The organism is Rhodococcus globerulus NBRC 14531, from assembly GCF_001894805.1.
GTDB classification, from domain to species: Bacteria; Actinomycetota; Actinomycetes; order Mycobacteriales; family Mycobacteriaceae; genus Rhodococcus_F; species Rhodococcus_F globerula.
Map to the genome: position 1 here is coordinate 1774685 of NZ_BCWX01000001.1, position 115343 is coordinate 1890027.

The 115343-nt window shown below is 61.7% G+C and carries 101 protein-coding genes, 1 tRNA gene and 5 pseudogenes (2 of these 107 running past the window's edge); 67 read left to right on the forward strand and 40 right to left on the reverse strand.

The features are described from left to right. From RG2_RS07920 to RG2_RS07930, 3 genes are all read left to right on the forward strand, one after another. Window positions 1–3005, forward strand: partial view of a non-ribosomal peptide synthase/polyketide synthase gene (locus RG2_RS07920; protein WP_443096516.1) — the final stretch only. It extends 23872 nt beyond the left edge of the window; the window shows 3005 of its 26877 coding nt (coding positions 23873–26877); its start codon lies off the left edge, out of view; the stop codon is at window positions 3003–3005. Window positions 3006–3118: 113 nt separating this feature from the next. After that, a complete protein-coding gene (locus tag RG2_RS07925; protein ID WP_033230888.1) occupies window positions 3119–4162 on the forward strand; it encodes an alpha/beta hydrolase in 1044 nt (347 codons plus the stop codon). Between the two features lie 93 nt (window positions 4163–4255). Beyond that, window positions 4256–5086, forward strand: coding sequence for a helix-turn-helix domain-containing GNAT family N-acetyltransferase (locus RG2_RS07930; RefSeq protein ID WP_033230887.1), 831 nt, complete (start codon window positions 4256–4258; stop codon window positions 5084–5086). Here the strand turns inward: RG2_RS07930 and RG2_RS07935 are convergent. Continuing rightward, window positions 5080–5559, reverse strand: coding sequence for a carboxymuconolactone decarboxylase family protein (locus RG2_RS07935; RefSeq protein WP_033231413.1), 480 nt, complete (start codon window positions 5557–5559; stop codon window positions 5080–5082). The genes RG2_RS07930 and RG2_RS07935 overlap by 7 nt on opposite strands. A 486-nt stretch (window positions 5560–6045) precedes the next feature. On the opposite strand from RG2_RS07935, the pseudogene RG2_RS07945 reads away from it, so the two are divergent. After that, window positions 6046–6327, forward strand: a pseudogene (locus RG2_RS07945) (hypothetical protein); the annotation flags it as partial. Window positions 6328–6503: 176 nt separating this feature from the next. Continuing rightward, window positions 6504–7442, forward strand: a complete 939-nt coding sequence (locus RG2_RS07950) for a thiamine pyrophosphate-dependent enzyme (RefSeq protein WP_051730185.1) — start codon at window positions 6504–6506, stop codon at window positions 7440–7442. 122 nt (window positions 7443–7564) lie between these two features. On the opposite strand, the gene RG2_RS07955 is transcribed toward RG2_RS07950, so the two are convergent. The 4 genes and pseudogenes from RG2_RS07955 to RG2_RS07970 all read right to left on the reverse strand — a co-directional run bounded on the left by RG2_RS07955 (window position 7565) and on the right by RG2_RS07970 (window position 10404). Further along, window positions 7565–7951 carry a hypothetical protein gene (locus tag RG2_RS07955; RefSeq protein WP_033230886.1) on the reverse strand — a complete coding sequence of 129 codons (387 nt, stop codon included), beginning with the start codon at window positions 7949–7951 and terminating at the stop codon, window positions 7565–7567. After that, window positions 7951–8592: a nucleotidyltransferase domain-containing protein gene (locus tag RG2_RS07960; protein ID WP_033230885.1), complete on the reverse strand. Its 642-nt coding sequence runs from the start codon at window positions 8590–8592 to the stop codon at window positions 7951–7953. Before RG2_RS07960 ends, RG2_RS07955 begins: the two co-directional genes overlap by 1 nt. Before the next feature lie 282 nt (window positions 8593–8874). Continuing rightward, a pseudogene (locus RG2_RS07965) lies at window positions 8875–8988 on the reverse strand (IS110 family transposase); the annotation flags it as partial. A gap of 471 nt (window positions 8989–9459) precedes the next feature. Continuing rightward, on the reverse strand, window positions 9460–10404 hold the full coding sequence (locus RG2_RS07970; RefSeq protein WP_033230884.1) for an alpha/beta hydrolase family protein: 945 nt from the start codon (window positions 10402–10404) through the stop codon (window positions 9460–9462). A gap of 119 nt (window positions 10405–10523) precedes the next feature. Here RG2_RS07970 and RG2_RS07975 point away from each other — a divergent pair, with 119 nt between their 5' ends. Together RG2_RS07975 and RG2_RS31760 are read left to right on the forward strand one after the other, a co-directional pair. Next, window positions 10524–11123 carry a TetR/AcrR family transcriptional regulator gene (locus RG2_RS07975; RefSeq protein WP_033230883.1) on the forward strand — a complete coding sequence of 200 codons (600 nt, stop codon included), beginning with the start codon at window positions 10524–10526 and terminating at the stop codon, window positions 11121–11123. A gap of 294 nt (window positions 11124–11417) precedes the next feature. Then, window positions 11418–11708, forward strand: a complete 291-nt coding sequence (locus RG2_RS31760; protein ID WP_155276668.1) for a hypothetical protein — start codon at window positions 11418–11420, stop codon at window positions 11706–11708. Between the two features lie 12 nt (window positions 11709–11720). Here the strand turns inward: RG2_RS31760 and RG2_RS07985 are convergent, their stop codons facing one another. The 6 genes from RG2_RS07985 to RG2_RS08010 form a co-directional block, all read right to left on the reverse strand. Continuing rightward, window positions 11721–12851, reverse strand: a complete 1131-nt coding sequence (locus RG2_RS07985; RefSeq protein ID WP_033231410.1) for a lipase family protein — start codon at window positions 12849–12851, stop codon at window positions 11721–11723. 239 nt (window positions 12852–13090) lie between these two features. Then, entirely contained in the window at window positions 13091–14575 is a 1485-nt protein-coding gene (locus tag RG2_RS07990; RefSeq protein ID WP_080711550.1) for an FAD-dependent oxidoreductase, read from the reverse strand. A gap of 6 nt (window positions 14576–14581) precedes the next feature. Beyond that, window positions 14582–15013: a carboxymuconolactone decarboxylase family protein gene (locus RG2_RS07995; protein WP_033230881.1), complete on the reverse strand. Its 432-nt coding sequence runs from the start codon at window positions 15011–15013 to the stop codon at window positions 14582–14584. Continuing rightward, the gene (locus RG2_RS08000) at window positions 15010–15927 is read right to left on the reverse strand and encodes an NAD(P)-dependent oxidoreductase (RefSeq protein WP_033230880.1); all 918 of its coding nucleotides are present in this window, start codon (window positions 15925–15927) and stop codon (window positions 15010–15012) included. Before RG2_RS08000 ends, RG2_RS07995 begins: the two co-directional genes overlap by 4 nt. Then, window positions 15924–16700: an SDR family oxidoreductase gene (locus RG2_RS08005; protein ID WP_033230879.1), complete on the reverse strand. Its 777-nt coding sequence runs from the start codon at window positions 16698–16700 to the stop codon at window positions 15924–15926. Before RG2_RS08005 ends, RG2_RS08000 begins: the two co-directional genes overlap by 4 nt. A gap of 40 nt (window positions 16701–16740) precedes the next feature. Beyond that, complete coding sequence (locus RG2_RS08010) at window positions 16741–18207, reverse strand: aldehyde dehydrogenase (protein WP_033230878.1); 1467 nt, start codon at window positions 18205–18207, stop codon at window positions 16741–16743. Between the two features lie 224 nt (window positions 18208–18431). Here RG2_RS08010 and RG2_RS08015 point away from each other — a divergent pair, with 224 nt between their 5' ends. From RG2_RS08015 to RG2_RS08110, 20 genes and pseudogenes are all read left to right on the forward strand, one after another. After that, a complete protein-coding gene (locus tag RG2_RS08015; protein ID WP_033230877.1) occupies window positions 18432–19289 on the forward strand; it encodes a mycofactocin-coupled SDR family oxidoreductase in 858 nt (285 codons plus the stop codon). A gap of 101 nt (window positions 19290–19390) precedes the next feature. Further along, complete coding sequence (locus tag RG2_RS08020; protein WP_033230876.1) at window positions 19391–19966, forward strand: TetR/AcrR family transcriptional regulator; 576 nt, start codon at window positions 19391–19393, stop codon at window positions 19964–19966. Continuing rightward, window positions 19963–21168, forward strand: a complete 1206-nt coding sequence (locus RG2_RS08025) for a cytochrome P450 (RefSeq protein WP_033230875.1) — start codon at window positions 19963–19965, stop codon at window positions 21166–21168. The genes RG2_RS08020 and RG2_RS08025 overlap by 4 nt, the downstream gene beginning before the upstream one ends. Continuing rightward, window positions 21168–21974, forward strand: a complete 807-nt coding sequence (locus tag RG2_RS08030) for an SDR family oxidoreductase (RefSeq protein ID WP_033230874.1) — start codon at window positions 21168–21170, stop codon at window positions 21972–21974. Before RG2_RS08025 ends, RG2_RS08030 begins: the two co-directional genes overlap by 1 nt. Next, complete coding sequence (gene cyp51, locus RG2_RS08035; protein ID WP_033230873.1) at window positions 21971–23383, forward strand: lanosterol 14-alpha demethylase; 1413 nt, start codon at window positions 21971–21973, stop codon at window positions 23381–23383. The genes RG2_RS08030 and cyp51 overlap by 4 nt, the downstream gene beginning before the upstream one ends. Window positions 23384–23386: 3 nt before the next feature. After that, complete coding sequence (locus tag RG2_RS08040) at window positions 23387–23581, forward strand: ferredoxin (protein ID WP_033230872.1); 195 nt, start codon at window positions 23387–23389, stop codon at window positions 23579–23581. A gap of 16 nt (window positions 23582–23597) precedes the next feature. Continuing rightward, on the forward strand, window positions 23598–24149 hold the full coding sequence (locus RG2_RS08045) for a Cif family virulence factor (RefSeq protein WP_033230871.1): 552 nt from the start codon (window positions 23598–23600) through the stop codon (window positions 24147–24149). A 5-nt stretch (window positions 24150–24154) separates the two neighbouring features. Then, window positions 24155–25402 (forward strand): hypothetical protein, encoded by a 1248-nt coding sequence (locus RG2_RS08050; RefSeq protein WP_371851297.1) that lies wholly within the window; start codon window positions 24155–24157, stop codon window positions 25400–25402. A gap of 26 nt (window positions 25403–25428) precedes the next feature. Beyond that, window positions 25429–27066 (forward strand): acyl-CoA synthetase, encoded by a 1638-nt coding sequence (locus tag RG2_RS08055; protein WP_033230869.1) that lies wholly within the window; start codon window positions 25429–25431, stop codon window positions 27064–27066. 47 nt (window positions 27067–27113) lie between these two features. Next, window positions 27114–28367 (forward strand): cytochrome P450, encoded by a 1254-nt coding sequence (locus tag RG2_RS08060; RefSeq protein WP_033230868.1) that lies wholly within the window; start codon window positions 27114–27116, stop codon window positions 28365–28367. Window positions 28368–28403: 36 nt separating this feature from the next. Next, window positions 28404–29144, forward strand: coding sequence for an MlaE family ABC transporter permease (locus RG2_RS08065; protein ID WP_033231408.1), 741 nt, complete (start codon window positions 28404–28406; stop codon window positions 29142–29144). Between the two features lie 5 nt (window positions 29145–29149). Further along, window positions 29150–30001, forward strand: coding sequence for an MlaE family ABC transporter permease (locus RG2_RS08070; RefSeq protein ID WP_033231407.1), 852 nt, complete (start codon window positions 29150–29152; stop codon window positions 29999–30001). Between the two features lie 9 nt (window positions 30002–30010). Continuing rightward, the gene (locus tag RG2_RS08075) at window positions 30011–31180 is read left to right on the forward strand and encodes an MCE family protein (RefSeq protein ID WP_033230867.1); all 1170 of its coding nucleotides are present in this window, start codon (window positions 30011–30013) and stop codon (window positions 31178–31180) included. Next, window positions 31177–32198: pseudogene (locus RG2_RS08080) on the forward strand (MCE family protein). Before RG2_RS08075 ends, RG2_RS08080 begins: the two are co-directional and overlap by 4 nt. Before the next feature lie 5 nt (window positions 32199–32203). Further along, window positions 32204–33217 carry an MCE family protein gene (locus tag RG2_RS08085; RefSeq protein ID WP_080711549.1) on the forward strand — a complete coding sequence of 338 codons (1014 nt, stop codon included), beginning with the start codon at window positions 32204–32206 and terminating at the stop codon, window positions 33215–33217. After that, window positions 33217–34437 (forward strand): MCE family protein, encoded by a 1221-nt coding sequence (locus RG2_RS08090; RefSeq protein WP_045070083.1) that lies wholly within the window; start codon window positions 33217–33219, stop codon window positions 34435–34437. Before RG2_RS08085 ends, RG2_RS08090 begins: the two co-directional genes overlap by 1 nt. Continuing rightward, complete coding sequence (locus tag RG2_RS08095; protein WP_033230864.1) at window positions 34434–35522, forward strand: MCE family protein; 1089 nt, start codon at window positions 34434–34436, stop codon at window positions 35520–35522. The genes RG2_RS08090 and RG2_RS08095 overlap by 4 nt, the downstream gene beginning before the upstream one ends. Next, window positions 35519–36817, forward strand: a complete 1299-nt coding sequence (locus RG2_RS08100) for an MCE family protein (protein ID WP_033230863.1) — start codon at window positions 35519–35521, stop codon at window positions 36815–36817. Before RG2_RS08095 ends, RG2_RS08100 begins: the two co-directional genes overlap by 4 nt. Next, on the forward strand, window positions 36784–37314 hold the full coding sequence (locus tag RG2_RS08105) for an Rv1363c family protein (protein WP_230589943.1): 531 nt from the start codon (window positions 36784–36786) through the stop codon (window positions 37312–37314). Before RG2_RS08100 ends, RG2_RS08105 begins: the two co-directional genes overlap by 34 nt. Continuing rightward, window positions 37311–37778 carry a hypothetical protein gene (locus RG2_RS08110; protein WP_033230862.1) on the forward strand — a complete coding sequence of 156 codons (468 nt, stop codon included), beginning with the start codon at window positions 37311–37313 and terminating at the stop codon, window positions 37776–37778. Before RG2_RS08105 ends, RG2_RS08110 begins: the two co-directional genes overlap by 4 nt. 7 nt (window positions 37779–37785) lie before the next feature. Here RG2_RS08110 and RG2_RS08115 read toward each other — a convergent pair whose 3' ends face one another. Together RG2_RS08115 and RG2_RS08120 are read right to left on the reverse strand one after the other, a co-directional pair. Further along, on the reverse strand, window positions 37786–38373 hold the full coding sequence (locus tag RG2_RS08115; protein ID WP_033230861.1) for a TetR/AcrR family transcriptional regulator: 588 nt from the start codon (window positions 38371–38373) through the stop codon (window positions 37786–37788). 52 nt (window positions 38374–38425) lie between these two features. Next, window positions 38426–38935: a MarR family winged helix-turn-helix transcriptional regulator gene (locus tag RG2_RS08120; protein ID WP_033230860.1), complete on the reverse strand. Its 510-nt coding sequence runs from the start codon at window positions 38933–38935 to the stop codon at window positions 38426–38428. Between the two features lie 161 nt (window positions 38936–39096). On the opposite strand from RG2_RS08120, the gene RG2_RS08125 reads away from it, so the two are divergent. Continuing rightward, on the forward strand, window positions 39097–39879 hold the full coding sequence (locus RG2_RS08125; protein ID WP_033230859.1) for a dioxygenase family protein: 783 nt from the start codon (window positions 39097–39099) through the stop codon (window positions 39877–39879). 4 nt (window positions 39880–39883) lie between these two features. On the opposite strand, the gene RG2_RS08130 is transcribed toward RG2_RS08125, so the two are convergent. After that, on the reverse strand, window positions 39884–40342 hold the full coding sequence (locus RG2_RS08130) for a peroxiredoxin (protein ID WP_033231404.1): 459 nt from the start codon (window positions 40340–40342) through the stop codon (window positions 39884–39886). Window positions 40343–40399: 57 nt separating this feature from the next. Here RG2_RS08130 and RG2_RS08135 point away from each other — a divergent pair, with 57 nt between their 5' ends. The 11 genes from RG2_RS08135 (at window position 40400) to RG2_RS08185 (ending at window position 56278) form a co-directional block, all read left to right on the forward strand. Then, window positions 40400–41983, forward strand: a complete 1584-nt coding sequence (locus RG2_RS08135; RefSeq protein WP_033230858.1) for an anthranilate synthase component I — start codon at window positions 40400–40402, stop codon at window positions 41981–41983. Between the two features lie 66 nt (window positions 41984–42049). Next, a complete protein-coding gene (locus RG2_RS08140; RefSeq protein ID WP_080711581.1) occupies window positions 42050–42700 on the forward strand; it encodes a TIGR02234 family membrane protein in 651 nt (216 codons plus the stop codon). 131 nt (window positions 42701–42831) lie between these two features. Next, window positions 42832–43641: an indole-3-glycerol phosphate synthase TrpC gene (trpC, locus tag RG2_RS08145; RefSeq protein ID WP_033230856.1), complete on the forward strand. Its 810-nt coding sequence runs from the start codon at window positions 42832–42834 to the stop codon at window positions 43639–43641. A gap of 99 nt (window positions 43642–43740) precedes the next feature. Further along, window positions 43741–45057, forward strand: a complete 1317-nt coding sequence (gene trpB / locus RG2_RS08150; protein ID WP_033230855.1) for a tryptophan synthase subunit beta — start codon at window positions 43741–43743, stop codon at window positions 45055–45057. Next, window positions 45054–45857 (forward strand): tryptophan synthase subunit alpha, encoded by an 804-nt coding sequence (gene trpA / locus RG2_RS08155; RefSeq protein WP_033230854.1) that lies wholly within the window; start codon window positions 45054–45056, stop codon window positions 45855–45857. Before trpB ends, trpA begins: the two co-directional genes overlap by 4 nt. Next, window positions 45854–46888 (forward strand): prolipoprotein diacylglyceryl transferase, encoded by a 1035-nt coding sequence (gene lgt / locus RG2_RS08160; RefSeq protein ID WP_033230853.1) that lies wholly within the window; start codon window positions 45854–45856, stop codon window positions 46886–46888. The genes trpA and lgt overlap by 4 nt, the downstream gene beginning before the upstream one ends. Before the next feature lie 86 nt (window positions 46889–46974). Continuing rightward, window positions 46975–47772, forward strand: coding sequence for a TM2 domain-containing protein (locus RG2_RS08165; protein WP_371851298.1), 798 nt, complete (start codon window positions 46975–46977; stop codon window positions 47770–47772). Window positions 47773–47910: 138 nt separating this feature from the next. Then, window positions 47911–52404: a glutamate synthase large subunit gene (gene gltB / locus RG2_RS08170; RefSeq protein WP_033230851.1), complete on the forward strand. Its 4494-nt coding sequence runs from the start codon at window positions 47911–47913 to the stop codon at window positions 52402–52404. Further along, a complete protein-coding gene (locus tag RG2_RS08175; RefSeq protein WP_033230850.1) occupies window positions 52397–53902 on the forward strand; it encodes a glutamate synthase subunit beta in 1506 nt (501 codons plus the stop codon). The genes gltB and RG2_RS08175 overlap by 8 nt, the downstream gene beginning before the upstream one ends. 74 nt (window positions 53903–53976) lie before the next feature. Further along, entirely contained in the window at window positions 53977–55395 is a 1419-nt protein-coding gene (gene pyk / locus RG2_RS08180; protein ID WP_033230849.1) for a pyruvate kinase, read from the forward strand. 1 nt (window position 55396) lies between these two features. Next, window positions 55397–56278, forward strand: a complete 882-nt coding sequence (locus RG2_RS08185) for an acyl-CoA thioesterase (RefSeq protein WP_033230848.1) — start codon at window positions 55397–55399, stop codon at window positions 56276–56278. A gap of 26 nt (window positions 56279–56304) precedes the next feature. Here the strand turns inward: RG2_RS08185 and RG2_RS08190 are convergent, their stop codons facing one another. Continuing rightward, the gene (locus RG2_RS08190) at window positions 56305–56808 is read right to left on the reverse strand and encodes an SRPBCC domain-containing protein (RefSeq protein WP_033231403.1); all 504 of its coding nucleotides are present in this window, start codon (window positions 56806–56808) and stop codon (window positions 56305–56307) included. 301 nt (window positions 56809–57109) lie between these two features. Here RG2_RS08190 and RG2_RS08195 point away from each other — a divergent pair, with 301 nt between their 5' ends. Continuing rightward, window positions 57110–58252 carry a GNAT family N-acetyltransferase gene (locus tag RG2_RS08195; RefSeq protein WP_080711548.1) on the forward strand — a complete coding sequence of 381 codons (1143 nt, stop codon included), beginning with the start codon at window positions 57110–57112 and terminating at the stop codon, window positions 58250–58252. Between the two features lie 29 nt (window positions 58253–58281). On the opposite strand, the gene RG2_RS08200 is transcribed toward RG2_RS08195, so the two are convergent. From RG2_RS08200 to RG2_RS08225, 6 genes are all read right to left on the reverse strand, one after another. After that, window positions 58282–59532, reverse strand: coding sequence for an amidohydrolase (locus tag RG2_RS08200; RefSeq protein WP_033230846.1), 1251 nt, complete (start codon window positions 59530–59532; stop codon window positions 58282–58284). A gap of 134 nt (window positions 59533–59666) precedes the next feature. After that, window positions 59667–60119, reverse strand: coding sequence for an AMIN-like domain-containing (lipo)protein (locus tag RG2_RS08205; RefSeq protein WP_033230845.1), 453 nt, complete (start codon window positions 60117–60119; stop codon window positions 59667–59669). A 262-nt stretch (window positions 60120–60381) separates the two neighbouring features. Continuing rightward, window positions 60382–60984, reverse strand: coding sequence for a methyltransferase family protein (locus RG2_RS08210; protein ID WP_033230844.1), 603 nt, complete (start codon window positions 60982–60984; stop codon window positions 60382–60384). A 30-nt stretch (window positions 60985–61014) separates the two neighbouring features. After that, entirely contained in the window at window positions 61015–61707 is a 693-nt protein-coding gene (locus tag RG2_RS08215; protein WP_033230843.1) for a cation efflux transmembrane domain-containing protein, read from the reverse strand. Then, window positions 61707–62036, reverse strand: a complete 330-nt coding sequence (locus RG2_RS08220; RefSeq protein WP_033230842.1) for an ArsR/SmtB family transcription factor — start codon at window positions 62034–62036, stop codon at window positions 61707–61709. Before RG2_RS08220 ends, RG2_RS08215 begins: the two co-directional genes overlap by 1 nt. Before the next feature lie 458 nt (window positions 62037–62494). Continuing rightward, window positions 62495–62568 (reverse strand) — tRNA-Leu (locus tag RG2_RS08225). A 107-nt stretch (window positions 62569–62675) separates the two neighbouring features. Here RG2_RS08225 and RG2_RS08230 point away from each other — a divergent pair. Both RG2_RS08230 and RG2_RS08235 read left to right on the forward strand, forming a co-directional pair. After that, entirely contained in the window at window positions 62676–63293 is a 618-nt protein-coding gene (locus RG2_RS08230) for an ANTAR domain-containing response regulator (RefSeq protein ID WP_033230841.1), read from the forward strand. 193 nt (window positions 63294–63486) lie between these two features. After that, entirely contained in the window at window positions 63487–64815 is a 1329-nt protein-coding gene (locus tag RG2_RS08235) for an ABC transporter substrate-binding protein (RefSeq protein WP_033230840.1), read from the forward strand. Between the two features lie 62 nt (window positions 64816–64877). Here the strand turns inward: RG2_RS08235 and RG2_RS08240 are convergent, their stop codons facing one another. Genes RG2_RS08240 through RG2_RS08255 form a run of 4 tightly spaced genes read right to left on the reverse strand, consistent with a single transcriptional unit; the run spans window position 64878 to window position 69008 of the window. Beyond that, window positions 64878–65684: an ABC transporter ATP-binding protein gene (locus RG2_RS08240; RefSeq protein ID WP_033230839.1), complete on the reverse strand. Its 807-nt coding sequence runs from the start codon at window positions 65682–65684 to the stop codon at window positions 64878–64880. After that, window positions 65681–66709: an ABC transporter ATP-binding protein gene (locus tag RG2_RS08245; RefSeq protein WP_033230838.1), complete on the reverse strand. Its 1029-nt coding sequence runs from the start codon at window positions 66707–66709 to the stop codon at window positions 65681–65683. The genes RG2_RS08240 and RG2_RS08245 overlap by 4 nt, the downstream gene beginning before the upstream one ends. Continuing rightward, complete coding sequence (locus tag RG2_RS08250; RefSeq protein ID WP_033230837.1) at window positions 66702–67691, reverse strand: branched-chain amino acid ABC transporter permease; 990 nt, start codon at window positions 67689–67691, stop codon at window positions 66702–66704. The genes RG2_RS08245 and RG2_RS08250 overlap by 8 nt, the downstream gene beginning before the upstream one ends. 6 nt (window positions 67692–67697) lie before the next feature. Beyond that, on the reverse strand, window positions 67698–69008 hold the full coding sequence (locus RG2_RS08255) for a branched-chain amino acid ABC transporter permease (RefSeq protein ID WP_267951265.1): 1311 nt from the start codon (window positions 69006–69008) through the stop codon (window positions 67698–67700). Between the two features lie 280 nt (window positions 69009–69288). Between RG2_RS08255 and polA the strand changes: the two genes are divergently transcribed. Then, window positions 69289–72036: a DNA polymerase I gene (gene polA / locus RG2_RS08260; RefSeq protein ID WP_033230836.1), complete on the forward strand. Its 2748-nt coding sequence runs from the start codon at window positions 69289–69291 to the stop codon at window positions 72034–72036. A gap of 63 nt (window positions 72037–72099) precedes the next feature. Here polA and trxA read toward each other — a convergent pair whose 3' ends face one another. Beyond that, window positions 72100–72471, reverse strand: coding sequence for a thioredoxin (trxA, locus tag RG2_RS08265; RefSeq protein ID WP_033230835.1), 372 nt, complete (start codon window positions 72469–72471; stop codon window positions 72100–72102). Window positions 72472–72893: 422 nt separating this feature from the next. Here trxA and RG2_RS08270 point away from each other — a divergent pair, with 422 nt between their 5' ends. After that, window positions 72894–73412, forward strand: a complete 519-nt coding sequence (locus tag RG2_RS08270; RefSeq protein ID WP_051730183.1) for a C40 family peptidase — start codon at window positions 72894–72896, stop codon at window positions 73410–73412. A gap of 379 nt (window positions 73413–73791) precedes the next feature. On the opposite strand, the gene RG2_RS08280 is transcribed toward RG2_RS08270, so the two are convergent. Together RG2_RS08280 and RG2_RS08285 are read right to left on the reverse strand one after the other, a co-directional pair. Continuing rightward, window positions 73792–77106 carry a protein kinase domain-containing protein gene (locus tag RG2_RS08280; RefSeq protein WP_033230833.1) on the reverse strand — a complete coding sequence of 1105 codons (3315 nt, stop codon included), beginning with the start codon at window positions 77104–77106 and terminating at the stop codon, window positions 73792–73794. Between the two features lie 155 nt (window positions 77107–77261). After that, window positions 77262–78263, reverse strand: a complete 1002-nt coding sequence (locus RG2_RS08285; protein ID WP_033230832.1) for a helix-turn-helix domain-containing protein — start codon at window positions 78261–78263, stop codon at window positions 77262–77264. Between the two features lie 213 nt (window positions 78264–78476). On the opposite strand from RG2_RS08285, the gene RG2_RS08295 reads away from it, so the two are divergent. Then, on the forward strand, window positions 78477–79406 hold the full coding sequence (locus tag RG2_RS08295; protein ID WP_033230830.1) for a DMT family transporter: 930 nt from the start codon (window positions 78477–78479) through the stop codon (window positions 79404–79406). Here the strand turns inward: RG2_RS08295 and RG2_RS08300 are convergent. Continuing rightward, on the reverse strand, window positions 79351–79872 hold the full coding sequence (locus RG2_RS08300; protein ID WP_033230829.1) for a 2'-5' RNA ligase family protein: 522 nt from the start codon (window positions 79870–79872) through the stop codon (window positions 79351–79353). The two genes, RG2_RS08295 and RG2_RS08300, sit on opposite strands and share 56 nt — an antisense overlap. A 19-nt stretch (window positions 79873–79891) precedes the next feature. Between RG2_RS08300 and RG2_RS08305 the strand changes: the two genes are divergently transcribed. The 4 genes and pseudogenes from RG2_RS08305 (at window position 79892) to RG2_RS08320 (ending at window position 83753) form a co-directional block, all read left to right on the forward strand. Then, window positions 79892–80989 (forward strand): isocitrate/isopropylmalate dehydrogenase family protein, encoded by a 1098-nt coding sequence (locus RG2_RS08305; RefSeq protein ID WP_033231400.1) that lies wholly within the window; start codon window positions 79892–79894, stop codon window positions 80987–80989. Window positions 80990–81074: 85 nt separating this feature from the next. Beyond that, complete coding sequence (locus RG2_RS08310; protein ID WP_371851299.1) at window positions 81075–82049, forward strand: ABC transporter substrate-binding protein; 975 nt, start codon at window positions 81075–81077, stop codon at window positions 82047–82049. Further along, window positions 82049–82981, forward strand: a pseudogene (locus RG2_RS08315) (amino acid ABC transporter permease); the annotation flags it as partial. The gene RG2_RS08310 and the pseudogene RG2_RS08315, both read left to right, overlap by 1 nt. Before the next feature lie 10 nt (window positions 82982–82991). Continuing rightward, entirely contained in the window at window positions 82992–83753 is a 762-nt protein-coding gene (locus RG2_RS08320; protein ID WP_033230826.1) for an amino acid ABC transporter ATP-binding protein, read from the forward strand. A gap of 3 nt (window positions 83754–83756) precedes the next feature. Here the strand turns inward: RG2_RS08320 and RG2_RS08325 are convergent, their stop codons facing one another. After that, a complete protein-coding gene (locus tag RG2_RS08325; protein WP_033230825.1) occupies window positions 83757–84602 on the reverse strand; it encodes a class I SAM-dependent methyltransferase in 846 nt (281 codons plus the stop codon). Between the two features lie 306 nt (window positions 84603–84908). Here RG2_RS08325 and rpsA point away from each other — a divergent pair, with 306 nt between their 5' ends. Then, a complete protein-coding gene (gene rpsA, locus RG2_RS08330) occupies window positions 84909–86396 on the forward strand; it encodes a 30S ribosomal protein S1 (protein WP_033230824.1) in 1488 nt (495 codons plus the stop codon). Window positions 86397–86582: 186 nt separating this feature from the next. Here rpsA and RG2_RS08335 read toward each other — a convergent pair whose 3' ends face one another. Next, window positions 86583–86804 carry a hypothetical protein gene (locus RG2_RS08335; protein ID WP_033230823.1) on the reverse strand — a complete coding sequence of 74 codons (222 nt, stop codon included), beginning with the start codon at window positions 86802–86804 and terminating at the stop codon, window positions 86583–86585. A gap of 152 nt (window positions 86805–86956) precedes the next feature. Here RG2_RS08335 and coaE point away from each other — a divergent pair, with 152 nt between their 5' ends. Next, window positions 86957–88171, forward strand: coding sequence for a dephospho-CoA kinase (gene coaE / locus RG2_RS08340; RefSeq protein WP_033230822.1), 1215 nt, complete (start codon window positions 86957–86959; stop codon window positions 88169–88171). A 3-nt stretch (window positions 88172–88174) separates the two neighbouring features. On the opposite strand, the gene RG2_RS08345 is transcribed toward coaE, so the two are convergent. Next, window positions 88175–88693: a ribonuclease FAU-1 family protein gene (locus tag RG2_RS08345; RefSeq protein WP_033231399.1), complete on the reverse strand. Its 519-nt coding sequence runs from the start codon at window positions 88691–88693 to the stop codon at window positions 88175–88177. A 72-nt stretch (window positions 88694–88765) separates the two neighbouring features. Between RG2_RS08345 and uvrB the strand changes: the two genes are divergently transcribed. The 3 genes from uvrB to RG2_RS08360 all read left to right on the forward strand — a co-directional run bounded on the left by uvrB (window position 88766) and on the right by RG2_RS08360 (window position 92463). Beyond that, window positions 88766–90928, forward strand: coding sequence for an excinuclease ABC subunit UvrB (gene uvrB, locus RG2_RS08350; protein ID WP_033230821.1), 2163 nt, complete (start codon window positions 88766–88768; stop codon window positions 90926–90928). Window positions 90929–90974: 46 nt separating this feature from the next. Then, on the forward strand, window positions 90975–91850 hold the full coding sequence (locus tag RG2_RS08355) for an SCO6745 family protein (protein WP_033230820.1): 876 nt from the start codon (window positions 90975–90977) through the stop codon (window positions 91848–91850). Between the two features lie 160 nt (window positions 91851–92010). After that, window positions 92011–92463: a universal stress protein gene (locus tag RG2_RS08360; RefSeq protein ID WP_033230819.1), complete on the forward strand. Its 453-nt coding sequence runs from the start codon at window positions 92011–92013 to the stop codon at window positions 92461–92463. A 6-nt stretch (window positions 92464–92469) separates the two neighbouring features. Here the strand turns inward: RG2_RS08360 and RG2_RS08365 are convergent, their stop codons facing one another. The 3 genes from RG2_RS08365 to RG2_RS08375 all read right to left on the reverse strand — a co-directional run bounded on the left by RG2_RS08365 (window position 92470) and on the right by RG2_RS08375 (window position 96289). Further along, window positions 92470–92952, reverse strand: a complete 483-nt coding sequence (locus RG2_RS08365; RefSeq protein ID WP_051730181.1) for a hypothetical protein — start codon at window positions 92950–92952, stop codon at window positions 92470–92472. Window positions 92953–93002: 50 nt separating this feature from the next. Beyond that, on the reverse strand, window positions 93003–95285 hold the full coding sequence (locus tag RG2_RS08370; protein WP_033230818.1) for a HelD family protein: 2283 nt from the start codon (window positions 95283–95285) through the stop codon (window positions 93003–93005). A gap of 134 nt (window positions 95286–95419) precedes the next feature. Continuing rightward, on the reverse strand, window positions 95420–96289 hold the full coding sequence (locus RG2_RS08375; protein ID WP_033230817.1) for a DoxX family protein: 870 nt from the start codon (window positions 96287–96289) through the stop codon (window positions 95420–95422). Between the two features lie 174 nt (window positions 96290–96463). Here RG2_RS08375 and RG2_RS08380 point away from each other — a divergent pair, with 174 nt between their 5' ends. Further along, window positions 96464–97942 (forward strand): FAD-dependent monooxygenase, encoded by a 1479-nt coding sequence (locus RG2_RS08380; protein WP_033230816.1) that lies wholly within the window; start codon window positions 96464–96466, stop codon window positions 97940–97942. Here RG2_RS08380 and RG2_RS08385 read toward each other — a convergent pair whose 3' ends face one another. Next, window positions 97943–98881, reverse strand: coding sequence for a DUF5996 family protein (locus tag RG2_RS08385; protein WP_033230815.1), 939 nt, complete (start codon window positions 98879–98881; stop codon window positions 97943–97945). A 353-nt stretch (window positions 98882–99234) separates the two neighbouring features. Here RG2_RS08385 and RG2_RS08390 point away from each other — a divergent pair, with 353 nt between their 5' ends. From RG2_RS08390 to RG2_RS08435, 10 genes are read left to right on the forward strand one after another with little or no spacing between them, the layout of a single operon-like run. After that, window positions 99235–100497 carry an ABC transporter substrate-binding protein gene (locus RG2_RS08390; RefSeq protein WP_033230814.1) on the forward strand — a complete coding sequence of 421 codons (1263 nt, stop codon included), beginning with the start codon at window positions 99235–99237 and terminating at the stop codon, window positions 100495–100497. 22 nt (window positions 100498–100519) lie between these two features. Continuing rightward, window positions 100520–101293, forward strand: a complete 774-nt coding sequence (locus RG2_RS08395; protein WP_033230813.1) for an ABC transporter ATP-binding protein — start codon at window positions 100520–100522, stop codon at window positions 101291–101293. Then, window positions 101286–102095 carry an ABC transporter ATP-binding protein gene (locus RG2_RS08400; RefSeq protein WP_033230812.1) on the forward strand — a complete coding sequence of 270 codons (810 nt, stop codon included), beginning with the start codon at window positions 101286–101288 and terminating at the stop codon, window positions 102093–102095. The genes RG2_RS08395 and RG2_RS08400 overlap by 8 nt, the downstream gene beginning before the upstream one ends. After that, complete coding sequence (locus RG2_RS08405; RefSeq protein WP_033230811.1) at window positions 102088–102978, forward strand: branched-chain amino acid ABC transporter permease; 891 nt, start codon at window positions 102088–102090, stop codon at window positions 102976–102978. The genes RG2_RS08400 and RG2_RS08405 overlap by 8 nt, the downstream gene beginning before the upstream one ends. Beyond that, the gene (locus tag RG2_RS08410; RefSeq protein ID WP_033230810.1) at window positions 102971–104101 is read left to right on the forward strand and encodes a branched-chain amino acid ABC transporter permease; all 1131 of its coding nucleotides are present in this window, start codon (window positions 102971–102973) and stop codon (window positions 104099–104101) included. Before RG2_RS08405 ends, RG2_RS08410 begins: the two co-directional genes overlap by 8 nt. Further along, window positions 104101–105627 (forward strand): class I adenylate-forming enzyme family protein, encoded by a 1527-nt coding sequence (locus tag RG2_RS08415; protein ID WP_033230809.1) that lies wholly within the window; start codon window positions 104101–104103, stop codon window positions 105625–105627. Before RG2_RS08410 ends, RG2_RS08415 begins: the two co-directional genes overlap by 1 nt. A 39-nt stretch (window positions 105628–105666) precedes the next feature. Then, window positions 105667–107217: an AMP-binding protein gene (locus tag RG2_RS08420; protein WP_033230808.1), complete on the forward strand. Its 1551-nt coding sequence runs from the start codon at window positions 105667–105669 to the stop codon at window positions 107215–107217. A 27-nt stretch (window positions 107218–107244) separates the two neighbouring features. Continuing rightward, on the forward strand, window positions 107245–107970 hold the full coding sequence (locus RG2_RS08425) for a GntR family transcriptional regulator (RefSeq protein WP_033230807.1): 726 nt from the start codon (window positions 107245–107247) through the stop codon (window positions 107968–107970). A 33-nt stretch (window positions 107971–108003) separates the two neighbouring features. Then, the gene (locus RG2_RS08430) at window positions 108004–109170 is read left to right on the forward strand and encodes an enolase C-terminal domain-like protein (protein WP_033230806.1); all 1167 of its coding nucleotides are present in this window, start codon (window positions 108004–108006) and stop codon (window positions 109168–109170) included. 8 nt (window positions 109171–109178) lie between these two features. Further along, entirely contained in the window at window positions 109179–110102 is a 924-nt protein-coding gene (locus tag RG2_RS08435; protein WP_033231397.1) for a ketopantoate reductase family protein, read from the forward strand. A 49-nt stretch (window positions 110103–110151) separates the two neighbouring features. On the opposite strand, the gene leuC is transcribed toward RG2_RS08435, so the two are convergent. Together leuC and RG2_RS08445 are read right to left on the reverse strand one after the other, a co-directional pair. Then, window positions 110152–111570 (reverse strand): 3-isopropylmalate dehydratase large subunit, encoded by a 1419-nt coding sequence (gene leuC, locus RG2_RS08440; protein ID WP_080711547.1) that lies wholly within the window; start codon window positions 111568–111570, stop codon window positions 110152–110154. A gap of 16 nt (window positions 111571–111586) precedes the next feature. Beyond that, window positions 111587–112153 carry a VOC family protein gene (locus tag RG2_RS08445; protein WP_371851300.1) on the reverse strand — a complete coding sequence of 189 codons (567 nt, stop codon included), beginning with the start codon at window positions 112151–112153 and terminating at the stop codon, window positions 111587–111589. Between the two features lie 148 nt (window positions 112154–112301). Between RG2_RS08445 and RG2_RS08450 the strand changes: the two genes are divergently transcribed. Then, window positions 112302–112919: a TetR/AcrR family transcriptional regulator gene (locus tag RG2_RS08450; RefSeq protein WP_033230803.1), complete on the forward strand. Its 618-nt coding sequence runs from the start codon at window positions 112302–112304 to the stop codon at window positions 112917–112919. A 69-nt stretch (window positions 112920–112988) separates the two neighbouring features. Then, on the forward strand, window positions 112989–114110 hold the full coding sequence (locus tag RG2_RS08455) for an alpha/beta hydrolase (RefSeq protein ID WP_045070009.1): 1122 nt from the start codon (window positions 112989–112991) through the stop codon (window positions 114108–114110). 82 nt (window positions 114111–114192) lie between these two features. Here RG2_RS08455 and RG2_RS32235 read toward each other — a convergent pair. Together RG2_RS32235 and RG2_RS08465 are read right to left on the reverse strand one after the other, a co-directional pair. After that, window positions 114193–114420 (reverse strand): annotated as a pseudogene (locus tag RG2_RS32235) (MBL fold metallo-hydrolase); the annotation flags it as partial. A gap of 551 nt (window positions 114421–114971) precedes the next feature. Further along, window positions 114972–115343 carry the 3' portion of a phospholipase D-like domain-containing protein gene (locus tag RG2_RS08465; protein ID WP_033230801.1) on the reverse strand. The gene runs 1071 nt beyond the window's last position, so 372 of the gene's 1443 nt are visible here — the last part of the coding sequence; its start codon lies off the right edge, out of view — the gene reads right to left on this strand; its stop codon occupies window positions 114972–114974.

The following is a 115343-nucleotide window of genomic DNA, read 5'->3' on the forward strand; positions in this document are numbered from 1 at the left end:
ATCTCGGTGCCTTTGCCCATGCAGATGTCCCCTTCGAGCGAGTGGTCGACACGATCGGTCCGAGCAGGTCGACGGCGTATGCACCGATTGCCTCGGTGTCGCTCGAATTCCAGAACAACGATCGGCCGGTGCTGACACTGCCGGAGTTGGAAGTCGGAGGACTCGACCCCGAGCTCGACGTAGTCAAGGTTGACCTCGAATTCCTGCTGGCGGAGGAATTCGACGACGATGGTGCGCCGACGGGGATGAGCGGTGCTGTCGACTTCGCCACAGACCTTTTCGACACGGAGACCGTTGCCGGGTTTGCCGACATGTTCGTGCGCATTCTGGAATCCGTCACCGAGAACCCGGACCTGCCGATCGGCGATATCCCGCTGCTGGGCGAGATGGATCGTCGCATGATGGTGCCGGCGCTCGGAGAGCCGGCAGTGCAACCTGAGTTGTGGCCCGAGTTGCTCACGACCGCCGCGGCGTTCGACCCGGATTCGGTGGCGTTGACCTACGAAGGTCGCCACGTCAGTTATCGCGAACTCGACGAATGGTCCAACAGAGTGGCCAGGGTCTTGCGAGCGCGTGGAGTTGGTCCGGAAACCTTTGTGGCATTGGGGATGCCGCGGTCGATCGAATCCGTCGTGTCGATCTGGTCGGTGACAAAGGCAGGAGCGGCGTTTGTGCCTGTCGATCCCGCATACCCGCGCGAGCGTATCGACTACATGCTCGCCGATTGCCGTGCTTCGGTCGGGCTCACAGTAGCGGGCAGTCGAGGTCGACTACCCGATACGGTTCCCTGGCTGGTACTCGACGACGCGGATTTTGCGGAGCGTGTGGCCGCGGAGTCGGCGGACGAGGTCACCGACCGGGATCGGACGTGCCCACTGCATCTCGAACATCCGGCCTATCTCATCTACACCTCGGGTTCGACCGGAAAGCCGAAGGGTGTCAACGTCACTCATCGCGGGTTGGCGAACCTTACCGCTGAAACGCGGGAACGATTCGACGTCACTCATGATTCGCGGGTATCGCAATTGGCTTCTCCGAGCTTCGACGCGTCGGTGTTCGAGTTGATGATGGCCTTCAGTGCGTCGGCGCGTGTGGTGATCGTTCCGCCCGCAGTGTTCGGCGGCAGTGAATTGGCCGACCTGCTTCGCGACGAGGAGGTCACCCATGCCACCATCACGCCCACCGCGCTGGCGGCATTGGGTGACAACGGCTTCGAGTCGCTGCACGTCCTCGATTTGGTGGGGGAGGCCTGCCCGCCAGATGTAGTTGCGCAATGGGCGCCCGGTCGTAGCCTGCACAACGGGTACGGACCGACGGAAACTACAGTTCAGGCCAGCGTCAGCGCACCGATGCGGCCAGGAGAAGGGGTGAACATCGGGGCGCCTGCGCTAGGTTTCGGCTTCCTTGTCCTCGACGAGCGACTGCAGCCCGTCCCGTTGGGTGTTCACGGCGAGTTGTACATCATCGGACCCGGCATGGCGCGCGGTTACCACAATCGAACCGTCCTCACCTCGGAACGGTTTGTCGCGTGCCCGTACGGTGAGCCGGGGCGCCGGATGTACCGAACCGGAGACGTGGTCCGGTGGCGCGAGTCGGCGAACACCGGGGCGGGAAATGGAGTTGGCCACACGCTCGAGTACATCGGACGTAGCGACTTCCAGGTCAAGGTTCGAGGGTTCCGTATCGAACTCGGCGAAATCGATGCCGTTCTCGTGCGTCATCCGTCGGTGGACTTTGCCGCCACCATCGGTCATACCGCTCCATCGGGTGACACCGTTCTCGCGTCGTACGTGCGAGCAGTGGACGGACACCAGGTGGAGCCCGCAGACCTACGGGCCTTCACCGGGGAGCGGTTGCCGTCGCACATGGTGCCGTCTGCGGTGGTGGTACTCGATCGCATCCCGATGACGCCGGTGGGTAAGCTCGATCGAAAAGCTTTGCCTGCACCGGAATTCGGGTCGATCGGTGCGGAGTATCACGCGCCGACCACCAAAACCGAACATTCCGTCGTGGACGCTTTCGTCGAAGTTCTCGGAGTAGATCGGGTGGGTACCGCCGACAGTTTCTTCGACTTGGGTGGCAATTCGCTCATCGCGACCAGAATAGTTACCGCCCTGCATGCCCGATTGGATCGCAGGATTCCGCTTCAATGGATGTTCCTCGACCCCACGCCGGCGGGGATCGCCAGGCGCCTCGATATCCCGACAGCGAGCAGCGACCTGGAAGAGGCACTTGCCGTGGTGATTCCGCTACGCGCCGAGGGGAGCGGTAGGCCGTTGTTCTGCGTGCATCCCGGAATCGGATTGTCTTGGGGTTACGCGGGTTTGGTGCAGTACCTACCGCCAGATCGGCCCGTGTACGGGTTGCAGTTGCCGACGATCAGCGACGACGGCGACTACCGGTCGATCGAACAACTCGCGAACCGCTATGTAGAGGAGATCGAGGCCATCGCGCCCAACGGTCCGTACGATTTGCTCGGCTGGTCGCTCGGCGGGGTCATCGCACACGCCATGGCTGTCGAACTTCAATTGTCGGGTCGTGAGGTCGCCACATTGGCTGTCATGGACAGTTATCCCGACAACGGTGAGGTGGCACCGCAGGGCGGACTCGATGTTCGAGATCTGTTGCGCGGACTCGGATTGGAGATCGAATCGGGAGGTGAGATGACTTTCGAACACGCCGCTGCACTGTTGGACGAGTCGCTCGGGACCGAGACCGGGATACGCGGAAAAGACCTCGAACGGATTGCCGCGGGATACGAGAACTCGCAGCGGATCGGTCATCAATTCGTCCCGCAAGTGTACGACGGGAACCTGCTCATCTTCCCGGCCACAGGTGATGGGGACAGCGATACTCGGGAGCGGTCACCGCAGGAATGGAAGCCGCTCGTGACCGGGAGGATCGACGAGGTACCTGTCGACTGTTCCCATAACGAGATGATCGAACCGCAGGCCATGACCATCATCGGGCCGGCACTGGCACGCGCGCTTTCCGCTGATTCCTGAACCCGTGTGCATACGGTACTGATCGGGTGATGTTTTCGGATTGGACTGTGGGGGAATGACACAAGAGCGACCATCCCGTTTTCGGGCACCGCAATCGAGCACGAGGAGCGGCAATGAGAAGGATCAGACACAGTCGGGCACTACTGGTTGGCGCACTCATTGCGTCGACGGGATTGTTCGGTGAAGTAGCGCTGGCGTCTGCCGATCAGTCTCGATCTCTTCCCCCCGGCACACCGACATCGGCAGACGGGTCCGCGCTCGATCGCATCGAAGTGGTCAACGACCGCCAACTGACGATGTACGTCCGCTCGGCGGCGATGGACAAAGTGATACCGCTCGAGGTGATCCTCCCAGCAGATGCGAGCGCGCCACGGCCGACGCTCTATCTGCTCAATGGAGCCGGCGGCGGCGAAGATTCGGCGACGTGGCAGACCAGGACAGACGTCGTCAATTTCTTCGGTGACAAGAACGTCAACGTCGTCAATCCCATCGGCGGTGCATACAGCTACTACACGGACTGGCAGCAACCCGATCCCGTTCTCGGACTCAATAAATGGACGACCTTCCTGACCGAGGAGCTTCCCCCGATCGTCGACGCAACGCTCGGAACGACTGGGGAGAATGCCGTCGCTGGTCTATCCATGGCCGGCACATCGGTTCTGAGTCTGGCCGAAGCGGCGCCGTCGGTGTATCGCGCCGTGGGAGCGTTCAGCGGTTGCGCTGAGACGAGCACCCAACCGGGTCAGGACTATGTGACCTTCGTGGTCAGCTTCCGCGGCGGCGACGTCAACAACATGTGGGGTCCGCCCGGCAGCCCGGCCTGGGTGGCCAACGATCCGGTTGTCAACGCGGAGAAGTTGCGTGGCATCGACCTGTACATCAGCAACGGAACAGGTTTACCTGGCCCACATGAGACCTTGGCGGGGCCGATGGTGAATGGAGATCCGGGCGTCCTCGCTAATCAGGTGATCGTGGGCGGCGTCATCGAGGCGGGGACAAATCAGTGCACGCAGCGTCTCGCGGATCGCCTCAATATTTTGGGAATCCCGGCAACGTACGACTTCCGGCCGACCGGCACTCACTCGTGGGGTTACTGGCAGGATGACCTGCACAACTCCTGGCCCATGATCGCCGACGCGATCGGTACCCAGCGATAGGTACCGATCAGCCGGTGAGTTATTGCTCACTTCTCTCGCATCGTTCGAGATCTGACTAACCTAGATGCTGGTCAGCGCGGTTATCATCACCGGGTGAGTTCCGAAACGCGCAGCGTCGCCGCAGCCGAAGACACTGACGTTCTTGCCCGTCGATTTGCGTGTCTGGGAGATCCCGCGAGGCTTCGAGTATTGCAACTCGCTGCAGTCGGACCAGTCGAGATTGCCGCACTTGCAGGTGAAACCGGCATCGAACCGTCGACACTCGGAACCCATCTCGAGGCGCTCGCGAACGTGGGTTTCATCGATGTCGACGTCCAAGGCGGGACTTCCGTGATCCGTGTTGCGGGTTCGGCGTATTCCGACCTCATGGACGCGGCAAAGATCGTCTCGCCGCGGGCGCAGGTGCGCGACACACTGGGGGCCTTGCCGACAGACGTCACGCTCCGCAGAATGGACGAGCGTGACTGGGACGGCGTGCGATCGATCTACCGCGAGGGAATCGACACCGGTACAGCAACATTCACCACGTCGGTGCCTTCCGCGCAGAAGCTGGACGAGCAATGGTTGCCCGATCATCGGTGGGTAGCCCAGATCGACGGCCGCGTCGTGGGTTGGGCGACCCTCAGTCCCACCTCATCGCGCGACTGCTACCGGGGTGTTGCCGAGAACTCCATCTACGTCGGCGGCGCAGCGCGTGGCCGCGGCGTCGGAAAACTGCTCCTTCGTCATCAAGTTCAGGCCGCCGACACCAGCGAGATCTGGACAATCCAGTCGTCCATCTTCCCTGAGAATCGAGCGAGCATTGCTCTGCATCAGGCCGTCGGATTCCGCATTGTCGGCACCCGCTCACGGATCGCCCAGCTGGGTGGACAGTGGCGTGACACCTTGTTTCTGGAACGACGCCGTGAGTCCCAGCTTCACTGACCGGGCAGTGCGCAGACCGTGTCGAGTCCGAGAACGTGATTGAGCCGACCGGACGTGATCCACGATCCGATGCTGATCGAGAGTTCGACGATCTCCGCTTGGCTGTACTGCGCGCTCATCCGTTCCCAGAATGCGTCGTCGAGGCCGTGGTGATCCAATGCGTACCGCTGCGCGTATTCGGCGGCCAGGCGCGTGCGGTCATCGAAAGCGTCAGTGGTTTCCCAGTTTTCAACGGATTCGCCAAAAGTATCTTCAACTTTTACTCCGTCGCGTTCGGTGCGCCAGTCCATACACACGATGCAGCCGTTGATTTGCGCGATCCGCAACCGTGCGGCCTCGAACTCGCGTAGGCCGAGAGTCGACTTCGTGGTGACCGCGCGTGAGAGTCTCGACGCCGCGCGCCCGATCTCGGGAACCAGGTCACCCCACACGTATTCGATGGGATCTTTACCCTCGGGCACAGTGATGTTCATCGTCGACTCCATCTCGTGTGGTTTCTTTCTCCGACGATAGCGGCGCGAACCTGCCAAGCCGCTGTGCGAATCCCACTGGTCGGCATGAGAACCACGTTGTGAAAATGTGCCCGCTATCCCTTGGCTGCCCTGATCCCGGCGCGGCGACCGATCGGAATCACGCCAAGTTGGGGACTCTGTTCAAACCTCTCTGGAGCGGTTCAATTCGCCGGAATCCAGCGGGACATGGAGTGAAGATGCCGTTCTCAACCGAATAGGCCGAGAAATCTCGGTTCAGTCTTCTGCGCAGGAAGAACGTGGTTTTGGCAGAGTCGAACAGCGGGTCACTCAACAGTTTGTCGGCCAGTTCGAGCCATGGTCGATGCCACACGAGCTTGTGTTGATGGCGGGTTTCTCGATGTGATCTTCCCTGTGATTGGGAGCTGTATTTGTACGACTACGGCGCATCCGAGTCCTGATCTCGCTGCCTACAATCTTGCTGCCCGCATGAAGCGGGCGGAACTGGTGACCGCACTGCGCGAGATGCTCGGCGCTCGCCTTGTCGCGGATCTCGGGAAGGTCAAGGAAACACGGGCGGTCCGTCTGTGGGTGGAGGGCACGCGAACCATCGGCAACGACACCGATGTCGAACGCCTTCGTATCGCGTGCCGTGCCGCGAAACTGGTCACTGCCTGTGACACGGCTGCGGTCGCGCAGGCATGGTTCAAGGGTTTGAACCCGATCTTGGATGGCACTGTCCCGTTGATTCAAAGGAATAGTGGCGCAATAGGTTTGGAGAACACGGCGATGCACCCAGTTGGGATTGTTTACGATTCAGGATGCAATCCCGCTCTCGGTGACTTCCTGCCAGACCGCGCGGTCACGTCCTGCGGGCAGCGCGGTGGAGGCAGTTGCTGCGAGCCTACGAGCGAATGATGCGCGGCCGGTGTTTCTCATTGGCGGGGATGCGCTCGAAACTCGTTGCCGCACAATACTTGATCGGATCTGTCGACGAACTGGTGGCCGCGCATTCACCGGAACGACGGCAGCGCGACTTGATCGAGGTTGGAGACCGCCCTGAGTTCGGCCGGTTGCCGTACTTCCCCGAAGATGTGGTTGCGGCGTTATCGACCGCTGCCCCGCTGGTGTTGGTCGGTACCAAGTCGCCGGTCGCGTTTTTCGGGTACCGGGAACATCCGAGTGCTCTTGCTGAAGGCGTTGCAACACTGACGTTGTCGACCGGCGAGGAGGACTCGTACGCCGCACTTGTTGCGCTGGACGAAGAATTGTCCGGCCTCCCGGTGGGCGCTTCGACGGCCACCGTCAGTGTGGGTGGCCAAACTGCCGCGCTCTCGGATGAGCAGGGCCTGGACGGATGGACCATCGGTTCTGTGGCGGCTGAGACGATGCCGGAGGACGCCATTGTTTCAATCGAAGGTGGCACTGTCGGGCACAGCTTTTTCGCAGCATCGCAGAACGGGCCGCGTCACAGTGTTCTTACCAACACCGGTGGTGCAATCGGACAGGGACTACCTGTAGCTTTTGGTGCGTCGTTGGCGGCACCACGACGTCGCGTCGTCGCGATTCAGTCCGATGGCAGTGCCCAGTACACGGTTCAGGCACTGTGGTCGATGGCCCGCGAAGGTACTGATATCACCGTCGTCTTGGTGTCGAACCAAAAGTACGGAATCCTTAACACCGAACTGCAGCGCCTCGGTCACACCAGTGGCGACTTGGCGAACTCTCTGACTTCGCTTACCAATCCGAGTCTGGACTGGTGTGCGACCGCTCGTGGCTACGGAGTGCCGTCCTCTCAGGTGCACTCGGTGGGAGAGTTGCGGGCGGCGTTGCGCCGGGCACATGCGGTCCCTGGACCCACGCTCGTGGAAGCGGTAGTCGGGTAATGCAGGGATCGGGATGCATGATCGGGTAATACAGCTGTGATGGCTCAAAGCGCATTTTTTTGTGAACAAACGACGGCGCACCACGCAACGGTAGGCGCGCTGGATCCCGGGGAGTCGGCGGACTACCCCCGGGCGGCCATTGCCTGCTTGGCTGCCTCGACCAGGTGCTCCGCCGCGCGGTTCATCTTCTTCAACTCCGCAGAGGTCAGGTCCTGGTGCGTGTAGGCCGCTTTGTTCTTCAAGTTCAGCAGTGTGTTCAGATGCCGTTCGGATCCACTGTCGGCACGTTTGAGTAGGGCAATGGCCTCGCTGTGGTTGCCGGTGTTCGAGTGCACACCGAGGCGCACGCAGCAGAGTACGTCCGAGGCGGCGATAGCCGCGTCGACGTACAAGTCCCCGGCGGCGTTGGGCATCTCCTCTCCGAGATAGTCAGCCGCGTCGAAGAACTCGTTCGCTTTGGACATGCGCCCCGCGGTGACAACGGAGTCGCAGTCGCGTTGTCCCGCCATCAGGATCTCCTCGCAGCGGGGAGCAGTTGCGCGTTGAACCAGCTCCGTGTTCCCGCTACGGTCAGGCCCTGCTTCGCCACGTCACGGAGCAGGGGTTCGCCGGCGGCGGCCGCGGCACGGAGTTCGTCTTCGGCGTACTCGACGACGCGGCCGTCGTTGCCGGTCCACGCCGTGACCAGTCGGGCGAGTTCGGTTACCTGTTCCTCCCATGCATCGTCCCCGTCGTTGCCGGCGTCAGCGGCGCGTACCAGGAACAGATCGATGTCGCTGTCGAGCTTCATGCGCCCGGTCGCTGCCGATCCGAACACTGCGGCGTATCGCAGCGTCTTGTGCCACCCGTCCAGGTGCTTTTCGAGGCGCTTGAGGAAGGTGGAGTTCAGCTGTGCAAGCGCCATAATGGGCTCGGCCGCGAGATGCTCGGTGTTGAGGCGGTAGGTGTTGGTCCTACCTACCTGATCGCGGCGCACCACACCCTGCGCGACGAGGCGGGTGAGGACCTTGCGGATGCCTTCGCCCGACCCCGTGGCGAGGATGCGCTGGACCTGGCTGATCGTGAACGTGACCTCCGCGCTCGCCAAGACAGCTAGCACGTCGCCGTCCAGGGTCGGTGTTACCGTGGCGAACGGCCTGTTCAGCTGCATGGCAGGCACCTCCTCATTCCAACTAAAGTTTGACTATAGCAACTATAGTTGGAGTAGTGCGAGGTAGTCCGGACCGTCAGGGCTGAGAGCCACAGAATGGACCTGAGCAATTCTGTCGACGTGCTTGCCGGCTTCTGTGTTCGAGCCTTGTGAGCAGATGCTGTGTGGGCCAATATTGTTGGGAGCGTGGCTGTGACGGCGTCCATCGTAATGTGTGTTCCGTCCGTCATCTGTGGAGTCGATTTGCGGTCATTCTTTCTGCGTCGAAGCAGCCGGCGTATGGTCGTTGCGCACTTTCTGGCTCCAGAGGGCCTTTCCGGTGTCGTCGATCGCGCATGCGTGGTGCGAGGCCTTCCCGACATCGATCCCGATCCACACGGTGAGGTGATCATTCATCAACTCGCTCCTGTCGTTGCAGGTGGGGCCCGTGGACGTCTCCGTCACCAGATCCCTAAACAGCGACCGTTCGCATCAGCTCTCAATCAGCGACCGGAGCGTCCAGAACGGTGAGGCAGCCAGTCCTATCGAGCTACGACAGCAACAAAACCCGATCAGCTACACCCCACCGCGCTGGGCATCCAGAGCGTCCACTCTGGACACCACCAACCTTAGGGAACACCCGATCAATTCTCGGACTCAAGGTTCAGCAGTCAGTCAGGGAACGACTCAGTGATGATGCTTCCACCGAGCGCGCAGTCGTCTTCTGAAAAATGCAGTCATCCCGGCATCCGGCGCAACGTCTTCATCTCATTACGACCACCACCAGTCTCGCCGGCAGTAGTCGCTGTCGACGTGCCGCTCCCAAGTACCGCAGTCAGGCCTCTGCCAGCGACCATTGGTGCACGACGAGAGACCTAACTGGGCCTGTCACTTGCTGTCGACGTGCCCGATCGGGTCGGCGCTGTCGGTGAATGCGGCGCGGGCGGCGGGCCAGCTGGTCTCATCGACGCGGAGAGCGCTGCGAAGGTAGGCGGTGCTCATCCGCTGGATGACGGCGACCCGTTCCGGACTTTCGTCCGTGGTTTCGGCGACTTCGTATCCCACGATTCCGCCAAGCGAGTGCTCGGCACCGTGGAGGGTGAGAAGGTCGGTGGCGCCGGGGCTGTGTGTGTAGGCGTCGGTGAACCAGTCGGGGCCGCGGCTCGACATCTTGGACTGGTCGTGGTCGCCGGCGACGACGAGTGTGGGCGTGGTCAGTTCCTGGAACGAGGGGCGCATGAATGGGAAGTTCGCCTTCGCGAACGGATGCAGGTCGTCGCCGCCGACGCCGGTTGCTGCGAACAGGATGCCCGCGGTGACGCGGCTGTCGGACATGTCCTCGCCGACTTGGCCTGCTTCGTCGAAGATCCGAGCGCCGAGGAGCGACTGCGCTGTCTGTCCGCCCCAGGAGTGACCGGTGGCGGCAACTCGACTGCGGTCGATGCGGCCGGCAAGCCCGGGCACGGCGGCCTCGATGGTGTCGAGCTGGTCGAGGATGCGAGTGAGATCCGTGATCCGCTCGGTCCAGATGGTCGGGAACACCGGGTGGTCGAACCCGAAACCGTTCCGGCGCGAGTCGAGGTGGGTGGGCTGGATCACGACGAACCCGCGGGAGGCCCAGAACGCGGTGAGCGGCGCATACCCGTCGAGGTTCCACCCGTTGCCGTGGGAGAACACCACGATCGGCAGGTTCGCGCCGGTCGCCGGGGCCGACACCCGAACTTCCAGCGGTACCGGCCGGTCGGGGGCGGACAGTTCGGTCGCTGCAACGGAGACGACCGGAGTGCCGGCGCCGACAATGCCGTTCAGTGTGTTGATCATTGATGAGGTCATGGAAAGTTCCTTGCTGCGGGTGCGCTCTGCGATACTGGTTATCGGAGCGACGTTCCGTAACGTTACGGAACAGTGTTCCGTAATGCAAGTACACCCGATCGAATGGTGAGGACAGGCATATGGCTGACACCGAGAGCGACCAGTCGCGCGTTGCGCAGCCCCAGCAGGTGGGCCGTCCGCGTCGAAGCCAGCAGGCACTCCTTGACGCAGCGGCGGCGGTGTTCGTGACGTCCGGGGTCGACGCTCCGGTGCGGGAGATCGCAGCGAAAGCCGGCGTCGGTGTGGGGACGATCTACCGTCACTTTCCGACCCGTCCGGAGCTCGTAGTGGCGGTGTACCGACACCAGGTCGAGGCATGCGCAGAAGCCGGCCCGCGACTACTCGCGGAGAGCGCGACGCCCGAGGTGGCCTTGCGGGCATGGGTGGATTTGTTCGTCGATTTCCTTGTCACCAAACACGGGCTCGCTGGCGCACTCCACGGAGACAGCGCCGGGTCCGACGCTCTGCACACCTACTTCGTTGGCCGTCTCGTACCGGTGTGTAGTGACCTCCTCGAGGCAACACTCGAGTCCGTTGACACTGCTCCGCCGGTCGATGCGTACAACGTGCTCAAAGGCATCGGCAACCTCTGCATCGGTGCCGCAAGCGACGCCCAATACGAGGCCACCATTCTCGTGCAACTACTCATTTCGGGCGTGCTTAGCCGAGGACTTCGCTGACCCAGGCCCATCGCACCCTCACGTGGAGCACGGACAGGAAGCGCCGCGAAAATCACGCCACTTACTGCTGCGATTCACAGTCGGCAAGGCCGGCGCAGGTTCGGAGTGTCTCATCGTCGGGTGTGTTAGTAACGAACGATTCTGAGGCACTGTCGTCGGCACCTCCGAGACGCGCTCGGCCCTGATCTTCCTTTTCGCATCCGTACTTCAATGACTTTGCACGATCACGTGGCTTGTCAGTTGTGGTCGGTCATCACGCAAATGGACCTTTTGGGCCGGATGAAAACGGGCCTCGTGCCGAGACACGATTGCCTCGGCATCCCCGTAATAGTGCAGATCTCGCGGACGTATTACCGCACGCCGCAAGGACTCGTCGAGGGTAGCGTCGTCGAGGCGCAGCAGAGCGGCACCCTGATCGCCGGCGAGGCTCGGGACATCGGTCCAATGCTCTGGGGTCTGCTGCACGGACTGGCCATGTCGAATTACCTGGTCGCTGTCCGAGTCTGCCAACCCGAGGCGAGTTATCGGTTCGAAGACATGCAGCGCATTCTTGCTCTGGCACTGAAGAACCTGGCCCCGCGCTGAGCATCGACTTATCTACGGCTCGAACAGGTTCCGGACGAAGGAGAGGCTCTCGGGGAGTGCAGCCCGCATCGTCTCGATATGCCCCGTCGGATAGGTGCGGAATGTGACTGGCTGGCGGTTGGCGGCGAGTTCGGCGGCGAGTTTCAACGCGAGCGGCGCCGGCACCATCTCGTCCGTCAGCCCCTGCCCGAGGAAGACGGGCCGATCGTACCCGGTCGCCGGGATTTCCAGCATGCTGCGAGCAGCGGCCAGCACTGCGGGATCGTCGAGGGGCCGGTTCACCAGATCGCCGATCGTGACGTCGCCGAGGTCCGATGCCATTTCCTGGTAGCAGTCGGTTTCGGCTCGGGCCAGGGCATCGGTGCCGCGCGGTGTCAGGTAACGATCGATGTCGAGATCGGGTCGTGCCGCCCGGAGTCCGGCCAGGATGTACGACACGAATACGGTGCTGCCGGTCAGTGGCAATCGGGGAAAGTCCGGCCCCACGAGTGGTGCAAGGTTCTCCAGATTCGACGGCGCCCCGGTCGCGACCGCGCCCCGGTAGTCCAGTTCCGGTGCGTATCGTGTTGCGATCGCTGCCGTGACCATCGCGGACTGCCCGCCCTGAGACTGTCCGAGTGCCACCCACCGCGGTGAGAGCGACGGTTCGACCGCACGCGCAGCACGCACCATGTCGATCATGCTGTGCGCCTCCGACGGTCCGTCCAGGTAGGGGTGGATTCCCGGCGTGCCGAGCCCCACGTAGTCGGTCGCGACGATCGCGTAGCCCTGCGAGAGCCAGTTCGTGAGGTATGGACTGCCGACGGTCCCGGTCACCGTGGGAGCGCACTTGTCGGCAATGCCGACGGTGCCGTGGGCCCACGAGATCACCGGCCAGCCGCCTTCGGGTGGATCACCGGCGGGGAGGAAGAGCGCGCCCGTACTCAACGCGGGCCGGTTCAGCGGTCCCGTGGACCAATAGGTGAGCTTTGATCCGTTGACGGCGCCGGGGATCCAGAAGGTTCGTGGCAGGGGATCTGTCGCGGTCACTGTGCCCGGCGCCGTGACTGGCGACGGCACCTGCGCCTGGGCGGGCGCGGTCGAGACGACCGCAGAGGCGAGCGTGATCACCATCAATGTTTGGCCGAGCCGTCGTCGGATCATTGCACCGCTCCCGGGGTTCGTCCGTGTGTACGCAGACTTCCATTCTGCGCGAACCGGAGTTGCCGGCACACCGGTTCGACAATCTTCGGGTGCCGCTACCGCGGTCGAGGGCCGGTCGAGTGGTTTCACTGTCAGTCCAGAGGCGAGGGCGAATGCTCCGCAGCGCATCATGTGGTGCGAGGCTCTTTAGGTCCGTTTTCGGTTCGTTGACGGGGACGCGGTCGGTGAGAGTACGCCCGCTAACCCTTGGCTGCGCTGATCCCGGCGCGCCGACCGTAAAAACTGCCGTCACCGAGCGACGTTCCCGACGCGTATCCGCCGGCACAGACTCCGGCAGTGCAACGGCCCGCAGCAAACAATCCGGGGATCGGTTCGCCCGAAACGTGCAGCACCTCCGACTGAATCGACGTTCGCAGGCCGCCGAGGGTGAAGCCTGCCGTGAAGCCCCGAAGGTCAAGGGCGGCAATCGGGGAGCCGATCGGCTTGACCCATTCGGGTTTCTTGCCGAAGACCGGATCCTCGCCCCGTTCGGCGTGGCGGTTGTACACCTCGACAGTGGACTGCAAGGTGCCCTCGGGCAAACCCATGTCCGATTCGAGTTCCGCGGCGGTCTCGGCCACCCACTTGGGGCGGAACCGGAAGAACGGCGTGGAACTGTCAGCGCCGGCGCCCTCGTCGTACGCGGCTTCGTCGATGATCAGGTAGGCCTCATTGTTGTTGCGGAGCAACGTTTCCTGGCCGATGCGCCCAGGATAGGTGTCCTCGTTGACGTAGCGTTGCCCGCGGCCGTTGACCAGGATTCCGCGCACCATCAGCTGAGGATCGCCGAAAAACGCGACCTCGGTGGCGTCCATGTGCGCGAGGTCGGCGCCCAGAGCTTGCGCCATCCGGATGGCAGTGCCGTCGTGCTCCTCGATGGCCGCACCTGGCCGCCCGATCAGACGCGGCGCATACGACTCGACCATCGACTCGTTGTAGGCAAAACTGCCCATTGCCAGAACAACACCGGTCCGAGCCCGCACAGCCACTTCCTTGCCGTAGCGCTTGGCGATGATGCCGACCACTCGATCACCGTCGACAACAAGGCGTTGCACCCGCATGTCGTGCTCGGCCCGCACGCCGAGTTTCTCCGCCGTCTCGACGAGCGGCTTCATCAGCATGAACCCGCCGCCCTTCTCGCCGGTGCGTTTGTCGCTCATCTGCGGTACGTGCCCGCGCGGGGCCGGGGCGGCGATGGCGTTGAAAGGCGCGGCGTTCTCGCCGCCGGAGTACATGAGACCGTCGTCGAACGGAGTTTCCCAGCCCGGCTGGCCGTAGAAACTCTCCTTGAACGGCACTCCGTTGTCGACCAGCCAGTTGTAGTGTTCGACGCTGCCGTTGCAGTAGTCGGTGATCTTTTCCTCGTCGGCACCTGGGCCGAGGGCGGCCATCATGAACGTCTTCATGTTCTCGGGGGTGTCTTCGAAACCGAGTGCCTTCTGCAGCGGTGTACCGCCGCCGAGATAGATGAACCCACCGGCCAGCGCGGCGGCCCCGCCCCACCCACTGGTGCGTTCGAGAACGAGCACGTCCGCACCCGTTCGGGCCGCTTCGATGGCGGCGCTGACTCCGGCAATTCCGTATCCGGCGACAACAACGTCGGCTTCGAGATGCCAGGCGTCTACGTCGTGTACCAGGACGGGTCGAATCGAGTGCGTCGCTCCCGTGGAGTTCGCTAGGGCCATCGCGTTTCAGTCCTTCGCGGGAGTTGGTTCGGTTGCGGCCTTTTCGGCAGCTCGGGCAGCCTTACGCCGGTCGGACTTGACCGAGATCAAGGCATTGTTGAGTCCGGTTGCCAAAGGCCACCCGGTGTAGTGACACAGGAAGATGGCAGCTTCCTCGACTTGCTGCTCGGTGAGTTCTTCGTTGAGGATCGCCGCATTGATCTGGATTTTTGCGACGTCGGTTTGCCCTTGGGCGGTAATCGCGCCAAGGAGGAGCAACCGTCGATCACGCATCGACAACCCCGGCCGAGTCCAGATATCGGCAAACAGATGATCTGCTGTGACGGCAAAAAACTCTCCCGGAACGTCGGCAGGCAATTCCCAGCCGTACACCTCGTTCATTTTCGACACACCGCGTGTCCGGGCCTCGGAGATGGAGTGTCCGTTCAGATCGGTCATGACTGCTCCTTCGTGGATGGTCCTGAGAATGCGGTATTTTCCGGAGGGGCGCCTACCCCCACACCGAGTCCTGGACCGAGCCCGGTCAGTGCCAGGTTCGCGAGGGGCAGGTCGACGCCGAGACGGTCACCCAGATCGAGCGCCAGGCTCAGATCTTTCTCACCCAGGTTGCGAACGTGACCGAGAATCGAGTACCAAGGATCGCTCTCGTCAACGGGCTCGGTGGTGGTCCGCAGCATGATGGCGCCGGCCCCACCGGTAATGGCATCGGTATGGCGTACGACCTTACCCAGGGTGCGAATATCGAGACCGGCCGCTTCGGCCAACCTCGACGCTTCGGTAGCGGCGGTGAAGGATACGAAGTGAAGAAGGTTACGCGCCAGCTTCATTCGGGTGCCGGCGCCGATGTCTCCGGCGTGGACCACCAGTTCTGCCCAACATCCGAACGGCTCGCGAACCCTCTCGAAAGCCTCTATCGGCCCGCCGATCATCACGGCGAGCTTACCCTGTGTGGCACCGGGGGCGCCGCCACTGACGGGTGCGTCGATCAAGGTCACACTGTGCTCGTCGCAGAGGCTGGCCAACTCCACCGCGGTGGTGTCGGAGATGGTCGAGTGGACGGCGATGACGGTCCCGGGCCGAGCAGTGCTGAGGATGCCATCAGGTCCGTTGACGACATCACGCACTTGAGCGTCGTCGAGCACAGTGACCGAGATGACGCTCGCCGTGGCTGCGACGTCGGCCGGCGTACGTGCTGCACGAGCCCCCGCGGCAGTGAACGGTTCGAGAGCTTCGGCTCGCGCGTCGCACACCACGAGCCCGGCCGGCCAGTCGAGGAGACGGGTCGCCATGGGCGCGCCCATGTTGCCCAGTCCGATGTAGCCGAGCGTGGGCTTGTTGGCATTCTCGGTCACGATCGGAACACCTGCCCGCCGTCGACGTTGAAGATCTGGCCGGTCACCCAACCAGCTTCGTCGGAAAGGAGGAACAGGCACATGCCCACCAGGTCTTCCGGAGTTCCCATGCGTTGCAGTGGAATTCGTTTGACCATGTCCTTGACGATGTTGCCTGGTGTGACCGTGCGGGTGGCTTCGGTGTCGATCGGTCCGGGGGCAATCGCGTTGATCCGGATCTTGGACCAACCGAGTTCCGTGGCCAATTGCTGAGTCAGGCCGTTGATTCCCACCTTGGCAAGGCCGTAGAAACCGGAGTACAGCCAGGCGGCAGTGGAGGACTGGTTCACGATCGAACCGCCGTTGACGCGCATGTGGGGCACTACTGCTCGGCACATCTGCAGTGCGCCGTCCATGTTCACGCTCATGAACGTCCGGTAGTACTCCCAGTCGACTGTGAGCAGCGAGTCGATCTTCATTCCGCCGTAGATGGCAGCATTGTTGACCAGGTGTTCGATGCTTCCGAATTGCTCGATCGTGAAGTCGGCGAGCGCCTGGGTGGATGCGCCGTCAGCAACGTCGACCGCCTTGAAGACCGCGCTGCCACCGTCGGCAGAGATCTGTTTGGCCACCGATTCGCCGAGTTCGTGATTGAGGTCGGCGACAACAACATTGGCACCCTCGGTTGCGAGTGCGCGGGCGTATGCCTCGCCGATTCCCTGAGCGGCGCCGGTGACGATTGCAGTGCGTCCCCTAAAACGTTCGGTACGTTCTGTAGGTTCTGTACGTCCCATGTCGATCCTGCTTTCGAGGTGACGGATGTGTGTGAGGTGCTTATGCGGGGGATGCGACGAGCTTTGTCTCGAGGTATTCCTCGAAACCGGCGAGGCCCATCTCTCGGCCGATTCCGGATTGCTTGTAGCCGCCGAACGGCGCGTCGGCGGAATACCACACTCCACCGTTGACGCTCAAAGTTCCGGTGCGTACACCAGCGACGACGCGGTTGACGCGATCGGGATCGGTGCCCCACACCGAACCTGACAGGCCGTACGGAGAGTCGTTGGCGATGCGGATGGCATCGTCGTCGTCGTCGAACGGAATGATCACCAGTACCGGACCGAATATCTCTTCTTGGGCGACCCGTGACGAGTTTTCCAGTCCCACAATCAAAGTGGGCTCGATGAAGTATCCGCGCGGTTGATCGTCCGGTCGGCCGCCGCCGGTGACCACGGTGCCCCCTTCATCCTGGGCCAGCTTCAGATAGCCTTCGACGCGTTCGCGTTGGCGCGCGGAACTCAATGGGCCGCAGATGGTTCCGGCAACCGACGGATCGGCAGCGCGGATGCCGGCCATGGTCCGGGTCGCGGCGGCAAGCGCTTCGTCGTATCGGCTGCGCGGCACCAATAGTCGCGTGCTCAAAGCGCAGCCCTGCCCGGCGTGGACGCACACCGAGAATGCGGCGACGGAACTGGCGGATTTGATGTCGGCATCGTCGAGGACGATGAAGGCAGATTTTCCGCCAAGTTCGAGGAACACCTTTTTCAGGGTGCTCGACGCGGTCGACATCACCGCACGCCCGGTCGCGGTGGATCCGGTGAAGGAGATCAGGTCGACACGGGGGTCGGCGCACAGTTGTGTGCCGAGCGAGTGGTCCGTGGAGGTGATGATGTTGACGACGCCGGCGGGGATGTCGGTCTCCTCAGCGATCACCTTGCCTACCAACGCGGCACACCACGGTGTGTCCGGTGCCGGTTTGAGAACAATGGTGTTGCCGGCGGCGAGCGCCGGACCCAGTTTGGCGAAGTTGATCTGGTGTGGAAAATTCCACGGAGTGATGGCACCGACCACCCCAACGGCTTCCTTGAGTAGCTGACGGTGGGTGGGGACTCCCATCGGCGAGGCATTCCCGAGATCCTGTTGCCACGAATAGGATTCGATCAGTTGTGCCCAATATCGGAGGTCGTCGATCGGTCCTTCGAGTTGGGGGCCGCTGGTCAACATTCGCGGTGCCCCGACCTCGGCGATCGTGATGTCGCGTAGCTCTTCGATATGAGACTCGAGAGCATCGCAGAGTTGGCGAAGGCAGTGTGCGCGAAATGTGTGGTTCCGAGACCAATCGGTGGTGTCGAAGGCGCGTCGGGCCGCGGCGATTGCGGCGTCCATGTCGACGGAGGTGCCTTCGGCCGCTTGACCGAGTACTTCCTCGGTGGCGGGATTGAGGATGTCGAAGGTGCCGCCGGAACCGGGAACAAGTTTGCCGTCGACAAGAAGGGCGGAACTGTCTGTGGGTCGAAGGTTCATAGCGTGAACTCTTCCTTTCTGGACATATGTCTGGACTCTAGTTCACACAATCGTCCATGGCAATGAGTTTCGGGCATAAGCGATTTGGGTACCGAGAATTCGAAAACTGTCTTGGTTAGTCGGTTCGGGCGCTACGGTTCTCCACCAGATATCCCCGATCCGGTGCCCTGCTGTGGGCCTGGGCGGTTCCCTTCGTGTGTCGATCCGAGTGCAGGAGTAGGCCGATGAACAGAGTTGCTGGAAAAGTTGTCCTGGTGACGGGCGCCGCCCGTGGCCAGGGGCGCAGTCATGCGGTGCGTCTGGCTCAGGAAGGTGCGGACGTCATAGCGTTCGACATCTGCGCCGACATCGCAACCAATGAGTACCCGCTGGCCACTCGAGACGATTTGGATGAGACCGCGAGGCTGGTCAAGGAAACCGGGCGCCGCGTTGTCGCAGCGAGGGTGGACGTTCGAGATCGGGCCGGCGTCGAAGAAGCCCTGGCAGAGGGCGTGGAAACGCTCGGCGGGTTACATGTGGTTGTTGCCAATGCCGGGATCTGTCCGCTGGGTAAGCATGTCTCCAATTCCGGCTTCGTCGACGCGTTCGACTTGAACTTTCTCGGCGTCGTGAACACCGTCCATGCGGGTTTGGAATACCTGGGGGAGGGCGGATCGATCATTGCTATCGGGTCCGTGGCCGGCCTGGTTCCGCAGACCGGATTCAACGGTCAACAGGCGCTGCAAGGGCCTGGCGGTGACGGATACGGCTTGGCCAAGAAGATGATTCAGACGTACACCATGTCGTTGGCATTGACACTGGGGCCGAGTTCGATTCGGGTCAATGCGATCCATCCGACCAATGTGAACACGAACATGCTGCAGAGCTTGCCCATGTATCGGACCTTTCGTCCGGATTTGGAAAACCCGACCGCGGAAGATGCCGCTGTGACGTTTCCTTTCATGCAGGCGATGCCGACGCCGTGGGTGGAACCGGAGGACATCTCGCACGCGGTCGTGTATTTGTCGTCGGACGAGTCGCGATTTGTCACTGGTCAGCAGCTTCGGGTTGATGCGGGCGCCGGTATGAAGATCGGCCTCTAAGGTGCGCTTTTCGGCTGTGACCGGCGTGGATGACTTGCTCGTGAATACTGAAATCTCGAATTCGTTGCCCTGGACAGGTACCTGTAGTAACGTCCAGACATGTGTCCAGTCATGGTTACGAATCGACTCGCCGACGCCTCAACGGTAAGCAGGCAGACACCGTCTCCAAGCTCACCGAAGCCGCCGTTGTCGTGCTCCGTGAGCATGAATATTCCGGTTTGACTGTGCGCGCCGTCGCTGCCGAGGCCGGGGTGGGAGCAGCAACCGCCTATACCTACTTCTCGTCGAAGGAGCATCTTGTTGCCGAGGTCTTCTGGCGTCGGTTGCGAGCGTTCCCGAGCTCTGACGGCACCGGTTCGGACCCCACCGCCCGAGTGTTGGCCGTACTGCGCAACATTGCGTTGCTGCTGGCCGACGAACCGCAGGTGTCGGCGGCCGTGACCAATGCATTGCTGGGAACCGATCCTGAGGTTGAGCATCTTCGCGACCGGATCGGATTCGAGATTCACAGCAGGCTGGTTGCGGCAATGGATCCGGTAGTAAATCCACATCGGATCGAGGCAATTGAAATGCTTTATGCCGGAGCACTTTTGCGGGCCGGAATGGGATATGGGACTTACGAGTACATTGCCGGACGCCTGGAGGCTTCCGCACGACTGATCTTGGAGCATCCATGACCGAAGCATTGATCGAACCGGTGGTGTTCAATCCGTACGACTATCACTTTCACGAAGACCCGTATCCGACCTATGCGCGATTGCGGAATGAAGCTCCGATCTACCACAACGACGACGTCGGATTCTGGGCGCTGTCACGGTATTCGGACGTTCTGAGTGCATTCAAGGACAACAAGCGACTCTCGAGTGCGAACGGGGTTTCGCTCGACCCGGCAGCATACGGGCCCCATGCGCACTACGTGATGTCCTTTCTTGCCATGGACGATCCGCGGCATATGCGTCTGCGGCAGTTGGTGTCTCGCGGTTTCACACCCCGCCGTGTTGCCGAACTGGACTCGCGGATACTCGAGCTCACCACGGCGCACCTGACTCCGGCACTTGCCGCTGGGGAATTCGACTGGATATCCGAAGTGGCCGGCAAATTGCCGATGGACGTGATCTCCGAGTTGATGGGCGTTCCGGAACCGGACCGCGCGGAACTGCGGAGAAAAGCAGATCTGGTGGTGCACCGCGAAGACGGCGTCCTCGACGTACCGCCGGCTGCGGTGGAAGCGTCGATCAGCCTCATGAACTACTACAAGGACATGATCGCCGAGCGTCGTCGTTCACCCACCGGCGATTTGACATCAGCGCTGCTCGATGCCGAAATCGACGGAGACAAACTGTCGGATGCCGAGATTCTGGGCTTCATGTTTCTGATGGTCGTTGCCGGAAACGAAACCACCACCAAACTTCTCGGAAACGCCCTGTACTGGGGCTCGCACAATCCCAACGAGATTGCGGCGGTTCTTCGTGATCCGGATCTGTCAGCGGAGTGGGTGGACGAAACGCTGCGCTACGACACGTCGAGTCAGATCGTAGCTCGCACGACCACTGTCGATCTCGAGTACTACGGCACTACGGTTCCGGCGGGGGAGAAGATGCTGCTCCTGATCGGTTCGGCCAATCGAGATCCGGACGTCTTCGACGATGCAGACGCGTTTCGCCTCGGACGTAATTCTGCCAACAAGTTGGCGAGTTTCGGTGCGGGCGTTCACTTTTGCCTCGGCGCTCACCTGGCGCGGCTCGAAGCGAAGATCGCTCTTGCCGAATTTGCCCGCCACGTGCGCGATTACGAGGTGGACGAGGCGGGTATCGAGAGAGTCCATTCGACAAATGTGCGGGGATTCGCGGCCCTGCCGGTGAAGGTGCAGGTGCGCTGATGCCTCGTTTCGAACCTAACCCGGCCCGGCGGACCGCTTTGATCAGCGGCGCATCTTCGGGTATCGGCACCGCGGCGGCCTATGCTCTGTCGGAGCTCGGTCACCCAGTCGTCCTCGGAGCGAGGCGGGAAGCCGAGTGCGAGGCGATTGCGGAAAAGATCCGCAGCAACGGCGGCGAAGCCATGGCACATTTCCTCGACGTCACTGACGGCAGTTCGGTGGATGCGTGTGTCACTGCCGCCGAAAAAGCGATGGGGCCGGTGGAAATCGTCGTATCGGGTGCCGGTGATCTCGAATTCGGTGCCGCCGATCAAATGGAACCCGAACGGTTCTTGCGTCAGGTCGAGGTCCATCTTGTCGGTGCACAACGGCTCGCTCACCGAATCCTGCCCGGTATGAGGGAGCGGCAACGGGGTGATTTTGTGCTGATCGGTTCGGATTGCGCCGACCGGCAACGTCCGCTCATGGGTGCTTACGACGCGTCGAAAGCCGGCCTCGAAGCAATGGGCCGTCAGATGCGAATGGAACTCGAAGGCACCGGCATTCGCGCCTCGATCGTGAGGCCTGGACCGACGTTGACCGGGATGGGTATGGACACGACGCCGGAGATCATCGGCCCCGTCGGCGAATCGTGGGCCAGGTGGGGCTTCGCGCGACACGGCTACATGCTGCGGCCGTCCGATATCGCAAACGCCATCGTTGCCGTCGTGACCGCTCCCCGAGGTGCGCACCTCGTTCTGGTGGAGGTTCAGCCGGAAGCTCCACTCAATCCTCGTCCTACTCACACTTCGCAGGAGACGACATGACTCACGGCGTACAGGAGAATCCGCGCACGCTGCCGCAGCCCCCGCGGGTGTCCGGCGGCGAACTCGAACACGGTCATCTCGAAGAACTGCGTACCGATCCGATCGCATTGATGCGCCGGGTGCGCGACGAGTGCGGCGACGTGGGAGCCTTCCAGCTAGCCGATCGCACGGTGATCCTGCTGTCCGGCGCCGAGGCAAACGAATTCTTCTTCCGTTCGACTGACGAGGACCTCGACCAGCAAGCTGCGTACCCGTTCATGAAGCCGATCTTCGGTGAGGGGGTGGTGTTCGACGCCAGTCCTGAGCGGCGCAAGGAAATGCTGCACAATTCGGCACTGCGCGGCGAGCAGATGAAAGGCCATGCTTCGACAATCGGCACGGAAGTCGAAGCGTTGGTGGCAGAGTGGGGCGACGAGGGCGAGATTGATCTGCTCGATTTCTTTGCCGAGTTGACCATCTACACGTCGTCGGCCTGCCTGATCGGAAAGAAATTCCGCGACGAACTCGACGACAGTTTTGCCAAGCTCTATCACGAACTGGAACAGGGCACCGACGCGCTTGCCTTTGTCGATCCGTATGCGCCGATCGAGAGTTTTCGCCGACGCGACGAAGCGAGACTGGCTTTGGTGGCGCTGGTTCAGGAGATCATGAACGGGCGGATTGCGAATCCTCCCCAGGGCAAGGACGACCGGGACATGCTCGACATCCTGGTCTCGGTCAAGGACGAGAACGGTGAGCTGCGCTTCAGTGCGGACGAGATCACGGGGATTTTCATCTCGATGATGTTTGCCGGTCACCACACGACATCCGGGACGGCGGCGTGGTCGTTAATCGAATTGCTACGCCATCCGGCCGTCATGGCCGACGTCGTCGAGGAACTCGACAGTTTGTACGCAGACGGTGCCGACATCAGTTTTCATGCCCTGCGCCAGATCCCGATTCTCGAAGCCGTGGTGAAGGAAACACTGCGACTGCATCCGCCGCTGATTATCTTGCTGCGGGTGGCGCGGGGGGACTTCGAGGTGGGTGGTTTCGAGATTCGCGAAGGTGACCTGGTGGCGGCCACCCCGGCAATTTCCAATCGCATTCCCGAGGACTTTCCGAATCCCGACGAATTCGATCCTGGCCGCTACATCGATCCACGTCAGGAAGACATCGTCAATCGATGGACGTGGATTCCGTTCGGAGCGGGCAGGCATCGGTGCGTCGGCGCGGCTTTTGCCCAAATGCAGCTCAAGGCGATCTTTTCGATTCTGCTGCGCGACTACGAATTCGAGATGACCCAACCGTCGGAAAGCTATCGCAACGATCACAGCAAGATGGTCGTGCAATTGGAGCAGCCGTGCTCGGTCAGATATCGGCGGAGAACCGGTACAGGCAGTCGATCCGATACTGGCAGGGGAGCGTGAGTCATGCGTGTCGAAGTCGACCTGGATCTGTGTCAGGGCCACGCCGCATGCGAATTGGAAGCGCCGGCCGTTTTTGTGGTTCCGAAAAGGGGCAAGGTCGAAGTGTCCGATCAGCCGCTGCCGGACGAGCAGCGACACGAGGTGGAAATGGCAGTGCGTTACTGCCCGACAGGCGCACTGAAAATTGTCGAGGACTGACCAGGGAGAGGTTCACATGACCGGATTCGACCGCGCCGAGCTCGACGACATGGTGCAACGCTGGATTGACGCGAACAAGAAGGCCGAGGCCGCCGGCGACTGGAAGCCGTTGGCGGACATGTACACCGAGGACGCGACCTACGGCTGGAACTACGGCCCCAAACAGGATTTCATGGCGATCGGTCGGGAAGAGATCCGCACCGTCGCGCTAGGTCTCGAGATGAACGGCCTCGAAGGCTGGGAGTATCCCTATCAGGACTTTGTGATCGACGAGCGCAGTGGCAACGTCATCGGACTGTGGAAACAGATCTCCGACGCCGAACGAGACGACGGCAGCAACTACTCCGTCTACGGCATCGGTGGTAGTTGGTTCCGGTACGGCGGAAATTTCCAATGGTCCTGGCAGCGTGACTTCTTCGACTTCGGAAACGTCTCGGCACTGTTCATGGAGATGATCCAGAACAACGCGCTGTCCAAAGGTATGCAGGCACGCATTCAGCGATCGATCTCCGGCGAACCACTCCCAGGCTGGTATCGCGCGGGTACCTCGCCGGTTCCACTGTGGTGAGTCCGGTGACTGTCGGTGGGTCCTTCGAGACGCTCTCGCGCGGCGACCTTGCTGTGTTGGTGCCAGAACTCCTGCTCTGTGGTCAGCTGATCGACAGATCCGGGATGGCGCACCTGATCGTGGAGTACGGGCGCGAAGGCATGGCGGAGGTTGCGATCGCGGAGTGGGAATCCGCCAGTCCTTGGTACACCCGCCGGATGCAGAAGGCGCTGCGGTACGAGGGTGACGACGTCGTGACCATTTTCAAAGGACTGCAACTCGACATCGGAGCGCCACCGCAGTTCATGGATTTCCGCTATCGCGTCGACGACCCGCAACACGGTGAATTCTGGCTCGACCATTGTGGCGCTCTGACGGACGTCGAACCGCTGGGGGACGAGTTTGTCACCACCATGTGTCATGACATCGAAGACCCGACGTTCGACGCGACGGCGATAGCAACCAATGCGCATGCGCAGATCCGTCCGATCCATCGGCCGCCGCGCAAACCTGCTGACAGGCACCCACACTGTGCGTGGACAGTCGTAATCGACCCGTCGCATGTCCCGCCGGTCATGACGGCCCACACCGAGCAGATCGGCCGGACTGCTGCGGTGTCGGTTGAGTTGAGTCCGATCGACGGCAGCGACGACGGGGCGGCCGACTACTCGGGACCGCTGCTCTCGGATCTGCGTTTCTCCGACTTCTCCCAGTCAGCGCTGGTTCGTATCGCGCAGGAAGTGTGCCTGCAACACCACCTACTTGCGCTGGGGTTTCTGCTCGCGGTGCGCGGGCGCAGTAGTGCGGACAAAGCTCGAGAAATTACGCTCAAACAACTCACCGGAATTGCAGGCGTCGCTTCGCAGCGCATCCGCGACGCATTGGGTCTGCCGCCGGATCTGGAAGGCCTGTCGGTGGTGCTGGAGCTACATCCGTTGCTCAATCCGAAGCAATATGTCGAGCGTGAAATTCGCTGGGATGGAGAGAGTCTCGAGATCTTGATTTCGCGGACCGGCCTGGTTGACGCCGACGGTGGCTGGCCCACTCTGATCGACGGTGAGCATCTGGATCCGCTTCAGGCACTGGTACGCGGCGTGAATCCACATTTCACAGCCCGGGTGCTCGACGATTCCGAGGCCGGGCTTTTGATCACGGTCGATACGACGGCGGAGGCTGCGCCGGAATGTGTCGAGGTCGCCATCACCAAAGTGAGCAGCGGCGCAGCATTTGCTTTCGAAGATCGTGGAATTCCGTTGCCTCTCTTCGTGGTTTGAGTGGCTGACCCTGAAAAGGATCGTTCATGGCCTACACGTTTGCAGACCTTTTCGAGCATTCCGTCGATGCGATGCCTGATCGACGAGCGCTGATCGTGTCGGGGGAGGAAGTGACGTACCGCGAACTCGACTCGCGGGCCAACCGTCTGGCACATCATTTCCTGTCGTTGGGTTTCGGGCACGGCACCCATATCGGAATTCAGATGCACAATTCGATCGAGACGATGGTTGCGGTCCTCGCGTCGTTCAAGGTTCGCGCCGTTCCGATCACCGTGAACTATCGGTACACCACCGACGAGTTGGTGTACCTCTACGACAACGCCGATCTCGAGGCACTCGTGTTCCATCGGGGGTACTCCGCTCGCGTCGCCGAGGCCCTGGAATCCACGCCTCGGGTGAAGCACGCTGTGGTGGTGCCGGACGAGCTTGCATCGGGTGCCGAACCGCCCGTGCCAGGCGCGGTCGCGTACGAGAACGCGCTGTCGCCGCAATCTCCGGAACGCACCGGTAGTGACGCGTTCGACGAGCGGAGCGGAGACGACCCGTACATTCTCTACACGGGCGGAACCACCGGACGACCCAAGGGCGTGGTGTGGCGTCAAGAGGACATCTGGCGAGTTCTGGCCGGTGGCTATGATTTCTACACCGGTGAGCCGATTGCCGACGAGTACCAACAATCCCGTGGCGGCGCAGCGGCTGCAGAACCTATGCGATGGTGCATGCTGCCACCGCTCATCCACACGTCGGCCTTGATGCCGACGTTCAACGCACTGTTCTCAGGCAACACCGTGATCTTCGAACCACGGTTCGATGCGGCACACGTCTGGAAAGTTGTTGCCGAATACCGGCCACAGGTCATGGTGATCACCGGTGACGCAATGGGGCGGCCTTTGGTGGAAGCGCACCGCGAACTACAACCAGATGCGTCCAGCTTGGCGGTTCTCGCGTCCGGGGCGGCGCTATTCTCCGGTTCGGTGAAGGACGCCTTCTTCGAGGTGTTCCCGAATCTGATGATCTCGGACTCGGTGGGCTCTTCCGAAACAGGCTTCGGCGGTATCGGATTCGCAGCCAAAGGGTTGAAGCAGCACGGTGGACCTAGGGTGGGTTCCAACCGGTTCACGGTGGTAGTCGACGATGACAACCGGATTCTGCCACCGGGTTCCGGCGCCGAGGGGTGGCTGGCAAAACTCGGCAACGTCCCACTCGGCTACTACAAGGATCCGGTGAAGTCGGCGGAAATCTTCCGAACGGTGGACGGCGGACGGGCAGTGGTCACCGGAGACCGCGCCCGGATCGAGGACGACGGTTCCATCACGCTGCTCGGCCGGGGCAACATGGTGGTCAACACCGGCGGCGAGAAAGTATTCGTCGAAGAGGTCGAGGCCGTCGTCAAGGCCCATCCGGATATCTACGACGCCACCGTCATCGGGCTGCCGGACGAACGCTGGGGAAGCCGAGTCTCGGCCGTGGTCAGGGTGCGCGATGGTGTTGTTCCGGATTTCGAGTCGATCGAGAAACACACTCGGAGCCAGCTTGCCGGGTACAAGATTCCGCGTGCGTTCTGGATTGCGTCCGAGGTGGTGCGAGCGCCAAGCGGAAAACCCGACTACCGCTGGGCGAAGGAGTACGCCCTCGGTCAGGAGCCGGTTCACCGCATCGATTAGTCCGCCTCGGCGCGCGCGGCGCCTTGCCTGCAAGAGGAGCAACCGAAATGCCCGAGCTGAACCTTCCCGACGGCTTCGATGTCACCGACCCTCAGATGTACGGCAAGCGCGTTCCCCTTGCCGAGTTCGCGGAACTACGCCGCTGCGCTCCGGTGTGGTGGAACGCGCAGGAACCGGGAACCGGCGGTTTCCACGACGGTGGCGCCTGGGTAGTGTCGCGGCACGCCGACGTGCGTGACGTGTCGCTGCGTTCGGAGGAGTTCTCCAACAACGTCAACGGGTGCGTCCCACGCCATGAAGACAACATCACCGCCGAAGAACTGGAAGTCAGTAAATACGTTCTGATCAACAAGGACGCGCCCGAACATACCCAGTTGCGCAAATTGGTGGCGCGATTGTTCACACCCAGGTCCGTCGAAGCGATGCGAGCCGGGCTCGAAGAGCGAGCCGAAGAGATTGCGAAAGCCGCGGCGGCGTCGGGTACCGGTGATTTTGTCCAGCAGGTTGCCAGTGAGCTACCGATGCAGGCGATCTCGGACCTCATCGGAGTTCCGCAGGAGGCTCGACGCCAGCTCTACGAATGGTCGAATCAGATGACCGGATACGACGACGAATCCATGGCCGGGGAGTCCAGAATGGCGTCGGCGCAGATACTCGGGTACGCGTATCAGCTTGCCGAGGCTCGTCGCGACGAACCGCTCGACGACATCATTTCGCGATTGGTCCAGGCGAACGTGGACGGTGAGGCTCTCACGCCGGAACAGTTCGGCTTCTTTGTCATCATGTTGGCGGTTGCGGGCAACGAGACAACACGCAATGCAACAACACTCGGGATGATGGCGTTTCTGACGTACCCGGATCAATGGGAACTGTACAAGCGTGAGCGTCCACGCACGGCGGCCGACGAGATCATTCGCTGGGCGTCGCCGCTGACGTCATTCCAACGTACGGCGTTGGTGGACACTCAGATTGCCGGAACTCCGATCAAGAAGGGGCAGCGTGTTGTGCTCCTGTATGGATCGGCGAACTTCGACGAATCTGCGTTCGAGAACCCGGACGTATTCGACATTCTTCGTGATCCCAATCCGCACTTGGCTTTTGGTGGTACCGGGCCACACTACTGCGTCGGCGCCAACCTGGCCCGGATGGAGATCGACCTGATTTTCAACAAGATCGCCGACCACATGCCGGACATCAGCAAACTTGGTGATCCCAGCCGGTTGGCATCAGGGTGGATCAACGGGATCAAGGAATTCATGGTCGATTACGGCAACAACGCCTCGTGTCCCGTGGAGCACTGAACCGTGTATACCGGGCGGGTCTCGCTGGCAGCGCCGATGCGTCAACTCGGTCAGTTCTACAAAATGGGTGCCGATGTTGCGGTGGGACTGGTACGCACACGCTTTCAGGTGCAGGAGTTTCTCGAACAGAGTTGGATGATCGCGCGAGTGTCGCTGGTACCGACGGTTCTGGTGGCAGTGCCGTTCACGGTTCTGGTGAGCTTCACTCTCAACATCCTGCTGCGCGAGATCGGTGCTGCCGACCTCAGCGGAGCCGGGGCGGCACTCGGCGCCGTCACCCAGGTCGGGCCAGTGGTCACTGTCCTCATCGTGGCGGGCGCCGGCGCCACCGCCATTGCCGCAGATCTCGGTTCGCGGACCATTCGCGAGGAGATCGACGCGATGGAAGTGCTCGGGATCGATCCGATCACTCGCTTGGTGATTCCCCGGGTTGTCGCGTCGACGGTGGTTGCGTTGCTGCTCAACGGACTTGTGTGCGTCATCGGCATCACCGGCGGCTACATCTTCTCGGTGTTCCTCCAAGGCGTGAATCCTGGTGCGTTTGTCGACGGCATCACGTTGCTCACCGGATTACCCGAAGTTGCCTTGTCGATGGTGAAGGCCGCACTGTTCGGCATGCTCGCCGGACTGGTTGCGTGTTACCGGGGACTGTCCGTCCGTGGCGGTCCGAAAGGTGTTGGCGAAGCTGTCAACGAGACAGTGGTCTACGCGTTCATGGCGCTCTTCGTGGTCAATACCATCGTGACCGCGGTGGGCATCAGGCTGACGGCGGGGTGAGCGGCGTGGCACTGGCGGAACTCGGAAAATTCGGGGCGACCCGAGCGCGGATGGCACGTGTGTCGCGGTCCGTCGACGATGTCGGACGGCAAGCGGTTTTCTTCGTCAGAGCTATTGCCTTCATTCCCTGGACGCTGCGCAAACATCCGAAAGAAGTCTTGCGTCTGGTCGCCGAGATCAGCATGGGAACAGGTGCGTTGGCATTGATCGGCGGCACCGTCGCCGTTGTCGGGTTCCTGACGCTGGCGTCAGGCGGAACCATCGCGATTCAAGGTTTCAGTTCGCTCGGAAACATCGGCGTCGAGGCACTCACCGGGTTCTTCTCCGCGTTCATCAACGTGCGCATCGCCGCGCCGGTCATCGCGGGAATCGGGCTGTCCGCAACGATCGGCGCCGGCTCGACGGCGCAGATCGGTGCGATGCGCATCAGTGAAGAAATCGACGCACTCGAAGCGATGGCGATCAGTTCTGTTCCGTACGTGGTGAGTACGCGCATCGTGGCCGGGATGCTCGCCATTCTGCCGCTGTACTCGTTGGCGCTCGTCGGATCGTTCCTCGCGGGACGTTTCACCACGGTGGTGCTGTTCGGTCAATCGTCCGGGCTCTACGACCACTACTTCACCACCTTTCTCGATCCGGTCGACGTCGCCTGGTCCTTCGTGCAGGTACTGGTGATGGCGTTGCTGGTCATGCTGATTCACACGTACTACGGCTACAGCGCTGTAGGCGGACCCTCGGGGGTGGGCACAGCTGTCGGGCGCGGCGTCCGTCTGTCACTGATTTGTGTTGTGGCGGTGACCCTTCTGGTCTCGCTGGCGCTGTACGGCGGTTCCGGCAACTTCAACTTGTCCGGATAGGGAGAGCGAGTGGAGAGATACGGATACAAGCTTGCGGCATTAGGCTTGGCGTGCGCGATTGTTGCCGTCGTGGCGCTGGCGGTCGCGTCGTTCAATCAGTCGTTCACCATCCGCGTTCCGATAACAGTTGTTGCCGAGCGGGCCGGCCTTGTGATGGATCCGGGTGCGCGAGTGAAGATGGCCGGTGTCACCGTCGGGTCCGTCGAGTCGATCGCGCCGGCCGACGATTCCACCGCGACGTTGTCCGTCCTTCTAGATCCCGATGCACTCGAGTCGATTCCCGCCAACGTCGATGTCGCGATCACCTCGAACACCGCCTTCGGCGCGAAGTTCGTCAGTATGTCGGCGCCTGCGGATCCGAGCGCCGAGCGATTGACTGCTGGCGCCACCATCGACGCGAATCACGTGACCGTCGAAATCGATACCGTGTTCGAGAAGTTGACGGCCGTCCTGCGGACAGTTGATCCCGGAAAACTCGATCAGACGCTTGGGGCGATTTCCACCGCGTTGCAAGGTCGCGGGGAGAGGTTGGGCGTCGCTCTGGGGAAGGCCGACGCGGCGCTGTCCGAATTCAACAGTGCCGGTGCCGCTTTCGACGAGGTTCTCACAGACCTTCCGGTAGTGTCCGGGACATATCGGGCGGCTGTGCTGGATCTGATGGACACCCTCGGCTCGCTCACTGTCACCGGCACCACCGTCCTCGACGAGCAAGAGGATCTGGATCTACTGCTACTCAACGTAATTGGGTTGGCGCGTACCGGAGAAGATGTCCTCGGCGCCAATGCCGACGGTGTGGATACCGTCCTGTCGCTCATGCGGCCAACCACCGAACTTCTCGAGGAGTACTCGCCGGTGATTCCATGCATGTTCCACGGACTCGAGGAGAGCAAGGCAATCGGCGACGGCGCGTACAACGGGCAGCCGGGAATCAAGATGTCGATCGGATTGATCGCAGGCACCGAACCGTATCGCTATCCTGAAGATCTGCCGAAGGTCGCGGCAACCGGCGGACCGCAGTGCATGGGCCTTCCGTTGCGCGATCCGAATGTCAACGCGCCCTACCTGGTGACGGACACGGGTGTGAATCCTTTCGAACCGGAACGTCAGTGGAATGGCGGCCAGCCGATAAACGACATGCCGAACCTGCTCAGTTACCTGTTCGGAACGGCGATTCGATGAAGCGGCGCGGCTACGGCATCAAATTCGGCATCTTCGTGGCGGTGATGTTGCTGGTCAATGCTGGGCTCGTGCTGGTCTTCGGGCAGATGCGAGGAGGCGACGAGCACAGTTACGCAGCCCAATTCGTCAATGTGTCCGGGCTGAAATCCGGCGACAAGGTACGGATCGCCGGGGTGCCTGTCGGAACGGTGAGCGCCGTCGAATTCGGTGACGACCACCTTGCTCACGTGAAATTCAGCGTTGATTCGGTGGAGACTCTGACGGAGCAGACCCGGGCGGCGGTGCGCTATCAGGACCTCGTGGGCAACCGCTATCTCGAATTGCTCGACAGTCCCGGCGCCGCGCAACCTATGGTCGCAGGTGCAACCATCCCCACCACCAGGACTGCGCCGGCGCTGGACCTCGACGCGCTGCTCGGTGCTTCAAACCGTTGTTCCAGGCGCTCGACCCGACCCAGGTCAACGCGCTGTCCCTGTCGCTGCTCGAGGTATTTCAAGGGCAGTCGGGGACAGTGGCGTCGGTGCTCGCACATACCGGATCGATCACCAACACACTTGCCGACCGTGATGTGCTCATCGGCCGGGTCATCAACAATCTTGACGGCGTATTGAGTGAATTACGTGGCCGAGGCGGACAGTTCACCGACACGCTCGACCATCTGCAACAACTGGTCAGCGGACTCGCGTCGGACAAGGAACTGATCGGGACTTCGGTGACGAGCATCGATACCGCTGCACAAACTTTCGCAGATCTCCTGGCCGGGGTCAGGCCCGACATCAGTGGCACACTGTCGCAACTCGACCAGAGCTTGGACCCTTTGGTCGAGCAACGAGGCGAGCTCGATCGAATCCTCGCGTCGATGCCGTCGAACTATCGGCAACTGATCCGAGTTGGTGCCTACGGGTCCTTCTTCAACTTCTATCTCTGCGGTATCGCGCTCAAAGTCGACGGGGCTGACGGCAAACCGATGACGGTCGACCTGATCGACCAGACGACCGGAAGGTGCGCACCACGATGAGAGAGATGGCGCAGAAGCAGGCCGTGCGAGTAGGCGTTGTGGGGATGGTGATGACCGCGTCGGTGGTGCTGGCGTCACTGCAGTATCAGGATCTGCAGTTCGTGAAAAACGGGGTGAGCTACAGCGCAGTGTTCAACGACGCGAGTGGTGTGGCTGCCGGTGACGAGGTAAACGCGGCCGGGGTGAAGATCGGCACCGTCGACAACATCGCTGTCGAAAAAGGCCGTGCTCGAGTTGATTTCACGCTCGACGGTTCCGTCACTCTCGGTGAGAGTACGTCGGCGGCGATCACCACGATGTCCCTGCTCGGTAAACGTGCGCTATCGCTCGACCTGGATGGAAGTGGACGGATACCCGTCGGCGGACAGATCCCACTCGAACGCACCCGATCGGCGTACTCGTTGCCCGACGTACTCGGCGACCTCACCACCACGGTCGAGGACATCAACCTCGACCAGTTGTCGGCGTCGTTGGAGGAGGTTGGTGCAGTGATGACGGACAGCGCGCCTTCCTTGCGGCCCGCCCTCGACGGGGTAGCCCGCCTGTCGGACAGCATCAACCGCCGCGACGAGACACTGAAGCTTCTGCTCGCAGATGCGAATAACGTGGCCGGTCTCCTCGCGGACCGGGGACCGCAGGTCAACGCGCTTCTTGTCGACGGCGATGCTCTCCTTGGTGAACTGGTCCGCAGGCAGGATGCGTTGGGCAACGTCATCACCGACATCTCGGCTGTCTCCACTCAACTCAGTGGGTTGGTACACGACAACGAAGCACAACTGGGCCCGGTCCTGAACAAGCTCGACACGGTGCTCGGGATACTCCAGAAGAACAAGGACAACCTGGCCCAGGGCATCGACGGACTCGGAACGTACGTGGGGACGCTCGGCGATACCGTCGCGAGCGGACCGTTCTACTACTCGTACATCCAGAACCTGCTTCCCGCCCAGTACACCCAACCGTTGATCAACGCGATTGTCGGGCTTCCGCCTGCGCCGCTACCGATACCGGAGGTTCGCTGATGGTCGCGAAACGTATTGTCGCCGCGGTCGGGGTACTCGCGGTGGCGGTGGCGGGATATTTTGTCGTACAGCACTTTCGGTACTACTCGGTGACGGCCTATTTTGCGTCGACGACGGGACTCTACGTCGGCGACGACGTCCGTGTTGTGGGCGTCGACGTCGGCAAGGTCACCTCGATAACTCCGCAGGGGGAGAAGATGCGGGTCGAACTCGAACTCGCCCGATCCGTCCCTGTCGCAGCGGACGCACACGCGGTGATCGTTGCTCAGTCCTTGGTCTCGGCCAGGTTCGTCCAGCTGACGCCGGCATTGACGGAGGACGGGGGAGACGCGTTGGCCGATGGAGCGGAGATCGGAATCGAGCGAACCGCGGTGCCCGTGGAATGGGACCAGATCAAGGAGCAATTGGGCCGGGCGGCAGATGCATTGGGGCCGTCCGAGGGGACCCGCGGGTCAGCGGCCGAATTCCTCGATGCCGCAGGCACGGCTTTGAGTGGGAACGGTGAGGCGTTAGGACGTTCGATCACGGAACTGTCTTCGGCCATGAGCACTCTGAACGAGGGAGGTGGCGATCTTTTCGGAACGATCCGAGGACTGCAGATTTTCACCACGGCGTTGGCGGCAAGCAACGAACAGATAGTGAGCTTTCAGGGACGTCTGGCAACAGTGACAGGTCTGTTGGCAGACAGCCGGACACAATTGGCACCAGCTCTGGTTGATCTGGATGCGGCGATCGGTGATGTCCACCGATTTGTCGAACAGAATCGCAGCGGGCTCACCGAACAGGTGAACACATTGGCCGATGTCTCCCAGGTGCTGGTGGACAAACGCGATGGGATCGAAAAGCTTCTGCATCTGGCGCCGACGGCCTTGTCCAATTACTACAACGTGTACCGCCCGGCCCAAGGCGCGATGGTCGGGGTGCCTGCCTTCCAGAACATCGGCAACCCCATCGACTTCATCTGCGGCGGTATCGCGGGACTGGCAAACGAAACCTCTGCGAAGGGTGCGGAATTGTGTGCCGAGTACCTCGGACCGTACCTGAACACCATCAGAGCGAACTATCCGGATCTGAACATCAATCCGACCCGTGCGCTTGGTGCGGCGCCGGATCAGTTGGTGTACAGCGAACCGGATCTGAAGCCGGCTCCCTCCCTGCCGAGCGTGAGTGTTCCCGCAGGGCTGGGGCAGTTGCTGATGCCGGAGGTGGGGACACGATGATCCGGAGAATCTGTTGCGTCGGTGTTGTTGTGCTCGTGTCCGGCTGCGGGTGGAACGGCCTGAATTCGGTGCCGTTGCCCGGTGCTGCGGGGCGCGGCGCCGACAGTTTTTCCGTGGTCATCGAGATGCCGGACGTCACGTCGATCAGTCCCAACTCCCCGGTAATGGTGAACGATGTGACGGTCGGCAGTATCAGTGCCATCGCCTCCGACAATTGGCACGCGAAAGTGACAGTGTCCCTGGATGGTTCGGTGGTGTTGCCGGCTAATTCCACCGCGAAAATCGGACAGACCAGCCTGCTGGGTTCCAAGCATGTTGCCCTGGCACCGCCGGTCGGTGTCGAACCGGAAGGGACGCTCGCCGAGGGCTCTGTCATTCCTCTGGCGTCGGCGGGCGTGTACCCGACTACGGAGGAAACTCTGACAGCGCTGTCCATAGTGCTCAACGGCGGCGGACTCGCGCAAATTCACACCATCACCACCGAATTGAACAATGCACTCGGCGGACGCACCATCTCAGCACGTGACCTACTCGCGCAGATGGACACATTGACCGAGACCCTGGACCGGCAACGCATCGCCATGGTGACCACGATGGAGAACCTGGATGTGTTTGCGGGGGAAATCAACGCCCAACGCGACGTACTGGGGAAGGCGCTCGACGTGCTGGCTCCAGCCTTGGCGGAACTGGAAGATCAGCGCATTACCCTGACCACCGCACTCGATTCGGTGGGCCGATTCGGAGACGTCGGCACCGACCTGGTCAACCGCACGCGAGATGATCTGAGCGCAAATCTTGCGGCACTCGAGCCGACATTGCAGCAGGTTGTCGCGGCAGGTCCGGATCTGATCAACAATCTCGGAAACCTGAGCACCTTCCCATTCCCACAGACCACCATCGATGACGGGATGCGCGGCGACTACACCAATCTGTGGGCGCTGATCGACCTGACCACCAACCGACTACAGTCCGGACTCGGTTTCGGCACCCCGTTCGGTGCTCCGCAGCAGCCGGGCGGCGGCCCGGTCGACCCGATGACCGCGCCGCTGAATGCAACGGGCAATGCAGGGGAGGGAGGACGATGATCCTCACCAAGCTTGTTCGCCGGCAGTTGGTGATCTTTGCGATCCTTGCCGTCCTCGGTATGACGGTGGCCGCGATCGCGTACCTCCGTGTTCCCACGATGCTGGGTATCGGGCGATACACAGTGACGCTGGAACTGCCCAACGCCGGTGGCCTGTACCGCAATGCGAATGTGACGTACCGCGGCGACACCATCGGTCAAGTCCGATCGGTGCAGCTCCACCCCGACGTCGTGAAAGCCGAATTGTCCTTGCAGAGTTCAGTTCCCGTACCCAGTACCGAGCTGGTGGCGGCCGTGCGCAGCGTATCGGCGATAGGCGAGCAGTACGTCGATCTGCAGCCGACCACCTCTGACGGCCCGTTTCTGGCCGACGGCGACGTGATCGACACCGAGTCTGTGGTGATATCTCAGGAAATCGGACCCGTTCTCGATCAGGCGCAGGCGTTGCTCGCCTCCGTCCCACAGGACAAACTGCGCGCGGTGATCGACGAGTCTGCAGCTGCGTTTGCCGGTGGCGGCGAAGATCTTGCGAGACTGCTGGATTCGACCACGTCCTTTGTAAATCAGTTGTCCGACGCCACTACTCCCGCGACAACTCTTGTGCAACAACTCGCCCCGCTCCTCGAGACCCAAGTTGTCACGGGGGATCAAATCCGATTGTGGGCGTCGAGCGTCGCCCGGCTGAGCGGGCAATTGGAAATCGCGGACGGCACTATTCGCAACATCATCGACACCGGGCCAGGGTTCGCCACCGAGGCGGAGCTCTTGTTCCAGGATCTGCGTCCGACCCTGCCGATTCTCCTGGCCAACCTGACCAGTGCCGGGCAAGTTGCGCTCACCTACAACGCGTCACTCGAACAGGTGCTTGTGATACTGCCGCCGCTTGTTGCTGCTCAGGAGACCGTTGTACAACGCGGCCAGGCGGACGGAGCCGCCAACGTCAATTTCCATCTGCAGGCTCAAGACCCGGCGGCCTGCTCCACCGGATACCTACCGGCGGATCAGCGCCGCGACCCCACGGTGACCAGTGTTCCGGACACTCCGCCCGATCTGTTCTGCAAGGTGCCGGCGGATTCGGTTTTTGCCGTGCGCGGTTCGCGGAACATTCCGTGTATGGAAGTTCCGGGCAAGCGGGCGCCGGACCCGGTGACGTGCCGGAGCCCGGAACCTTACGTGCCGTCGGGAACCAACGCTCCCGACGAGTTGTACACCGGGCCGGACGGGATTGCATACGGGCACACCGATATCGGTGAGGGGGATTCGTGGCAGCAGTTGTTGACGACACCGAATCCCTGACAACCGAGGATGTTTCGCGGCATGTAACCACGCGCGGACGCGTGCTTGTCGCGGTGGTGATTGCAGGTTTGGCGGCAGTGGTGGTGACCGGCGCTATGTCGATGCGGGGCGACAATGCCCGGGACGCTCATCGGCAGGAACTGGTGGATGGGGCGTCGGCGGGAGCGCTGGCATTGGTCGACATTCACGTCGATACCGTGGACGAGGATGTGGCCCAACTGCGAGCGCTCAGCACGGGCGAGTTCGCAGAGGAGTTGGTTGGCGATCAGTCGGAGTTCGTCCACGCGATACGTTCCGCATCTGTCAATTCCGACGCAAGGATCGATGCTGCTGCACTGTCGTCGGAGACAGGGTCGTCGGGAGTAGTACTGATTGCGGCGTCTGCGGAGGTCGCCAATTCTGCGGGCGAGACGACGTCGCGGACCTATCGACTGCGCATCGGTGTCGAGGACGTTGACGGGAGAATTCTGATGTCGAGTGTGGAGTTCGTGCCGTGAGGCGGGCGATCTCTGTCGTGCTGGTTGCGGTTCTCGCAATTGCCGCGTGCGCCCTGCTGTGGATTCGCCGCGACGGCGATGCACTCGAGTCGGCGAGAGCGGATGCGATTGCAACGGCACCTGCGTTGGTGGAGGACTTGCTTACGTACACCAGTGAAATGGTGGACAGCGACCTCGCGGCCGGGGCTGGCGCAGCCACCGGAACGTTCAAGGACGAGTTCGTCGAGTTTGCTGCGACAACTGTTGCGCCCCAATCGAAAGCGCAAGGAATCAGTACCAGCGCCCGGGTTGTGGATGTCGGGTTGCTCGGTGCCATGTTCGATCGCGTCGAATTGCTGATGTTCGTCGATCAGATCACCACCAGTTTTGCGCAGCCGGCTCCGGCGTCGAGTTCGAGTCGCGTGAAGGTCACCGTCGAACGCGTCGATGACCGGTGGTTGGTGAGTGAGCTGACACCGATCTGAGTTCTGCTCAGCTGTTGTCGTGGCCCGCCATGATCAGCCTTGCGGTGATCTCGAGGCGATCCGCGATCTGCGAGTAGGACTCGTATCCCATTCCAGCCCGCACCAATGCACCTGACCAGGCGATTTCAAGGGCTTCGAGGACGTCGGCATCATGTTCCGGTCCCAATGCCTCGACCAGGCGTTCGCGAATGTTCTTCCCGATCCGGGCGCGGAGATGTTCGACGTCCGGGTCGTCGGCCATCATCGCGGTGGTGACTGCGGCGGCGAGTTCCGGTTCATCGGACACCAGGAGTGCGACACTGCGCAGGACCGAACAGACCTGACTCTCGCGGTCCTGCTCTGCGTCGGCCTCGTGAGGGAGCGCGTCAAGGCGTCGCCAGAACAGTTCTGCGACAAGGTGACTCTTGGACGAGAAGTAGGTGTACGCGGTTGCCGGCGCGACCCCAGCTTCGCCCGCGACCATGCGAATGGTCAGGGCGGAAAACCCATGCGTACGCAGGATGGCAACAGCTGCCTTGGTCAAACGATCGACAGTTTCGGCCTGTTGTCCCGACAGGCGCCGGCGGGTGGACTCGAAGTTGGCCTTACCAGACATGTGTCCAGACACTACGGGAGCCGGGGAAGTTGTGCGCGGTGTGGGGGTCCCGTCAGGCTTTCCCGAGTCCGCCGGCAATTCCTCTGTCGAGTTGGTCGACCATGGCGGTGCTCAGGGCGGAGAGTTGTGCGACCTGGCTGTCGTCGAGGCCTTCGAACACCAAGGCTTGGACCAATCGAACGTGGCCGGGCGATGCCTCGATGACCTTGGCCATTCCGGCATCGGTGAGTACCGCATTGGAGCCTCGGCTACCGCGGATCACTTCACGCTTGACCCAGCCGGCCTTCTCCATCTTCGTGACGACGTGGGAGAGGCGCGACAGCGACGCATTGGCTTGCTGTGCCAGTAGAGAGAGTTGCAGCTTGTGGTCGGGTACTTCTGACAGCGCCGACAGCACGAAGTACTCGAAATGGGTTAGTGAGCAATCGCGTTGGAGTTGGGTGTCGAGAGCCGCTGGTAGGCGGGTTACCAAGGAGATGAGGGTGCGCCAGGCCTGCTGTTGCTCGGTGGTGAGCCACTTGGTCTGAACCGGCGACTCGGCCTGGCCGTTCGATCCACTCATCGGTCTGTACCCCTTCGAAGCGCTGTGTTCTACCACTACAGGGTTGCAGACGAGTGTCCAGTGGGTGCAGGCAGGGAATAGTTGCGCGTTTCAAGTGTTGAGTTCTATATTAGGTTGAACCTTCAACTTAAAACTATTCGGTGAACTCATGAGGAGCCGCTATGTCCGCCGCCACAATGCCCGCGCTGTATCTCAGCCACGGTGCCCCGCCGTTGGTGGACAGCGCTCTCTGGGTGAAGCAACTAGGCGCGTGGGCCGGTGACCTGCCACGGCCGACGGCAATCTTGATCGTGTCGGCACATTGGGAATCCGCGCCGCTGACCATCGGATCGACCACAACGGGAACCCCGCTGATCTACGACTTCGGTGGATTCCCCGAGCGGTTTTACCGGGCTCGGTACAACTCGCCGGGGGCGCCGGACCTGGCCACGCAGGTGGCAGCGTTGATGCCAGATAACGAGCAGGTCGTCCAGCAACCCAATCGTGGCCTCGATCACGGCGCCTATGTTCCGTTGACGGTGATGTACCCGGATGCGGACATCCCCGTGCTGCAGATCTCCCTGCCGACTTTGGACCCCGAACGTCTGCTAGACCTCGGCCGACGGTTGCGTCCACTGCGCGAGCAGGGCGTGTTGATCGTGGGATCCGGATTTACAACCCATGGCCTGCCATTTCTGCGTGACCCGTCGCCGGAGGCAAAGGCTCCAGGTTGGTCTGCCGAATTCGACGCGTGGGCCGGGGAGCGGTTCGCAGCCGGCGACGTCGATTCGCTCATCGATTTCCGAGCACAGGCTCCCGGTATGCCGTACGCACACCCGACCATCGAGCACTTCGCGCCGCTGTTCGTGACTCTCGGTGCGTCGTCCGATCCTGAGCAGGTGCCCACCCAGGTCATCGACGGTTTCTGGATGGGACTCGCAAAGCGCTCGATTCAGGTCGCGTAGCGGGTCAGGTGCGACTCCGGAGAAACTCGAGTGCCTGATCGCCATGTGTGCTCGCGCGGAATTCGCTCGAGATGACCTTCAATACGGTTCGATCCGTGTCGATCACGAACGTTGAACGTTTGACCGGCATCAACTTGCCGAGCAGTCCGCGTTTGACGCCGAACTGCTCGGCAACGGTGCCGTCGGTGTCGGCGAGCAGGGGATAGTCGAAGGACTGGGTAGTGGCAAACGTCGACTGCGCTTCGACGGTGTCGGTGCTGATGCCCGCGCGAGCGGCGCCTACCGCTGCAAAATCCTTGCCGAGGTCGCGGAAGTGGCACGCTTCCGCGGTGCACACCGGCGTTGAGGCTGCCGGATAGAAGAACAGCACCAGTGGCCCCTTCTCCAGCAGGCTGGTCAGCGAACGGGGTGTTCCGTCCTGATCGGGCAGGGTGAAATCGGGAGCAAGCTGACCTGGTTTCATTCGGCTGAGGTTACCCGCGAACGAGGCCCGCGCAGGTGAGCCTGGGATGATGGAGTCATGCACGGCGAGCCCACCTCCAAGTCCGCACCCTCGTCCGACACCGCGATCGTCGATGCGGCGTCCGATTCCACCACCACGCGAGAGCAGTTCCGTGCCCTCGCCGCCGAGCATCGGGTAGTTCCGGTGACACGAAAAGTGCTGGCGGACTCCGAAACTCCGCTCTCGGCTTATGAGAAGTTGGCCGGGAACCGTCCGGGAACCTTCCTTCTCGAGTCTGCGGAGAACGGCCGGTCGTGGTCACGCTGGTCCTTCATCGGCGTCGGCAGTCCTGCCGCTCTGACCGTCATCGACGGTGAAGCCGCCTGGTACGGCAACGTCCCCGCCGGTGCACCGTCCGGTGGCAACCCTGTCGACGCACTCGGTGCCACTCTCGAACTTTTGCGCTCGGAACGTCTGCCCGACCTGCCGCCTCTTACCGGCGGGATGGTCGGATTCCTCGGATACGACGCCGTCCGTCGGCTCGAAAACGTGGGCAACTCGGCCGTCGACGACCTGCAGATCCCCGAGATGGTCATGTTGCTGGCCGCAGACATTGCCGCCGTCGACCATCACGAGGGTGCGATCACGTTGATCGCCAACGCAGTCAACTGGGACGGCACCGACGCACGGGTCGAGGAGGCGTACGACGACGCCGTCGCGCGTCTCGACGCGATGACGCGGGCACTTGCGGCACCAGCCAAGTCGACGGTCTCCACGTTTGCCAAGGTCACCCCGAGTTACCGCCGTCAGCGCACGACGGAAAGTTTCGGCGTCGACGTGAAGAAGCTGATCGGCGATATCGAAGCGGGCGAGGCGTTCCAGGTCGTGCTCTCCCAACGATTCGAGATCGACTGCACCGCAGCACCTATTGACGTGTACCGAATGTTGCGGGCCTCGAACCCCAGTCCGTACATGTACCTGCTCAACGTCCCGAACGGTGACGGTGAGACCGCATTCTCCATTGTCGGCTCCAGCCCAGAAGCGCTGGTTACCGTCTCGGAAGGTGTCGCAACCACTCATCCGATCGCCGGAACCCGGTGGCGCGGTGCAACCGAGGAAGACGACATCCTCCTCGAGAAGGACCTCCTCGCTGACGAGAAGGAAAACTCCGAGCACCTGATGCTGGTCGACCTCGGACGCAACGACCTCGGTCGTGTCTGCCGACCCGGCACGGTCAAGGTGCACGATTACCGCCACATCGAGCGATACAGCCACGTGATGCACCTGGTCTCCACCGTGACCGGGCACCTCGCGGAGGGCAAGCAGGCGCTCGACGCTGTCACGGCGTGCTTCCCGGCCGGAACGCTCTCGGGCGCTCCCAAGGTCCGGGCGATGCAGTTGATCGAAGAACTCGAACCCACCCGCCGCGGGGTCTACGGCGGCATTGTCGGGTACCTCGACTTCGCCGGTGATGCCGACACCGCGATCGCGATTCGCACCGCACTCATCAAGGACGGCATCGGATACGTCCAAGCCGGTGCAGGTGTGGTCGCCGACTCCGATCCGGTCTACGAGGACACCGAGGCGCGGAACAAGGCGATGGCCGTGCTCAGCGCGATCGCATCGGCACACACGTTGCGCACCATCGGAGGTGAAGGGTAAGTGAGCGAACAAGCTTCGAGCACCGGCGCGGACTCGCCGACACCACGTTCGGGCCGCAGCACCACGATGCTGACCACGCTCCTGCTGGGGATCGCGGCCATTGCGCTGTGGGGAAGCTCGCGGATGACGTGGGTACAAGTAACCTCCAGTGACGGTAAGACTTTGGCGCGCACCACGGATCTCGACGGTGGCACGTGGGCTGCGGCGATGACGCCGCTCGCTCTCACGCTTCTTGCTGCTGTTGCGGCATCGTTTGCGGTCCGTGGGTGGGCGCTCCGAGTTGTCGGCCTGTTGGTGGGATTGGTCGGCATCGGAGTCGCAGTTCCAGCTGTCCAACTGTTGGTTTCGGGAGCAGATGACGACCGCGCCGCAGATCTTGCCGAACTGTCCTCGCACCTCGAAGAAGTGTCGGCCGAAGCATCGGTGTTGCCTCCGCTGCTCGCGCTCGCCGGGGCCCTTGCGGCTCTCGCTGCCGGTGTTCTGCTGATGCGAAAGCCCAAGGCGCGCGCCGGTCTCTCGTCGAAGTACGACAACCCTGCAGCTCGCCGGGAGGCAGCGGCCAAGCTCGGACAGGGAAGCAAAGATGCGCCCGACGAGCCTGTGACACAACGGATGCTGTGGGACGCGCTCGACGCCGGGGAAGATCCGACGCTCGATACGGAAGGCGAGAAACCTGACGTGGACGGCAATGAGCCGGGCAAGGATTCACGATCGTGACCTCGATTACGTCCGAACTCCCACGCGCGTGGGTACCCGGGCGGAGTAGCAAAAAATCGCCCAACTAGGCTGACACCACCCCGATGACGTATCTCACATCGGGCACTTGCCCAGAAAGGATTCGGGCCACGATGACCGTACTCGACTCGATTCTCGACGGGGTGCGCGCTGATGTCGCCGCCCGCGAAGCCGTACTCGACTTCGCTGCAGTCAAGGCTGCCGCGGCCACTGCACCGCCCGCCCTCGATGCTGTAGCGGCACTTCTGGAACCGAGCATCGGCGTCATCGCCGAGGTGAAGCGCGCAAGCCCGTCCAAGGGTGCGCTCGCAGACATCGCCGACCCCGCCGAATTGGCAGCCGCCTACCAAGCGGGCGGTGCTCGAATTATCAGCGTTCTCACCGAAGAACGTCGTTTCCACGGATCGCTCGCCGACCTGGATGCCGTCCGCAAGGCCGTCACTATTCCGGTGTTGCGCAAGGACTTCATCGTGGGTCCGTACCAGATTCACGAGGCACGCGCCCATGGCGCCGATGTCATTCTGCTGATCGTCGCGGCACTCGAGCAGCAGGCGCTTGCCTCGTTGATCGATCGCACCGAATCGTTGGGGATGACTGCGCTGGTCGAGGTTCACACCGAGGAAGAGGCCAACCGCGCGCTCGAAGCCGGCGCCAAGGTCATCGGTGTCAACGCCCGCAACCTCAAGACCCTCGAGGTCGACAAGAACACCTTCGGTCAGATCGCCCCTGGCCTTCCGACCGAAACCATCAAGATCGCCGAGTCGGGCGTTCGTGGCACTGCTGATCTGCTCGCGTACGCAGGCGCAGGCGCAGACGCAGTCCTGGTGGGCGAAGGCCTCGTGACCAGTGGTGATCCGCGTAAAGCGGTTGCCGATCTGGTCAACGCCGGAGCGCATCCGTCCTGCCCTAAACCGTCACGCTGAATCGCATCACCGCTCGGGAGGGGTTTGCCCGCACCCGAGCGGTTGCAATTGCCCGTACCCGGGCGGTGACAGGCGACACGCTTGGGGCAGACTGGGGGAGTGACTTCACGTACTCAGGGACCAGTCTTCAAGGGCGGCAATCTGCCGCCGGCCAGTGCCGGACTTGCCGAGCGCACCACTCATGATCCGGATGCCGGAGGGCACTTCGGTGTCTACGGCGGACGTCATGTGCCCGAGGCGCTCATGGCGGTTATCGAGGAAGTTACCGCCGAATACGAGAAGGCCCGCAGCGACGACGCTTTCCTGAACGAACTCGACCGACTGCAGCGCGACTACACCGGACGCCCGTCGCCGATTTTCGAAGCAACGCGCATGAGCGAATACGCGGGCGGCGCTCGCATCATCCTCAAGCGTGAAGATCTGAACCACACCGGTTCTCACAAGATCAACAACGTCCTCGGTCAGGTACTTCTTGCCAAGCGAATGGGCAAGACTCGTATCATCGCCGAGACCGGAGCGGGACAGCACGGCGTCGCCTCGGCCACTGCTTGCGCGTTGCTCGGCCTCGAGTGTGTCATTTACATGGGTGCGGTCGACACCGAGCGTCAGGCGTTGAACGTCGCCCGGATGCGCCTGCTGGGCGCCGAGGTCGTCTCGGTCGAAACCGGTTCGCGCACACTCAAGGATGCGATCAACGAAGCTCTCCGCGATTGGGTTTCCCACGCGGACGACACTTACTACTGCTTCGGTACCGCTGCCGGTCCGCATCCGTTCCCGACCCTCGTGCGCGATTTCCAGCGGGTCATCGGTCTCGAGGCCCGCGCTCAGGTTCAGGCCTTGACCGGTCGGCTTCCCGACGCCGTCACGGCTTGCGTCGGTGGCGGTTCCAACGCCATCGGTATTTTCCACCCGTTCATCGACGATCTGTCGGTGCGACTGGTCGGTTACGAGGCAGCGGGCGACGGCGTTGAAACCGGTAGGCATGCAGCAACATTCGCAGGCGGAACGCCTGGCGCATTCCAGGGTGCGTACTCGTACCTGCTGCAGGACGAAGACGGTCAGACCATCGAATCACATTCCATCTCCGCAGGTTTGGACTATCCGGGTGTCGGTCCGGAACATGCGTATCTCAACGACATCGGTCGGGCTACCTACGAGCCCGTCACCGACTCCGAGGCAATGGATGCGCTCCTTCTGCTCTCGCGGCGCGAAGGAATCATCCCGGCCATCGAATCCGCGCACGCGGTTGCCGGCGCGCTGCGCCTGGGCAAGGAGCTCGGCGAAGGCGCCATCATCGTCGTCAACCTGTCCGGTCGTGGCGACAAGGACATGGATACTGCCGCGAGCTGGTTCGGTCTGTTCGACAACGCAGACCAGCCCGCAGACCAGACCAACACGGAAGGCTCGGACAAGTGAGCGAACGACCATCACGCCTCGCATCCACGTTTGCGGCATGTAAGGCGGAAAACCGAGCTGCGCTCGTCGGCTACCTGCCAGCAGGCTACCCAACGGTGTCCGAATCCATCGACGTCTTCAAGACGATGGTCGACGGCGGCTGCGACATCATCGAGGTCGGGGTCGCGTACTCCGACCCCGTGATGGACGGACCGACCATTCAGCGTGCCGCTGAAACTGCCCTCAGCAACGGCGTCCGCTTGCGCGACATCTTTACCGTCGTCGAGCAGATCAGCTCGGTCGGCGGCAAGGCCGTAGTCATGACGTACTGGAACCCGGTCATGCAGTACGGGATCGACAAGTTCTCCCGCGACCTCGCTGCCGCAGGCGGACTCGGACTGATCACCCCCAACCTCATTCCTGACGAGGCCGCCGACTGGATGGAAGCGTCCGAGAAGCACCACCTCGATCGGATCTTCCTCGTGGCACCCTCGTCCACCGAAGAGCGACTGGCTATGACGCTCCAGGCAAGTAGCGGGTTCGTATACGCGGCCTCCACGATGGGTGTCACCGGAGCGCGCGACGCAGTGTCGTCGATGGCACCTGAACTCACCGCACGGATCCGCGCGCATTCCGATATCCCGGTCGGTGTCGGGCTTGGCGTTCGCTCTGGCGCCCAGGCAGCAGAAATTGCCGGCTATGCCGACGCAGTAATCGTCGGGTCTGCGCTGGTCTCGGCTGTGGAAAACGGACTCGGAGCTGTCCGTGCCCTCACCGAAGAACTCGCTGAAGGTGTCCGCTCGGCTAACGTGGCGTCGTGACGTCAACTGTTGAACTACTGGCCTACATTCCCAGTCCTCCACAAGGTGTCTGGTACATCGGGCCCGTGGCACTGCGCGCCTACGCGCTCTGCATCATCGCCGGAATCATCGTCGCCATCGTCTGGGGCGACCGGCGGTGGGTCGCGCGAGGCGGCGAGAAGGGCACCGTTCTCGATATCGCAGTCTGGGCCGTGCCGTTCGGATTGATCGGTGGCCGGCTGTACCACGTGCTCACCGACTGGCCGCAGTATTTCGGTGAAGGCGGCACACCGATCGACGCACTCAAAGTGTGGAACGGTGGCCTCGGAATCTGGGGCGCAGTCTTCCTCGGCGGTGTCGGCGCCTGGATCGGGTGCCGCAGGCGTGGGATCCCCGTCGCGGCGCTGGGGGACGCGATCGCGCCTGGTGTGCTGCTTGCGCAGGCGATAGGCCGGTTCGGCAACTACTTCAACCAGGAGTTGTACGGGCGCGAAACGACAGTGCCATGGGGATTGGAAATCTTCCAGCGTGTGAACTCGTCAGGTCAGACCGATGCGTTGTCCGGTGTATCGACCGGCGTCGTAGAGAAGGTCGTGCACCCCACCTTCCTGTACGAGGCCGTGTGGAACGTCCTCATCGTCGTCCTGCTTGTCGTGGTCGATCGCCGATTCAAGATCGGCCATGGACGACTGTTCGCCCTCTACGTGGCGGGTTACTGCGCCGGTCGGTTCTTCGTCGAACTCATGCGCGACGATCCGGCATACGAACTTGCAGGCATTCGCGTCAACTCCTTCACCTCGGTGATCGTGTTCGTGGCGGCAGTTGCGTACTTCCTGCTGGCCAAGAAGGGTCGTGAAGATCCTTCCGAACTGAAGTCCAAGGACTACGTCGAGAACACGCCTGTCGAGAACACGCCCGTCGAGAACACAGCTTCGGAGGCCACCGACAGTGATACCGACTCGGATGACGGTATCGCGACGGCAAAGGTTGCCGATTCAACCAGCGTGGACGCAAAGCAGGATGTTGATCTGAAGAAGCCGGACAAGCCATGACTGGTCCGCATCGCACCCAGTTCGAGGTATAAAGATCACTTGCCTCAACGATTTGCCGGACCGTCGTCGACCCGAAGGAATACACGTTGCCTGACTTGAACAAGTATCCGGATCCCGCAGAGTCCGGGGACGCTTCGAGCTCTCAATCCGCGGTTCCCCCGCAGTTCGGTTCGCCCTTCGATTACGAGGCAACCGCTGATGCTTCCTTGAGCGAAACCTCGGCGCCCACGGAGAAGACTCCGTCAACCGAAACAACGGGCACCGGTCCCGGCTGGGACACATATGCGGGAATGGGCAACGGCCCAGGGTGGGGGAGCCATCCGATTTACCCGCCGCCGGCGGGGTCGGAGCCCACAACAGCGTTCTCGGCTGCTTCAGATCCGACGGCTGCGTATCCGATTTCGGAGCCCGCGCCGCCGAACTACACGCCGCCGAGCTACGAGCAGCAGCCTTATCAGCAACAGAGCTATCCGCCTCCGGCGGACGGTCCGGTGTACGGCGTCCCAGCCGACCAGAGCGCAAATCCGTATGCAGCGCCACCGGTTCAGGGTTACACCGCTCCGCCGCAGAACCCCGGTTACGGGCAGCAGCAGCCTTATGCGCAGCCCTATGGTTTTGTCGATCCGTCGGCGCCGTTCGGTCGTGATCCGATCACCGGGCAGCCGTTCTCCGACAAGTCGAAGGTGACCGCCGGCCTGCTCGGCATTCTGCTCGGCGGATTCGGCGCAGGCCGGTTCTATCTCAATCAGCCCGGTACTGCGATCGCACAGATTGCGGTGACATGGTTGACGTGTGGAATCGGTGGTATCTGGCCGTTGATCGACGGCATCATGATGCTGACCGGCAGTGTGAAGGACAAGTACGGGCGACCACTCCGCAGTTGATCCCCTCGCTCGTTTCACCGTGGCACCTCGATACAGGGGTGCCACGGTTTTTTCTATCGCAACCTGCACATACCGGTTGTAAACTGACCCTTGCCGGTTGCGGGTTCGTGTGGCGGCCCCGCATGGTGGAGGGCACGCATGCTGTTTTCTCAGATGCCTGGTCCACAGGGGCTGTACAACCCCGATCAGGAAGCAGATTCGTGTGGTGTCGCCGTTGTCGCTGACATCTACGGCAGACGCTCTCATTCGATCGTGCAAGACGGCTTGTCCGCACTGCGCAAGCTGTCCCATCGCGGTGCCATCGGAGCTGATTCCACCACCGGTGACGGAGCGGGAATTCTCCTTCAGCTACCCGTCGAACTTCTGAGGGCTGTCACCAACTTCGTGTTACCGGATGTAAACGAGCGTGGTGAGAGTAGGTTTGCGGCCGGTATCTGCTTCCTTCCCCGGGCCGCGCGGCCCCGGCGACGTGCGTTCGAGCGCATCGAGCGGTGCGCGCGTTCAGTGGGATTGTCGGTACTCGGCTGGCGAGATGTTCCCGTCGATTCGGCAGTCCTGGGTATATCGGCAACGGAATGTGCGCCGTTCATCAGTCAGTGCTTTGTCGCGGACACACGTGGGGGCTCGGCCGGTATCGCTTTGGACCGCCGTGTCCTCGAGCTGCGTAAGCAGGCCGAACGGATCACCCCACATGTTGTGGACGAGGGTTCCGGCGTCTACTTTCCATCGTTGTCCGCGCGAACGATGGTGTACAAGGCGATGGTGACGCCGTGTCAGTTGCCGCTGTTCTACCCGGACCTGCAGGACGAGCGGATGCGTAGTGCACTGGCCGTCGTGCACAGCAGATACTCGACCAACACCTTTCCGTCGTGGACGTTGGCGCAACCGTTCAGATTTGTTGCACACAATGGCGAGTTCAATACCATTGTCGGAAACAGAAATTGGATGCGCGCGCGCGAGCCGCAGCTTCGGAGCGAGCTCTTCGGTGGCAACCTCGACGGCCTGATGCCGATCTGCACGTCCGGGGTGTCGGATTCTGCGTCGTTCGACGAGGTGCTCGAGCTGTTGTCCCTCGGCGGGCGCAGTGTGCCCCACGGTGTGGCGATGATGATTCCCGCTGCCTGGGAACAGGATTCGGCCATGTCGGCCGAGCTACGTGCGTTCTATCAATTTCATGCGTGCCTGATGGAGGCATGGGACGGACCTGCCTCGGTAACGTTCAGTGACGGTACCGTGGTAGGAGCCGTCCTCGACCGCAACGGGCTTCGGCCCGGGCGCTGGTGGCGCACCCGGGCGGGTCGAGTCGTATTGTCCAGCGAGAGTGGTGTGTTCGATGTACCTCCGGCCGACGTGATAGCAAAGGGGCGACTCGAACCCGGTCGAATGTTCCTGCTGGACACGTCGCAACAGCGTATTGTTCCGGACGACGAGGTCAAGTCCGATTTGGCAGGTGCGGCGCCCTATCAGCGCTGGCTCGACGCGAACCTCACTCTGGTTGGCAACACACCTGATCCGCCCAAAGCACGTGGGGACCCATCGGTGCTGATGCAGCATCAGCAGGTCTTCGGGTACACCGAGGAAGAGTTGAGTGTAGTTCTGACGCCGATGGCCGCCACCGGTCACGAGCCGGTGGGATCGATGGGAACCGATACGCCGCTGGCAGTGCTCTCCGCGCGTCCCAGGCTGCTGTACGACTACTTCGTTCAACTGTTCGCACAGGTCACCAATCCACCGTCGGATGCGATTCGAGAGGAAGTTGTCACCACGTTGTCGGTGGTTCTGGGCTCTGAACAGAATCTCCTCGACCCGAACGAATCATCGTGTAGGCGAACCCTGGTGCACAGGCCCGTGGTGTCCGGAGCGGAACTGGCGGAGATCGTCCGCATATCCGGCGCTGGTGTGACGACACTGCACGGTGTGTTCGACATTGCCGCCGGCACAGAAGGTCTGGAAGCGGCGCTCGGCGAGCTACGTGACGAAGCCAGTGCGGCAGTAGACGCCGGGCGCCACATCCTGGTCATATCCGATCGAACGTGGGACCGTGACCACGCGCCGATTCCGTCGTTGCTCGCAGTTGGCGCAGTTCATCACCATCTCGTTCGGAAGCGTCGGCGCAGTAAGGTCTCGTTGATCGTCGAGACCGGCGACGCTCGGGAGATTCACCATTGCGCATTGCTGCTCGGATACGGCGCTGCTGCTGTCCAACCGTATCTGGCCCTCGAGTCGGTTGCGGAATGTGGCCTGGACGGGGTGGATTCAGGTACTGCGGCGACGCGCTATCTGGATGCGGCCAATCAGGGTGTGCTCAAGGTGATGTCGAAGATGGGAATCTCGACTGTCCAATCCTATACCGGTGCACAGGTATTCGAGGCGTTCGGCCTGAGTGCGCGGCTTGTCGACGAGTACTTCTGCGGCACCACGAGCAAGCTCGGCGGCATAGGTATCGCGGAGCTTGCCGAGGATGTGGTGGTGCGCCACGCGGCCGCGCATGCACATCGACGTCAGCTCGACTTCGGCGGCGAATACCATTATCGCCGAGACGGTGAAATACACGTGTTCACACCGGAATCGGTGTTCTTCCTCCAGCACGCCACACGGTCGGGCCGCGCCGACGTGTTCCGCCGGTACAGCGACGAGGTCGATCGCAGCGGCGCGCAGGGCGGAACATTGCGAGGGCTCCTTGGCTTCCGAACCGGAGATCGGCCTGCACTCAGCATCGACGACGTGGAACCTGCCGAGGCGATTCTGCGCCGATTCAACACCGGCGCCATGAGTTACGGCTCGTTGTCCGCGGAAGCCCACGAGACGATGGCGATAGCGATGAATTCGATGGGTGGACGATCCAATTCGGGGGAGGGCGGTGAGGATCCGGATCGCCTGTACGACTGTGCGCGTCGTAGCGCCGTGAAACAAGTTGCCAGCGGTAGGTTCGGCGTGACCAGCGATTATCTGGTCAGTGCAAGCGATATTCAGATCAAGATGGCGCAGGGAGCCAAGCCGGGCGAAGGTGGACAACTACCGGGCAGCAAGGTGTATCCGTGGATCGCCCGGACGCGGTATTCGACGCCGGGTGTCGGTCTCATCTCGCCGCCGCAGCATCACGACATCTACTCGATCGAGGATCTCGCACAACTGATCTACGATCTGCGCCAAGCCAACAACAAGGCCCGAATTCACGTCAAACTTGTCAGCGCTGTCGGCGTCGGAACCGTTGCAGCAGGCGTGGTCAAAGCGCATGCCGACGTGGTGCTGATCTCCGGCCACGACGGTGGTACCGGTGCGGCCGCGTTGACCTCGATCGAGCACGCCGGGACGCCGTGGGAGCTCGGGCTCGCGGAAACTCAGCAGACGTTGGTGCTCAATGGGTTACGGGAGAGAGTTGTCCTGCAATGCGACGGTGGTATGCGCACGGCCCGTGATGTTGTCGTGGCTGCGTTACTGGGTGCGCAGGAATACGGATTCTCGACAGCGCCGTTGATCGCCGCCGGTTGCGTCATGATGCGAGTGTGCCATCTCGACACCTGCCCGGTCGGGGTGGCGACGCAGAATCCGGAGTTACGGGCACGGTTCACCGGACGCCCCGAGTACGTCACAAGTTTCTTCCGGTTCATCGCCGAAGGTGTGCGGGAGATTTTGGCCGACATCGGTTTTCGCAGCCTCGACGAGGCAGTGGGGCGTGCTGACATGTTGGTGCCCTGCACCGAAAGTGGTAATCGGAAGAGTCGCCGCCTGGACTTGGCGCCGCTCCTGTCGGTTCCGGTCGTGACACGGCGCGGCGTCGCAGCTGCGACGCGGCCCGGCGTCGGTGATCTCAACAGGATGCTTGTCGAGCGCGCTGCCGACACACTCCACCATGCGACACTCGTTCGGATCGACTGCCACGTCCACACCGGGGACAGGGCAGTGGGTACAGCCCTCGGCGCCGAGGTGACCCGGAGATACGGGGCACCAGGGTTGCCGGACAACACCATTGTCGTGCGGCTGCACGGAACGGCCGGTCAGTCACTCGGTGCGTTCCTACCGAGGGGGATCACTCTCGACTTGACCGGCGACGCCAATGATTATGTGGGTAAGGGGCTTTCGGGAGGGCGGATAGCTCTCCGTCCCGACGCTGATGTCGGCTTTCGCCCCGAAGAGCAGGTGATTGCCGGCAACACGCTCCTGTACGGGGCCACTGCAGGGGAACTGTTTGCGCGCGGCCGGGTGGGGGAGCGCTGTGCTGTGCGCAATTCCGGCGCCGACGCAATTGTCGAAGGGGCCGGTGATCACGCGTGTGAGTACATGACCGGCGGACGGGTCGTGATCCTCGGTGCAACGGGTCGAAATCTCGCAGCGGGGATGTCCGGCGGTATCGCATTTGTTCTCGACGTGGATCCGAACAACGTGAACCTGACGTCGGTGACGTTGCAGGAGCCGACGCCCGATGATCTCCAGTGGTTGAAGATGATGATTGCCGCCCATGTCGAATGGACGAGGTCCTGCGTCGGGGCGCGTCTGCTTGCACACTGGTCGTGCGAGTCTGGGCGATTCACCAAGGTGATGCCGGTGGATTACGAGCGAGTCATCGAGGAACAAAAACTGGCAGGTGCAGCGGAGGCCGGCGACATTCTGACGGAGACGGCCAGTGCCTGATCCGCGAGGTTTTCTCGGCATCACGCGCGCTTCGACGCCGATGCGCCCGGTGCCGGAGCGAACAGCTGACTGGAGTGAGGTCTATGCCGAGCTTCCCACCGATCAGCGCAAGCACGAGGTGTCCGAGCAAGCATCGCGCTGCATGGATTGCGGAATCCCGTACTGCCATTCGGGTCTGTCGGGGTGCCCACTGGGGAATCTGATCCCGGACTGGAACGACCTCGTGCGGCGCGACGACTGGTCCCTTGCCGCGGACCGATTGCACGAGACCAACAACTTTCCGGAGTTCACCGGACGGCTGTGTCCGGCGCCGTGTGAAACTGCCTGCGTACTTGCTCTTTCCAGTCACTTGACCAGCGGAAGCGTGGCAATCAAACGCATCGAGGCGGCGATTGCCGACACCGCGTGGGAGGAGGGTTTGGTGCAACCGCAGATCCCGTCCGTACGTTCCGATGCCCGGGTGGCGATCGTCGGATCAGGGCCCGCGGGTCTCGCTGCAGCGCAACAACTGACGCGTGTAGGTCACCGAGTCACGGTGTTCGAGCGGCATGACCGCGTCGGCGGGCTGCTGCGTTACGGCATCCCTGATTTCAAGATCTCGAAGCATCACATCGACCGCAGGCTTGAACAGATGCGCGCCGAGGGGACCGAGTTCGTAACGGATTGTGATGTGGGGACCGACCTCGCGGCGGGCGAGCTCCTCTCCAACTACGACGCCGTTGTTCTGGCAATCGGGGCCGGGAGAGCGCGCGACGTCGACGTTCCCGGTCGTGATCTGACAGGAATACATCCGGCAATGGAGTACCTCGTGCCGGCCAACCGTGAATGTGCTGGTGACGGGCCGAGCAGGATCAGTGCAGCGGGCAAGAATGTCGTCATCATCGGCGGCGGTGATACCGGTGCCGACTGCCTCGGAACCGTTCACCGTCAGGGAGCCGCGTCGATTGTCGAATTGGATTACCACGAGCAGCCCCCACTCGAACGCGACGACGGCGCAGACCCGTGGCCACTCTGGCCGTTGTTACTGCGGAGCGCTCCCGCTGACGCCGAGGGGGGAGTGCGTGAGTTCGAGGTAGCCGCTCAGGAATTCACCGGTGAAAGTCACGTCCGGGCAGTGCGCGTCGCGCCCGTTCGTGTGTCTCGGGACGAGAGTGGCCGACGGATTGCCGAACCGGTGGGGGCTGTATTCGATTTGCCGTGTGACCTTGTGTTCTTGGCCGTCGGGTTTGCAGGCGTCGAGCGCACCGGCTTGCTGTGCGGCTTCGGCCTCGAGCCGAATTCACGAGGGGTGATCGCCTGCGGGCGCGACTGGCAGACTTCGTGCCCCGGCGTCTTCGTGTGCGGTGACGCACACCGGGGTGCGTCGTTGGTGGTGTGGGCCATTGCTGAAGGACGCTCGGTTGCGCGGGCGGTCGATCGGTATCTGACTGGGGCATCGCAGCTTCCGGCTCCCGTACATCCCGGTGCGTTGCCACTCGTTATTAGGAATCGAAACTGAATCGAGTAAGAACAAAAGATGCACGTCGGACGCGCCGGATAGAAGTGCGCACTGCGAGCGACTAGGCTCGAGCCGTGAACCGACGGACAAAAATTGTATGCACCCTGGGACCGGCAACAGCTACCGGTGACCGAATCCGTGAGCTCGTGGAGAGCGGCATGGACGTGGCCCGGCTCAACTTCAGCCATGGCGACCACGCCGATCACGAAGAGAACTACATCCGCGTCCGCGCAGCGTCAGACGCGACAGGCAAGGCCGTCGGCGTCCTCGCCGACCTGCAAGGCCCAAAAATCCGGCTCGGTCGATTCAAGGACGAGCGGACCGTCTGGGAAAGCGGTGAAGAGGTTCGAATCACCGTCGACGACGTCGAGGGCACTCACGACCGCGTCGGAACCACGTACAAGGAACTCGCACGCGACGCCAAGCCGGGCGATCGCCTGCTCGTCGACGATGGCAAGGTCGGTCTTGTCGTCACGGCGGTCGAAGGCAACGACGTCGTCTGCACGGTCACCGAGGGTGGACCGGTCAGCAACAACAAGGGCCTTTCGCTTCCCGGTATGAATGTCTCCGTTCCGGCACTGTCGGGCAAAGATATTGCCGATCTGGAATTTGCCCTGAAGCTGGGTGTCGACTTCATCGCTCTGTCGTTCGTTCGTTCGCCTGCGGACGTCGAACTGGTTCACGCCATCATGGACCGAGTCGGTCGCCGCGTTCCCGTTATCGCGAAGCTCGAAAAGCCGGAAGCTATCGACAATCTCGAAGCCATCGTGTTGGCATTCGACGCCGTCATGGTTGCCCGTGGCGACCTCGGCGTGGAGTTGCCTCTCGAGCAGGTTCCGCTCGTGCAGAAGCGTGCCATCCAGATCGCCCGCGAAAACGCCAAGCCCGTCATCGTGGCAACGCAGATGCTCGAGTCGATGATCGAGAACTCGCGCCCCACCCGCGCTGAGGCTTCCGACGTTGCCAACGCTGTCCTCGACGGCGCGGACGCGGTCATGCTTTCCGGCGAGACATCGGTTGGTAAGTACGTCATGGAGACCGTCCGCACGATGGCACGCATCGTCGAGGCTGTCGAAACCGAATCGACACGCGTTCCTCCGCTGACTCACGTGCCGCGCACCAAGCGAGGCGTGATCTCCTACGCTGCGCGCGATATCGGAGAGCGCCTCGACGCCAAGGCCCTGGTTGCCTTCACCCAGTCCGGCGACACCGTGCGTAGGTTGGCGCGTCTGCACACGCCGTTGCCGCTTCTGGCCTTCACCCCGTTGCCTGAGGTGCGGAGTCAGCTGTCACTCACCTGGGGAACCGAAACGTTCCTCGTCGACTCGGTGTCCACCACTGACGAAATGGTGCGTCAGGTGGACAGTGCACTGCTGTCGCTCGGGCGCTACGCGAAGGGCGATCTTGTTGTCATCGTCGCCGGTTCGCCTCCGGGAACCGTGGGCTCCACCAACCTGATCCACGTTCACCGCATCGGCGAAGAACTCCACTAGCGTGAGCGACGCGGACGCGTCGACAGACCTCGGCACACTTCTCGGTCTGCTCGATCTCGAAACCATCGGAGACGACGCGTTCCGCGGGCATCACCCGGCGCAGGTAAGTTCGCGGACGTTCGGCGGTCAATTGGTGTCTCAGGCGCTGATGGCCGCCGGCCGTACCGTCGACGGTGATCGACCGATCCACGCGATCAACGGCCACTTCATTCGCGGCGGAGATGTCAAGGCGCCCATCGAATATCGCGTCGAGCGGCATCGCGACGGGCGCGCGTTCGCAAACCGTCAGGTCACCGCGTATCAAGGCGACAACGAGCTGTTCGTGATGCTGGCAGCGTTCCAGGATTCCGGCACAGGGCTAGAGCATGCCGTCGAAATCCCGGACGTTCCGCTACCGGAGTCTTTGCCGCCCTTGGGTGATCGACTGTCCGGCTACGAGGCGACGCTTCCGCATTTTGTGGGCGCACTCAAGCCGATCGACATGCGGTACGCCAACGATCCGGCGTGGATTTTGAAAGGCGCGGGGGAGAAGCTCACCCATAATCGCGTGTGGATGCGACCGGACGGCGTGCTACCGGACGACTCACTGATTCACGCCGCCGTATTGGCGTACTCGTCGGACACCACCGTGCTGGATTCCATCCTGACCACCCATGGATTGTCGTGGGGGCACGATCGGATTGTTGCAGCGACGGTAAATCATTCGATCTGGTTTCACCGGCCGTTCCGCTTCGACGACTGGGTTCTGTACGCGACGGAGTCGCCGGTTGCCGCGGGTTCACGAGGATTGGCGACCGGGCGATACTTCTCGATCGAGGGCATGCTGATGGCAACGGTGGTGCAGGAAGGCGTCATCAGGCACTTCCCGCGCAAGGGGGAATAGGACCCAGCCCCCGTAAGGGGGAACAGTCAGGCTGATTTGCGGTACTGCGATGCGAGTTCGTCGGCGCGATCCCAGGGCGACCAGTCGACTTCACGGCCGTCGAGTTGTGCCGCAACCACTTCCAGGCCGGCATGCCAGCCCGCTGCATGCGCGTACGCGGAGTCCTCGTCCTCCATCGTGTGTGTGAGGGTCAACCAGCACCCTCCGGTGCCGTCGGGGTGCAATTCCCAGTGCAATGTGTCTGCGTCCCACAGGTACTCGAAGATGTGGTGCGGATGGACGCTGATGACAGTTCCGTGTGAGCTGTGATCAGCGGGCAAGCCGTATCGCTTGACCTGTTGCGGCGTCACTTTGAACAGTAGGTCTGCGCCGGGAGTCAGTGTGAAATCGACGTCGGCGGGAAACCACGTGTCGAGAAATTCGCGTTGAGTGATGACCTTCCATACTTTGTCCGGCGATTGTGGAACGGCGAGCCGGAAGTTCAGAGACACCCGACCGTCGTACGTCAGGTTGATTGTGCCGTTGTCCATCGGTGCCTCCAACGTTGGTGCCCGTGCGGTTGCCACTATCGTGCCATTTTTGAGGCGCGGACGGAATAACTGCAGGTCAGATCGTTGTAATGTGTTCATGTCGATGTTCACGTGGCGTGCGGTTCTTCTCGGTCGGTGAGGACACCATAGGGGTAGAGGCAATTCTTTGGTTATCGTTCATTCTTTGTTTCCGGTGGTTCGTCATGCCTCCTGTACTGGCGATTCTCTGCTTAACCGTCCGGCATCGGCCGAAAGCGCTAGGCATGGTGAACACTTGGTAATGTAATGGTAAGTTCGCGTCATGGTCGTAACGAAGGTGTCCCGGGCGGAGTGTGTGGACGACGCGGATCGCGCTGGTGTCGAAACTGTGCGCTTCTACGACAACCCCGAGGCGATTCGCGGGGACTGGGAGCGTTTGGCTGCCCGTGTCGGGACTCGAATGTCGTCGCGGTTCCTGTACGCAGTCGGCGCTCACGAAACCGACGGCAAAGGCTCATTCCTCCTGGTCGCGGTGTACCGGGGAGCAGAGATGGTAGCGCTGGCACCCTTTGCGGTTCGTCGCATGCTCACTGTCGAGGTGGTTCGCCTTCTCGGGCATGGGCGCGGCGTGGTCGGCGAGATCCTTGCCGCCGACGCCGATGCCGCTCGGGTCCTCTGGCGAGCGGTCGCTGCCCGGGGACTGGTGCTGCACGCCGATCTTGTTGTCGGTTCGGACATTGCGGTCAGTGCACTGTTGGACGATCCGCGATGGAACTGTGCTGTGCGAGTACGGGATACCAATCTCTCCGTGGATTCGCCGGAAGGTACTGTCCCCGTGGATATTCGGAGCGCGCGTTCGTTGAAGCGGCTACGTTCCTATCGGGCGGCACTCACTCGATCCGGGTCTTCACTGGAATTCGAGCAGTTGACGACTCCGGCCGATGTGGACCGGCGATGGTCCGACATGTGCACGGTTGCTGCAATCGGAACGTCAGGGCGCGACCGCGTGAACTTCCTGGCACCCCCGAACGAGGCGTTTGTGTACCGATTCCTCCGGAGAGAAGCAGAACTCGGACGCCTCGTCATCGTCGGGTTGGTCATCGACGGGGTGTGGTGTGCCCACGATGTTTCCGTTCGGACCGGTAGCCGGCTCGAAGGATGGGTCACGCATTACCGACCTGAATGTGCCCGGACTCAACCCGGACATCAAATGATGGAATGGCTTGTCGCGCACAGCAACGAACTTGCCGTCGACGAACTCGACATGGGAATCGGTCCCACTGACCTGAAATCGGTGTGGGCGAACAACCGCACACCGGTCGTGACCATCACCGGTGTGCGGTCGGGCAGAATCGGTTCGCGGGCAATCGTTCGCGCAATCGAGACCTGGGAATCGGGAACGTGGGTCAGCCGCTCGAGAAATCTGCGGGACAAGGCTCGGTCTGCTTGGCGCCGCGTGCGCTAATCCAGACGCCGTCGGCGTTAGCCGTTCGATCAGGCAGGCGGTAACCACGTCCTCGTTGCCGTGACCAGTGCGGAAACTCCGATGGTCAGTGTCGGTTCGATAACCGGCGCGTAATGCGGAGAGTGGTTCGACGGCACGGTCCGGAGGGCAGGGTCGCTCATGTCGCCAGTCGTGAACAGCGACGGGTCGGTACCGCCGAGCAGCCAGTACGACAGTTGTGCGCCCGAACTCGTCGCGAGGATGCCGACATCCTCGCTACCGGCGCCTGCCCCCGGATCGAGAATATTGTCCTCGCCCAACCATGAGGCAAACGCGTCGAGGGTTTTGCCCAGAGCAGCCGGATCATTCACGACGATGGGGAAGCGTTCGATCTCGGTGATAGTCGGTTCTTCCGGGGCGCCGGCCGTTGCGGCTTCGCCTCTGACGATGCGGTCAACGCTGCTCAGAATGCGCTCCCGGACGGCAGAGTCGTAGCTGCGGATGTTCAACTGCAGTTCGGCTTCGCCGGGTATGACATTGGCTGCGTCGCCGGCGTGGATCGACCCGACCGTGAGCACTGCGATCGCCGTGCTCGGTACCTCGCGGGAGACAATTGTCTGCAGGCGCAGAACGGTTTCCGCTGCCATCACCACGGGGTCGACGGAGTTCTCCGGCATGGATCCGTGAGCGCCTTTGCCGACGAGTCGCACGCGCAGCGAGTCGGAACCTGCATACGAGGGGCCTGCGTGGCCGGCGATCTTTCCGGCAGGCAACGGAGCTACGTGTTGCCCGAGAACAACGTCGGGCTTGGGGACCTTGTCGAACAATCCGTCGTCGACCATGGCTTGGGAGCCGGCGCCGAGTTCTTCGGCGGGTTGGAAGACGAGTAGTAGGGTGCCAGACCAACTGGCCGTGTCCGTGGAGAGGATCTGGGCGGCCCCCAACAGGCATGTCGTGTGGAGGTCGTGGCCGCATGCATGAGCCACCGGAACGGTTTTCCCGTTCTGATCGGTCGCGGTGACGGTGCTGGCGTAATCCAGTCCGGTGTCTTCCTTGACCGGAAGTGCGTCCATGTCGGCACGCAGGAGTGCCGTTGGTCCTGGGCCGTTCTTCAGGACACCGACTACTCCTGTTTTTCCGATGCCCGTGGTGACGTCGAAACCGAGTGAGGTCAGGCGCGTGGCAACTATTTCGGCGGTGCGATGCTCTTGGAAGCCGAGTTCCGGGTGACTGTGGAGGTCCTTGTACAGGTCGGCCAGCGTCGGATCTACGGTGATGTTCTCGTGCGCAGCGTGTGGCATGAGAGTCCTCTCGATCGAGAAAAGCAGACTAATCGGACGATTTTCACGCTAACAGTGTTCAGGCACTCGGGCGCCGAACGTTACCCGAATGAGTTGATGGACTTCAGCACCGCAAAGTGGGGAGTGCCGGCTACTCAGGCCGGCGCGTAGAAGACATCGACAACAATTTGACCGGGCGATTCCATTCCGGTTGCCTGGAACTCGGGGCGCCCTGCAGCAGTGCCGACAAAAGACTGAACGATCTCACCGCTCACCAGTGCGGTCTCGACGCTCGAAATGGTGCCGCCAGACGTTTCGATCGGTGGAAATTGTTGTAGCGCAGTAGCTCCCATGATATCGATCTGAAGGATCGATGAGCCGTTCACGTCGACCACGTGATTGTCGCCGCCGCGAATCGCTTCGCTGACATACTCCACTTTCCATGTCACAGTGCCGGTTCCACTGAGGTGATACGTCACCCGCGAACGGTCGTCAAGGTGCTCGATGGCAACGGCGGTGACCTCGGCGATGGGCAGCGGTGCGTTTGTTTCAGTTCCAGGAACGACGAGACTGGGTGGCGCCTTTGGTGGAGGGCTGCCGATTCTCATTGTTCCAGCCTGCGCAACTGAACCTTCGACGGTTGAATATGTCGGCCGCGAATGGGAGTCGGAACCTGGTTGCGGAGATTCGGATTGGCTTTGGCAACCAGTAAGTGTCGCGGCGGACAAGAGTGCTCCGCAGCACGCAACGAGATATCGGTGCCGCATGAGGGAAACTTATCGGCTCCGTGGATGACGCGTACGCGGATTGCGAATTTCGGTGGCGTTGGTGCCCGAGACGTTGGTGCCGGATGTTGGTAATGGATGTCCGTCAGGTGAGACCGACCCGGGGTACGAATCTGCCGACAGTGCGGCTGTAGGTGCGGTAGGTGTCGCTGTGGCGGTCGCGGAGGTAGGGCTCTTCGACGACACGCACTTGCAGTTCTATTGTGGCGAGCAGCAGCGCGAAGCCGATAAGCGCGAGTGGGTTCGGTGTGAGGAGCGTGATGCCGGCAGCGAAGACGAGCATGGCGGTGAAGATGGGATTGCGGACGAGGCCGAAGACCCCGGTACGGACGAGATCGGTTGTCTCGGTGGGATCGACGCCGATGCGCCAGGATTCACCCATCTGGTTCTGTGCGTAGAGCGTGCCGACGATTCCGGCCAGCGCGAGCGCGATCCCCATCGTCTGGACAGCCGGAGTGGTGAGTACGCCGATCGGGTGCAGCACTGCGGCGAGTTGCAGTGCGGGTGCAACGACGCCAAGGGCTATCGCGACGACGAATCCGGTGCCGGCGATCCATTCCAGCGAGCCGAGTCGTCCGGTGACGCCGCGGAATCCGGTCGAGCCGGTCCGTTGGTACTGCAGCGCGCTGCGCCAGCCGAAACCGAGGACCCCGAACAGGGCGTAGAACACGAGCGCGGTCACAGCCATCTCAGATCTTTCCTCATTTGTGGTGTGTGGTCAGTCGCAGCAGTCGCGGCCCGCTGCTGACTTCATGGTTGTTGTCGGCGTGGGGCAGCAGGTATCGCCTTTCCAGGCGTTGAGGCCTTCTTTGACTGCGAGAACGGCGATCACGAGGCCGGCGACAGGGTCGGCCCACGACCAGCCGAACAGGCTGTTGAGAAGAAGCCCCGCAAGCAGGACCGCAGACAGGTAGGTGCAGAGCAGGGTCTGCTTGGAGTCGGCGACCGCCGAGAGTGACCCGAGCTCACGGCCGGCGCGGCGCTGCGCGTAGGACAGCACCGGCATGATCGCGAGACTGGCTGCAGCCAAACCGATCCCGATCGGGGAGTGCTGCGCTTCGCCGAATCCTGTCAGGGCCCGGACGGCGTCGACGGTGACATAGGTGGCGAGAGCGAAGAAGGAGAACGCGATGATCCGTAGCGCGACCTTCTCCCGCGCTTCGGGGTTGCGGCCGGCGAACTGCCAGGCAACCGCGGCGGCAGAGGACACCTCGATCACCGAGTCCAGTCCGAACCCGATGAGCGCGGTCGACGACACGCGCGTTCCCTCGGTGAGAGCTATTGCCGCCTCGATCACGTTGTAGGTGATCGTCGCCGCGACAAACCACCGAATCCGCCGCGACAGCAAAGCCTTTCGGTGGGGCGGCAGTATCGCTGAGGTCCGGGACGGCATGCCTAGCGGGGTCTCCATCAGCAGCAGTCTTCGGTCTCGGAGGCTGGACAGCAGTCCGGGTCGACGGCCAGGACCAAGCCCACGAGGTCGTCGAGCGCTCTGCCGATGCGTGGGTCGGCTAGCTCGTAGCGGCTGCGTCTGCCCTCCGGGATGGCGACGACCAGGCCGCATCCGCGCAAACACGCCAGATGGTTGGACAGAATCTGGCGCGACACCCCGATCTTTTCCGCCAGCTCGGACGGGTAACCCGGAGTAGTGCGCAGGCTCAACAAGATCTGGGTGCGCGTCGAATCCGATAGGGCGTAACCGAACCTCGACAGGGCATCGGCGTGGATTGCGGTCTTCACCCTTTCAATAGTACAGATGGTTCTGTATTCAGAAAAGGCTGTATCTGTTTGGTTTCAGTAAGCGAGGGTAGAGGTGTGCTTGCGGATTTCGTCTTGCCATGGCGAGTGGGCGGCCGAGGTTGACTGACACCTGGCGAGTCCCGTATGAGCTACGTCATAGCGCGGCAACGTTGGCGATCAAGTCCGCTGCGAAAGTCACAGTTGTTCAAGGGATTGCTGGGCATAAGAGCGCAATGCTGAGATTCGACCGATGTGGACGACTGTTTCCCGATGAAGTTGATGCATCGGCTACTCGACATGATGAAGATCGGATCAAGGCTTTAGCGGACTGAATCGAATTTCTCGATGTACTGCGAACTGAGGTCTTGGAACCCCATTGGGATATCAGATTGGGATATCAGATTGGGATATCAGATTGGGAGATAAGACTGAAATTCGCGCTAGCCCGCACCTTTCGGTGCCCTCGGTGAGACTCGAACTCACACTGGACGGGTTTTGAATCCGTTTCCTCTGCCAATTGGGATACGAGGGCTTGTTGCGATGACTACATTAGAAGATGCGATTCGAATGTCAAACACCGGTACCCTCTAAATGTTCGCGCCTCGTGTCGGGGCGGTTCGATCGAGGAGGGTGGTGGCCATGAATTCGCTAGAGCTGCAAGGCAATCAGAGCAAATCACGTCGAGTTGTTGTTGCCGAGGACGAAGCGTTGATCCGGATGGATCTGGTCGAGATGCTCCGCGAAGAGGGCTACGACGTTGTCGGCGAGGCCGGCGACGGTCAGGTTGCGGTCGAACTTGCGGAGGAACTCAAGCCCGATCTTGTGATCATGGACGTGAAAATGCCCAGGCGCGACGGTATTGATGCCGCTTCGGAGATTGCGGCGAAGCGAATTGCTCCTGTGGTCATTCTCACAGCGTTCAGTCAGCGTGAATTGGTGGAGCGAGCGCGGGACGCGGGCGCCATGGCATATCTGGTCAAACCTTTCTCGATTTCCGATCTTGTGCCGGCCGTTGAATTGGCCGTCAGCAGGTTTCGTGAGGTTACTGCGCTGGAACGGGAAGTCGCGGATCTGTCCGACCGCTTGGAGGCGCGCAAGCTGATCGAGCGGGCGAAGAGTGTGTTGATGGTGCGCCAGGCACTCACCGAACCAGAGGCGTTCAAATGGATCCAGCGCGCTGCCATGGACCGCCGCTCCACGATGAAGGCCGTCGCCCTGGTCGTGATCGAGACCTTGGGCGGTGAACCTGACGCCTGAGCCCGGTGCGCTCGGTGGTGCCGATTAAACCGCGCATTCGGCACGGTTGTGTAAATTGTCGAGGCCATCAGGTAACAGTCAGGTCACAGGGCTTTCTTGTCGGATCGCGATACGGTTTCGAGGTCTAGCGTCTTTTCCCACAGCGAGCGTCGTTTCGGTTGACGCGAGCACCGGCTGATCTAAGGAGCGTGGGATGGCTAGACGAACACTTGTGCGCACTGCCGCAGTTCTCGGCGTTGCAGCATTGGCATTGGCAGGCTGTAGCTCGGACGACTCCGACAGTTCGTCATCGGGCACCACCACGTCCGGCTCAGCAGCGGCAACAACCGTCTCGACGGATTGCACGCCGCAACAGGCCACGGCAGGCACTACACCGTCCACCGACCCTCTGCGCATCGGAACCTTGTTGCCGGACACGGGAAGTCTGTCCTTCCTGGGCCCGCCGATGGTTGCCGGTACGCAACTCGGCGTCAACGACGTCAACGCAGCGGGAGGTGTACTCGGACAGCCAGTCCAGTTGATCCCCGGCGATTCCGGCGATACGACCACGGACACGGCCAACACCACGGTTGACCGCGAATTGGCGGCAGGCACCCAGGTGATTGTCGGTGCGGCGTCGTCGTCCGTGTCATTGAAGGTGATCGACAAGATCGCAAGTGCGGGCGTCGTCATGTTCTCCCCGGCCAATACCTCCGACCAGTTTGTCTGCTACCCCGACAAGGGGATGTACTTCCGCACCGCTCCCACGGACGTACTGCAGGCTCAAGCAGTCGCACAGCTCATTTCAGACGACGGTGGACAGCGCGTAGCCATCCTGGCTATGAACGACCCCTACGGCACGGGTCTGGCCGACAACATCCAGAAGAATCTGATCGACTCCGGCGTTCCGTCGGATCAGGTCGAGAAGATCATCTACGACCCCAACGCGCAGTCGTTCAACTCCGAGGTCGATCAGATCAAGAACTTCAATCCGGACGCCGTCGCGTTGGTGGGCTTCGAGGAATCAGCGAAGATCATCACCCGCATGCACGAGGTGGGCATCGGACCGTCCGACGGAATGGCGCTGTACGGCGTCGACGGCAACATGGGTAACGCACTCGGTGAAGCCGTTGCGACGCCGCTGCTCGACACCATGCAGGGCACTACGCCACTGACGGATGTGGGAGCCGCGTTCCAGGATCGGCTGAAGGCTGTCAACAGCGCTTTGATCGACTTCAACTACGCGGGTGAGTCTTACGACGCCGTGGTGATCTCGGCCCTCGCGGCGGAGCAGGCAAAGTCGACGGCAGGCGTCGATATCGCCGCCAACATCAACAGCGTCACCGAGGGCGGCACCAAGTGCACGTCGTACGCGGAGTGCCTACCGCTCGTGAAGGCGGGAACCGACATCGACTACGACGGCATCACCGGTGAACTCGACTTCAACGACTCGGGCGAGCCGTCCATCGGTTCGTACGGCAAGTTGGTGTTCGGACCTACGAACACACTGACAACCGAAGGGTTTGTGGTCGTCGGTAAATAGCAGATCAACACACGAAGGTGGGCCAGGGTCTCGAAGACCCTGGCCCACCTTTTCTGTCGTGGTTACTTCTCCTTGCTGCCGGCCAGCGTTCCGAGGTACAACTCGATCACCTTGGGGTCGTTCATGAGGTTGGCTCCCGTATCGGTGTACGCATTCTTGCCCTGATCCAGCACGTACCCCCGATCGCAGATCTGCAGGCACCGGCGCGCATTCTGCTCGACCATGATCACCGAAACACCGGCTGCATTGATCTTCTTGCAGCGGATGAACACTTCGTCCTGGAACATCGGTGACAAGCCGGCAGACGGTTCGTCGAGGAGCAACACCGACGGATCCATCATCAGGGCCCTGCCCATCGCGACCATCTGACGTTCTCCGCCGGAGAGCGCGCCTGCCTTGACCTTTCGGCGTTCGCTCAGGAGTGGGAACAGGTCACTGACAAAAGCGAACCGCTCCGCGAAGGACTTGGGACGCAGATAGATTCCCATTTCGAGGTTCTCTTCGATAGTCAAGGACTGGAAGACGTTCTGAGTCTGGGGAACGTATCCGACTCCCTTCTGGACGAGTACGTGTGCGGGAGCGGACGTGATGTTGTCCTCCCGGAGAGTGACCGAGCCTTCGCGGACGGGGATGAGCCCGAACAGCGATTTGAGCAGCGTCGACTTGCCGGCGCCGTTCGGCCCGATGATGCCGACGATTTCGCCTTCCTTCAGGAAGAAGTTGCATTCACGCAGGATGTTGACGCCGGGAATGTAACCGGCCACCACGCTGTCCGCGCGAAGCAGCGCACCCGCCGACAGGCGTGCGTGTTCCTCGGGAGTTGCGGCAAATTCAGCGGGGGTGAGTGACCGTGCTTCGTTCTCGCTCATGGCTTCTCGTGCCTTCCGCGCGATTCCTCCGGACTGGATTCGAGCACCTCGACAACCTCGACCGGTAGGTTCCCCAGATCCGGCTCCGACAGATCACCGCCGGCTTCGAGGGTCTCGACCTCGGCCTCGGCCAGAGCGGCCGCGAGAACGGCGGTGTCGCCCACCGGGTTGCCCTCGTCGTCGAATTCGAGGGCCTGATCGTGATGACTTCCCAGATAGGCGTCGACGACTGCTGTGTTGGACGACAATTCGTCCGGCGTCGACTCGGCGATGACGCTGCCCTGAGCCATGACGACCACCCAATCGCTGATGTCACGAATCACGTCCATGTCGTGTTCGACGAAGACGACCGTCATACCGTCGTCGCGTAGCGATTTGATGTGCCCGAGCAGGCTCTGTGTCAGTGCGGGATTGACGCCTGCCATGGGCTCGTCGAGCATCACGACGGATGGTTCCGTCATCAGTGCCCGTGCCATTTCGAGGAGTTTGCGTTGCCCGCCTGACAGTGAACCGGCAAGGTCGTCGGCTTTGGTGTCGAGCTTGAATCGTCCGAGAAGTTCGCGGGCGCGCTCGGTGATCTCGCGTTCCTGTGCCTTCCAGGTCCAGGGCAGCAACGACGTGAAGATTCGTTCGCCGCGTTGCCCGGTGGCTCCGAGCCGAACATTGTCGAGCACCGTCAGTTTCGACAGCGCCTTGGTCAGCTGGAACGTGCGGACCACGCCTTTACGCGCCACCTGATGGGGATACATGCGTCCCAAGGACTGACCGTCCATCGACCATGTTCCGGTGTCCGGTCGATCGAAGCCGGTGAGAAGGTTGAACAGGGTGGTTTTCCCGGCGCCGTTAGGACCGATCAGCCCGGTGATACATCCGCGTTGGATTTCGAGATGGTCGACGTCGACGGCCTTGAGGCCACCGAACGTCCGCGACACCTTGTCTGCCACCAACACCGGGTCAGGTTTGGCCGATCCCGGAACGTGGGGGACGTCGGCAAAGATCTGTGCTCGTGTCTCGGCGTCAAGCATTGAGTTGCACCTCCCGCTTGTTACCCAGTATTCCCTGCGGCCGGAACACCATCAGGAGAGCGATCATCAAACCCAGTAGTACGTAGCGCGTCGCGCCGACCTGCTGTTCCGTCAAAGACAGGAGCGGGTTCTCGCCCGAGATCGCCTGACGGAGCAACGCGTCGGGGATGGCGAGGAGGAACCAGAACAGCATCGCTCCCACGACGGGGCCGAATACCGTTGCGGCACCGCCCAGAATCAATGCTCCGAACGCGAAGAAGGTCTGAGCCGTCGAGTAGAAATCGGGGTTGATGGATTTGGTCTGTAGAGCGTTGAAGACTCCGGCCATACCGCCGATCACGCCACCGATGACCAACGCCTGCATCTTGTACACGAAGACGTTCTTTCCCAGCGACCGTGCCGCGTCCTCGTCCTCGCGGACTGCTTTGAGGACACGACCCCATGGACTGTGGCTGAGCAGATACACGATCCCGCAGAGGATCAGCACGAGGGTCCATCCCACGACCATCGACCACAGGTCGTCGCCGTAGAACTTCACGCCGAGGAACGAGTACTGCTTTGCGGAGTCGAACGGGCTCAGTGAGGTGAAGGGTTCGGCAAAGCTGAAGAGTCCGTTGGTTGATCCGGTGACGGAGTCCGATGCCGTTGACCGGAAGATCAGTCGCAGGATTTCCGCAGCGGCAATGGTGACGATGGCGAGATAGTCCGCGCGAAGGCGAAGAGTCGGTATGCCGAGGACCAACGCGAGAAGGCCGGCGGCGGTCAGTCCGACGATGATTCCCAGCCATAGCGGTTGGTCGTACGTCACCGTCATGATGCCGACGCCGTAACCGCCGAGCAGGGCAAAGCCGATCTGGCCGAAGTTCAGCAGTCCGGCATACCCGAAGTGCAGATTGAGGCCGATGGCCAACAATGCGTAGAAGATCGCCGACGGCCCGATGAACTGGGCGAAGGAGACCTGGAGTGCTCCCATGATGTCCATATCCACTCACCCGATCCGTTGTCTGGATCCGAGGATGCCCTGAGGGCGAACCACGAGGATCACGATCAAGACGAGAAGCCCGCCGATGTATTTGAGGTCGGGGTTGATGATCAGCGTCGAAAGCTGAACCAGCAGACCGACTATGACGCACCCGAGAAGCGCGCCGTAGGCGGTGCCGAGTCCGCCGAGAGTGATACCGGCGAACATCAGGAGCAGGAGTTTGAAGCCCATTTCCCACTGGACACGGCCGCCGAGTTCGGAGATGCCGAACAAGACGCCGCCGAGGGCGGCCAATCCGCCGCCGAGTCCCCAGACGAACATGATCACGCGTTCGACGTTGATGCCGGACGACGCGGCGAGATCGCGGTTGTCGGAGACGGCGCGCATCGCCTTGCCGATGCGCGTCTTCTGCAGAAGTAGTGCCACGCCGACCAACACGATCAGGCTGACCACCATGACGGCGGCATTGGCGTCGGTCAGTGCGATCGGTCCCCAGTTCTTCTCGACCTGCCCTTGGTAGTCGTCGAAGGGTTCGGCGCGATCGGAGAAGAAGATCAGAATCAGGTAGCGCAAGGCGATGGCAAGACCGATCGAGACCACCAACTGCGCGATCAATCCGGTCTTGCGTTTACGCAAGGGTTTCCACACGATCCCGTTGGTGAGCAAGCCGATGCCGATGCCGACGAGGATGGCGAGCACCGTCGCCGGTATCAGGGGGATGCCGACCGAGGTGTTGAATGCCCATGCGGCGACGGCGCCCAGCGTCACCATCTCACCGTGTGCGAAGTTGGTCAGCCCGGTGGTTCCGTAGATCAGGCTCAATCCGACACCGGCGATGGCGATCACGAGTCCGAAGCGGAGACCGTCGACGGTAGTTCTGATGAGTTTTTCGCCGAAGCTCACATTGGAGGCGGTGCGCACTTCGCCGAACGAGAAGATCACGGTGTTCGCGCGGCCGGCGACCACTTCGCGTTCGACGGTGGCCTGCACGCTCACCCCGTCCGGCAGGGTGTCGGCAACAATTTCGAATGTGTAGACACCCGGCGCAACCGCCAATTCCCAGCGGCCGTTCTGGGCGGATACGCCGGTTGCGACTTCGGTGCCGGACGAATCGAGAGCGCGAACGGTCACTCCTTCGAGTCGCGTTCCACCGTTGTTGAGATTGCCACTGACGGGAACGGCATTGGCCGGCACTGCCGGTGCGGTGGATACGGTCGGAGATTCGGGGGTATCGGTCGGTTCCTGCGCCGACGCGGTTGCGGCGAATGTGAGTACAGCAACTATCACGAGCAGGGCAAAGGCCAGGATTCGGCTCAATGTGGCGAGGGTATGCCGTTTCACTACGGGTGGGGCCACGTACGTCCTCCGAGCGGGTCGGGACAAGGTTGCCGCGCAGTCAGCGAGGTGTCAGCCCGTTGCTGCGATTTCCGGACTCTAACGGCTCTGTTCGCTTCAGACGGGGTTCTGCGATTTCCGGCATGTTTCGGTTCCGTATCGAAGCCGCGCGCAGGGGCGATTGACCTGATTTCGGGCTGGTTCCTGCGTAAAGGACCGTGGGCGGCATGTGTGTCGGTCCGAATCCCTAGACTGATGAACCGTGAGCCCCGCAACCACGACTCGGTCCAGCACGTCCACCGCCGCTACCGGTACATCCGGCAAGGCAGACGATCGTCCACTTTTGATGCTTCTCGACGGGCATTCTCTGGCATTTCGTGCCTTCTACGCGTTGCCCGCGGAAAACTTCAAGACACAGAGTGGTCAAACCACCAATGCGGTGTACGGCTTCACGTCGATGCTGATCAATCTGCTCCGTGACGAACAGCCCACCCACTTGGCAGCTGCCTTCGACGTCTCCCGTCAGACGTTCCGCGCCGAGTTGTTTCCGGAATACAAGGCGCAACGAGCCAAGGCTCCGGACGAGTTCAAGGGGCAAATCGACATCACCAAGGACGTCCTCGGCGCCATGGGGATTCCGGTCATGGCCGAGGACGGCTTCGAAGCCGACGACGTCATCGCCACGTTGACGACGCAAGCCGAAGCGCTCGGGTACCGCGTACTCGTTGTCACGGGCGACCGCGATTCGCTTCAATTGGTCACGGAGAACGTGACGGTGCTGTATCCGAAGAAGGGCGTGTCGGAGCTCACCAGGTTCACGCCGGACGCGGTCGAGGAGAAGTACAACCTGTCACCGGCTCAGTACCCCGATTTCGCGGCGCTGCGCGGCGACCCGAGTGACAATCTTCCCGGCATTCCTGGAGTAGGGGAGAAGACCGCTACCAAGTGGATTCGCGAATACGGAGACCTTCAGGGTTTGGTCGACAACGTCGACAAGGTCCGGGGCAAGGTGGGCGATTCGTTGCGGGAGAACCTCGCCAACGTGTTGCTGAACCGTCAGCTCACCGAGATGATCCGCGACGTGCCGCTGCCGTACACACCGGAGCAGTTGGTTCTGGCTCCGTGGGATCGCGAGAAGATCCATGCGTTGTTCGACGACCTCGAGTTCAAGGTTCTCCGAGATCGCCTGTTTGCGACCCTGTCATCTTCCGAGCCCGAAGCAGAAGAGGGTTTCGAGGTCAGCGGCGACGCACTTGCGCCGGGTGCGGTGGCGGAGTGGCTGGACGCACACGCGCGTACCGGATCCCGCCACGGAGTCACCGTCCTCGGAACGCGCAGCACGTTCGCTGGAGACGTCACAGCGCTTGCCATCGCTGCATCTGACGGCGAGTGTGCCTACATCTCCACCACCTCGGCTACTGCGGAAGACGAAGCAGCGCTGGGTGATTGGCTCGCCGATGTGTCTGCGCCCAAGGCTGTGCACGAGGCCAAGTGGGCAATTCACGCCTTGCGTGGACGCGGGTGGACCTTGGGTGGATTGACCAGCGACACCGCGCTCGCGGCCTATTTGGTGCGTCCGGGTCAGCGTTCCTTCAATCTCGACGACCTCTCGCTCCGTTACCTCAAGCGTGAACTGCGTGCCGAATCGTCGGGGCAGGAACAGCTTTCGCTGCTCGATGACACTGATCAGCTCGACGCCGAAGCGGCGGAAACGGCGATGCTCAGCGCCCAGGCCGTGCTCGACCTTGCACAGGCGCTCGACAATGAACTCGAGTCGATCGAGTCGACGTCACTGCTCTCGGACATGGAGTTGCCGTTGACAATCGAACTCGCTCAGATCGAGGCAACCGGTATCGCGGTCGACACCGCGCATCTGCACGATCTCCAGAGCCGGTTCGCCTCCGAAGTCTCCGACGCCGCCAACTCGGCGTATGCAGTGATCGACAAGCAGATCAATCTCGGCTCCCCGAAGCAGCTGCAAGTTGTGCTGTTCGAGGATCTCGACATGCCCAAGACCAAGAAGACCAAGACCGGGTACACCACAGACGCCGAGGCGTTGCAGGGCCTGTTCGACAAGACGGGGCACCCGTTCCTCGAGCACCTTCTCGCGCACCGCGACGCAACACGCATGAAGGTCACCGTGGACGGGCTGCTCAAGTCGGTCGCCGAGGACGGGCGGATCCACACCACGTTCAACCAGACCGTCGCCGCAACCGGACGCCTTTCTTCCACCGATCCCAACCTGCAGAACATTCCCGTGCGCAACCAAGCGGGACGCGAGATCCGCGACGGTTTTGTGGTCGGCAACGGCTTCGACGTTCTGCTGACCGCCGACTACAGCCAGATCGAAATGCGGATCATGGCCCACGTGTCGGGCGACGAAGGACTCATCGAGGCATTCAACACCGGTGAGGACCTGCACAGCTTTGTCGGTTCGCGCGCATTCGGTGTGCCGATCGAGGAGGTCACCCCGGAATTGCGTCGTCGGGTCAAGGCGATGTCGTACGGACTTGCCTACGGACTCAGTGCATACGGTTTGGCGTCACAACTCAAGATTTCGACCGAAGAGGCAAAGCAGCAGATGGATGCCTACTTCGCGCGATTCGGCGGAGTACGTGACTACCTCCACGCAGTGGTCGAGCAAGCTCGAAAGGACGGCTACACCTCGACGCTCTACGGCCGTCGTCGCTACCTGCCCGATCTCAACAGCGACAACCGTCAGCGCCGCGAAGTTGCCGAGCGCGCCGCGCTCAATGCGCCCATTCAGGGCACGGCAGCCGACATCATCAAGGTCGCGATGATCAACGTCCAGAAGGCACTTGCCGATGCGGGACTCGAGTCGCGGATGCTGTTGCAGGTTCACGACGAGTTGGTACTCGAGGTCGTGGCCGCCGAGCTCGAGCAGGTCACCGCGTTGGTCAAGGACAAGATGTCCACCGCTATCGAGCTGTCCGTTCCGCTTGATGTGTCGGTCGGCACCGGCCGCAGTTGGGACAGTGCCGCTCACTGAGGTCTGCAATGAAAAGTGGCGCAGGGCAATTCGATTGCCCTGCGCCACTTTTTGTTGTGAGAGTTACTCGGCGGAAGCTGACTGCTCTGCGATCTGCTTGCGAACCTCGTCCATGTCGAGCGCCTTGACCTGAGTGATCAGATCCTCGAGCGCGGGGGCGGGCAGAGCGCCGGCCTGGTTGAACACGAGGACACCTTCGCGGAAAGCCATGATCGTCGGGATGGAGCGGATGTTCGCCGCTGCGGCGATGCCCTGCTCGGCCTCGGTGTCGACCTTCGCATGGACAACGTCGGAGTGCTTGTCCGCGGAAGCCTCGAAAGTGGGAGCGAACTGGCGGCACGGGCCGCACCACGAAGCCCAGAAGTCCACGAGCACGACATCGCTGCCGTTGATGGTTTCGTCGAAGTTTGCCTGGGTGAGTGTCTGGGTGGCCACGAGGGTCCTTTCCATAGTTCGGTGCGCTGTGAAGCAGCAGCTGTTGGTCTGTCCAACGCCGAGGAATCGCCAATTCTTCCCTGCGGCGCCGACCGGATTGCGTACGAGGCCGCGTGGACGGGGCCGATGTACCCGGTCAGGTACCTACGTGCGCCTATCTGAAGAGCCTTGTTAGTGCATCTACCAGCATGAATGCATATTTTCCTGGGGTTGATCGAACTCGTAGGTCTGAAGGTCTGTGCCAAATTTGTGGCACCGGGTGACGCGCGGCACATAAATTACGTGGTTCCGGGCGGAAAACCGAAACAGGTATGCCATGGGCAGTTCAGCGGAAGGCAGGAGCGCGAACCGCCGACAGAGTTGTGGGCATCGCCGCAACCCGATCGGGCAGCGGGACATCCTGAAGGGAAATCCACAAGCTCATGGCTGTACGCACAACCTCTCGAACCAACGCCGCTCTGACCCGCATTCTTCGAAGCGCCATCATTATCGGTGCACTCACCGCAGGAGCCTTTGCCTCGACTACCGCCGGCGCGAGTGCTCAACCGCTGGCGGCTCCGTCTCAGTCGACGCACGTTCAGCAGGTTGCGTTCTACTCGTCAGCCGGATCGCAGGCGGTGAGCGCGGCGGAGTCGAAGGTCGGGGCACCGTACGTGTGGGGCGCGACCGGACCTAGCTCGTTCGACTGCTCCGGATTGGTTCAGTGGGCATACGCGCAGGCCGGAGTGTCCATTCCCCGGACGACCTACGCACAGGAAGCCGGTGGTGTCCCCGTATCTCGAGGAGACCTGCAGCCGGGTGACCTGGTGCTCTACTACGGCGGCGACCACGTTGGCATCTACGCCGGCAACGGCACGGTAGTGCACGCGCCGACGTCCGGACAGTCGGTCACGTACGCGCCGGTCGACTCGATGCCTTTCCACGCCGCACGCCGGTACTGATCTAACGCCCCACAACGTGGCGAGGTGCAGAGAGTGATGGACAGTCGAACTACAGATATTCGATGCCTGACAATTCTGCACTGCGATGGGTGCGGAAGGTTGTCCGCACCACTGACGCAGTCCTGCCCTGAATGTGGCTGTCGGTTTCTCCACTCGGTTCCGTGCTGCGGCACAGGCACCATCGTCTCCTGGCGATATGTGCAAGCAGAGAATTGCGGGTCAGCATCTGCGCGGATTCCGATCATCGCGATTGTCGAGTTGGATGAAGGTCCGTGGTTGTACACGCTGATCGATTCTGTCCGGCACGCGATGCCTGACAAGCAGTCGCGAGTCGCGTTTCGGTGCAAGGAGCCGGGCGATCGGTTTCCCCACTTCAGCCTCACGTGACGTTTCGTGCCTGTTCGACAACCCATCCGGCGATCTGAGCACGCGAGCTGAACCCGAGCTTGGTCAGAATATGTTCGACGTGTCCCTGAGCAGTGCGAATCGAAATCACCAGTTTCGCGGCGATCGCTTTGTTCGTCAGCCCTTGGGCAACGAGGTCGGCGACTTCCGACTCGCGTTTGGTCAGGCTCGGTCCGATTTGGTTCGACGGAACAGTGACCGGTGGATTCTCGTCGAGCGCCAACGCCGTGGCCTCCGAGATCTTCAGCTTCGCGCCCTTCTTGAACTCGGTGTCGAATTTTCGAGCACCGAGCTGGAGTTTTGACACTCGTGCGCACTCCTCGTGATTGGCAGTCATGCCGAGAACACGGATCGCCGGAGTATCGATCTCGTCCAATAACGTCTGCACTGCGCCCATCAGCGCAGCGGCATGTCCGTAGCGCTTCGCGTCTGCCGCGATCCATGCCAGCACTTCCATGCACCATGCCGAACCGAACGGATCGTCCACGAGCCGAGCCAGCGTCAGCCCCTTCTTCAGCTGCGATTTCGCTCGCGCTTGGTTACCGTCGGACCACAATGCGAGCCCGAGATTCCAGCACGAACGTCCCCGGTACACGATCTCGCCCAGCGGTTCGGTGATCGAGAGCGACTCCTCGTAGCACGCGATGGCCCGGCTGGTGTCGCCAATTTGGTGGTAGGCCAGGCCGAGATGGTTCAGTGCCCAGACATGTCTTAGCAGGTTGTCCTCGGGGCGGAACACTTCGAATGCATGTGAGATGTCCGTGACTGCCTGCTTCGGATTACCGCTGAAGAGGGCAAGAACACCGCAGGCGTACGACGCGAGCGCATCCGCGTCCGGACTTCCCAGTGACTCCGCGCTCGCGCGCGCTTCCTCGGCAAGAGCGGCGCCCGCCTCGGTGTCGCCTTGGATGGATGCAAGCCGACAGTCAGCGTAGAGCGCTTCCAATCGGGCGACCGTCGGTGTCTCGGAGTCGCACGCGAGGATTCGGTCGAACCAGTGTCGAGCTTCGCTGAACAGCCCTCGGGAGAACCAGAACGGAAAAATTGCCACGGCCATCCGAAGCCCAGCCTCCGTATGGTCTACGCCTGATTCCGAGATGCACAGCTCCATGGCCTCGTGCAGATTCGGCTGTTCCCGTCCCAACCGATCGATCCAGTCCAGTTGATTGGGTCCGATCCACTCGGCTGCTGCCCGTAATGCCAACTGCTCGAACCACTCTCGATGTCGACGATGTAATTGTCCGGCTTCGCCGGATTCTTTCAATTTCTCCGCGCCGTACTCTCGCAGGGTCTCGAGGAATCGATACCGAACCACGGACGTCGGCTCCTCTCGAATGAGGATCGACTTGTCGATCAGCGATACAAGCACGTCCAGCACATCGGCCGATGTCAACTCGTCAGCGCAGATTCCCTCCACAGCATCCAACTCGAAGCCGCCGGTGAACACGGACAGCCGGGCCCACAGCTTCTGTTCGAGCGGGGTGCATAGGTCGTAACTCCAGTCCATGCACAACTGAAGGGTTTGCTGGCGCGTCGGAGCCGTGCGGTTGCCTCCGGTCAGAAGCCGGTACCTGTCAGTGAGATGCTCGAGAATCTGAGTGGTGGACATCGAACGCAATCGGGCCGCCGCCAACTCGATGGGAAGTGGAAGCCCGTCGAGTTGATGGCAGATCTGCGTCACCGAGGCCCTGTTGTCCTCGGTGATCGCGAAGGTCGGAAGCACAGCGCATGCACGTTCGATGAACAACGTCACCGCGTCGTATCCCGACAATCCCTGCAGGGAGGGTGTTTGATCGTGATCCGGGACGGTCAGTGGTGACAGTCGGAGCACGCTCTCCCCGCCGATGCCGAGTGGTTCGCGGCTCGTGGCCAGGATTCGCAGCTCCGGGCAGGTCTGCAATAACGCTTGTGCCAGTGCAGCAATGGCATCGAGCATCTGCTCACAATTGTCGAGCACCAACAACGTTCGATGTGGACGCAGGTGCTCGACCAACGTCTGCTGTACCGGTCGGGCGGAGAGGTTCCGTAGCCCGAGGGAGGCGGTCACTGTTTCGGCCACCAGGGGCTCGTCTCGGATCTCGCCCAGTTCGACCAACCAGACTCCGTCGGGAAATGCTTGCCGGCAACTTCTCGCAACTTGCAGCGCAAGTCTGGTTTTACCGACACCGCCGACCCCGGCCAGTGTCACCAGCCTGTTGGCGGCCAGCGCCTTCTTCGTTTCGGTCAACTCGCGGCGACGCCCGACGAAACTGGTCAGATCGAGCGGTAGGTTCCCCATGTCGTCTCGGCCACGCGTCGAGGCGTTTCCGGACACGGGGCCGGTTCCACGTGGTGGCGAAAAGGTGGTGCGAGGCTTCGAGCTGTTCGAATTCGGGTCACCGAGTTCGGGATTCAATGCCATCTCGTCCAATGACCATCCGCGACGGCGTTGAGTTTGCCTGAGTTCCTCGCCGAATTCTGCGGCAGATGTGGGTCTGTCACCGGGATACACGGCCATCGCGTGTTCGAGGACTACACGTAAGTCGTGGGGGAGGTCGGGTTCGGTGGCGACGTCCGGAACCTGTCTGCCGGAAATGGCTGCGAGCAAGGTCGCGCCGAGGCTGTAAATGTCAGCAGCGGCATCCGACTGATCTCCGCGCAGGATCTCCGGAGCCGTGAACGCCGGCGAACCGGTGACGATGCCCTTGGCGGTTTCGAAGGCGTCGACCACGTGTACCCGCGGCCGGTCGTTGCGATAGCCGTTCACGTGAGCAATGCCGAAATCGGCAAGTTCAGGTTCGCCGTAGTCGCTCAGAAGCACGTTGGCCGGCTTCACGTCCCGATGGAGGATCCCCGCGCGGTGCGCAGTTTCCAACGCGCCCGCGACCTTGATTCCCAGGCGACATGCCGCCTCGCATTCGAACCGGCCATGGGCGTGGATCCACGCTGCCATCGAACCTTGAAGGTGGTACGGCATCACAATGTACGGCCGACCGCTGCTGGTCGCGCCCACCGACAGGACATTGAGAATATTCGGGTGCCCGGTCAATCGGCCCATCGCACGCTGTTCACGAAGGAATCGGGCGAGATTCTCGCTGTCGAATTCGCCGGTCAACACCTTGACGGCCACGACGCGGTCCAGAGCGGGCTGGGAACAACGGAATACCACACCGAATCCGCCGCGGCCGATCTCGCGGGCATCTGCGAATCCGGCCACCGTCAGTTCCGCGGTGACCAGGTCAGCCCGTGTCGGTCCGTCGTGCTGTGTTACTTCGCCGAGCTGCGTCGGCGGTGGATGATTCTCGATCATCAGTTACTTCGATCCGGTGCAATTGCTTTCGGTGTGTAAACGTCACCGAGAAAGCCTCGAGCGGACCGCAGCGCGGTCGCTTGAACATGCACACGTCACTTCTCGGCGAGTATCTACAGGGTAACTCTGCTCGCGGATTGTGGGGAAAATCACGCCTACGGGGATTCGGGCTGTGTGACAGCCCGGAATGTTCGCCGGTAAGCCTGTGGTGTCGTGCACCGCAATCGGAGAAAGTGCTGGCGAAGGACCGCGCCACCGCCGAAACCCACCCGTTCGGCTATGACGTCGACAGGTAGATCACTGTTTTCGAGTAATTGCTGCGCCGCGAGGACGCGTTGATCGCTGAGCCAGCGAGCCGGGGTTGCGCCTGTTTCAGATTGGAAACGGCGGGCGAAGGTTCGAGGCGACATGTTGGCGCGCGCAGCCACCCGCGTCACCGTGAGGTTCTCGGCAAGGTGTGCCGTCATCCAGTCGAGTAACGGACTCAGCGTTGTATCGGGAACTGTGGCAAGGGGACTGGCGACGTACTGAGCTTGTCCGCCATCGCGGTGTGGCGGAACAACCATGCGTCTGGCGATCCCGTTCGCGACGCGACTGCCCTGTTCTTTCCGGACGATATGCAGACACAGGTCGATGCCCGCAGCTGTTCCGGCACTCGTGAAAACAGGATCCTCGTCGACGTACAACACGTCTGGATCGACCTTGGCGTCCGGATAGGCGTCGGCCAATCGCTTGGCGTGGCGCCAATGGGTGGTGCACCGCTTTCCGTCGAGTAAGCCTGCCGCTCCCAATATGAAGGCGCCGGTACACAGACTTGCCACCTTCGCGCCGCGGCTCACCGCGTCCTGGAGTTTGAGAAGGAGCGGATCGGCGCTCGAATCGGGGCGCGGGGCGCACATGTAGTCGTCGTCTGCGGCGTAGGTCCCGCCGGCCGACACGATGATCAGATCCGCGTCGTCGAGAGCGTCCAGGTTGTACGGAACGTCGATGCCGTATCCGAACCGGGTTCGGATCGGTCCTGGAACTGCCGCGACCAACGAGAAATCGTACGTCGGCAAGTTCTCGTCCGAGCGATCGAATCCGAACACCTCGCAGGCCACCCCGAGTTCGAAAGCCTCCGTCATCGACATCAGTGGGACCACCACTTTTTCGAGCATGTGTCGAGTCTGACAGAAAAATGACGTCGTGGCAGAAAATCGTTCAAGTATGGCATTTCTGCCACTATTGCTGCATGTACTACTGCGTCAAGCTTTGTACATGGCAATCATCATCGTCAGTCTGATCGTCCTCGTCACCCTCAACGTCCTGGCTCTGACCGGGCGCACTCCCGACACTCGCCGCGACGTGAGCCCCCACGGCGAATTCACCTTGTGAGGGCGAGCCTGCTCTTCCAGTACGTCGCCGCGTCGATGGTGTGGGGCGCAAGCTTCCTCTTCATGAAGATCGGCCTCGAAGGATTGTCCTTCACCCAAGTTGTCCTGTGGCGCTTGGTTTTCGGTGCACTGGCGTTGGTGATCGTTTCGGCGATCAATCGGATCGGATTGCCGCAGGATCGTCGAATCTGGAAGCACATGTCCTTTCTGGCGGCGATGCAATGTGTAGCTCCGTGGCTGTTGTTCAGTTGGGCCGAGCAGAGCATGTCGTCGGGGCTCGCCAGCATCTACAACGCCACGACACCGCTCATGACGATGGCGGCGTCCCTCGCATTCCTGCCCGGGGAGAGCTTGACCAGATTCAAAGCCACAGGCCTCATGCTCGGGTTCTTCGGTGTTCTGATTGTGCTGTCCCCGTGGAACATCGGAGTTGGTGGAAGCGTCAGCGCGCAGATCGCCTGTCTTGGAGCTACCGCGTCGTATGGCGTCTCGTTTGTCTACCTCCGTCGCTTCGTCCTTCCGCTCGGTGTTGATACCCGCACCATCGCGTTGCTGCAGATCAGCATCGGGGCATTGTTCATGGTGCTCGCGTCGCCGGTCATCGCGAACACACCGATGCACCTGACACCGGCAATCATCGGGTCGATGATCGCTCTCGGCGCATTCGGAACAGGATTGGCATTTATCTGGAACACCAACGTCGTGCAGGGGTGGGGTCCGACAGCGGCCTCGACGGTCACCTATCTCAGCCCAGTCGTCGGCGTTGCGCTCGGCGCGATCGTGCTCGGCGAGAGCATCGGCTGGAATCAACCACTCGGAGCGTTGATCGTGATCGCCGGAATCCTGGTTACCAGGCGGGCAACTCGATCGCTCACGCCGGCGGAGTCAGTGACCACTCCAATTTCTGTTCGCCGTCCCACCGTCTGATCGGACCGCAATCGCCGGCGATCACGTCCTTGCTCAGTAGGGAGATCGCACCGCCCAGTTGATCCGGCTCGATCCGCCGAGCCAACGTCACATGTGGCGTCCACGTACCCGGTTCGATGTGCCCGGGAATACCACTGGACCCGGCTGCGGCGTCGAAGACATCACGGTGAAGTCGCAGGAGAGCTCTCGACGGGATGACAGAACGTGCCAATACGAACTGCCTGCCGCCGAACACGATGTAACCACCCAATCTGATTTCGAAGGGTGGTAGCGAGAACCGTCTGGTCAGGACCTCGTCGACCTCAGGCGGAATCGCGCGCGCGACAAACAACGTGATGTGCGGTCGATTGCTCTCGCGCACCATTTTTCCCTGACTCGGTAGACCTGCGTCAGCGAGCGCAGACCACTGACCGCGTATCGCCGACTCACTCGACTCGCCGAGTAACAACTCCACCGACTGGACCATGATGGGTAATGATTGCCCGATGACAGGTACGAGTGCAATCGGATCATCGGGCCTGCGGCTGGGACTCATGCGCGGCGACGGAATCGGTCAGGATATCGTCCCGGCCACTCGGGAGATCGTGGACGGCGCAATGTCCTCGGTTCACGCCCAACCAGTGGAGTGGGTGGAACTGCCGCTCGGCTTCGAAGCCATCGACAGTCACGGGACACCCATTCCCGACGAGACACTCACCGCACTCGAGCAGCTACCCGGATGGATCCTCGGACCACATGACAGCGCGTCGTACCCGAGCGAGTTTCGTGGACAGCTGACGCCCGGCGGTGTGATCCGAAAGAAGTTCGAACTCTTTGCGAACATCCGTCCGGCCGCTGTTCTGAGCGGAGTGAAGGCGACCGTTCCGGGCATGGACTTGGTGATCGTCCGCGAGAACACCGAGGGGCTGTACGCAGACCGCAACATGGCTGTCGGTAGCGGTGAATTCATGCCGACGCCGGACCTCGCACTCTCGGTTGGCGTTTTCACCCGCGCAGCGTGCGAGCGAATAGCCCGAACGGCGTTCGCTCTGGCGACGCGTCGACGCAATCACGTCACCATCGTCCACAAAGCGAATGTCCTCACCCTCACCACCGGGCTTTTCCGCGATGCCTGCCGCACTGTGGCCGCCGATTTCCCTCATGTCGTTGTCGACGATGAACATGTCGATGCCATGGCCGCACTTCTGGTTCGGCGAGGTGGAGATTTCGATGTCGTAGTCACCGAGAACATGTTCGGCGACATCCTGTCAGACCTGGCAGGAGAGTTGGCCGGCTCGCTCGGGACAGCGCCGTCGATCAATGTCTCGGACACTCGAGTCATGGCGCAGGCTGCGCACGGAGCGGCGCCGGACATAGCGGGCAAGAACCGAGCCAACCCCACAGCCATGTTTCTCTCGAGTGCGATGATGCTGGACTGGCTGGCAGATGTCCGTCGCGAACCTGTGTTGTCGGCTGCGGCGCGTCGAATCAGAAATGCGGTGAACGCCACTATTTCCTCGGGAATCGCGACCGCTGACCTTGGCGGCCTTGCGTCCACCAGCGAATTCGCCGAAGTGGTGTACGCGCATACACTTCGTCGCTGATTCTTGTATCGCACGGGTGGGGAAGGAGTTCGGAATCGTTAGTCGAGGAAGTCCTGCCGTACCCTACCGTTCTACTGAATTTCGAATGAGCGTTGCTCGATGCGGCGATCGACGAGTGGAGAGCAGAGTCGTGGTCGGTGAAAACGCGCGAGCAAGAGTGTTTCGTCGCGGGGGAGTACGCATACATCTCGTTCGGCTCCTGTTGGTCGGCGTGATTGTCGCGCTCTGCGGGGGATGTGTGGTCAACGACGAAGGTCTTGTGCCGGAAGGTCCTCCACTCACGGTGCAGAAGGTGCCTGAGATTGCGGCGCTGTTGCCACTGAAGGTCGCTGAAACCGGCAAGCTCCAGATCGGGGTGAACATTCCCTACGCGCCCAACGAATTCAAGGACGCGGACGGCAACATCGTCGGATTCGACGTCGACTTGATGAAAGCTGTTGCGGCAGTGCTCGGAGTCGAGGCGGTCTTCAACCAAGCGGACTTCGACAAGATCATTCCCGCAATCCAATCGGGGAGCTACGACATGGGAATGTCGTCGTTCACCGATTCCAAGGAGCGCGAGAAGACGGTCGACTTCGTGACCTACTACAGCGCAGGCATTCAATGGGCGCAGCGCCCGGACAATCCTGTCGATCCGAACAATGCGTGTGGGCTGCGGGTCGCGGTGCAAACCACGACGACCGAGGACATCGACGAAGTGCCTGCGAAGAGCGAGGCATGTGTTGCCGCAGGCAAGCCGCCGATCGAGAAGGTCAAGTACGACAGCCAGGACGACGCGGCGAATGCGCTCATCCTCGGCCGAGTCGACGCACTGTCCGCGGACTCGCCGGTCACCGGCTACGCGATCAAGCGCAGCAAGGGCCGAATGGAAGCGGCGGGTGAGCCCTTCGATTCGGCACCGTACGGTTGGCCGATCGTCAAGGGCTCGGAGCTGGGTCCCGCACTTCAGCAGGCCATGCAGTACCTGATCGACAACGGCGTCTATCAACAGATCGCTCAGACGTGGAGCGTCGAGGCCGGCGTCATCGAAGTATCCAAGATCAACGGCGCGGAGAGCTGATGAACATGACAACAACCGAGAGTGGCGATCCGGCGCCGATCAAGGCGATCCCACTGCGCAGACCTGGTCGCTGGATAGCTGCGATCGTCGTAGTGGTGTTGTTCGGACTGTTCGTCTACGGGGCGGCGACCAACGACGCGTTCGGATGGGGAACCTACGGTCGGTATCTGTTCGACTCGCGAATCAGCGCGGCCGCGTGGAAGACCATCCAACTGACAGTGCTGTCGATGGTGATCGCGATAGTCCTGGGCGTGATTTTGGCTGTGATGAGGTTGTCACCCAACCCTGTCCTCAGGACAGCCGCTTGGGGGTATCTCTGGATTTTTCGTGGCACGCCCGTGTACGTCCAATTGGTGTTCTGGGGGCTGTTTCCGTCGATCTACAAGAGCCTCGATCTCGGTATCCCGTTTGTGCATCAGTTCGTGCACATCGATCTACAGGGAATCCAGGCGGCGTTCCTTTTTGCCGTCATCGGGTTGGCATTGAACGAAGCTGCCTACATGGCGGAAATCGTCCGAGCCGGAGTGAGTTCGGTCAACGAGGGACAGACCGAAGCATCCATCGCGTTGGGCATGACGTGGAGCCAGACCATGCGCCGAACGGTTCTCCCACAGGCAATGCGCGTGATTATCCCGCCGACGGGCAACGAGTTGATCAGCATGCTCAAGACGACGTCGCTGGTGTCCGCAGTTCCGTACAGCTTGGAGTTGTACGGTCGTGCCAGAGATATTTCGGGTGCAAACTTCGAGCCGATTCCACTGCTCATGGTTGCGGCAACCTGGTACCTCGCGATCACCAGCCTGCTGATGATCGGCCAGTTCTACGTCGAGCGGTACTACTCGAAGGGTGCCACGCGAGCACTGACCACACGCCAGCTTCAGGCGCTTGCCGATGCACAAGGCAACGCGACGGTAGTGGAGACACTCCCGGAGGAGAACGCAAATGACACCGATGGTCAAGGCAGATCGAGTGTGCAAGAACTTCGGCGCACTCCAGGTTCTCAAAGGCGTGTCACTCGAAATCGATCGTGGGCAGGTGCTCTGCCTGGTCGGTCCGTCCGGGTCGGGCAAGTCGACTTTCTTGCGCTGCATCAACCACCTCGAACAGGTCAATGCCGGACGCCTGTATGTCGACGGCGACCTTGTCGGTTACTCGGAGAAGAACGGCAAGCTTTACGAACTGCACCCACGGGCGGCGGCGAAGCAACGTCAGGACATCGGCATGGTGTTCCAGCACTTCAACCTGTTCCCGCACCGAACAGCGCTGGAGAACATCATCGAAGCGCCCACCCAGGTGAAGCGCGTGAGCAAGAAGAAGGCGATCGAGCGGGCAAAGGATCTGCTCGATCAGGTTGGTTTGAGCGCCAAGGCAAACGCATACCCCGCCCAATTGTCCGGTGGACAGCAACAGCGCGTAGCCATTGCGCGGGCACTCGCGATGGACCCGAAACTGATGCTCTTCGACGAGCCGACGTCGGCTCTCGATCCGGAACTCGTCGGTGAAGTTCTGACAGTCATGAAACAACTCGCCAAAGACGGAATGACGATGGTCGTCGTCACTCACGAGATGGGCTTCGCCCGTGAGGTTGCCGATCAGCTGGTGTTCATGGACGGCGGAGTTGTCGTCGAATCCGGTGAGCCGCGACAACTTCTGGCCAACCCGCAGCAGGATCGCACCAAGGCATTCCTGTCGAATCTGCTGTAGCTCTCAGGGTTTGACGGCGCTGAATATCGCGGTGCCCGGAAAGAGCTGGCCGCGTAGGGGACTCCACTGTCCCCACTCGCGGTCCAGCCACTCCGGCCACTCCGGTTCGATGATGTCGTGAACCTGCAGGCCGGCCGCCACCAATTCGCGGACGCGGTCGCCGATCGTGCGGTGGTGCTCGACGTAGGTGGGCACGCCGTTGTCGTCGACCTCGACGTAGGGCGTTCGGTCGAAGTAGGGGAGTGTCGCAGTCAGTCCCTTGGGTCCAGGGTCGTCGGGGAAGATCCAGCGAATCGGATGGTTGACCGCAAACACCCACTTGCCGCCCGGCCGTAGAACTCGCGCTACTTCGTTCATCACTTGCTGCGAATCGGCCACGAACGGAACGGCTCCGAAAGCGGAGCAGACGATGTCGAAGCTCGCGTCGGCAAACGGCAGCAATTCGGCGCTCGCCTGGATCAGCGGTACGCGTGGTCCGCCGGCAGTCATAGCGTCGACTCCGCGCGAGAGCATGCCCATCGAAATGTCGAGTCCGACGGCGCGGGCGCCGTGACCGGCCAGCCACCGGGCGCAGGGTGCGGAGCCGCATCCCACTTCGAGGATGTCCTTGTCGACGATGTCGCCCAACAGGTGGTGATCGCCTTCGTGTAGACCCTCGGGGCACCAGACGAATTCACCGTCTGCGCTGTTCACGCCCAGAAACTCGCCATGAGTACGGTGGTAGTCCTCGGCGTCTGCGTCCCACCACGCGCGGCTGGCGCGGTCGCTCGCATCGGAGTCGACCCGGGCCCTGCCGACTCCGCTGGTCCCGAGAATGGAATTGGCGGCAGCGTGGCGATCGTCAGACATGTCGAACAGACTAGAGCGCTACCAGCGGCGACAGGGTACCCGGGTTTGCCCGCTCGCACCGCCGACGCGTAGTCTTACCCACGCGAGTGTCTGTCATTCAGTCGAATATCTGTACTAGGCCTTTACCGAGGCCTTGGATCGGCGTGAACGAGAGATCTTGCGGTGCGCCGTTCGGGTGCGGAATGTGTTTCGGTTTCCGGTTGTTAGTTTCTGTGCAACTGGGTACTGCATTCCGGTACCTCAATGTTGCATCTCGTCCGACAAAATCCATCAACCGACCACAACTCGTCCGGAGCAATTCAACATATGCCCTCCACAACCGTCACCTCGCCGCAGGTTGCCATTAACGACATTGGCTCTGCCGAGGACTTCCTCGCCGCCATCGACGCAACGATCAAGTACTTCAACGATGGCGACATCGTCGAAGGCACCATCGTCAAGGTCGACCGCGACGAGGTTCTGCTCGACATCGGTTACAAGACCGAAGGTGTCATCCCTTCTCGTGAGCTCTCCATCAAGCACGACGTCGACCCCAACGAGGTCGTCTCCGTGGGAGATGCGGTCGAGGCTCTCGTCCTCACCAAGGAGGACAAAGAAGGTCGACTGATCCTGTCGAAGAAGCGTGCTCAGTACGAGCGTGCCTGGGGCACCATCGAGGAGCTCAAGGAGAAGGACGAGGCCGTCAAGGGCACCGTCATCGAGGTCGTCAAGGGCGGCCTCATCCTTGACATCGGCCTTCGTGGCTTCCTCCCCGCCTCGCTCGTCGAAATGCGTCGTGTCCGCGACCTCCAGCCGTACGTCGGCAAGGAGATCGAGGCCAAGATCATCGAGCTCGACAAGAACCGCAACAACGTGGTCCTGTCGCGCCGTGCATGGCTCGAGCAGACTCAGTCCGAGGTTCGCAGCGAATTCCTGCACCAGCTCCAGAAGGGCCAGGTCCGCAAGGGCGTCGTGTCCTCCATCGTCAACTTCGGTGCATTCGTGGACCTGGGCGGCGTAGACGGTCTGGTTCACGTTTCCGAGCTGTCTTGGAAGCACATCGATCACCCGTCCGAGGTTGTCGAGGTCGGCACCGAGGTCACCGTCGAGGTTCTCGACGTCGACCTGGACCGCGAGCGCGTCTCCCTGTCGCTCAAGGCAACGCAGGAAGATCCGTGGCGTCAGTTCGCCCGCACGCACGCCATCGGCCAGATCGTGCCCGGCAAGGTCACGAAGCTGGTTCCGTTCGGTGCATTCGTGCGCGTCGAAGAGGGAATCGAAGGCCTCGTTCACATCTCGGAGCTGGCTGAGCGCCACGTCGAGGTTCCGGACCAGGTTGTCGGCGTCGGCGACGATGCACTCGTCAAGGTCATCGACATCGACCTCGAGCGTCGTCGTATCTCGCTGTCGCTGAAGCAGGCCAACGAGGATTACAACGCCGAGTTCGATCCGTCCAAGTACGGCATGGCCGACTCGTACGACGAGCAGGGCAACTACATCTTCCCCGAGGGCTTCGATCCCGAGACCAACGAATGGCTCGAGGGCTTCGACAAGCAGCGCGAAGAGTGGGAGAACCGCTACGCCGAGGCTGAGCGTCGTCACAAGATGCACACCGTTCAGATGGAGAAGACCGCTGCAGACGAGGCCGCTGAAGCTGCCACCGCTGCTGCCGGCTACTCCTCGGAGACGGCTTCTGCAGACGACGAAGAGGCTCCGGCCTCTGCAGGCTCCGCTCCGGCAGAGTCCGCTGGTGGATCGCTTGCAAGCGATGCACAGCTCGCCGCACTTCGCGAGAAGCTGTCGGGCAACGCATAAGGATTACTGCTTGATCTGATCAAGCGAGATCTGTGAAAGAACCCCGCGCCTGCGCAAGCAGGAGCGGGGTTCTTTTGTTGTGTGGCACAAGTATTCGCCTCACACCGGTTGTCGCCTGGGAGGAAATGCGACAGCCACCAGTCTGGCGACTGGTGGCTGTCGGGTGAAAGCTGCGGTGCTGCTAGGTCAAGCGGTGGTGGCCGGAGCCGGGACCCAATACGTCGCGGTGGCTTCGGCTGTGCGCTTGCGCATCGACGCGAAGCTGTGACGGCCCTGGCTCACGAGGACGGTGAACCACGTTCGCCGATGTTCGGCCAATGCAAAGGCAACCTCGGGAAATTCGATACAGTGCACGCCGTTCGGCATTCCGAGGCGATGCTGACCAAGATGGTCACGATCTGCTCGCATGGCGTCCACTTTCTCGAGAAGGTGCAGGGCGTTCGCTAGAACTTAACCACACGGATTGCCTTTATTGTGGTATTTGCGTCTGGAGTTGTGTGGCGTGTTCAATTTCAGGACTCGAATCTCGTGCGGTCAGCATAGGTGAGAGACTGTCCGTTGTGTTGAGAGTTGGCCTCACTGGAGGCATCGGAGCCGGCAAGTCGACTGTGTCGAAAATCCTCACCGAACTGGGAGCAGTGATCGTTGATGCCGATCTGATCGCCCGAGAGGTCGTAGAACCCGGTACTCCGGGGTTGGCTGCGTTGGCGCAGGCGTTCGGTGACGGCATCATCGCGCCGGACGGCACCCTCGATCGACCCGCGCTTGCGGCGTTGGCGTTTGCCGACGACGCTTCCCGCGGCACTCTCAATTCGATCCTGCATCCGTTGATCGGCCATCGTACGGCCGAAGCCATTGACGCTGCGCCAGCGAATTCTGTTCTGGTGCAGGACATTCCACTGCTTGTCGAAGCTGGAATGGCTCCGGCGTTCAATATGGTTGTCATCGTGTACGTCGACGCCGAAGAACGTGTCCGGCGGTTGGTCGAGTCACGTGGGATGCCCGAGAGCGATGCCAGGGCGCGAATCGCGGCGCAGGCGACCGACGATCAGCGCCGCGCCGTTGCGGACGTCTGGCTCGACAACAGCGGTGATCCAGGCGCCCTGGACGCTGTCGTCCGTGAACTGTGGGCAGGTCGAATCGCACCGTTCGAGGAGAATCTGCGCACCGGAACAGCGGTTCGTGTACTTCCTGAGCTGAGCCCCGCGGATCCGCAGTGGCCGGTGCAAGCAACTCGCCTGATCAACCGGTTGGCGCTGCTGTGTGGTGATCGAGCCACGCGTATCGATCACATCGGTTCCACTGCCGTACCGGGACTCGACGCGAAGGACGTGATCGATCTTCAGATCACCGTCGAACACATCGGGATTGCGGACGACTTGGCCGCTGACCTTGCAACTGGTGGTTTTCCGCGTCTCGAGAACATCGTCGCGGACGATCCGAAACCTGCCTATGTCGGGGGTGAAACCGATCCGAGCGTGTGGGCGAAGCGGATTCATGCCAGCGCAGATCCGGGTCGGCCGGTGAACATCCATATTCGTGTCGACGGTTGGCCGGGCCAGCAATTTGCCGTGTTGTTCCGTGACTGGCTGCGGGCGGATGACGACGCCCGTGCGGAGTATGCCGCGTTGAAGGTCCGGGCCGCGGAGCACGCGTCCGGAATAGATGATTACGACAAGGCGATGGATGCGTACCTCGCGGTCAAGACACCCTGGTTCGACGCGGCGTTCCACCGTGCGTGGGAATGGGCAGACAAGTCGGGTTGGACGGCCTGACGCCTACCGCCAGGTGATCGGCATGCCCAACGACGACAGCCACGCGCCGAGATCGTGACCGTGGGCGGCAATGCCGTCGATGGTGCGGGCAGCGATCAGCATGGCCTGTTCGGACGTCTGGGCGTCGAGTATTCCGGATGCGTGCGCTTCCAGGAGTTCGTCGACGTCGAGTAGTTCGGTGCTGCGGCCGGTCTGCACAATCAGATCGAGATAGTGGTCTTCGGATCTCCATGCGTGCTCACCGCGCGTGAATGTGCCGATGTCGATGTAGTGATCCTGGTCCCGTTCGTGCCCCGGCGTGAAGTGGAAGATCGACGCTCGAATTCCGAGGTCGGGAAGTATCCACGACTCCAGGTAGTGGAATTGTGGATGGTCTGCGTGTCGGCCCATGTACAGGCCCCATGGCTCTTCGCGGTAGGTTTCGACCTGGCGAACGAAGCCCTTGGGGTCGATGTTGGTTCGGGCCTCGAGGTCGAAAGTTTCGACTTTGGGCGGGTGAATGTGAATACGTGCTTCGCTCATGTTGCATGAACCTACCGCTGCGACGAGCTTGTGCCCACGCATGATGTCGGTGGGTGCGCATACCCTGGTTTCATGGCGTTTGCTTCCGAACATCCAGTCGTCGCACATTCCGAGTTTCGTCCGGTCAGCGACATCGAGCGCTCTGACGGCCGCTTCGAGGTCGTCAGTGAATACGAGCCTGCCGGCGATCAGCCCGCTGCCATTGCCGAGCTCGAGAAACGGCTCAACGAGGGCGAGAAGGACATAGTCCTACTTGGTGCCACCGGCACCGGCAAATCTGCGACGACCGCCTGGCTGATCGAGCGCGTGCAGCGGCCGACGCTGGTGATGGCACCGAACAAGACCTTGGCTGCTCAGTTGGCCAACGAGCTTCGCGAGATGTTGCCGAACAACTCGGTTGAATACTTCGTCTCGTATTACGACTACTACCAGCCTGAGGCATATATCGCTCAGACGGACACGTATATCGAGAAAGACTCGTCGGTCAACGACGACGTCGAACGCCTGCGTCACTCCGCGACGTCGAGCCTGCTCTCGCGACGGGATGTTGTTGTGGTCGCGTCCGTGTCGTGCATCTACGGTCTCGGTACACCGCAGTCTTACCTCGATCGCTCCATCTCGCTCGAAGTGGGCGTCGAGGTTCCGCGTGATGCGTTTCTGCGCCTCCTGGTCGACGTGCAGTACAACCGCAACGATGTTGCGTTCACCCGTGGTTCGTTCCGCGTCCGGGGTGACACGGTTGAAATCATCCCGTCGTACGAGGAGTTGGCGGTTCGGATCGAGTTCTTCGGCGACGAGATCGAGGCGCTGTACTACCTTCATCCGCTCACCGGCGACATCGTCCGGAAAGTGGATACGGTTCGGATATTCCCCGCGACCCACTATGTTGCCGGGCCCGAGCGTCTCGAGCGTGCGGTCAAGGACATCGAGGCAGAACTCGAACAACGACTCGAAGAGTTGGAGGGCAAGGGCAAACTGCTCGAGGCGCAGCGGCTACGGATGCGAACGCAGTACGACTTGGAGATGATCAAACAGGTCGGATTCTGCTCCGGAATCGAGAACTATTCACGGCACATCGACGGCCGTGGACCTGGCACCGCGCCGGCTACGCTAATCGACTACTTCCCCGAGGATTTCCTCCTGGTCATCGACGAGTCGCATGTGACCGTTCCACAGATCGGCGCCATGTACGAGGGTGACATGTCGCGTAAGCGCAACCTGGTGGAGTTCGGTTTCCGCCTGCCGTCGGCGACGGATAACCGGCCGCTGACGTGGGAAGAATTCAGTCAGCGCATCGGTCAGACCGTCTACCTGTCGGCAACGCCAGGCAAGTACGAGTTGGGGCAAGCCGGCGGTGAGTTCGTCGAGCAGGTGATTCGTCCGACAGGTCTCGTCGATCCCGAGGTGATCGTCAAGCCGACCAAGGGGCAGATCGACGACCTGGTTCACGAGATCCGGGAACGCGCGGCAAAGGACGAGCGAGTCCTTGTCACGACATTGACCAAGAAGATGTCGGAAGATCTCACCGATTATCTGCTCGAACTCGGAATTCGGGTTCGCTATCTGCACTCCGACATCGACACGTTACGTCGCGTCGAACTGCTGCGGCAGTTGCGACTGGGGGAGTACGACGTCCTGGTCGGTATCAACCTTCTGCGTGAGGGCCTCGACCTTCCCGAGGTGTCGCTGGTTGCGATTCTCGATGCCGACAAGGAGGGCTTCCTGCGGAGTTCCACCAGCCTTATCCAGACCATCGGCCGCGCTGCTCGTAACGTGTCCGGCCAGGTTCACATGTACGCGGACAAGATCACTGCGTCCATGGCCCAGGCAATCGAAGAGACCGAGCGTCGCCGTGAGAAGCAGGTCGAATACAACAAGAAGATGGGGGTTGATCCCCAGCCTCTCCGCAAGAAGATCGCCGACATCCTCGATCAGGTCTACGAGGAGGCCGAGGACACTGCTGCGTCCGTCGACATCGGTGGTTCCGGACGTAACGCGACGCGTGGCCGTCGAGCGCAGGGCGAAGCAGGCCGCGCGGTCAGTGCAGGGGTGTACGAAGGCCGCGACACCAAATCGATGCCCCGGGCCGAATTGGCAGACCTGGTCAAGGAACTCACAGATCAGATGATGAATGCCGCCCGGGACTTGCAGTTCGAGTTGGCCGGTCGTTTGCGTGACGAAATCTCGGATCTCAAGAAGGAGCTTCGAGGCATGGACGCGGCCGGTTTGAAGTAGTTCGGTGGGATGTGTGTGAATCGGGAACGCCCGCTACGGTTCACATATGGATGCACAGACTGCCGGCAAGACCGGCCGTACTCTCGAACTTCTCCATTCGTTGGCTTACTTCGTTCCGGAGACGGAAAAGGAATTGGTTGCGCTTGGGCTCGAGCCGGGCCGGATGGTGTACTTCGCGGGTCGCGCTGCGCCCTTGGGTACTCCACCCGCCACCGTCGTGACGTCGGCGTTCTACAACTTCAATCCGGAGTTGGTCGCCAGCGTGATTCCGCGCGCGTGGGACCTCGCGAAACCGTCGGAGATTGTTGCTGCGCGCTACCGCGCCATCGACGCCGCGTACGTTCGTCTCCTCGGCGAAGAGGTGACGTCGTCACAGGACATGGCTGAAGCTGCCGAGTTGATTTCCATTGCAGCGCGGAACATCCCCGGCGTCGAGGGGCGTCCGCTGTACGCCGGTTGGGCTTCCGTCGAGTGGCCGACCGTGCCGCACCTCGCGTTCTGGCACGCACTGACTTTGCTGCGGGAGTACCGCGGTGACGGACACATCGCCGCACTGCAGACTGCCGGACTGAACGGGTTGGAAGCCTTGATCACCCACACCGCCACGGGTATCGGATTCCAGCAGAAGTTTGCTCAGAGTCGTCGCGGGTGGTCTGCCGAGCAGTGGGCGCAAGGTGTCCAGGATCTTCAGGATCGAGAGTTGCTCGATCGTAAGTCGGGAGCACTGACCGAGGACGGGCAGGAACTGCGCGACGTCGTGGAGGACTTGACGGACGATCTGGCTTTGGCGCCGTGGGACGCCTTGGGCGAATCCGGAGCAGACAGGCTTCTCGAACTGGCAGCGCCGTGGCGTGCTGCACTGACTGAACAGGACGTGTTTCCCGCAGCGCTTTTCGGTCCGCGATTCGGAAACCTGCGCTGATCCGGAATTCAGTGTAATTTTTTTGATGTGACTGCAGATCACATTCACTGCGGTCTTGTGGCGTGTATGGCAATTGGCACTATCGCTGCGCTCTGCCCGCTAATGTCAGCAGCGCTGACTTTCCCGTAACCGCTGACTATCTCGTAACCATGGAGGATGAATGAGTGCCTACCGGACCGTTGTCGTAGGAACCGATGGCTCCGAGTCGTCACTGAAAGCAGTCGACCGGGCCGCAAGCATTGCAGCCGATGCCAGTGCGCAATTGATTATCGCGTGCGCGTACTACCCGGCAGACCCCAAGGACGTCAGCGCTGCGGCAGATGTACTCGGCGACGAGGCATACCAGGTCACAGGTTCGACACCTACCTACGAAATCCTCCGAACGGCTCGGGAGCGCGCACATGCTGCCGGCGCGGAGAAGGTCGTGGAACGGGCAATCGTCGGAGCGCCCGTCGAGTCGTTGCTCGCCTTGCTCGACGAGGTCGAGGGTGATCTGTTGGTCATCGGTAACCGTGGACTCAACACACTGACCGGGCGTCTACTCGGATCGGTACCGTCGGATGCTGCACGAAAGGCAACATCCGACGTCCTGATCGTTCATACCGTTCGCTGAAAGTTCTCAGCAGTACTCGGTCTCGGCCGCGTCGACGATCACGGTTCCCAATCGATAGGGATCGGCACTGATCGGCGATGCGGCCGAACTGTTTTCGGTGCTCTCCACGTCTTGGAGTTGGCCTGGTCGGCTGGTGGCGCCGTTGTGCGTCACGCTGCGCAAATTCTCGATGATCATCGTTCGATCCGTGCCCACCGCCAACTGGCGGCAGATTCCGTCCCCGAGTGCTTGCAGGGTGTCGTCGGTAAGCGGTGTGGTGACGCCGTCTGCCGTGATCGCGTCCCGGAACCGTTCGAGTGCCTGAAGCTCGGGTGAGTCGGCCGTGGCAGTGGCAGGTGCGGCGCCGTCGGCGGTATCCGACGGCGAAGACTCGGCCTGAGCGCATCCGATCAGCGTCCCGGCGCACAGGCCGATCAGCGCAGCTCCGACGACCTGTGGGCGGCGACGGAGTAGCCACTGCGGCATGCGTGCGGCGATCGGAGCGGTCACGAGAAGATTTCCTTCAGTAGAAGTGGCACGAGAGAACCTACTCGGTCGCATCACATCACGGGTGTGAATGCAGCTTCGGCGATGTTGTCGAGCACAGCCGGAAGCGATTCGACGTGAATGATGCCGAGCCGCTGTGTTGCTCGGGTCAGTGCGACGTACAGGTCATTCATGCCACGCGGCGATTCCTCGAGGATATCCGAGGGTTCGACGATGAAAACGGTGTCGAATTCCAGGCCCTTGACGTCCTTGACGGAGAGCACGCTGACAGAGTCGCCGGCGAGGCCGGACAGGTTCTTCACCGTCTCGTGCCCGGCGATCACCGCAGTCAAGCCTGCGTGAGACTCGTGCTCGATGCAGCGACGCACCGTTTCCTGGAGATTCTCCGCTGTGGTTTTCAGTGACCACGGTGCAAAACCGCTATCTCTGACCGACCGGGGTACTGCTTGCGTGGGATCGATTTCCTCGAGCACCCGGTGTGCCACATCCATGATTTCCGACGGGGTTCGGTAGTTCACGGTCAGCTGCGTGAGCTTCCACCGCTTTGCGACGTATGGTTCGAGGATTGTCTGCCATGACGACGTGCCGGCGGGATCACCCGTCTGCGCAGTGTCGCCCACCAACGTCATCCAGCGATTCGGTATGCGGCGCATTAACATTCGCCACGCCATGGCCGACAACTCCTGAGCCTCGTCGACGATTACGTGACCGTACGTCCAGGTTCGATCACCCGCGGCGCGCTCGGCAGTGGTCTGATGCTGGCCCAGGTCGTGACGCTGCGCGAGTTGACTGGCGTCGATCAGGTCGTAGGCCATCAGGATTTCGGGGTCCATCTCGTCTTCGAGATCCTGCGGCGCCGACCCTGTCAGAATATCGAGAGCGCCCTGTGCGTCGGCAATCTGAGCGCGCCATTGTCGTTGTGCCCGTTCGCGTTCCGCGGCGTCGTCAACGCCGAGAATCTCGGCCAGCTCGTCGAGTAGCGGTGCGTCGGCAGCACTGAATCCGGGGCCGACACTCTGCAACAATTCCGAGCGCTGGTTGTCGTCCAATTGTGGAGCGGCTTTTTCCAGTCGTCTCGGTGACGTCCAGAGTTCGGCGAGAATCTGTTGCGGCGACAACTCGGGCCATAGTGAGCCGATTGCGGACATGATGTCGGCGTCTTCGCGCATTTCGTCACGGATGTCGGCGATGTCGTCTCGACTCAGGAGCGAACCGCCGTCCACCAGATTTCCGCCGATGATCTCGGCCATCTGTAGAGCCAGCGCTTCGATGACCGCTGATACGAAGATCGGCCTGGCCAAGTTGTGCGGCCGGCGGGACGAGCGGGCACGGCCACGGGCCTTGGTGACTGTCTTTCGATCCAGCTTCAGGTCGTAAGTGTCGAATCGGAGAACAATCGGCGATGACGGTACTTCCTGGCGATCACGGACAGCGTTCTTGAGTACGTCGAGGATGTCGAGTGAACCCTTGATCTCACCGGCCGCAAGCGAATCGATTCGTGTTGCGCGCACTCCGGGATACAGGTCGCCGATGGTGGAGAGTAGAACGCCGGTTTCACCAAGTGACGGGAGCACCTGACTGATGTAGTCGAGGAATGTTGCGTTGGGGCCGATGATGAGTACTCCGGCCTTCGCCAATTGCTGGCGATAGGTGTAGAGCAGGAACGCCGCACGGTGGAGCGCCACAGCGGTTTTGCCGGTACCGGGGCCACCCTGAACTACGAGCACACTCTTGTGTTCGGATCGGATGATCGAATCCTGCTCGGTCTGGATGGTTTCGACGATGTCGTTCATCTGGCCCGTGCGGGCGGCGTTCAATGCGTCGAGTAGCGCGCTCTCGCCGGCTACGCCACCGGCTTCGGTGACAACGCCGGCAGCGCGAGCTGCGTCGAGGTCGAGGTATTCGTCGTTGATTCCGGTGACCGCGCGGCTACGGCTACGGATGTGGCGTCGACGCTTCACGCCCTCAGGCGCCGCTGGTGTCGCGAGGTAGAACGGGCGGGCCATCGGGGCGCGCCAGTCGAGGAGGAGCGTCTCGTAGTCGTTCTCGGTGTCGAGAATTCCCAGGCGGCCGACGTAGCGATGTTCGTCGTCGAAATCGATTCTGCCGAAACACAGTCCATTTTCGGCCGCGTCGTACTTGGCTAGATCCTCGGTGTACATCGCGTTGAACGATTCGCGTTCACTGCGTGCCTGCGGGGTTCCACCGCTTTCCAGCAAGACGGTGCTCAGGCGCGATTTGGCATGCTTCCGGAGCTCGTCGAGACGGGAATACAGCATCGTCACGTACTGCTGCTCGAGCTGTTGCTCGGTGTGTGACGGGTCCGCGTCGGGCAAGGGTTCTCCTAGGCTTGGTGAAAGAAGTTCGAGCACCGCAAAAGTGCCAAGACAGTCTAGTTCGCTTAGGTGAATGGGGTGTATCCAACGAGGTCAGGCCACCCGAGGGTGGCCTGACCGGACGTGTGATTGTGTCAGTGCGTCAATTCGTCGCGCTTCTCGCGGGCCTTCGCCAGGGCGATTTCGGCGCGTTTGCGAGCTCGCTTGCCGAGGACCTCGGACTGCTCGGATGCAGTCTCCGCCCATTCGTTGCTTTTCTCGAGCGCAAGTTCTGCAAACTCAGCGCTGCGCTTGCCGGCCAACTCCGCCAGTTCGGATCCACGCTCGCGGGCCGTTTCTGCCAGTTCCGCCCCGCGCTTCTGGGCAACCTCGAGAATCTCGGGGCCTCGTTCCTTTGCGATCTCGAGCAATTCGGCACCGTGAACCTTCGCAGCTTCGGCTAGCTCGGTCCCACGCTCCGAAGCAACGGCGAGTGCGTGCTCGAGGCGTTCCCCGGTGTGCTCGTCGTGGTTCGCGGCTGCCAAGGGCAGCGTCGCCGCGATCGAGGCCTGCGCCTTCCTGGCGGCGCGGCGACCGCGCCAGCCGAGTGACGGTTTGCCCTCGGTGTCGACGGCGGCGATCATCAGGCCGCCGAGCAGACTGACGTTCTTGATGAAGTTGGTGCGTTGCATCGCACGAAGCGTGGGGTCCGACTCGTTCCAGAAATCATGGCCTGCAACTGTGGTGGGGATCAGGCTTCCCGCCAGTGCCAACGACGCGATGCGTGGAGCCTTTCCGCTTGCCAGCAATGCCCCGCCGCCGATCTGGATTACCGCGTTGAGCTTGATCAGTGTCTCTGGATCTGCGGGCAATTTTTGTGTCACCGCGCCGGGGAGTGTTTCCACTGATTTGTCGATCAGCGGAGTTGCTTTTGCCGCACGTTGCGCAGGATTACGGAGCGCATCGATCCCCCCGGCAATGAAAATGGTGGAAAGAAGTGGACGAGCAATTCGACGTACCAGCATGTTCCAAGCCTCCCGATGTAGGTCCTTTCCACCCTAGCGATCAGAACGAAACCTGGGACAGGTTACGTTTTGCCGGCCGCTGTGGGAAGACTGCAAAAACCGCGTCCATCAGCGAAGAATTAACCGAAACTCGGCTGCGACACACCTTGGGACGACGGCGTGGGAGGTTTGACGATGGATCGCAACGTCGACGTAGTGGTGGTCGGTGGTGGCCCAGCAGGTATGACCGTGGCTGGTGATCTTGCGCGGCTGGGGCGCTCGGTGGCTGTAGTGGAGAAGTGGCCGACGATCAACCCGTCCAGCCGGGCGTTTGCAACGATGGCGCGAACACTGGAGTTGCTCGACGCGCGTGGACTCGCCGACCAGCTACTTGCGACCAGCTCGACCACCCCGGGGATCAACCTTTTCAAGGGTGCAAAGCTGGACCTCACCCACCTGAGATCTCGCTACCGGTTCGCCATGATTACCCCGCAGACCAACGTCGACCAAGCCCTCGAGCTCTATGCCAAGGACCAGGGAGCAGACATTCACCGTGGTATCGCGCTTGTCGATCTCGTTCAGGACGACGCCGGAGTCACCCTCACTGCTCGTGCCAAAGACGATGACAACCCTTCGTCCACGATGACGTGGCGCGCCAAATACGTCGTTGGGGCGGACGGCGCCCACAGTACGGTTCGCGACCTGGTCGGGATGGATTTCCCCGGGAAATCCGTGCTGTCGTCAGTGGTGTTGGCTGACGTGAAACTGACCGCCGGACCGCACGACGGTGGCCTCACACTGGGAGACACTCCACGTGAGTTCGGGTTCCTTGCGCCCTACGGGAAGGAGGAGAGCGACGGTGCGTGGTATCGCTCGATGACCTGGGATCGACGGCGTCAGGTTCCCGATACCGATCCGGTGGGAGAAGCCGAGATCGTGGGTGCGCTGAACCGGGCCATGGGACGCGATATGGGCGTCGTCGAAATAGGCTGGCATTCGCGTTTCCATTGCGACGAGCGTCAGGTTCGCGACTATCGCAGCGGCAGGGTGTTTCTGGTGGGGGATGCCGCACACGTGCACTCGCCGATGGGCGCACAAGGAATGAACACCGGAATTCAGGATGGTGTCAACCTGGCCTGGAAACTCGGCGCTGTATTGGCCGGCGCCGACGATTCGATCCTGGATACCTATCACCGCGAGCGGCACCCGATCGGGAAGCAAGTGGTTCGGCGATCGGGGCTGATGATGCGCGCCGTCACCGTGCACCCGCGACTCGCCAGGTTCATGCGCGATCGCCTTGCTGCGCATATTCTGTCGATCCCGAAGGTGCGTGACCTCGTCGCCGGCAGTTTTGCGGGCACTGAGCTGCGTTATCCCTCGCCGGACGGACAGAGTGATCTAGTCGGGACTCGTGCGACGGAAGTGCCGCTACACGAAGGCCGACTCACGGAACTGCAGCGCCTGCCGGGTTTTGCTCTCATCCGTGAGCGCGCGAACACCTCGACGATGCAGAAACCGGGACCAGATCTACTCGTCGAAGCGCAACGCATGGACGACGGACCGGCGCTACTGGTCCGGCCCGACGGTTACGTAGCGTGGGCAGGGAGTTCTACTTCTCGAGAGGGAGAAGAGGGTTGGCCGGCAGCGCTGTCGCGGTGGACCGTAGCGCGATAGTTATCGCCGCGATCCCCAGCGATGGGGGTCGCTCTCCAACGAGGCTCTGTCCCAGCGCCCCGAATCGGCGGCAGCAGCGTAGGTGGTCTGTAGAAACGCAAGCAGTGTCGCGTCCGGGTCGGTGGCCGTCCGGACTGCTTCGTACGGCAGAAGAAACTGACCGAAATCGTTGCTGTAGAACGCTGCCGACGGTTCGACGCGATAACCCTCGAACGCAGCAGGTGCGGGGTACGAGTACGAGTAGAACGCGCCTTCCTCGCCGCCGCCGGGCCAGAAGCCGCAGCTGCTCAATTCGTGAGAGTAACCTTCCACCATCACCCAGTCGCCACAGTTGGGGGCTCCCCCTGGATGTGGTGGCGCAGTGCGTCCGGAGAATCGTGTACAGGCGAGGTCCATTGCGCCCCAGAAGAAATGGACCGGAGATACCTTTCCGATGAATCCCGCACGGAACGACGCGATGACGCGGTCGGCCTGAACGAGTTGGCGCCAGAACAAGTGGACGGCTTCGGCGTCGTAGGAGCAGTGGACGTGATCGTCGGCAAACGGAAGCGCCGGCTCGACTTCATTCGGTGTTGGCTGAATTTCCACTGAAATGCCCAGGGCGCGTAGTGCTTCCATCGTGCGTGCATAGAACGTCGATACCGATTGAGGTTCGAGTGGAATCTCGTGTGACGCCCCGGAGCTATCGCGGATGCGTAGCTGGTGTTCGCAGAAATCGAACTCGATATCGAAAATGCGGTCGCCGTAGGGGATGGACGATGTGGTCAACCCTCGCGGAGTGACATAGAGCGTGACCTGCCACCAGTGGTTGACCAGTGGTGAACATGCGAGTCGGATCTTTCCCACGATCTGCACCCACATGTGCAGGGTGTCGCGCGTGTCGGTCCAGTCGTTCACACGCAGTGCTGGCCAATCCGCCGGCGTGTTGGATGTTGTCATTTGACGTCCTCCGCACTCGATCGGTAATCGGGCCTACTTCGGAGTCTGGCACGGGTGGGTTCGACATGCACGCAACCGATGACGTGACATAGCTCCGCTGAAATCTATTGGTACGTACCTATAGCTGACGAATGTGGATCGCAAATTTGGCTTTGAGCTGCATATTTCAATTCAGACCGAAAATTCTTTGGTACGCACCTTGACTTGTGAACTGGCTCACGCTTATATCTAAACCTGAACTTAGATTTATATCTGACGCGAAATGACTGCGTCCTGGCTGCCGGCTCGGATTGTCGGTGTGCCACAACCGCTTGCCCTGTTTCATCCCGTCCACCAACTGTCCTGGAGAACGAATGAAGAACAAGCTCAAGGTCCTCGGTCCGACGCTAGTGATCGCACTTGCCATCGCCGGCTGCTCCTCGAAGGCGACCGACAATGCCGACTCGGGAGAATCGGGCGGCGTGAAGGCAGGCGTCGGCGTGACGTCCGATGCCATCACCCTCGGTGCGCTGGTCCCTCTCAGTGGACCGATCGGCGGTCTTGGCCAGGACGGGGTTGCAGGCATCCAACTGTGGTTCGACAAGGTCAATGCCGGCGGTGGAGTCTGCGATCGTGAATTGCGGATCGAATCGCGTGACAACAAGTACAACTCGCAGGAGACGATGACGCAGTACACGTCGCTGCGGACGGATATCGCGGGAATTGTCAATCTGTCGCCGGGAACTGACGCGGTGACGCTCGGGCCCAAGCTCGCTCAGGACGGACTCGCCGTATTGGCAGGTTCGTACGATCCGGTGCTCCTGACCGTGCCGCAGGCCTTCATGCCGGGGGCGCCGTACGACGTCGAAGCTGTCAACGGTGTTGCCTACCTCGTGGAGAAAGGGATCCTCAAGGAGGGCGACACGATCGGTGTCATCGCGTATCCCAACGGCATCGGTGTAGCGGTGACAAACGGGGTGGCCGGTGCAGCGCAACAGTTCGGTCTGAAGGTGGAGAACACAAAGATCGACAGCACGGCTACCGACGCGACCGCGCAGGTCAACACTTTGCGCCAGGCGGGTGCCAAGGCGATAGTCATGGGCACCGCGAGCGCACAAACCGTTTCGGCTGCTGCTGTCGCGAAGGCCGGCGGATACGACGTCGTGATTCAAGCCACCAACTTGCTGTCAAGTGGCGACCTGGCGGGGCCGGCCCGTGATGCGCTTGTCGATCACGTTGTCCTGACCTCGAACAGTGCACCGTTCAGTTCTGATGCGGCGCCGGTCCAGGAACTTCTCGCCGCCTGGGAGGCCAAGTACGGCGACCGCGCGGCAACCGCACCTGCTGCCGCCGGGTATCTGATGGCGCAACTGCTCGAAAAGGGCCTGAACCAGGCGTGTGAGGACAAGGATCTGACTCCGCAGGGCATCACCACAGCCATGAGCAAAGTGGGAGTAATCGACACCGACGGTCTCGCTGTCGACCTCGATTTCTCCAACCCAGGAACGGCGCCGTCGCTGGAGTCGTTCATTCTCGTGCCGGATCCGAATGCCAAGGGTGGAACCGTGATTGCGCAGACTCCCACCGCCAGCGCCGCTGCAGTGAAGTACGCCGCCGACAAGAGCTACACCAAGTGAGTGTAGGACGAGGAGGGCCACGATGATCGAAGTCGATTCCCTTGCAGTGAGTTACGGTTCTGCGAAGGTATTCCACGACGTGAACCTGCGCGTCGACGAGGGACAGATCGTTGCGCTGATCGGGAATAACGGTGCGGGTAAAACGACACTCCTGCGGGCACTCTCGGGAATTCTCGGTGCCCAAGGCGGACAGGTGGTCGCCGGGACGGTGCGCGGCGAGGGTCTGGACCTCGATCGGAGCAATGCAGACAAGATCGTTCGACACGGCATCGTTCAGGTGCCTGAAGGGCGTCGAATCTTCGCGCAGCTGACGGTCCAGGAGAACCTCATGGCCGGCGCGTTGTCGGTGCGTTCGCGGTCCCGCGTGGCGGCCAGCCTGCGCCGGGTCCGCGAACTGTTTCCGATCCTCGTAGAGAGGGCCGGCCAAACCGCCGGCCTGCTGTCCGGTGGAGAGCAGCAGATGCTCGCAATCGGACGGGCGCTGATGAGTGAGCCGAAGGTATTACTGATGGATGAGCCGTCGTTGGGTCTGGCTCCTCTCGTCGCTCGGCAGATCATGGACACGATTACACAGGTGAATGCGGACGGGACGAGTGTCCTACTGGTTGAACAGAATACGAGGCTTGCACTCTCCGTCGCGCACCATGCGTACGTCCTCAACGGCGGTACCATGGCCGCGCAGGGGCCGGCCGCAGACCTGATCGATTCCGACATGCTCCTCGAGCTCACACTGGGTAAGACCACCGCCCACGGTTCCGCCGTGCTGACCAAGGCAGGGGGCCGGGGTGATGAGTGAAGTAGACGGAAACCTTCTCACGGCCGAGGGACTCACGGTTCGGTTCGGCGGCGTTCTTGCACTCGATGATGTCTCGTTTGCCATCCGGCGGGGCACGATTCATTCGTTGATCGGGCCGAACGGGGCCGGGAAATCGACGTGTTTCAACGCACTCACTGCGCTGTATCCCCTGGCGTCGGGCATGGTTCGTTTCGGTGACGTGCGGCTAGATACAGTGCCACAGCACCAGATCATCACCCACGGAATTGCCCGTACGTTCCAGAATCTGGTGCTCCCGCCGCATCTGACAGTGGCGGACACACTTCGTGTCGGTCGCCACCACCGCACGCGCACTGGGATGTTCGCCGCTGCGCTTGCTCTCCCGTCAGCGCGTCGTGAGAGGACTGAGGACGACGAAGTCGTTCGCACGATGGCGGAGGCGCTGGGAATCGAGAAGTACCTCGACCAGTCCGTGGGTCCGTTGCCTTACGGCATCCGAAAGAAGGTGGAGATCGCCCGCGCTTTGTGTGCGCAGCCGTCGCTGCTGTTACTCGACGAGCCTGTTGCCGGAATGAACGATGCCGAATCGTGGGCCCTGGGTGAGCAGATACTGGAATGCCGCGATCGCTTCGATCTGACCGTGCTTCTCGTCGAGCACGACATGGACTTGGTTCTCGGTCTCTCCGACCACATCACCGTATTGCAGTCCGGCAGGGTAATTGCCGACGCCGCACCTGAAGTGGTGCAACGAGATCCCGCTGTCATCGCCGCATACCTCGGTAGTGAGGCGCCGTTCGAAGTCGAGAGGACTTCTCGTGGATAGTTTCTTGAATGCCTTGGCCGGTGGGGTCTCACTCGGCGCGCTGTATGCCGTGATGGCCCTAGGATTCGTGGTCATCTACCGAGCCACCGGGATCCTCAATTTCGCCCACGGCGGGTTCCTGCTCTCCGGCGTTTTCGTGGCGGCACTCGTCAGCGAATCGCATGGATATCTGGTCGGTGTCCTAGCCGGGTTGGCGGTGGGAGCGCTGGTCGCGATCGTCACCGACGTCGTTTTCATTCGTCAATCACGAACACAGGACCACGTAACTCTGACGATTCTTACTCTCGGCGTGAATTTGCTGATCGTCACCGAAGTCAGCCGTCGTCTCGGAGCGGAAACGTGGCCACTGAATGATCCGGTCGGGGATCGCATCGTCGAGTTCGGGATGATTACGATGCCTGCGTCCCGGCTCATTGCGCTCGGCGTTGCGGTAGCTGCGATCGCGGTGTTTCTGCTCTTGTTCCGCTTTACCAACTGGGGGCTGGCAATGCGGGTGAGCAACCAGGATGCGGAGGTTGCCAAGTTGATGGGCGTGCGTTTGTCGCGTGTCTCGTGGACGAGCTGGGCGATTGGTGGTGCACTGGCCGTTCTCGCAGGGTTGTTCCTTGCGTCCTTCCCGGCTGCAGGTGTTGCACCGTCCTTGGCGGACACAGCATTTCGCGCTTTCCCGGCTGCCGTTATCGGCGGTCTGGGATCGGTCACCGGCGCGCTGGTCGGCGGATTGATGCTCGGCCTGACGGAGGCGTTTGCGGCAACCTACGAGAGTTCTTTGGGCGGGTGGGCGCACAACCTTTCGGGTATCAGCGCCTGGATTCTTCTGCTGGTCGTCCTGCTGGTGCGTTCCGAGGGGCTGTTCAGCACAAAGCAGGTGGCCCGTGTCTAGAGGACGTTTCCTCGTGGTGGGTCTTGTGGTCGCACTGGTCATCGCGCCGTACTTCGTCGGCGAGTTCTGGTTGCAACTAGGCGGTTTGGCGATGGCGGCAGCGATCGCTGCGATGGGTTTGGCGATGCTCGTGGGCGTGGCGGGGCAGATTTCGTTGGCGCATGCGGTCTTCGTCGGTATCGGCGCCTACGGGTACGTCACATTGGCGAGCCCACCCGGTGACAATGTCTGGGGCCTGGGTTTGCCGCCTGCGGTCGCAGCCGTCGGGGCAGTGCTCACCGCGGGGATCGGGGGCCTGCTGCTCAGCCCGTTGTCGAGTCGGGTAACCGGACTCTATCTGGCGGTCGTCACCATCGGGCTTGTGTTCATCTGGGTTCACTTTCTCAACGAGGTCGAACAATTGAGCGGTGGCTACATCGGCAGAGCTGTCCCGGAATTCGAGATCCTCGGCGTGAATTTCGGTGACAGCGAACCGTGGAATGTGCTCGGTGTGCCCTTCGGCGCGGTGGAGAAACTGTGGTTGCTCGGAATCGCACTCGTAGCAGTTGCGTACATTGCGGCTCGCAGAATTGTTCAGGCCAGGCCCGGCCTGGCTCTGTCCATGGTGCGTGAGAGCGAAGTGGCGGCCTCGGCGATGGGTGTCAACGTAGGCCGGAACAAGGCTGCGGCATTCTTCGTCGCCTCCGTATACGCCGGTATTGCGGGTGTCCTTCTTGCAGTGACGATTCAGTTCATCACTCCACAGGCGTTCGGGTTCCTGCTGTCGACCGATTACCTGGTCATCATCATCATCGGTGGTCTCGGCAGCCTGCGCGGCGCCATTGCCGGCGCGGTGTTCGTCACCGCACTGCCGCGGGTGCTCGGGCAGTTCGCCGGCAACATTCCCTTTCTCGTGCCAGTAGGACAAGGCGGCATCGACGCAAACGTCATGAGCGTTTTTGTCTACTGCGGTCTACTGATTCTCGTGATCATGTTTGCCCGCGGTGGGCTCGATCGAGTTCTCGGATGGCTGCTCGGACCGACGCACCGCGCGGGCTCCAGACCCGGGCCGAAGCAAGAACTCGCGCCGCCGCCTGAGCCTGACCCGACGCCCGAACCACACCAGGAGAAGGAGACCGTCTGATGTACACCTGGCTGCATGTCCTTGACTGGCGTGCCACATCCGATCCGGACGCGCTGGCCGTGAGCGACGATCGGGAGCAGTTGACCTACCGACAGTTTCGAGCCCGCGTCGAGCGCACTGCTGCGCAGTGGTGGGCACGCGGCATTCGGCCGGACGACGTTGTGGCGGTGATCGCACGCAACAGCGCCGAATTTCTGGTTCAGACATTGGGTCTCATGAGACTCGGAGCGCTGCCGTTGCTCGTGAACTGGCGAATGACTGCGCACGAAATCGATCGTTTGCTCGATACTGCCACGCCCGCAGGTATTTTCGTCGACCAGGCCTATCAGTCCGTCATGGAGAACCGAGACGATCTCGTCCGTGTGGTTTCAGGAGCGAAGAGTGAGGGCTGGACGGGAGCGGATTGCTGCGGCGAACCACCGGCGCCGTATCCACGGGATCGGTTGCGTGCCGATCAGGCGGCGTTCCTCATGCACAGTAGTGGAACCACCGGTCTGCCCAAGATCATCCCGCTCGATCACGGCGCCCTCATCCGGGGGCTCGCGGGGTTCGCGATCGACATCGGCGACCAGCAGCGAGGCAGTCGCCACCTGGTGATGATGCCGCTGTTCCACCTCGCAGGGTTCGCCCAGGCGATGCAGTGCTTCCTCACCGGAGGAACGCTCTTCATTCACGACGGTGTCGACATCGACCGCGTCATCGACGTGATCGGGCGCGAGCGGATCAACTTCTTCACCGCCGCCCCGACTATCGTCGAGATGCTCGTTGACACGATGGAGCGGACCACACAGGACGCAGATCTGTCGAGCCTGCTCGAAGTGCAGTACGGCGCTGCCCCGATCGAATCGGAGCTGCTCGAGAGGGCGCTTCGTGTGATCTGCCGACGGTTCCGACAAATCTACGGCAGCACCGAACTCCAGGGTTTCCTGTCGGTCCTGCGACCGGAGGATCATGTCCCGGGGAGCGCTCGGCTCGCTACCGCGGGCCAGATCTCGCAGGGATGGGAGGCGCGGATCGTCGATCCCGCCGGGAACGCGCAACCGACGGGCGCACCCGGCGAGTTGTGGGTTCGTAGCGAGAATGTCATCCGCGAGTACTGGCGAAATCCCGTCGAGACCGAAGCAGCCTTCACCAGTGACGGCTGGTACCGGACGGGCGACATGGCAGTGCTCGACGAGGACAACTTCCTCCGGATCGTCGGACGTTCGAAAGACATGATCATCAGCGGCGGCGAGAACGTGTACCCCGCCGAAATCGAGCGGGCACTGCTCGACCACCCGGCAGTTGTCGACGTCGCAGTCGTTGCACGGCCGCATCCGAAGTGGGGTGAGACCCCGGTGGCGTTCGTCGTGTGCGCAGCGGGTGTCGTCCCGGATGTCGGCGAACTGGACAGCCATTGCCGAGAACGGCTGGCGGGGTTCAAGTGTCCGTCCTCGATCCAACACATCACAGAGCTGCCGCGCAATGCTCTGGGCAAGGTGCGCAAAGTCGAACTGCGCGAGCGCCTGGTAGCCGGTTCCGCCTGAACGGCCCTTCAGCTTCGCGTACAAGAGGACGAGGAGAACATGGATCATCATTATTCAATCGGACGAATGCTCGAGTACTGGTCACAGGAAAGGCCCGATTCACTTGGTATTGCCGTCGAAGGTGTTGCCGCACATACCTTTGGCGAGTGGTATCGGCACAGCAGTCGGCTCGCCAACGGCTTCGCTGTTTTGGTGCCTGATAGTGCCACCATCCGTGGCGTCGGTTTTGCGGGAAAGAGTGCAGTGTCGTGGGGAGTGGTGCTTGCTGCAGCTTCCTTGGTGAAAGCCACTGCTACGCCACTTAATTGGCGGCTGAGCCGCCGGGAGATGCAAGAGATAGTCGCGGATGCGAACCTGGATGCGATCGTGGTCGAGGCAGAATTTATGCCGCAGTTCGGATATCCGGTACCGGAGGACGGCCGTACCCGCCTACTCGTCCCGGATGCACAGCCACAGGATTTCGAGAATTGGCTGGCGCAGTTTTCCGAGGAGCCTGTGACACCCGCCGCCGGCCCGGACGATATCGCGCTCATGGTTTATACGTCGGGAACATCCGGTCGGCCCAAGGGTGTGCAGCTGTCCAACCGGGCGATCGCTGCCAATCTTGCGTCCAACCCACCCTGGCAGATCCACCCGGGAGACGTTGTCATGGTTCCGGCGCCGAACTTCCATATTTCCGGCACCGGTTGGATCTTCTACTGTCTCGGGCTTGGCGCCGGTTCGCACCACGTTCTCGACGTCCGTCCGGAGTTGGTGCTGCCCGTCCTGGCCGGGGGCGCTGTCAACCACGCTTTGACAGTGCCCGCCGTGGTGCAGATGTTGGTCGAGCACGAGAGTGCGCGCCGCTCGACGTACCCGGAGTTGCGGACCCTGATCTATGGCGGTTCGCCGATGTCGCCCACCGTTGCCTCGGTTGCGCAGGACGTCTTCGGCTGTGACCTCATGCAAGCCTATGGAATGACCGAAACTTGCGGTCCGATAACGATTCTCGATGCAGAGGATCATCGCGGCGGCGGCCTGCTGCTCGCGTCGGCCGGTCGGCCTGTGCGCGGCGTCGAAATGGGTGTCTTCGACCCTGTCACGGGGGAACGGGTATCGGTGGGTGCGACCGGCGAGGTGTGGACACGCAGCGAGATGCTGTTGACGGGATACCACAACCAGCCGGATGAACTAGCCGCAGTGCTCAGTGGCGACGGTTGGTTCCGGACTGGAGACGCGGGCTACCTCGACGAAGACGGGTATCTGTTTCTCTGCGACCGGGTCAAGGACATGATTGTCTCCGGCGGGGAGAACGTGTATCCGGTGGAAGTGGAGAACGTGCTCATGGCGCATCCCGCTGTGCGCGACGCCGCCGTGATCGCAGTGCCGCACGAGCGTTGGGGTGAGACGGTGAAAGCCGTGATTGTGCCCACCCGCGAGGGCCTGGATGTGAGCGACGTGATCTCCTACTGCCGGCAGCATCTGGCGCACTACAAGTGCCCCACGTCGGTTGACATCGTGGCCGAACTACCGCGAAACCCCAGTGGCAAGCTTCTCAAACGTGAGCTGCGCAGGCCCTATTGGGCGCAACATGAGCGGGGGATCGCATGAATCCCCACGACCGGGAGGAAAAGATAAGTGGTAGCTCGGTATGAGGAGGTAGCGCGTTCACTCGCCCGACGGATCGAGGACGGGTCGTATCCGGTGGGCTCGAAGCTGCCGACGGAGATAAGCCTCGCCGACAGCTACGCAGTGTCCCGAGCCACGGTCCGTTCGGCGTTGGGTTCCCTGGAGAGCTTGGGCATGGTGTCGCGGCGACGCAAGATCGGGACAACGGTGGAATCCATCCAGCCCACCGGCGGATATTCGCGCACCGTCACGAACATGAACGATTTGCTGCAGTACTCGGTCGAGACTCGACGGCTGGTGCTGACTCGAGACGGCGTGGTTGCCGATCAGCTGTTGGCTGAGCAGATCGGCGGCCATGCCGGTGATCGGTGGGCGCGCATCCGGATGTTGCGCCTCGGTGATCTCGGTGAAGAGAGCCCGGTGTGCCACACGGACGTGTACCTCGATCCTGACGTCGCCGCTACCGTCGGAGACCGCCTCGAACGCCCGGACGGTCTCATCAACGAGATCGTCGAGCGGTGTACCGGGCGCCTGACCGATCGCGTCGAGCAGCGAATCCGTGCGTGCGCCTTGCCGAACGACCTTGCCGATCTATTGCGTGCCGAGGCGGGTTCGCCCTGCCTCGAAATCACCCGCAGATATGTAGAGAGCTCGGGGGCGGTAGCCCAGGTGACGGTGTCGATACACCCGGGCGATCGATTCGACTTCAACGTGTCGATGCAGCGGCGTCGTTGAGAACAGCTAGCTCAGAACAGCTATGGAGGAAAATTGAGGATCACCGAGATCCGCGAGCTTGATGTGCCGCTGGTCGGCGCCATCTCGAACGCGGTTGTCAGCTTCGATCGGCACAAGGTGTCCCTTGTCGCCGTTGTCACCGACATAATTCGGAACGGGCGTCCGTTGGTGGGTGTTGCCTTCAACTCGATCGGGAGGCACTCGCAGGGCGGTATTCTGCGCGAACGGATGATTCCGCGGGTCCTCGAGGCAGACCCGGACACTCTGCTGTCGCCGACCACCGGGTTGCTGGATCCTGCTCGGGTTCTGAAGGTCGCCCGCACAGACGAGAAGCCAGGAGGTCACGGAGACCGCGCGGCGGCGGCGAGTGCGATCGAACTGGCGGTGTGGGACGTGCTCGCCAAGTACCACGATGAACCGGTTTACCAGACGATCGCGCGAGCATACGGCCGGACGCCGCTGGCTTCGGGTGCGCCGGTCTACGCCGCCGGAGGTTACTACCAGGACATCGACGACCTGGGGAGATTGCGAGCTGAGATCGCCGGTTACCGGGCTGCCGGATACTCGGCCGTCAAGATCAAGATCGGTGGGGTCGAACTCGGCGAGGATCTGCGCCGGATCGATGCTGCCATCGAGGTCACCGGGAGCGGACGACATCTGGCGGTCGATGCAAACGGTCGTTTCGACCGTGACCAAGCCTTGAAATACGCCGAGGCGCTCGCCCCCTATGGTCTGCGCTGGTACGAGGAGGCGGTCGATCCGCTCGATTACGCCCTGTGCAGCGATCTGTGCGAGGTCTACGACGGCGTGATCGCGACTGGCGAGAACCTTTTTTCCACACAAGACGTCGGTAACCTCCTCCGATTCGGTGGTCTACGACCGGATCGCGACATCCTCCAGATGGATGCGGGACTGAGTTACGGCCTGACCGAGTACGCGGAAATGATTGCGCTGATGGAACACCGGGGCTTCGATCGAACGGCCGCAATGCCCCACGGTGGGCACCTGATGAATCTGCATATCGTCGTCGGGTTGGGTTTGGGCGGTTGCGAAGCGTATCCGGGTGTCTTCCAACCGTTCGGCGGTTACAGCGACGATTGTGTCCTGGCCGACGGACTGATTCGACCCGCGGACAACCCCGGGTTCGGGTTGGAGGCGAAGTCGGGTCTGGCCGAGAGAATCGTGGAGTTGGTGACATGAACCAATCTCTGAAGATTGCAGTAGTAGGTTGCGGCGCAATGGGTTCCGTGTACGCAGGCCGCTTGTCTGGGGCCGGCCACGACGTGCTGGTGGTGGACCGCTGGGGAGATCACGTTCAGGCCATCTCAACCTCGGGTCTGCGAATTTCAGGTCCGGACGGGGAACGTGTGGTGCCTGTGCGCGCTTTCCTGACGATCCCGAACGAGTCGGTTGATCTCGTCGTACTCGCTGTCAAGGCCGCCGACGTCGCCGGCGCCGCCGCCTCCCTCGGGATGTTGATCGGTGACGACACCGTGGTGCTCACGATTCAGAACGGATTGGGATCGGCGGACGAGGTCGCTCGGCACATCGGCGCAGACCGACTGGCTGTGGGCATTGCAAGCGGTTTCGGCGCGTCGCTGATCGCTCCTGGCCGGGTGAATCACAACGCGATGAGGGCGATGCGATTCGGTGCTTACGAAGATCTCTCGTTCGAGGCCGTCGACAGGGTTGCCGGTGCGTGGCGGACAGCGGGATTCGACGCGCTGGCTGTGGCCGACATCGCAGCGATGCAGTGGGAGAAGCTGATCTGCAATGTCGCATACAGTGCGCCGTGTGCGCTCACCGGTCTCACCGTGGGCGATGTGCTCGATCACGAGCACATGGGTCCGGTCAGCCGGGCCGCCGCGACGGAGACCTGGGAGATAGCCAGGGCCCGCGATATCGCGATCGATGTGGCAGACCCGGTCGCTTTCGTACGGGATTTCGGTGCGGCGATGCCCGCAGCAAAACCGTCGGCGCTACTCGATCACGAAGCCGGGCGGGTCAGTGAGATCGGATCGATCAACGGCGCTGTTCCCCGAGAAGCCGCAAAGGTGGGGCGGCTTGCGCCGGTCAATGCGACGCTGACGGCACTGGTCCGAACCCGTGAAGCCGGATTCGGGGTTCGATAGGCAGACGGAGCCGAGTGTTGCGACCGGCTCGGTGGTTAAACCGGCCGGCTCAGTGGTCCCCAGGACCGCTGAGCCGGCCGCGCACTGCCGTCATCGCCGCTACTGCAGGCGATACCAGGTGAGTCCGCGCCCCAGGGCCTTGGCGACCCTCGAAATTCCGATTGGTCGTCGATGCCGAACGTTGTCCGGGACCAAGTGCATCCGGGTTCATGGCAGTGCACATCGAACACCCGGCGGAACGCCACGCAAATCCGGCCTGAGTGAAGATCCGGTCGAGGCCCTCAGCCTCGGCCGCCGCCGCAACGGCTCGTGAACCGGGAACGACGAGGGCCCGGACGCCGGGAGCAACGGTGCGGCCTGTGAGAACCTGGGCTGCCGCACGTAAGTCTTCGAGCCGACCGTTGGTACACGATCCGATGAAAACAGTGTCAATTGTTATGTCGCGCATAGGCGTTCCTGGCTCGAGGGCCATGTAGGAAAGGGCGCGTGTCGCCGCTTCGCGCTCGGCGGGATCGCTGTAGTCGTCGGGGGATGGGACAAAGCCGTCCAGCGAGACCGAGTGACTGGGGATGGTGCCCCAGGTGACCGTGGGGGAGACGTCGGAGGCGGACAATTCGTGCGTGTAGTCGAAGAGGGCGCCGTCGTCCGTCTGCAAGGTTTGCCAGTAGGTGAGCGCCTGGTTCCACAAAGCGCCTGTCGGAGCGTGCTTGCGGCCGCGCAGATAAGCAAAGGTCACGTCGTCGGGGGCAACCAGGCCGCCGCGTGCGCCGCATTCGATAGTCATGTTGCACAAGGTCATTCGCTGTTCCATGCTGAGCGAACGAATCGCGCTTCCGCGGTATTCGATGACGCTTCCGGCGCCGCCGTTGGGACCTAGAGTGCGAACGACGTACAGGGCGAGGTCTTTTGCGCTCACGCTGGTGTCGAGATGGCCGTCGACGCATACCTGCATCGAATTCGGCTTCTCCATGCGGAGTGTTTGTGTTGCCATGACGTGCTCGACCTGACTCGTTCCGATCCCGAATGCAAGTGCGCCGAACGCTCCGTGGGTGGAGGTGTGCGAATCGCCGCACACGATTGTCAGGCCGGGCTGCGTCAAGCCCTGCTCGGGTCCGATGACGTGAACGATGCCGTTGCCGGCTGAGTCCATGGGGTTGTGTGGCACACCGAAGGCCGCGCAGTTGCGGCGAACCAACTCCAATTGCAGTCGGCTCATCGGATCCGAGATGGGAGACCCAGCTCCGGTGGTAGGTACGTTGTGGTCCTCCGTCGCCATGGTCAGATCCGGCCGACGGACTGGACGGCCCGCGGCCCGGAGTCCCTCGAAGGCTTGCGGAGACGTCATTTCGTGAAGCAAGTGCAGGTCGACGTAGAGCAGGTCGGGGCCGGTTTCGCCGCGAACCACAACGTGCTCGTCCCAGAGCTTGTCGAACAGGGTACGCGGCGCCACGGCCCGTCCTTCCGGTATTCAGTCAGTGCTGGCTCTAGTCGTTGACGGATACGGGCTTACGGCGGTCCGCTCCAGTTCGCGGAGTGTGTGAGACGTCGTGCGGACCGAAGGCACGCATCCAGCATGCGAACTCGAGGAGTATGCCGTCGGGGTCCTGGAAGTAGAACGAGCGGACGTACACGCCGTCGTGCATCTCGGTCGCGATCTGGGAAGGGCTGTCGTCGTGATTCACGAGAGGGCCTACCCGGACACCTGATTCCTTCAGCTTCTGGCGATAGTCCTGGAACTTCTCCGGTGGGACATCGAACGCGATGTGATTGAGCGAACTCACAGCGCTCGTCCATTCGCCGAAGCCGGGCTTCTCGACCGGCGCGGAAATGCCTGGCACGCCGTCGGGAGCGTCGGTGAACCAGAAGAACGCTAGTGAGTTCCCGTTGCCGACGTCGAAGAAGAAATGTTGTCCGATGCCGTCGGGAAGATCGACGGTCTTTACGAGCGGAAAGCCGAGGATGTTGGTGTAGAAGTCCACCGTCCTTTCCATATCCGAGCAGACGAGCGCGACATGGTTGAAGCCGCGGACTTCGAAACGGGGCGAGTTCATGGGCATCCCTTCCAGAGTGAAAATCTGACTCTAACATCAGATTCATATGCGGACAATGGTCGTGCAGTGAGCAGAGGGCGCAGCCTTAACGTGCTTCTGGTGTAGAAAGACGGCTGGAGATCCAAGGCTGCCGTGAAAGGGTGCGCACATGACTGGTCCTGAGAAGGCGCGACCGACAAAGCGTGGCCGCGAGACGTTGGAAGCGATCGATGCGGCTGCACGAAAGGTGATCGCGAAGAAAGGCTTCCTCAAGATGCGCGTGGCTGACATTCTCGCGGAAGCCGGAAGATCGCCGGCCTCGTTCTACAACTACTACGAATCCAAGGAGGCGTTGCTCGAGAGTTGGGCACGTCAGTTCCAGGTGGATGCGCGTGTGCGTGCGCAGGCCAATCGGAAGCTGGTCGGCCGCGAACCGAGGCAGCGTGTAGAGGCTTCAGCCAGGGCCCACTGGGAGACATACCGAGAGCGACTTGCGGAGATGGTGGGGGTCTTTCAGCTCGCCATGGTCAACGACGACTTCGCTCGGGTCTGGGACGAGCTCTGTGACGAAGCTATTTCCGGTATTGCCGAGGAAGTCGTCATCGCGCAGGAACGGGGATACTGCCCTGGCGTCGATCCACGTCTCACCGCCACGGCGATTGTGGGGATGTTGAACATGTTCAGTTACGAGAAGCTGGCTAACGGGGGCGCCGCAGGCGTAGATGACGAGGCATGCATCGCCACGTTGACCGAGATCTGGTTCCGGGCCGTGTATTGGCGCGAGTGAGAGGTATGGACTTATGGCTCGGCGCCGTGATACTAAATCTGAACCCAGATTTATAAACAAGGAGTCGTAGTGGCCATCGAACGCACCTTTGTCGGACTGCCGAGTCTTAACCTTCCCCGGATGGGCGCGGGTGGACACCCGTGTCAGGGTCTCTACCACCGGCGGGCCGGAACGCGCCCGAAGACGGCGGTCATCGCGACGCACTACCAAATCGACTTTTCCGAGCATTACATGGCGGATTATCTTGCGGAACGGGGGGTCGGCTTCCTCGGCTGGAATACCCGGTTCCGCGGCGACGAGGCGAGATTCATCCTGGATTACGCACTCAGTGATATCGGAGTTGGCGTTCGTTGGCTCCGCGAGGAAGCCGGTGTGGAGAACGTCATCCTGCTTGGCAACTCGGGCGGTGGTTCGCTCATGGCGGCTTACCAGTCTCAGGCGGTGGCACCGAGTATCACACCGTTACCCGGAATGTCCCTGGCAGCAGGTGTCGAAAACCTGCCGGCCGGCGACGCGTACATCTCTACCGCAGCTCACCTGGGTCGGCCTGACGTTCTCACTTCATGGATGGACGGTTCGGTCACTGATGAGAGCGATCCTCTGGCAACCGATTCATCCCTCGACTTGTTCGATCCGGCTAACGGGCCTGCTTACAGTGTCGAGTTCGTCGAGCGCTACCGGGCCGCGCAGGTTGCCAGAAACCATCGCATCACCCGATGGGTGAAGGAGGAATTCGAGCGACTCACGGCCGCGGGCTACCACGACCGGCCGTTTTCGGTGTTCCGGACCTGGGCTGATCCGCGGATGGTCGATCCGACCCTCGAACCCACCAATCGCAAGGCGAACCTCTGCTACGCCGGAGTGCCGGAGCGCGCCAACCGGTCGGTCTTCGGAATTGCCTCGGCCTGCACCTTGCGGACGTGGCTTTCGCTATGGAGTCTTGAGGACTCGCAGACGCGGGCGGTCGCGCATCTGCCCAACATCACCGTTCCCGCACTTGTGGTCAACGGGTTGCAGGATACGGGTGTGTTCCCCAGTGATGCTGACGCGATCCACGGGTTGATCGGCGCGCAGGACAAGGAGTTTCACGCGTTGGAGGCGGATCACTACTTCCTCACCCCCGGTGCCCGTGACGAGCTTGCCGATCTGACAGCAGCCTGGATCGAGAAGCGATTCGGAGTGTCGAGCTAGTCACAGTTTCTTCGAAATCGAATCTTCGACGACGCCCGCTCCGGTATTCGATACTGGAGCGGGCGCCCCCATCTCCAAGTCGCCAACCGCGTTCGCGCCACTCCTGCAAGTGCGGACGCTCGGCGCCGAGTGTCGTGTCCTTGCCGTGGCCGGGGTAGACGATGGCGGAGTCGTCGTAGCGTCCGAAGAGCTTGGTCTCGACATCGCTGAGCAGTGAGGTGAATTTCTCGGGATCAGCGGTCTTACCCACTCCGCCTGGGAAGAGCGAGTCGCCGGTGAAAACGTGAACCTGGCCTGACAGTTCGGTGAGTTCGCAATGATCGCCGGCCCCGCAGAAGCGATCGAACTTATCATCGCGGATTCTCGGCTCGACGCGGCAATTCATGATCCCGAGGAAAATCCTCCTTTCTATCACTGAATATCGATTGTCTTCGGATCGGCGGCGAGTTCAAAGTGAAAGTTTGGAAAATCGACAAAATATTTTCAGTTCCGGAACGAACTGGAGGATTGATAACTAGCGCTTCCGGATTTCGTCGAAAAAAAGGGGGATCGGTAGGTTTAGTCACGAAACGGGGATGGTGCCGTAGCAGGGCGGAATCTGCGCCTGGATAGATGAAAAGCGTCGCGGCCGACATTGATCAGCGATTGGAGCGATCAATCGAGTCGCACTACTGCGAGCAGGTTGAGATCAGGTTCGCGCTGCCAGCGCGTCCAGCGCGGCGACCCCTCGGCCCCGCGCCGTTGCCGTGTGTTCCGCACACGACGACTGCATGGCGACCTCCAACGTCAGGGATGTCGAATATGTCGTGACGACTTCCATTGTTAATTCTCCGATCGACAGGTCGTGGAGCGGTTCGAGTCTCAGCGTCTGTCGAGGAGACGGCGTATCCCGTCGATTCGGTCGCTCAGCCTCGGTTGCGTACGTTCCGGATCCATCAGTGCATTTTCAGCGAGCACGTGGTCTTCGCTGTCGACTGTGTTTCGGTCGAATTCACGCAGACTGCGGGCGTCGGAGGACGCAAGTGTGCGAACCGTCGTCAACAATGAGTGCTCGCGCAACGCGTCGTCGATCTCATTCTCGGTGACGTCGAGGTGCTCGCTGAGCAGTCGGCGCCGCAGTCCGACGATCGAGGCCCGCAACTCGACATCTGAATCGTCGTAGGATTCGACGGCGATGTCACATTCGGTGTCGAAGCCCATCGAACGGTTGTTGAGGTTCGACGACCCGATTCG

Excerpts from the sequence above, each read along its gene's own strand:
- RG2_RS08360 (WP_033230819.1), top strand. The coding sequence starts at position 92,011 with ATGAGTGCCTACCGGACCGTTGTCGTAGGAACCGATGGCTCCGAGTCG.
- RG2_RS08420 (WP_033230808.1), top strand. The coding sequence starts at position 105,667 with ATGGATCATCATTATTCAATCGGACGAATGCTCGAGTACTGGTCACAG.
- RG2_RS08015 (WP_033230877.1), top strand. The coding sequence starts at position 18,432 with ATGAACAGAGTTGCTGGAAAAGTTGTCCTGGTGACGGGCGCCGCCCGT.
- RG2_RS08195 (WP_080711548.1), top strand. The coding sequence starts at position 57,110 with ATGGTCGTAACGAAGGTGTCCCGGGCGGAGTGTGTGGACGACGCGGAT.
- RG2_RS08205 (WP_033230845.1), bottom strand. The coding sequence starts at position 60,119 with ATGAGAATCGGCAGCCCTCCACCAAAGGCGCCACCCAGTCTCGTCGTT.
- RG2_RS08095 (WP_033230864.1), top strand. The coding sequence starts at position 34,434 with ATGATCCGGAGAATCTGTTGCGTCGGTGTTGTTGTGCTCGTGTCCGGC.
- RG2_RS08090 (WP_045070083.1), top strand. The coding sequence starts at position 33,217 with ATGGTCGCGAAACGTATTGTCGCCGCGGTCGGGGTACTCGCGGTGGCG.
- cyp51 (WP_033230873.1), top strand. The coding sequence starts at position 21,971 with ATGACTCACGGCGTACAGGAGAATCCGCGCACGCTGCCGCAGCCCCCG.
- RG2_RS08450 (WP_033230803.1), top strand. The coding sequence starts at position 112,302 with ATGACTGGTCCTGAGAAGGCGCGACCGACAAAGCGTGGCCGCGAGACG.
- RG2_RS08040 (WP_033230872.1), top strand. The coding sequence starts at position 23,387 with ATGCGTGTCGAAGTCGACCTGGATCTGTGTCAGGGCCACGCCGCATGC.
- RG2_RS07955 (WP_033230886.1), bottom strand. The coding sequence starts at position 7,951 with ATGGCGGGACAACGCGACTGCGACTCCGTTGTCACCGCGGGGCGCATG.
- RG2_RS08115 (WP_033230861.1), bottom strand. The coding sequence starts at position 38,373 with ATGTCTGGTAAGGCCAACTTCGAGTCCACCCGCCGGCGCCTGTCGGGA.
- RG2_RS08310 (WP_371851299.1), top strand. The coding sequence starts at position 81,075 with ATGAGCGTTGCTCGATGCGGCGATCGACGAGTGGAGAGCAGAGTCGTG.
- RG2_RS07935 (WP_033231413.1), bottom strand. The coding sequence starts at position 5,559 with ATGAACATCACTGTGCCCGAGGGTAAAGATCCCATCGAATACGTGTGG.
- RG2_RS08045 (WP_033230871.1), top strand. The coding sequence starts at position 23,598 with ATGACCGGATTCGACCGCGCCGAGCTCGACGACATGGTGCAACGCTGG.
- RG2_RS08390 (WP_033230814.1), top strand. The coding sequence starts at position 99,235 with ATGAAGAACAAGCTCAAGGTCCTCGGTCCGACGCTAGTGATCGCACTT.
- RG2_RS07990 (WP_080711550.1), bottom strand. The coding sequence starts at position 14,575 with ATGGCCCTAGCGAACTCCACGGGAGCGACGCACTCGATTCGACCCGTC.
- RG2_RS08085 (WP_080711549.1), top strand. The coding sequence starts at position 32,204 with ATGGCGCAGAAGCAGGCCGTGCGAGTAGGCGTTGTGGGGATGGTGATG.
- RG2_RS08375 (WP_033230817.1), bottom strand. The coding sequence starts at position 96,289 with ATGCTGGTACGTCGAATTGCTCGTCCACTTCTTTCCACCATTTTCATT.
- RG2_RS07995 (WP_033230881.1), bottom strand. The coding sequence starts at position 15,013 with ATGACCGATCTGAACGGACACTCCATCTCCGAGGCCCGGACACGCGGT.
- gltB (WP_033230851.1), top strand. The coding sequence starts at position 47,911 with ATGCTGTTTTCTCAGATGCCTGGTCCACAGGGGCTGTACAACCCCGAT.
- trpC (WP_033230856.1), top strand. The coding sequence starts at position 42,832 with ATGACCGTACTCGACTCGATTCTCGACGGGGTGCGCGCTGATGTCGCC.
- RG2_RS08415 (WP_033230809.1), top strand. The coding sequence starts at position 104,101 with ATGTACACCTGGCTGCATGTCCTTGACTGGCGTGCCACATCCGATCCG.
- uvrB (WP_033230821.1), top strand. The coding sequence starts at position 88,766 with ATGGCGTTTGCTTCCGAACATCCAGTCGTCGCACATTCCGAGTTTCGT.
- RG2_RS08100 (WP_033230863.1), top strand. The coding sequence starts at position 35,519 with ATGATCCTCACCAAGCTTGTTCGCCGGCAGTTGGTGATCTTTGCGATC.
- RG2_RS08130 (WP_033231404.1), bottom strand. The coding sequence starts at position 40,342 with ATGAAACCAGGTCAGCTTGCTCCCGATTTCACCCTGCCCGATCAGGAC.
- RG2_RS08345 (WP_033231399.1), bottom strand. The coding sequence starts at position 88,693 with ATGAGCGAAGCACGTATTCACATTCACCCGCCCAAAGTCGAAACTTTC.
- RG2_RS08060 (WP_033230868.1), top strand. The coding sequence starts at position 27,114 with ATGCCCGAGCTGAACCTTCCCGACGGCTTCGATGTCACCGACCCTCAG.
- RG2_RS08125 (WP_033230859.1), top strand. The coding sequence starts at position 39,097 with ATGTCCGCCGCCACAATGCCCGCGCTGTATCTCAGCCACGGTGCCCCG.
- RG2_RS08030 (WP_033230874.1), top strand. The coding sequence starts at position 21,168 with ATGCCTCGTTTCGAACCTAACCCGGCCCGGCGGACCGCTTTGATCAGC.
- RG2_RS08325 (WP_033230825.1), bottom strand. The coding sequence starts at position 84,602 with ATGTCTGACGATCGCCACGCTGCCGCCAATTCCATTCTCGGGACCAGC.
- RG2_RS08380 (WP_033230816.1), top strand. The coding sequence starts at position 96,464 with ATGGATCGCAACGTCGACGTAGTGGTGGTCGGTGGTGGCCCAGCAGGT.
- RG2_RS08400 (WP_033230812.1), top strand. The coding sequence starts at position 101,286 with ATGAGTGAAGTAGACGGAAACCTTCTCACGGCCGAGGGACTCACGGTT.
- RG2_RS08385 (WP_033230815.1), bottom strand. The coding sequence starts at position 98,881 with ATGACAACATCCAACACGCCGGCGGATTGGCCAGCACTGCGTGTGAAC.
- RG2_RS08445 (WP_371851300.1), bottom strand. The coding sequence starts at position 112,153 with ATGAACTCGCCCCGTTTCGAAGTCCGCGGCTTCAACCATGTCGCGCTC.
- RG2_RS08190 (WP_033231403.1), bottom strand. The coding sequence starts at position 56,808 with ATGGACAACGGCACAATCAACCTGACGTACGACGGTCGGGTGTCTCTG.
- RG2_RS08235 (WP_033230840.1), top strand. The coding sequence starts at position 63,487 with ATGGCTAGACGAACACTTGTGCGCACTGCCGCAGTTCTCGGCGTTGCA.
- RG2_RS07925 (WP_033230888.1), top strand. The coding sequence starts at position 3,119 with ATGAGAAGGATCAGACACAGTCGGGCACTACTGGTTGGCGCACTCATT.
- RG2_RS08055 (WP_033230869.1), top strand. The coding sequence starts at position 25,429 with ATGGCCTACACGTTTGCAGACCTTTTCGAGCATTCCGTCGATGCGATG.
- rpsA (WP_033230824.1), top strand. The coding sequence starts at position 84,909 with ATGCCCTCCACAACCGTCACCTCGCCGCAGGTTGCCATTAACGACATT.
- RG2_RS07975 (WP_033230883.1), top strand. The coding sequence starts at position 10,524 with ATGGCTGACACCGAGAGCGACCAGTCGCGCGTTGCGCAGCCCCAGCAG.
- RG2_RS08135 (WP_033230858.1), top strand. The coding sequence starts at position 40,400 with ATGCACGGCGAGCCCACCTCCAAGTCCGCACCCTCGTCCGACACCGCG.
- RG2_RS08200 (WP_033230846.1), bottom strand. The coding sequence starts at position 59,532 with ATGCCACACGCTGCGCACGAGAACATCACCGTAGATCCGACGCTGGCC.
- RG2_RS08280 (WP_033230833.1), bottom strand. The coding sequence starts at position 77,106 with ATGATCGAGAATCATCCACCGCCGACGCAGCTCGGCGAAGTAACACAG.
- RG2_RS08210 (WP_033230844.1), bottom strand. The coding sequence starts at position 60,984 with ATGGCTGTGACCGCGCTCGTGTTCTACGCCCTGTTCGGGGTCCTCGGT.
- RG2_RS08010 (WP_033230878.1), bottom strand. The coding sequence starts at position 18,207 with ATGAACCTTCGACCCACAGACAGTTCCGCCCTTCTTGTCGACGGCAAA.
- RG2_RS08355 (WP_033230820.1), top strand. The coding sequence starts at position 90,975 with ATGGATGCACAGACTGCCGGCAAGACCGGCCGTACTCTCGAACTTCTC.
- RG2_RS08240 (WP_033230839.1), bottom strand. The coding sequence starts at position 65,684 with ATGAGCGAGAACGAAGCACGGTCACTCACCCCCGCTGAATTTGCCGCA.
- RG2_RS08005 (WP_033230879.1), bottom strand. The coding sequence starts at position 16,700 with ATGGGACGTACAGAACCTACAGAACGTACCGAACGTTTTAGGGGACGC.
- RG2_RS08250 (WP_033230837.1), bottom strand. The coding sequence starts at position 67,691 with ATGGACATCATGGGAGCACTCCAGGTCTCCTTCGCCCAGTTCATCGGG.
- RG2_RS08305 (WP_033231400.1), top strand. The coding sequence starts at position 79,892 with ATGACAGGTACGAGTGCAATCGGATCATCGGGCCTGCGGCTGGGACTC.
- RG2_RS08270 (WP_051730183.1), top strand. The coding sequence starts at position 72,894 with ATGGCTGTACGCACAACCTCTCGAACCAACGCCGCTCTGACCCGCATT.
- RG2_RS08065 (WP_033231408.1), top strand. The coding sequence starts at position 28,404 with ATGCGTCAACTCGGTCAGTTCTACAAAATGGGTGCCGATGTTGCGGTG.
- RG2_RS08120 (WP_033230860.1), bottom strand. The coding sequence starts at position 38,935 with ATGAGTGGATCGAACGGCCAGGCCGAGTCGCCGGTTCAGACCAAGTGG.
- RG2_RS08395 (WP_033230813.1), top strand. The coding sequence starts at position 100,520 with ATGATCGAAGTCGATTCCCTTGCAGTGAGTTACGGTTCTGCGAAGGTA.
- RG2_RS08300 (WP_033230829.1), bottom strand. The coding sequence starts at position 79,872 with ATGGTCCAGTCGGTGGAGTTGTTACTCGGCGAGTCGAGTGAGTCGGCG.
- RG2_RS08230 (WP_033230841.1), top strand. The coding sequence starts at position 62,676 with ATGAATTCGCTAGAGCTGCAAGGCAATCAGAGCAAATCACGTCGAGTT.
- RG2_RS08140 (WP_080711581.1), top strand. The coding sequence starts at position 42,050 with ATGCTGACCACGCTCCTGCTGGGGATCGCGGCCATTGCGCTGTGGGGA.
- RG2_RS08245 (WP_033230838.1), bottom strand. The coding sequence starts at position 66,709 with ATGCTTGACGCCGAGACACGAGCACAGATCTTTGCCGACGTCCCCCAC.
- RG2_RS08320 (WP_033230826.1), top strand. The coding sequence starts at position 82,992 with ATGACACCGATGGTCAAGGCAGATCGAGTGTGCAAGAACTTCGGCGCA.
- RG2_RS07960 (WP_033230885.1), bottom strand. The coding sequence starts at position 8,592 with ATGCAGCTGAACAGGCCGTTCGCCACGGTAACACCGACCCTGGACGGC.
- RG2_RS08335 (WP_033230823.1), bottom strand. The coding sequence starts at position 86,804 with ATGCGAGCAGATCGTGACCATCTTGGTCAGCATCGCCTCGGAATGCCG.
- RG2_RS07970 (WP_033230884.1), bottom strand. The coding sequence starts at position 10,404 with ATGACCTCATCAATGATCAACACACTGAACGGCATTGTCGGCGCCGGC.
- RG2_RS08025 (WP_033230875.1), top strand. The coding sequence starts at position 19,963 with ATGACCGAAGCATTGATCGAACCGGTGGTGTTCAATCCGTACGACTAT.
- RG2_RS08285 (WP_033230832.1), bottom strand. The coding sequence starts at position 78,263 with ATGCTCGAAAAAGTGGTGGTCCCACTGATGTCGATGACGGAGGCTTTC.
- RG2_RS07985 (WP_033231410.1), bottom strand. The coding sequence starts at position 12,851 with ATGATCCGACGACGGCTCGGCCAAACATTGATGGTGATCACGCTCGCC.
- RG2_RS07950 (WP_051730185.1), top strand. The coding sequence starts at position 6,504 with ATGCGCTCGAAACTCGTTGCCGCACAATACTTGATCGGATCTGTCGAC.
- RG2_RS08215 (WP_033230843.1), bottom strand. The coding sequence starts at position 61,707 with ATGGAGACCCCGCTAGGCATGCCGTCCCGGACCTCAGCGATACTGCCG.